The following is a 112877-nucleotide window of genomic DNA, read 5'->3' on the forward strand; positions in this document are numbered from 1 at the left end:
GTGCAGCAGTCAATAAACTTGAACCCTTCTTCCCAGAGATGGGTAAAGACTGGACGGCGGATCAGGTACTGCCGGGTGGCGAGGATATTTCAGGTTTCCACGACGTGGAGCAACGCTTGAAACGCGAATGTCCGTGGATGGACGACTTTACTGCCAATCGTCTTGCTATCACCTATGGTAGCCGGGTTTGGGTGTGGCTGAATGGTGCCAAAACTGCCGCAGATTTGGGTATAGACCTTGGGGAGGGCTTAACCGAGCGTGAAGTCGAATATTTGATGGCATCAGAATACGTGCAGGATGCAGAAGATTTGTTGTGGCGTCGCACCAAACTGGGACTATATCTTTCCAAGACACAGCAACAGCAGGTGGCTGATTACATTAGCCGAAGCTTATCCATGCCATTGGTGGATGAAGCGGCGAGCGCTTGAGTTTAGAGAAAGAATTACGAGAGGGCGGCTAACAAGCCGCCTTTTTGCTAATAGCAATTACTGATATAGGTATTTAGTAAATAGCAGATCAGAAAGCATTTTTTGATTGGTTTCCGCTAGAAGTACCTCGTTCACGCGCTCCAGACACTCTTTGCGGATGGATTCGCGACCGGAAAGAGACTTCACTCTTACTTCGTTTTCCTGACTCAGCACTTCAATGATGGTGTCGCGGATCAACGGCTGGTGATACTCCAACATCTGGAGCAGTGAAGGGTCGTCCACCATCAGGTCAACGCGGACATTGATGAATCCAAGTTTGCGTCCTTCCGTAATAAAGTTGGTAGTAATCTCTGGCTCAAGCGTAAAATAGCTGAACTGCGGGGCATTCTCTTCCTCTTTCGCCAGCGTTGGAAGGGAACACAACAGAGACACAATTAAGGCGAAAACAGCAGTGATATTTTTTTTCATGGTTTTTGCCAAACCCCGGATTTCATCAATCTCTTATGTTAGTTTAGCTGCGCGTTTAGAGGCACAGCTTGTACAATAGCGCAATATACGTAAGCCACTTAAAGTCTGGGTCTCTTAGTGGTTTACGTATATTAATACTAAACACTATTGGCCGATTCGGCGAAAGTTTTGTGGTTTTTTTGCTCTTCGGCTCAGGATAACATGTCAGAATTCAAGGAATTACACTTACAAGCTCTCATGAATGCAAGCTGGGAGGAACCAGACTGGCAAACGCTGGAAACGACCCGCGAAGGGGCGTGGCTATTGGAACGCCACTCGATGACTGAGCGGTTGAAAGCGCACTGTCGTACGCTGACAGTAGAGCTACTGGGCTTACACGAAATAGAACAATCAGCCCTGGCTGAAAATGAACTTAGTTTGTTAGGTGAAGAGCCTTGCATGGTGCGTGAAGTGGTGCTGTCAGGAGATGGGAATGCTTGGTTGTGTGCCCGTACTTTGGTGCCTAAATCAACCCTGACAGAAAAAGAGCAGGACATTGCAGATCTTGGCGCGGTGCCTTTAGGGCAGCGCGTGTTCAACCAGGCAAATGCCCGCCGCGATGCGATTGAAGTTGCTACCGTGGTGGTGGAAGGACGGTCCCTGCTGGCGCGTCGTTCGCGTTTGTGGGTCAACGAAAAGCCGATGCTGGTTTCTGAGCTGTTTTTACCGGATGCACCGGTGTATCAGGAGGAAGGCTGAATGGATGTAGCCAAGGCGAGAGCATATTGGCAATTAACGCGAATGGACAGGCCAATTGGCAGCTTGTTGCTATTGTGGCCAACGCTGTGGGCATTGTTTCTGGCAGCCGATGGAGTGCCTAACCTACATGTTCTGATAGTCTTCGTGCTTGGCGTTATCATGATGCGCGCAGCGGGATGTGTAATTAACGACTTCGCTGACCGCAACTTTGATGGTCATGTGAAACGTACCCAAGCTCGTCCACTACCTTCAGGGTTGGTGACCGCTAAAGAGGCGCTAGCGCTGTTTGGTTTGCTGATTTTAGGGGCATTCCTGCTGGTTCTGACGCTGGATCCACTGACCATTAAGTTGTCAGTGGTCGCCGCACTTTTAGCATCTGTCTATCCTTTCATGAAACGCTATACCCACATGCCGCAGTTGGTACTTGGCATGGCGTTCAGTTGGGCAATCCCAATGGCCTACGCAGCACAGTCTGGCGAATTGCCGCCTGTGGCGTGGATGTTATTTCTGGCCAACGTGCTGTGGACCGTGGCTTATGACACTCTGTATGCCATGGTCGATCGTGACGATGACCTGCTAGTCGGAATCAAGTCCTCTGCGATTCTTTTTGGCCGTTATGACAAGATTGCCATTGGTATCCTGCAACTGGTGACGATCTTGCTGTTGGTGCTGGTGGGTTATCTCAGCGGGCTTTCACAAGTTTATTACTGGTTCCTGCTGGCATCGTCGGCATTGTTTGTTTATCAGCAATGGCTTGCGCGCGGCCGCGAACGAGAGCTTTGTTTCAAGGCATTTTTAAACAACAACTATGTTGGGATGCTAGTATTTATTGGCTTAGCGCTTGCTGTGTTAATCAAATAATACAAAGTATAGCCGAAACAAAAAACTCGCCATTTGGGCGAGTTTTTTGTTTCGGCGAACTGATTATCAGCTTTCTGATGGCTGATTCAGGATAGCCTGGATGGTCAGTTGTACTTCCGGTGAAATCAAGCCAAACACACATTCACGGAGTGCTTCTACGCGGTCTGCACGTGCGTGGTCATCGTCATTTAGATAGCCCTGCTCACGAAGAGAGTTCAGCAGGATCGCGAAGACACCCTTGTCGAAGAACTCCGGGGCGTTGATGCCGTGTAGACGACTTAGGCGCTGTGCCATCATCTGGCTTTGTTGCTCCAGATCGGACTTCGAAGTATCCGGCTCATGGCTGAACAGGGTTAGAGTGATCGCATAGCGCTGCAGGGTCTCAGCGATGGTGCGACCCAGTAACTGAAGTTGGTTGAGCTTGCAGTTGTTTCGGCTGATGGTGTTATCGTCAATGGTAATAAGCGACTGACGCTCAAGTTCTATCAGGGTTGCATCGATGTAGCTTTGTAGCGCAGCATCATCAAAGCTCATGAATAACTCAGCTTTCAGCAATGGGTAAAGCTGGCGAATTGAGTCCATCAGATTTTCACGTGAAACACTGGTCTTGAATACCAGCATCTGCGCGATCAGCGATGGTACTGCGAACAGATGAATGATGTTGTTGCGGTAGAAGGTCATCAGGATGGCCTGTTGACGGTCCAGGGAAATCACTTCACCCAACGAGTCTTTTTCAACCACGAACTTATTCAGACTCAGCGCGTGTTCGACCAGTTCCTGCGCGGAATCTGCTGGTACTGTACTGGTCGATGAATACGGTACCTGGCGAAGCAGTTCGAGATAAATGGTAATTTGTTCTTCTAGCGCTTCACGGCTTAGAGCACTCTGACGGGAAGCCAGAAGCGCCGTAGCAGACAGGGTCAGAGCGTTGGCAGCAGCTGCATCGTTGATTTTAGTCATCATACGCTCAGCGAGGCCGTTAACAGCTGGAAGCAGCCAGTCAGGGCGCTGAGGTTCAATAGGATCGATATCCTTTTGCCAATCCGGTGCTTTTTCATTCAGAAAGTGGTTCACCGAAATAGGTTCGCCGAAGTTCACGTATCCCTTACCATAGTTACGCAGCTTTCGAAGAATACCCAGTATCTGGCCGAAGCTTTCTTTCTCTTTGCGCTTACCTTGTAGCTCTTTAGCGTAAGTACTTACTTCCATCACGTGCTCGTAACCGATGTAGACTGGCACCAGTGTCACTGGGCGCTTGAGACCTCGCAGCATGGCTTGAATGGTCATTGCCAGCATGCCGGTTTTTGCCGGAAGCAAGCGACCGGTTCGCGAACGGCCACCTTCAGAGAAGTATTCTACCGAGTAACCTTTAGCGAAAAGCTCTGCCAGGTATTCTCGGAATACGGTGGAGTAAAGGCGATTGCCTTTAAAGGTACGACGTAGAAAGAACGCTCCACCACGGCGGAAAATCGGGCCTGCTGGGAAGAAGTTCAGATTAACGCCCGCAGCGATGTGCGGGGGTACCAGCCCTTCTTTGTAAAGCACGTAAGAAAGCAGCAGATAGTCCATGTGTGAGCGATGACAAGGCACGTACACAATTTCATGACCATCTTGCGCCAGCTTACGGACACGCTCGGAGTTATTGATATTAAGGCCTTGATACAGCTTGTTCCAAAGCCAGGTCAGTATGCGATCGGCATAGCGGATAAGGCTCGGCGAGAAGTCAGCGGCGATTTCTTCCATCATTTCGATGGCTTCTTTGCGCACTTTCTCTACCGGAACATCACGGCTTGCCGCTTCATCCTGTACCGCTTTATCAATGGCTTTGGAAGCCAACAGGCGTTTGAACAGCAATTGACGATCAGGCAGACCAGGGCCGGATGCCGCCATTTTCTGTCGTGAGAAATGAATTTTCGCCACACGCGCCAGTTTGTTCGCGATGGTAGTATCAGTGCCGTGCTTGTCTGCCATGTAACGCAAGGAAACTGCATTACTAAAGCGAACCATGCTGTCTCGGCCAAGCGTTAAAATGGTGTAGCACTTTTGCAGGCCGTTCATCGCCTGCAGTGCAGGTGCTGCAGGGCGTGATTCATTGCCCGGATCGCGGTTCCACACCACAGACGCTGGCACCATTTGGATGTCGAGTTCAGTGTCACGCTTGTGAAGTTCGAGCCACTCGGTGAACAGTGCGATGGAATCAGCCGGGATAGGATCGCTGTCTTTAAACATGCGCTTGCCCTGAGAAATGAACACATAACGTGGCAGGCTTTTTCCACCTAGCTCAAGCGGCTCAAGGGGATCGGGCAGACCCAGCTGCAGACAACTGCTGCGAAGTGTCAGCAGATCAGTATGAGAGCGAAATGGCAAAACATAAACCATAGGACGGGACAAATCCAGGTCCAGTTGGTTTATGGGGTCAGACGGTATACTGATGGTTTTCACCAGCACCGACAGCGGTAAATTCAATAACTTCTGATAGATTGATTGGCAAGCAGACATCTGAATCGCAGCCTCTTATATTTAGTGCGTGGCAAGTCTAGCAGAAAACATCTCCGAACTTGCAGGGAAATGACACCAATACGAAGGCTTATGTCATGGATGAGCCAAGTTCTGGCGACCTGAGCAGTCTGGGCAGTCAGAAAAATGTGAGCTAAATAGGGCCTTTATTACAGATTGGTGCAAAATCCGCCTTTTCAAGCGGTTAAACACTGGATATACTCACAGTTAACTGTATAAAAAGACAGGTCATGATATGAAGCCGTTAACCGCAAGACAACAGCAAGTCTTTGATTTGATCAAAGCAAAGATCGAGGACACCGGCATGCCACCAACGCGTGCTGAGATCGCGAGAGAACTGGGGTTCCGCTCCGCCAATGCAGCTGAAGAACATCTGAAAGCGCTGGCGCGTAAAGGCGTGCTTGAAATCGTGCCTGGTGCATCGCGTGGCATCCGCTTACTGGTGGAAACTGAATCAGCAAACGACGACGACGGTCTTCCTTTGATTGGTCGCGTCGCTGCCGGTGAGCCTATCCTCGCGCAAGAGCATGTAGAAATGCACTACCAGGTGGACCCAAACCTGTTCAAACCAAATGCTGACTTTCTGCTACGTGTTAGCGGCATGAGTATGAAAGACATCGGTATTATGGACGGTGACCTGCTAGCAGTTCATAAAACACAGGATGTGCGAAACGGTCAGGTGGTCGTTGCCCGTGTTGAAGATGATGTGACGGTGAAGCGCCTTGAGCGCAAAGGTAATCAGGTACTGCTTCATGCTGAGAATGAAGAGTTTTCGCCTATTGTGGTCGACCTTTCCCAACAGCATCTCACCATCGAAGGTATCGCTGTTGGTGTGATTCGCAACACAGACTGGATGTAACCCACCGACTTCGCGTTACAAGAGTTAAAGAAACAGGCAGCTTCGGATGAAAAGTCCGTGGCTGCCTTTCTTTTTACGGATCTTTCGTACTACAAGCCGCTTATCCTCTGCATTTTTGCACACCCGCAATTCTTTGTTCCGGGTGGCCACTTTCCACAAAACTTTCGGTAACCCTTCTTAAAATAAAGATATTTCTGCCTTGAATTTTAGCGGTTTTTTAAGAAAAGCGGCACAAAATCGTTACGGGTGAAACAGTTGTCTTTATCTCGTAAATTCGTGGCTGGCATCATGTTTCAGCGCATTTTGCTGCTCAAATTTTGTTCTTTCCACGTTCCTTGCCTAACTTTATTTGTAAATAGAGTGTTAATCGAACTTTTATTTTTTATCCATTTACATTTTGCACTGCGAAGTGACTTTGAGGAGGGAACCGGTGAAGACTCGCCAGCTTCTATACGCGCTCGCAATTTTCTCTTCGTTTGCCGCTAATGCAGCAAACGAAGCGTCCTCGTTTAACTTGACCCCTGGCGTCACAGAGATCAGTGAAAAGGTGTATGGCCTTCATATGACGATTCTCTGGATCTGTGTGGCTATCGGTGTTGTTGTTTTCGGGGCAATGTTTTGGGCCATTATCCATCACCGTAAATCGAAAGGTGCAGTAGCAGCGAATTTCCACGAAAGCACCAAGGTGGAAATTCTCTGGACGCTGATTCCTTTTCTGATTCTGATAGGTATGGCTGTACCTGCAACCAATGTGCTTCTGGCAATGGAAGACCCGTCTGACTCCGAGCTGACTATTCAGGTGACTGGATCTCAGTGGAAATGGCATTACCGCTATTTTGACCATGACGTGGAATTCTTCTCTTTGCTGGCGACATCGGCTGCTCAAATAGATGGTGAAGCGACTAAGCGCGAAACTTACCTGCTGGAAGTTGATCGACCCTTAGTGGTACCAACTGGTAAGAAAGTGCGTTTTCTGATCACCTCTGAAGATGTTATCCACTCTTGGTGGGTGCCAGATTTTGCGGTGAAGAAAGACGCTAACCCTGGCTTTATCAATGAGGCTTGGACGCGTATCGACAAGCCGGGCATCTACCGCGGTCAATGCGCGGAGCTTTGCGGCAAAGACCATGGCTTTATGCCAATTGTTGTGATTGCCAAGCCTGTCGACGAGTTTGAAGCCTGGGTCACGGAAACTGCAGCCGCGCAAGCCAAGGTGAAGGAAGAAGAGCAGAAACTGCTGGCGATGAACATGGACATGGACGAGCTGATGGAACTGGGTGAGGAGGTTTACAACTCACGCTGTGCTGCTTGTCATCAGGTCAATGGCCTGGGTCTCCCAGGTGTATTCCCTGCACTTGCTCAACAAGGCATCTCGGCTGACCCTAATAAGGTGCTCGACCACCTCAATATCGTCATTCACGGCAAGTCAGGGACTGCCATGCAGGCATTTGGCGCGCAGCTTGGCCTTAAGGAGCTGGCTGCGGTCATCACCTACGAGCGAAATGCTTGGGGCAACAACACGGGTGATGCCATTCAGGCGTCTCAAATCAATGCTGTGCTCAACGGTGACGATCTTTAAGGAGAAATCGCAATGACGGATATGACGCCTGATCAGGTCGGTCACGATGATCACGACCATGATCATAAGCCCCGAGGGTTGATGCGTTGGCTGTTAACGACCAACCATAAAGACATCGGCTCAATGTATCTGATTTTCAGCTTCACCATGTTTTTACTGGGTGGGGCAATGGCATTGGTTATCCGGGCGGAATTGTTTCAGCCTGGCTTGCAACTGGTCGACCCCAACTTTTTTAACCAGATGACCACAGTTCATGGTCTTATCATGGTGTTTGGTGCAGTGATGCCAGCCTTTACCGGATTGGCGAACTGGATGGTGCCGATGATGATTGGCGCGCCGGATATGGCGCTACCCAGAATGAACAACTGGAGCTTCTGGATTTTGCCGTTCGCATTTTTAATGCTCATCATGTCACTGTTTATGGAAGGAGGCGGTCCAAACTTTGGCTGGACCTTCTATGCGCCGCTCTCTACCACTTACTCACCAGACAGCACGGCATTGTTTGTGTTTGCTGTTCACATCATGGGTATCAGTTCCATTATGGGCGCGATAAACGTGATTGTGACCATCATGAACCTACGTGCTCCAGGCATGACCTACATGAAAATGCCGCTGTTCGTCTGGACTTGGTTTATCACTGCGTTTCTATTGATTGCGGTGATGCCAGTGCTTGCTGGTGCGGTCACCATGGTGCTCACTGATAAGTATTTCGGCACATCGTTCTTCGATGCCGCCGGTGGTGGCGACCCGGTCATGTTCCAACACATCTTCTGGTTTTTCGGACATCCAGAGGTGTACATCATGATCCTGCCAAGCTTCGGGATTATCTCTGCTATCGTGCCAGCGTTTGCCCGCAAACCACTGTTTGGTTATGCCTCCATGGTATACGCGACCGCATCGATTGCAGGCCTGAGCTTCGTCGTTTGGGCTCACCACATGTTTACAACCGGGATGCCGGTGTTTGCTGAACTCTTTTTCATGTATTGCACCATGCTGATATCGGTGCCCACAGGGGTGAAAGTGTTTAACTGGGTGGCCACGATGTGGCGAGGTTCTATGACCTTTGAAACGCCCATGTTGTTCGCGCTCGCCTTTATCGTGTTGTTTACGATAGGGGGCTTCTCTGGCTTGATGCTGGCAATAACGCCGGTGGACTTCCAGTATCATGATACCTACTTCGTGGTGGCTCACTTCCACTACGTTCTGGTGTCCGGTGCCATCTTCTCCATCATGGCAGCTGCTTACTATTGGCTGCCAAAATGGACAGGGCACATGTACAACCAGACTCTGGCCAACTGGCACTTCTGGTGTTCACTGATTTCCGTGAACATCCTGTTTTTCCCAATGCACTTCCTGGGACTTGCAGGCATGCCACGTCGTATTCCGGATTATGCCCTGCAGTTTGCTGATATCAACGCGATAGTGAGTGTAGGTGCATTCCTGTTCGGATTTTCCCAGCTCATCTTCCTTGTGCTGTTGGTGAAATGTATTCGTGGCGGTGAGCCTGCACCAGCGAAGCCGTGGGATGGTGCAGAAGGATTGGAGTGGACAGTACCTTCTCCAGCGCCTTATCACACCTTCTCAACGCCACCGAAAATCGATTAAGGGATAGTGTATGGCAGAGCAAGAACAACAGACACAAAACACAGGACGCTCAGCTGCGAAGCTGGCGGGCTTGGCTGTGCTGATGTTTGGCTTTGCCTTCGCATTGGTCCCGCTCTATGACGTTTTTTGCGATATCACTGGGATTAACGGTAAGACCAGTGATGTTGCTGCGACGGAAAGCAATCAGGTGGACTTTTCCCGCACTGTGACTGTTGAGTTTGTTGCTTACATTAATCCCGGTCTTGGCTGGGATTTTGTGCCTGAGGTGAAGAAGCTCACTGTGCATCCTGGGGAAACGCGAACCATTGCTTATCGCGCGACCAACAATACGAGCATTAATTCGATAGGACAGGCAGTGCCTTCGGTCACACCAGGTCTGGCAGCCCAGTACCTAAACAAAATTGAATGTTTCTGCTTCAACCGCCAGCCCCTTGAAGCAGGAAAAGACGCAGAGCTTCCTCTGGTGTTTTATGTCGACCCGGAGCTTCCGGAAGATATCAGCACCTTGACGCTGGCATATACCCTGTTTAGCGCTAAGACTGAGCCTGTGACTCAGTAAATGCAGTGAGGTCATCATGACAACAGATACCAGTACAGATGCCCAGTACGAAAACTACTACGTACCCGCGCAGAGCAAATGGCCGATTGTCGGTGCTATTGCGCTGTTCTTTATCGCGATGGGCGCAGGTTCAACAGTCGCCGGATTATTCGGTGGTAATGGTCCATGGATGCTGCTGATAGGCACCGGCATATTAATGTTTATGCTGTTTGGCTGGTTCCGGGATGTGATTCATGAATCTATGGGCGGGATGTATTCAGCACAAATGGACAGATCCTTCCGTCAGGGCATGAGTTGGTTCATCTTCTCGGAAGTGATGTTCTTTGCCGCTTTCTTTGGTGCATTGTTTTACGCCCGAATCATTGCTGTTCCTTGGCTGGGAGGGGCAAGCAACAATGCCATGACGGCGGCGGTGCTGTGGCCTGACTTCATTCCAGGCTGGCCTTTGGTGAAAACACCAGATGGCACAGAAACCACGGCCATGGGAGCTTGGGGTTTACCGCTAATTAACACCATTATTCTACTCACTTCATCTGTCACGCTGCACTTTGCGCATGTGGCGATGGAAGAGGGTAACCGCCAACGTGTCAAACAGTTTCTTGGTGTTACGGTGCTTCTGGGGTGGATATTCCTCGGGCTTCAGGTAGAGGAATATGTCCACGCATACCAAGAGCTAAACCTACGACTAGATTCGGGGATCTACGGGAATACCTTCTTCCTGCTTACTGGTTTCCATGGCATGCACGTTTTCCTTGGGTCCATCATCCTTTTCATTGTTTGGCTTAGGGTACTGAAAGGTCACATGACCCCTCAGCACCATTTCGCCTTCCAGGCAGGTGCTTGGTATTGGCACTTCGTGGACGTGGTATGGCTGTGTCTGTTCGTGTTCGTCTACATCTTGTAACGAAACGAATTAGTATGGGCGGCTGTTGGGTTCAATCACTCCGGTCGCCAAAGCAACCAGCAAGATGACAAACGCAATCACTGAGAACAACACGCGACGCCCCAGAAAACGTGACATGGGAACGTCGGATTGACCCTTAAGCATAATCGGCAACGCTCGAAACAAGTTAAAGACGATAAAGACCAACAGGCAGATAAGGATCCCTTTGAGCAGCATATTGCCTCCTGAGAGTCAAAAAGGTGACCGGATGTCTTCTTCCAACATACGGCAAATAAGACGGATTGGTTTTCTTGTATTTACTCTGGCGATGACAGCGCTATTGGTCAAGCTGGGGATGTGGCAAATGTCCCGCGGGGCAGAAAAAGAAGCTTTGTTGTCTCAACTTGCAGAGCGCTCCCAACAGGAAGTGACCGCCTTGGCATCTTTGCCACAGGAATTGAAAGGGACACGGGTCAAGCTAGCTGGTCAGTTTGATACATCGAAGAGCATGCTACTCGATAACCAAACCTTTGAAGGCCGGGTGGGATACCGCTGGTTTTTACCTTTCAGAAGTGACAATCAGTGGCTATTGGTAGAGCTGGGTTGGGTGGCCGCTCCGGCAACAAGAGAAACACTACCTGGTCTTCCGACACTGGACGGGAGCTATTCGGTCAGCGGCACTATCGACTTCCCCTCTGAAAGGGTGGTGCTGGCACAAGTGGAAACAGAAGTCGGTTGGCCCCAACGGGTTCAATCGATTGATATCAAAAGTCTGGAACAGGCTTCCGGGCTTTCCCTCAAACCCTGGCTTATCCGCGGAGATGTGATAAGTGACAGCAACGGAGAGAGCTTCAGTACAGGTGCGAAACCCATCTGGGAGCCTGTCGTGATGAAGCCGGAAAAGCACTATGCCTACGCCATGCAGTGGTTTGGATTGGCGCTGGTAGTAGTGATTGGATTTGGGCTTTGGTGGAGGAAAGGACGCATATGAATGGGAAAAAAGCGCTGATACTGGTCACCGTGATTTTTGTTCTGCCGGTTCTGGCTGCCAAATTGGTGTTGGACTTCGGTTGGTACAACAAAGGTGTGACGAACAACGGCGAGCTTATCGCCGAAGAAGTGAGGGCTGACTGGCTGTCACACAATGGGCAATGGCGTTTGGTCTACTCTTACCCCAGTGCCTGTGATGAGAAGTGCGAGAGTGCGTTGTTTCAACTTAATCAAATCCCGGTCGCGGTTGGCCGAGAGCGTGAACGGGTTGCCAGCATTCTGCTGACGCCGGAAAGCTCGGCAGTGGAAGAAGGCACCAATGTCACCCGCCAAAACATCGATGTGACGCAACAACAGACTATGTCGTCGCTGCCCTTTGCTGACAACGCGATTTATCTCGTCGACCCCCTGAATAATCTTATTCTTGCCTATCCGGTGCCAGCTGACAAATCAGCACAGGTGGCACAAAGCAAAGGACTGCTGTCCGATCTTCGAAAACTCATGAAACTCTCTAAAGTCGGGTAAGGGAGGTCGCGATGGAAAAAGATAAACGCTATCTCGGACTGATTTACGGTGCACTGGCCTTGGCTTTGGTCGTGGTTGCCCTCGGTGCATTTACCCGCTTGACAGAAGCTGGCTTAGGGTGCCCGGATTGGCCAGGGTGCTATGGCTTTCTGACCGTACCGCAATCGGCGGAGACAATTGCCCAAGCCACAGAAGCCTTCCCTCATGCCCCTGTTGAAATTCAAAAAGCCTGGAATGAAATGATCCATCGCTATGTGGCGGGAACGCTCGGGTTAGTGATTGCTGCCATTGCTTTTCTGGCTTGGCGTCGCCCTGACCGTAACCGTGTTTTGCCGAGCGTGCTGCTCGCAGTGGTGACCTTTCAGGCGGCTCTGGGTATGTGGACCGTGACCATGAACCTGATGCCGATTGTGGTGATGGGGCATTTGCTCGGTGGTTTCACAACTGTCACCTTGCTGTTCATGTTGGCGCTGCTGGAAAGACGGCGTATTAAAGAGCCAACACAGCTAGAGGTGGGGGCGAAAGACCTTTCTGCAGGTGGGAAACTCAAGGCATTATCAGTCGCAGCGCTTCTGGCGGTGGTGATGCAGATTGCGCTCGGCGGCTGGACATCAGCCAACTATGCAGCTCTCGTTTGCACCCAATTGCCCGTTTGTGAAGTCGATTGGGCAGAGAAATACGACGCCTCGGCGTTTCACCCCATCAGCCCGAAAAACGAGACTTACCAATATGGTGTGCTGAACTTCGATCAGCGCGTCACGATTCATGCTACCCACCGAATCGGTGCCATGGTGGTCACTGCGCTCATTTTACTGCTGGCGTTTGCAGCCAGAAAACCGCTTGGTGCCAGCACATCGCTGCTTCTCCTAGGTGCGCTAGGTATTCAGATAACGCTTGGCGTTACCAATGTGGTTGCCTTGCTACCGCTGTCTGTAGCGGTAGCACACAATGTTTGCGGATTGCTTTTACTTTTAGTGACTGTCAGGACGGTGGTAGGTGTGTTTGCACCTGTTTCATTGACCGCTGCACAGTCGTCTTTGAGAGATACAGGGAGGTTAAGCCATGGCTAAATTCAACACGCCCTCGCTGGCAAACAGCGCCCCGAATACTGAAACCGCTCAATGGCGGGATTATCTGGAGCTGACTAAGCCCAAAGTGGTAGCCATGCTATTGCTGACCGCCATGGTGGGAATGTGTTTGGCGGTGCCGTCTTTGCCTCCTGCCCACGCCGTGATTCTCGGGCTGTTAGGGATTGGTATGCAGTCGGCTGCTGCTGCGGTGTTCAACCATGTGATTGATCAGCGTATTGATCGGCAGATGCAGCGGACCATTCATCGCCCCGTTGCGAAAGGCCGGGTAGGTACGTCACAGGCGTTGGCCTTTGGTGGTTTGCTGATGGTCGCTGGCTTTACGCTCCTTTGGGTATTGAATGCACTGGTGGCATGGCTCACCTTTGCCAGTTTGATTGGCTATGCGGTGGTCTATACCGTTTGGCTGAAGCACGCGACACCGCAGAATATCGTGATTGGTGGTTTGGCCGGCGCGATGCCGCCTCTGCTCGGTTGGGTGGCGGTGACAGGAACGCTTGACCCACATGCGCTACTGCTGGTGATGCTTATTTTTACTTGGACGCCTCCGCATTTCTGGGCGCTTGCCATTCATCGTGAGAAAGATTACGCCAAAGCTGGTGTACCTATGCTGCCGGTGACCCATGGCGTGGAATTCACCAAGACCATGATTTTGCTCTACACCCTGCTTTTGGTGGTGGTGGGTCTGTTGCCTTGGCTAGCGGGAATGAGCGGGCTGATTTACCTCTTCGGTAGTTTGGCGCTCAATCTCGGCTTTGCCTGGTACGCGTGGCAGTTGAAATTCCATGACCGCAAAGGGTTGGCTTGGCAGACGTTTAAATACTCCATTTGGCATGTGTTTGGTTTGTTTGTGGCTTTGCTCGCTGATCATGCGTGGCGTGCGATAGGATAGTTGCGAGCCCAAAGCAAACAGTGAGCAGGGATGATGCTTTCCTATCTTCAATTCTCAACGCCGCGGCTGGATGTCGCGGCGTTATCGTCTTTTTAGTCCAGACATTCTGATACACTTCTGCCACTTACTCTCTATCTGTCGATAACCACAGAGCCAATTTATGCTGTCAGCGCTGAAACAAAAAGCCCTTCACGTGCGTGTTTTCTCGCTCGCGTTCCCCATGGTGCTCTCGAACATTACCGTGCCTTTGCTGGGACTGGTGGATGCGGCCGTGATTGGCCACCTCGATCATGCCTGGTATCTCGGTGGTGTGGCGGTCGGCAGTACCATGATTGCGGTAACTTTCTGGCTACTTGGTTTTCTTCGCATGGCTACCACAGGGCTTACCGCGCAAGCTTATGGTGCGGACGATAAAGCGGGGCTGGCGAATGTGTTTCTCCAAGGCATCTCTCTTGCCTGGCTGCTGGCGCTCGCCATTATCGCCATGCATCCGTTGATTGCGGATTGGGTGTTTTCCTATAGTGACGCGAGCGAGGAAGTGAAGCGCTATGCCGATCAGTATTTCTCTGTGCGTATCTGGAGTGCGCCAGCCACGCTGACCAATCTTGTGATCATGGGTTGGTTATTGGGAGCCCAGAACGCGAAAAAGCCAATGATGTTACTGATTGTTATCAATGTCATCAACATCGTGCTCGATGTGCTGTTTGTCGTGGGTTTTGGCTGGAAAGTGCAGGGCGCTGCAGCAGCCAGTGTGATTGCCGATTACAGCGGCATGGCTCTGGGCTTGTACTTTGTGGCGCAGCGCTGGAAGCAAGAGATGTTGTCTGCCCCATTGGCGCAGTGGAAAAAAGCCTATGCGGGCATGAGACGGCTTTTAAAGCTGAACCGGGACATCTTCCTTCGAAGTCTTTGCCTGCAACTGGCCTTCACCTTTATGACGTTTCAGGGTGCGACACTGGGCGATAACGTGGTGGCAGCCAATGCGGTGCTGATGAATTTCCTAATGTTGGTCTCTTTCGCAATGGACGGCTTTGCCTATGCCATGGAAGCCATGGTAGGGAAGGCAATTGGTGCCCGAAATAGAAACGAGCTGATGGACTCACTGACAGCCACCACCTTCTGGAGTCTGGCGATTTCGCTACTTATCACCGCCGCTTTCCTGCTTTGGGGCGAGCAGATTGTCGGAATCATTTCTGATATCTCAGAAGTTCGTGAACAGGCCTTTGTGTATCTGCCTTGGCTCATTGCTATGCCGCTGGTGGCCATGTGGTGCTTTCTGTTAGATGGCGTGTTTATCGGTGCGACGCGCGGGCGTGAAATGCGAAACACCATGTTTGTCGCGATGGCAGGTTTTTTTGTGATCTGGTGGCTGCTGAGCGGCTGGGGCAACCATGCGCTTTGGGCGGCGATGCTCGGCTTTATGGTGCTGCGTGGACTAACGCTGGGGGTGCTTTTCATTTATCAGTGGCGGAGGGATACCTTCCTGGCCGCCAATGACTGAAAATAACAAAGGCACCTTCTGGCGCCTTTGTTATTTATGTTTTGGAGCCGTAGCTCTTAGTAGTAAGAGTGATCGCCGTGTGCGTGTTCAGTGACGTCACGAACACCGTTAAGCTCGCCGCTGAACTCTTCCAGCAATTGCTTCTCGATGCCGTCTTTCAGGGTAACATCAACCATTGAACAGCCGTTACAACCACCGCCAAATTGAATCACTGCCACTTTGTCTTCAGTGATTTCAATCAGATTGATGTGACCACCGTGACCAGCCAGCTGAGGGTTAACCTGAGTCTGGATAACGTACTCAACGCGCTCCATCAAAGGTGCATTATCAGACACTTTACGCATTTTCGCGTTAGGTGCTTTCAGTGTAAGCTGTGAGCCCATTTTGTCAGTAACAAAATCAATCTCTGCATCTTCCAGAAATGGAAGGCTCAGTTCATCTACGTATGCAGAAAAACCATCGAATTTGAGTTCGGTATCAGTCGCTTCCACTGCATCCTGAGGGCAGTAAGAAACGCCGCACTCTGCGTTTTGCGTGCCAGGGTTGACCACGAATACGCGGATGTTTGTCCCTTCCGGCTGCTGCTCAAGCAGTTTACCGAAATGGCTCTGTGCACTTTCAGAAATAATAATTTGTGACACGGCTTCTTACCTGATTTATCCAGTATTTGTTTACATTGTACGCTTGTTTTTGTTCTCTATCACCCCTCAAGCTTCGAGGTTACTTTTCCCTCACTTTTCATTTAAGAAGCATTAGGTGGTGTGCGGCAAAGGCAATACACATCAATACGTTCAGCACCTTGGCGCCTGAGCAGATGGCATAGCTGGGCGATCGTTGCACCCGTGGTGACCACATCATCAACCAAGGCAATGTGTGGCGGCAGTTTCCCTTCGATAGAAAATGCATGCTTTAAGTTTGAAAGACGGGATTGTCGATCTAATCCCTGCTGTTGGCGAGTGGCACGAATGCGTTTTAAGACATTGGGCTCAGATTGAACCTTAAGTTGCTGTGCGAGTTCTGCGGCTAATACGCTACTGTGATTAAATCCCCGCCAAAGTCTTCGTTTCCAATGCATGGGTACGGGAAGCAGTAGAGGCGCAGGTGATTCAATCTCTGTCGCGAGCAGTTTAGCGAGGGCAGGGGCAAGCCAGTAATGTCCTTGATACTTGAAGCGGTGAAGCAGCTTGTCATAAGGAAAGGCATAGGCACCGACACAGACCAAACTGTCCCACGGCGGCGGTTTTTTCAAACATCTGCCGCAGCTTTCAATCACGTAAGGCGTGGGCAAACCGCAATGCAGGCAGCGTGGCTGACGGGGCAAGCTGGCGTGACAGGCATGACACCAAGGATAATCATGCTGCCCCAACCTGTGGTGGCAAAGCTGACAACGTAGCGGCAAGGCACGTAAGATAGTGCTTAACATCAAGGACATGCTTGTTGATAAACGAATTTAGGTAGTGTAAATGACGACTTCTCTGTACTGGCACACGGAAGGCCAGGGTTCCGATCTGATTCTCATTCATGGTTGGGGGATGAACAGCGCCGTATGGCAAAATATCCTGCCCGCTCTCACCCCGCATTACCGTGTTCATTGTGTTGATCTGCCGGGCTACGGTTTCAGCCAACCGACAGACGCCTTTTCTTTAGAGGAAATGGCACAGTGTTTGCTTGATAATTCACCGCAGGAATCTGTTTGGGCCGGTTGGTCTTTGGGGGGAATGGTTGCAACTCAGGCTGCACTGCTCGCACCGGAACGTGTGAAAGGTTTAGTCACGATTGCCAGCTCACCAAGATTTGCTGCAGAACATGGATGGCGAGGGATAAAACCCGAGGTGTTGCAAGCCTTTACGAAGCAATTAGCCGAAGACTTTCAGACGACGGTTGAGCGTTTCATGGCGCTTCAGGCAATGGGAAGCCCAACAGCAAGGCAGGATATTAAGTGGTTGAAACAGGCGGTCCTCTCTCACCCGTCTCCTCAACCAGAGGCGCTTTGCGCTGGCCTTGGTATCCTTGCTAACGCTGATTTGCGGCCGAAGTTACATGATATTTCAATGCCTTGGCTCAGAATGTACGGTCGGCTGGACGGCCTTGTGCCTGTAAAAGTGGCGCAGGAGTTGGATGTTCTGGCACCGCGTTCACAGCGGCAAATCTTTGCCAAAGCGTCGCATGCACCGTTCATTTCTGATCCCGGCCATTTTTCGCAAGAGCTTTTAAGGTTTTGCGGACAATGTTTGCCGTCCTGTTGATGGAAAGTAGTGAGATTAAGTGAATTGGAGCTAAATTTAATACTAAAGCTGCCGATACTTTAATCAAGTTACTTGCTATGGCATCAGGAGAGACCATAATGAATATAGGTAACGTTGGGTATTCTCAGCACGCTTATGCTAAGCCGATGCAGCCAAATCAGGCAACAAAAGGCAATGAAGCACAGGCAGCACAGGCAGCACAGGCAGCACAGGCAGCAGAGGGTGCCAAGCAGTCTTACGAGCAGGTCGCGAAGGAAGTGTCGGACGGTAAGGCTGTAAACAAAGCAACGGAAGCCGAAGGCACGCCAACTTCGTCTAAAGTTGAGTCTTTCACCTACGGGGCGCTCGGTATGGACCATCCCGAAGAAGTGAAAAGCAACGATGATGCTGCGTATTCCGCCGGTCAGGTGCTTTCTGCACTGGGTACTATTGGTGGGTTGATCGCTGTTTTGGTCTAGTTTCGCTATAGAGATATAGCACGCGCATTCGCGGGGATCACCCCGCCTATGCTCGCAGGCGACGCGCCTTCGGTCGGTGTTGGGAGACAACATTGGCATGAACATTTCGCCCGCAAACGTCAGCATTCCAGCTGTCGTACCGTCAGTCAACCCGCCAACGGAGCAAGTTGCGCGGGAAAATCGCGTGCGCGAAAAAATCGTCCCTCCCCGTCAGCCAAATGCCAGTGCGGAAGAAAAGCCAGTTACTCAGGAGGAGAAGCAACTCCGTAAGCCATCTTGGGATCCATCAGAACACCCTGATTACACCGATGTTATCAAACAAAATCCCCGACAGTTTGAAGGGAGTGGGTTTGCTGCACATGAAACCTTAAGCCAACTTTCCGCCATGCTTTCAAGCGGCTCTTACGTGCCACAGAATGAAAACGGCTACGCCATGCGTATTAAGTTGCCTAAGGAAATTTTGGATAAAATCGACGAGTTGAAAGCTTCCCAGCGGACGGGAGCAGTTGTCGCCATGCGTTATCAGCAGTCTTCGGCCGCCAATCTTCCATCTGAAGTGCTAATCGTCATTTAACGGCAAGTTCAGGCTCAACAAATAAGAAAATAGCGCACTTGAGCGCTATTTTGGGTTTTGGCTTATTAATTTCGCTTTGCTTTTGCAAAGGCATCAGCGAAGGCGCCACCGAAGCTGGATTGCTGACCGCCACGGTTATCACGTCGGTTATTGTCATTTCGGTTATTCCCGGCAAAGCTTCGATTTTGAGTGCGAGCTCGTGATTCGCGGGTAGGTTTGTTGTCAGCACCTGGCTCGTCACTTAGGCGCATCGAAAGACCAATACGCTTACGCTGCAAGTCCACTTCCATCACCTTTACTTTCACCACATCACCAGCTTTGACGACTTCACGAGGATCAGAAATGAACTTGTCTGACAGTGCGGAGATATGCACCAAACCGTCCTGATGAACGCCAACATCTACAAAGGCACCAAAGTTAGTCACGTTGGTGATCACGCCCTCCAGTACCATACCTGGGATCAGGTCTTTCACTTCATCGACGCCATCGGCAAAGGTGGCTGTCTTAAACTCAGGGCGTGGGTCTCGGCCAGGTTTTGCCAGCTCTGCCAAAATGTCAGTCACGGTAGGTATGCCAAAGGTATCATCGGCGTAGTCTGCCGCTTTCTGCGCGAGCAGGAAGTCGTGGTTGCCAATCATGGCATCAACACCTTTACCGGACTTCTCGGCAATACGTTTGACCACCGGATAAGCTTCAGGGTGAACGGCAGAGCCATCCAGTGGGTTTTTACCCGTCATGACACGAAGGAAGCCAGCACACTGCTCAAAGGCTTTCGGGCCAAGACGCGGCACTTTCAGCAGGGTTTTACGATCTTCAAAGCGGCCATTTTCGTTGCGGAAGGCCACAATGTTGGCTGCCATTGTCGTTGAAAGGCCTGCCACGCGAGTCAGTAGCGCTGCAGAGGCGCTGTTTACGTCAACACCCACCGCGTTTACACAGTCTTCCACGACAGCGTCCAGACGCTTGGCAAGCTGGCTTTGGCTAACATCATGCTGGTATTGACCCACACCGATAGATTTCGGATCGATTTTCACCAATTCAGCGAGTGGGTCTTGCAGACGACGGGCGATAGAAACTGCACCACGAAGTGATACATCAAGGCTCGGGAATTCAGTCGCCGCCAGTTCAGACGCAGAATAAACCGATGCACCAGCTTCACTGACCATCACGGTTTGGATTTTCTCGCCTGCATCTTTCAGCATGCCTGCGACAAAGGCGTCGGTCTCACGGGAAGCTGTGCCGTTACCAATCGCAATCAAATCCACACTGTGTTTTTTCACCAGCGCCATCACTACGCGTGCAGATTCTACAATTTTGTTTTGTGGTGGCGTCGGGTAGATGGTGGCGGTATCCAGAAGCTTACCGGTGTTGTCGATCACCGCGACCTTACAGCCGGTACGAAGACCTGGGTCAATACCCAAGGTACAGCGAGGACCCGCAGGTGCAGCCATCAGCAAGTCTTTCAGGTTGTCTGCAAACACTTTGATGGCGTCGTTTTCGGCTATCTCGCGCAGGCTACCCATCAGCTCGGTTTCCATGTGCATTAAGATTTTAATACGCCATGCGAAGCTCACTACCTGTTTGCGCCAACGGTCGGCGAGTGCAGAGTCAATGGTCACACCATAGTGATCACTGATGATGGTTTCACAATATGAGCCAGTGGATTTTTCATCCTGACCTGGATCGGCATTCAGTGACAGTTGCAAAATTCCTTCATTGCGGCCTCGGAACATGGCAAGTGCGCGGTGCGAAGGCACTTTGCTGAGCAGTTCATCATGGGCGAAATAGTCTTTAAACTTCGCGCCTTCTTCCTCTTTACCGGCTACCACACGGGCTTGAATTTCTGCGCTTTGGTTCAGATGACGGCGAATTTTATCCAGAAGTGCTGCATCTTCGGCAAATTGCTCCATCAAAATCGCGCGGGCACCATCGAGCACGGCTTTGTTATCGGCAAAGCCTGCGTCTGCATTGAGGTATTTCGCGGCTTCGGTTTCCGGGTCATTATCCGGTTGTTCCCAAAGTAGGGTCGCCAGTGGCTTGATGCCGGCTTCAATAGCGATTTGACCTTTGGTGCGACGCTTGGGTTTATAAGGCAGGTACAAATCCTCGAGACGGTTTTTGCTGTCTGCGCCCAGAATGTCTTTTTTCAGTGCATCAGTCAGTTTGCCTTGCTCATCGATCGATTTCAGGATCACCTGGCGGCGCTCTTCCAACTCGCGCAGGTAGCCCAAACGGGATTCAAGGTTACGCAACTGGGTGTCGTCGAGGCCGTTGGTCACTTCCTTACGGTAACGGGCAATAAAAGGGACAGTATTGCCGTCATCCAGCAAGTTCACTGCCGCGATAACCTGTGCATCGCGTACATTCAGTTCCGTCGCGATCTGTTGATAGATTGAAGTTGTCATGGTGTTCCTTTTATTCATTGTCACGCCGCTGCGTAACCTTACTGTTCGTCTCGCTGGTAGCGGATGCTGTTGACGTACCAGACTTTCGGCCCTTCCGGCGTGGTCACGATGGCTTCATCATCCACTTCTTTTTTGATCAATGCGCGAGCCATGGGGCTGTCGATAGAAATGTAGTCCTTGCGGCCGTAAATTTCGTCGGGACCGACTATACGGAAGGAGAGGGTGTCACCATTTTCGTTCTCTATATCGACCCAGGCACCAAAAAATACCTTGCCGTCCTGTTGGGGGCTATAATCGACCACACGCAGGATTTCGAGGCGTTTTCTGAGGTAACGGACACGACGGTCTATTTCTCGCAGCAAACGCTTGTTGTAGGTGTAGTCTGCATTCTCAGAGCGGTCGCCAAGGCTGGCGGCCCAAGAGACAATCTTGGTGATTTCCGGGCGGCGCTCTTTCCAGAGATAATCAAGCTCTTGCTTGAGTTTGTTGTAGCCTTCCCGAGTGACCAAATCGGTTTTTTTCATTCTGTTTTCCGAGCGATTGTTTCGTATCACGGCAAGAGTTATAACCGCTTTGGAGCCATGATTAAAGCGACGCAGTGCGGCAACGTTAAGCTGAGGCACGAATTTCGCGCTGAATTTTCTGGGACAGGGTTACAACTGGTAACAGTTTTTCTTCCCATTGCACCCTGCTCTGATGTTTTATAACAGTGTCAGACTTTATTATTGGTGGTATTTCCACCGTCTGGAGAGAAAGGTAAGTCATGCAAGATAATCATAAGATCCTGGTTGTTGACGATGATATGCGTCTACGCTCGTTGCTTGAGCGCTATTTGTCTGAGCAAGGTTTTCAGGTACGCAGCGTGGCGAATGCTGAGCAGATGGACCGTTTGCTTTCGCGTGAGAATTTCCACCTGATGGTGCTGGATTTGATGCTTCCAGGTGAAGATGGTCTGTCTATTTGTCGGCGCCTGCGCCAAGCAAATAATCAATTGCCAGTTCTGATGTTGACGGCAAAAGGCGATGAAATTGACCGCATCGTGGGTTTAGAGGTAGGAGCGGATGATTACTTGCCCAAGCCTTTTAACCCGCGTGAATTGCTGGCCCGTATTCGTGCTGTGCTTCGTCGTCAAACGGTTGAAGCACCAGGCGCGCCATCAAGTGAAGAGAAAGTGGTAGAGTTTGGCCAATTCCGCCTAAACCTCGGTACACGTGAAATGTTCCGTAATGATGAGCCATTAACACTCACATCAGGCGAATTTGCAGTGCTGAAGGCGCTGGTGACTAATGCTCGCGAACCGATGTCCCGTGACAAGCTGATGAACATGGCGCGAGGTCGAGAGTATTCTGCGATGGAGCGTTCTATTGATGTTCAAATCTCTCGACTTCGCCGCATGATTGAAGAAGATCCAAGCAAGCCACGTTATATCCAGACTGTTTGGGGTTTGGGATATGTGTTCGTACCGGACGGAGAAGCCTAATTAATGCGCTTCTCTCCACGCAGTAACTTTGCTCGTACGCTCGTGGTGCTGGCTGGCCTTCTTATTGCCAGCCAGATCTTCTCTTACCTCACTGTCTTCAATTACGCCCTGCTACCGAGCATCAAACAGTTCAACAAAATCCTCGCCCATGAGATTGAAGTCATGTTGGATGACGATTTGTTGTTGTCGAACGGTAAGGTTTATCACATGGATGAGCTGTTGCGCCGTCAGCTGCTTGAGAAGCTCGGTGTCACCATGCACGAAGCAGACGAGCAGACGATGATGGAGGAGTTCGACAATGCTGCTTCTGTGGATTACCTCAGTGTAGATATGTCGGAAAAGCTTGGCGCCCCAACAGAAGCGCGTATCAGCCTGGAGTCTAAGAACTATGTGCTCTGGCTGGAAAGCGAGGCTTTCCCTGGCTATGTGATGCGTATACCACTGTCAGAGCTGCATCAGGATGATTTCCAACCTCTATTCTTCTACTCCATGTTTATCGCTTTACTCGTAATTGGTGGAGGGTGGTTATTTATCAAAGTGCAAAACCGGCCACTGGCGACGTTAGAGAAAGCGGCTCTCGAAGTCGGGCATGGAAAATTTCCTGAGCCCTTGCCTGAGCGTGGTGCGTCTGATATCCGCGCTGTGACCAAAGCATTCAATCAGATGAGCGAAGGCATTCGTAAACTGGAAGAAGACAGGGCGTTGCTGATGGCGGGTGTCAGTCATGATCTCCGTACACCGCTGACCCGAATTCGTCTGGCCACTGAAATGATGTCGCCCAAAGACAGCTATCTCGCTGAGAGCATGATTAAGGACACAGAAGAGTGCAATGAAATCATCAATCAGTTTATGGACTATTTGCGCTCCTTGCAGTTGCAGGACATGACGGAGGTTGATCTCAATATTGTGGCGGAAGATGTGTCTGTAGCTGATGGCGCGACGGGGCATGAGCTTGAAGTGTCTAAAGGTGAACTGGTCGGTAAGCTTGATGCCAATGAAGTGGCTATTCGCAGAGCGGTGACCAATCTTGTGGTTAATGCGGTGCGCTACGGTGGTGGCTGGGTAAAAATCAGTACCGGTACTTCGGCAGACCGCCGTCATCAGTGGATTGCAGTGGAAGACAATGGTCCGGGCATAGCAGCAGATCAGATTGAAACTGTGATGCAGCCATTTACCCGCGGTGACACCGCACGTGGCAGTGAAGGCACCGGGCTTGGACTTGCCATCGTCAAACGTATCGTTGAGCAGCACGACGGTGCGCTGAAACTCAGTCAGCGCTCGCAAGGTGGACTGCAGGCTCAGATAGTGCTGCCGGTGATCAAGCGCCAGTCCAGAAAGCGTCGCCAATGCTAAAACGAAAAAACGTGAATACCTCATCCATGTTCTTTGTTGTTTTTATATGAAGTTAAACCCATAAAACTGTCTCATAATTGAATCATCTGCTAATACTGTAATAAAATGCCGATACAGCAGAGATGAAATATGAAGATAGTCATCGACCCTCAGGATCCGTCCCCTAAATTCAAACAATTGATGACGCAAATACAGCGTCAGATTGTTGCCGGGGCACTGATACCCGGCGAAAAGTTGACTTCGGTCAGAAAGTTAGCCGCAGAGCTGAATATCAACCCGATGACCATTTCCCGTTGCTACCAGAGCATGGAAGAAGATGGCTGGCTGGAGCGCAAACGGGGTGTAGGTATGATTGTCGCGCGGCAAGGACTGCAAGGCAGGATGGAAAACCGCTTTGGGTTTATCGAACCCAGACTGAAAGCCCTGATTGATGACGCCCGTGAAGTGGGTTACAGCAAGTCAGAAGTGATGGCGTTGGTGATGCAGTATTGGGAAGACTGACTAACAACATTGGTTGAATGGAGAAAGGGCGGATATCCGCCCTTTTTTATGCGTTGCTGTACTTGTCGTTGTTACCAAGCCAGCGGGTGATAATGGCCTTGGCGTTGTCCGGATAGTTCTGGTGCAGATACAACGCGAGCTTCTGCACTTCAGGGATGAGTTTTTGATCGCGGACCAAATCGGCAATCTTAAACTCTGCCATCCCAGTTTGTTTGGTGCCCAATAGCTCACCTGGGCCACGAATTTCCAAGTCGCGCTGAGCAATCACAAAACCATCACTGCTTTCACGCAATACACCTAAGCGCTGGGTTGCGGTCTTTGATAGCGGTGCGTGATACAAAAGTACACAGTGGCTGGCGACGGAACCACGCCCGACACGGCCACGAAGCTGGTGAAGTTGCGCCAGACCGAGACGCTCTGGGTTTTCAATAATCATCAGGCTGGCGTTTGGCACATCCACGCCGACTTCGATCACGGTAGTGGCAACCAAAAGATGAAGCTCACCGGACTTAAACGCCTGCATCACTTCCTGCTTTTCTGCCGCTTTCATCCTGCCATGTACCAGACCGATTTTTAGATCAGGCAGGGCACGTGCTAAATCATCTGCAGTTTCTGCGGCAGCTTGCGCTTCCAACACTTCAGACTCATCAATCAGGGTGCACACCCAGTAAGCCTGACGTCCTTCTTCCAAACAGGACGCATGGACGCGATTAATGATGTCGATACGTCGGGTATCCGGCACAGCAACGGTTTGAATTGGTGTACGTCCCGGTGGCAGTTCGTCGATGATGGAGGTATCGAGATCGGCATAGGCGGTCATCGCAAGTGTACGAGGGATAGGTGTAGCAGTCATGATGAGCTGGTGAGGATGAATGCCTTGCTTCATCCCTTTCTCGCGAAGTTTAAGGCGCTGGTGGACGCCAAAGCGATGCTGCTCATCGATGATGACGAGCGCAAGCTTGTCGAACTCGACATGCTTTTGGAAAAGGGCGTGGGTGCCCACCACCATTTTTGCTTCGCCGCTGGCGATTTTGGCAAGCTCCTCTTCTTTGGCTTTGCCATTCAGTTTGCCGGCGAGCCAACCAACGGAGATACCCAGAGGTTCCAGCCAATTGGCAAAGTTAATCGAATGCTGCTCAGCAAGGAGTTCTGTCGGTGCCATCAAAGCAACCTGATAACCTTGCTCTATAGCCTGTAATGCAGCGAGAGCAGCCACCAAGGTTTTGCCGGAGCCAACATCACCTTGTACCAGACGCATCATTGGCTTTTCCAATCCCATGTCGCATTCAATATCTGCCACCACGCGGGACTGCGCGCCCGTTGGTGTAAATGGCAAGGACTCCAATAGCTTTGGCTTTAGCACGGTAGAAGGTGGCAGAGAAAAGGTTGGATCTTGCTGCAATTTGCTGCGAACAGCGAGCATAGATAGGTTTTGTGCCAACAACTCTTCGAGTATCAGGCGCTTTTGGGCAGGATGTTCACCTTTCTCCAACTGAGTCACCGAAATATCCGGTGTCGGACGATGCAGGATTTTCAGGGCATCACGCAGGGTGATTTGCCTGTCGTATAAGCCTTCCGGCAACAGTTCCTGCACAGCAGCACCATCAAGTAGCTCAAGCGCTTGATCGGTCAGGTTTCTCAGCGTCAGCTGGCGAAGGCCTTCTGTCGTCGGGTAAACCGGGGTCAGGGTTTCTTCCAGCGAGGGTTCGGTGGGCTCAGAGAAGACTTTGTATTCAGGGTGTATGATCTCAAGGCCACCCTGACCACGTTTGATTTCACCATAGGCTTTCACACGCTTGCCCTGTTCAAGGCTGTTTTTCATTGCGGCGTTGAAATTGAAAAAACGCAGTGTGAGCGAGCCGTTACCGTCAGTAATTTTCACCGTCAGCATGCGGCGGCGGCCAAAGACAGTGTTGTTGTTGACGACTTCACCTTCAACGGTGGCATGCTGCCCCGGCATCAGGCTCATGATAGGCCAGATACGTGTGCGGTCTTCATAGCGGTAGGGAAGATGAAACAGCAAATCCTGCACCGTGAAAAGCCCCAGCTTTTCCAGCTTCTCTGCCATTTTGCCGCCGACTCCCGTCAGCGAGGTAACGGGAACGGCATCCAACATTGACGCGCGCATGGTGTGTCCATCTCTCCTAAATTAATACAATAGCAGGCTTATTTCGCTGCCTGCATCTTGGCCCACCAGGCTTCATCGGCAACGATTTGGCCTTCTTCATCCAAATCTGGGTAAGGCAGGCCTTTACGTTTTGCGACTTTTGCCAACACAGGATGACCACGTTCAAAGATGATGCGGTCAACTTCCGCTTGTGGGATCAAAGTGCGTGTATGCTGGTACATGCCTGCGTTTTGGCGTTGACGCTGTGCTTCATACAAAATCAGCGCGCTGGCGACCGAGACATTCAGTGACTGTACCATACCTATCATGGGAATAATGATGTCTTGATCAGCCAATTCAAGCGCTTGCTTGCTGATGCCTGTCTTTTCCTGACCCATTACGATGGCAGTCGGTTTGGTGTAATCAATATCACGAAAATCAACGGCGATATCAGACAGGTTGGTCACCAGTATCTGCATGCCTTTGGCTTTCAGGGTTTCAAATGCTTCTGGCGTATTGTCATGGGTGACAACGTCCACCCAGTTTCTTGCACCTGCAGAAGTGCCACCCAATGCGCGCATTTTGCTGTCTTTTGGCCAGACAGCATGAACCTGATGGACACCGACAGCGTCAGCAGTGCGGATAATGGCGGAGATGTTGTTGGGCTTATGGACTTCTTCCATGCACACAGTAAGGTCTGGCTGGCGGGTAGCCAACACTCCATGGATGCGTGCAAAACGTTCTGGTGTCATGGTTTTTTCTCGTTTATAAAAACGCCCGCAAAGGGCGGGCGTTTGTGTTTGGTGCCTGGGTTTTAAATCAGTTTTTCTGACGGCTGACTTTCACCACATTCGGCATGATACGGATGCGGCGCATAATGTTTGCCAGATGGACACGGTTTTGAGTCGTGAGCTTCACGTAAATCGTGTACAGGCGGCCATCACGCTCTTCCGTGGTCAAACCTTGAATGTTAGAGCCTGTTGCTGCAATCGTGTTGGTCAAATCGGCTAGTGCGCCTTGGTGATTAAGCATGTCAACGCGAAGTGCGGTGGCAAAATCCTGATCAATGTCATCACCCCATTCGACAGACATGTATTTGTCTGGTTCCTGGCTGTAACCACGGATGTTGGCACATTCTTCACGGTGGATGACCAGTCCTTTACCTGGGCTGACGTGACCTACGATATGATCGCCCGGAATAGGACGACAACAGTTCGCGTAAGTCAGCAAGATACCTTCAGCGCCACGGATTGGCAGGCATCCGCCTTGCTCTTCCAGGCTGTCGGCATCACCGAGCAGGCGTTTGGCTATCACCACACTCATCAACTCACCGGAACCGATATCGGCCAACAGATCTTCCTTGCTTTCAAGCTTGAGATCGAGCAAGACCTTGTAGATGTTTTCCTGCTCGATGTCCTGAACATTCTTCTCACCAAGGGCGTGGTTCAGAAGACGGCGACCCAGAATCACAGACTCTTCACGGCGCTTGGTTTTCAGTACCTGACGAATCTTGGTACGTGCGCGGGAAGTCACCACATAGTTGAGCCAAGCTGCGTTAGGACGCGCGCCAGGGGCAGTGATGATCTCAATGGTCTGGCCGTTTTTCAGCGGTTGGCTGAGCGGGTAAGACTGACGGTTCACCCTCGCGCCGACGCAAGAGTTACCGACGTCAGTATGTACAGCGTAAGCGAAGTCTACAGCGGTCGCGCCAACAGGCAGCTCAACGATGCGGCCTTTCGGTGTAAACACGAACAGTTCATCCGGAAACAAGTCTGATTTCACGCTCTCGATAAACTCAAACGAGCTACCGGCGCTTTGCTGAAGTTCCAACAGGCTTTGCATCCAACGCTGTGCGCGTACCTGCGCGGTCGTACCACCGCCGCCAGCACGGTCTGCACCGTCTTTGTATGCCCAGTGCGCTGCCACACCCTTATCCGCCATCTGATCCATGTCTTCGGTACGGATTTGTACTTCAACAGGGACACCGTGAGGGCCAATCATAGAGGTATGAAGCGACTGATAGCCGTTTGCTTTCGGTACCGCGATGTAGTCTTTCATGCGGCCTGGACGTGGCTTATACAGATTGTGCATTTGCCCGAGCACGCGATAACAGGTATCCACCGAATCGACGATCACGCGGAAGGCATAGAGATCCATGATGGTGTGGAAACGCTGCTCTTTGTTCTTCATCTTGTTATAGATGGAGTACAGGTTCTTCTCGCGACCTAGCACCTTAGCATTGACACCTGCATCTTGAAGGCGACCCTCAATTTCGGCGTGGATTTTCTGGATCATCTCTTTGCGGTTGCCACGCGCGTGAATCACCACCTCGCGCAATACGCGGTAGCGGGTTGGATAGAGGGCTTCAAAGCCAAGTTCTTCCAGTTCCACTTTGATGTTGTGGATACCCAGCCGGTGCGCCAGTGGAGAGAAAATCTCTAATGTTTCACGGGCAATGCGGCGGCGTTTGTCCGGACGCAATGCACCGAGCGTACGCATGTTGTGCGTACGGTCAGCGAGTTTGATGAGGATAACGCGGATGTCATGGGCCATGGCCATGATCATTTTACGGAAGTTCTCCGCCTGCGCTTCCTGACGGTCACGGAATTTGAGCTTATCGAGCTTGGAGACGCCATCAACCAGATCGGCGACGGTATCGCCAAAACGTTGCTGTAAATCTTCTTTGGTGACGTCGGTGTCTTCAATCACGTCATGCAGCAGGGCAGCCATCAAGGTTTCGTGATCGAGGCGCATCTCCGCAAGAATACGGGCAACAGCGATAGGGTGGATGATGTATGGTTCCCCGCTTGAGCGGGTTTGCCCTTCGTGGGCATCTCGCGCGACCAAATACGCTTGCCGGAGTGCCTCTAAGTGCGACTCCGGCAAGTATTGTGCTGCGACTTCTTTCAGGCTATCGAAGAGATACAATCTGCCTGTTTCCCTGAAGTTAGATTAGCGAAGAGTACCTGTGATGGTGCTTACAGCAGCCATTTCTGCAGCTTCTTGTTCTTGCTGCTCTTGGCGCTCGCGTGCATCCAGGATCTCTTTAGTGATCAGGCCTTCCTCAATTTCGCGCAGAGCGATAACAGTTTGCTTATCGTTCTCTTCCTGAACCAGTGCATCTTTAGCACCAGTTTGCATTTGGCGTGCGCGGCGGGCCGCTACCAATACTAGGTCGAAACGGTTGCCAATTTTTTCAACAGCGTCTTGAACGGTTACGCGTGCCATGAAGAACTCCAGTAAGTAATAAAATCAAAATGACCGAAAATTATACAAAAGCGGACTAGCCTAAACAACAAACATCTTTCAATAGAAGAAGTTTATTAGTCCAGCAGCCTATCAATCATGTCGTGGTGGCGACTGTATTGCTTGTCTTGCTTCATCCGCTCGGCGCGAAGGATGGCTTTGATGTCCATCAGGGCCACATCGAAATCATCGTTCACGATAACGTAATCATACTCGTTATAGTGGGAGATCTCAGAACGGGCTTCTTCCATGCGTTTAGCGATGACCTCATCAGAATCCTGACCGCGCGCATTCAGGCGTCGCTCAAGCTCTTCACGACTTGGCGGCAAAATGAAGATGCTTTTTGCGTTCGGCATTTTCTCGCGAATTTGCTGAGCACCTTGCCAGTCGATGTCGAGGAAAATATCGACGCCTTTTGACAGCATTTCTTCAATCCACAGGCGTGATGTGCCGTAGAAATTACCGAATACTTCGGCGTATTCTAGGAAGGCTTTTTGTTCGATCTGCGCTTTAAAGTCCTCAACTGACAAGAAATGATAGTGAACACCGTTCTCTTCGCCCGGACGAGATGCACGGGTGGTGTGAGAAACAGACACTTTCATGTCGTAACGAGGATTGTCTTTAAGTAACGCGGCAATCAGGCTTGATTTACCGGCACCACTCGGCGCTGAAACAATGTAAAGCGTACCTTGGCTCATGGTCTTTATCACTGTGAGGTTAAAGGTCGCGCAGGTTACCATGGCCCGCGCAAAATTTGAATTCCACTTTTAGGATAACCCATTAATGGCAGCAATCTAAAGCGGGAACAAAAAGCCCGGCACAAAGACCGGGCTCTTCAGCTTTTCGTATTGATTACTCAATGTTCTGGATCTGCTCGCGCATTTGCTCAATCAGCACTTTTAGCTCAACGCCAGAAGCGGTGATATCCGTACTGATGGATTTTGAAGCCAGCGTGTTCGACTCGCGGTTGAATTCCTGCATCATGAAGTCCAGACGACGACCACAAGCGCCACCTTTTTTCAGGATCTTCTTGGTTTCTGATACGTGGGAGTCAAGACGGTCAAGCTCTTCTGCGACATCAGATTTCTGAGCTAGCAAGATGATTTCCTGCTCCACGCGGTTGGCGTCAAGTTCAACTTTTGCTTCTTCCAGCTTGGTCAGCAGTCGCTCACGTTGCCACTGTAGGATTTCCGGCATTTTCACACGTACTTTCACCGCTTCAGCAGCAATGCCTTCTAGACGCTGTTCAATCAGCGCTTTCATGTTGTCGCCTTCGCTGGCGCGGGCAGCGATAAAGTCATCAATGGTTTTGTCGAAACCTTCCAGCAAGGCTTTGTTGATCACATCCATGTCCTGCTCTGGGGTTTCCATCACACCCGGCCACTGCAGTACCTGGAAAGGACCAATATTGCCCTCGCCGGACATTTCTTTGATCCACTTCGCCGCGTGAATCACCTGTTTTGCCAACTCTTCATTGATTTTAAGCTCAGTGTTAGCTGACTGATTGGCTTCAAAGCGCAGGTTACATTCCACTTTGCCGCGGGCAAGACGGGAGCGGAATCGCTCGCGAATGATAGGTTCAAGGCCACGGAACTGCTCTGGCATGCGGATATAGGTTTCGAGGTAACGTTGGTTAACCGAGCGGATTTCCCAAACGGCTGTGCCCCATGTGCCCTTGATTTCCCGGCGGGCGTAGGCAGTCATACTGTGGATCATTGAAGTTCACTCATCGATGAAAGTTGTGATGATTATACGCAGTCGCTTCCTTTTATGTCAGCAGCATGACGGGAAACAGAAGAAAAAAGCTGACAAGACCGCATTGTATTAGCGTGTAAAAGGTGAAGTCGTTATAATCGCCGGTTAACGAAATTCAGCATTTATAAACAGGTGAGTCCTATGCGTCCTAGCGGCAGAGAAGTTGGTCAAATTCGTCCAGTCACAATTACCCGTCATTTTACCGCCCATGCGGAAGGTTCTGTGCTGGTAGCGTTTGGTGATACCAAAGTTATCTGTACCGCAAGTGTTGAAGAAGGCGTGCCGCGTTTTCTGAAAGGGAAAGGACAAGGTTGGGTCACCGCTGAGTACGGCATGCTACCACGTGCGACCCACACCCGTAACCGTCGTGAAGCGGCAAATGGTAAGCAAGGTGGCCGCACCATGGAAATCCAGCGCCTGATCGCCCGAAGCCTACGTGCTGCCGTGAACCTTGAGAAGCTGGGCGATTTCACCATCACGGTTGACTGTGATGTGATTCAGGCTGACGGTGGTACCCGCACAGCATCGATTACCGGCGCGAGTGTAGCGATGGCCGATGCATTGAACAAGCTGGTGAGCGAAGGCAAACTGGCGGGGAACCCAATGAAGGGTCATGTTGCTGCAGTCTCTGTGGGTATCTTTGAAGGGACGCCAATCTGCGATCTGGAATATGTGGAAGATTCAGCAGCAGACACGGATATGAATGTCGTGATGCTGGAAGATGGCCGCATGATTGAAGTGCAAGGCACTGCAGAAGCAGAACCGTTTACTGCCGATGAGCTTAATGCCATGTTGTCTTTGGCAACCCAAGGCATTCAGGACATCGTAGCGATTCAGAAAGCATCGTTAATTGATTGATGAGAAGGCGGCTTCTATTGGAGCCGCTTTTTTTTACCTAATTTTGAGTGAGGCGGATGCGCCTCAGGTAAAACCGGCAAGCTAGCCGACTTTTGTTCGACAGGAGAGAAAATGAAAGCCTATCAGCGTCAGTTCATCGAATTTGCACTGGAAAAAGAAGTCTTGAAGTTCGGTGAATTCACTTTGAAGTCAGGTCGTAAGAGCCCTTACTTCTTTAATGCCGGTCTGTTCAACACAGGCAGGGATTTGGCGCGTCTGGGCCGTTTCTATGCCGAAGCGCTGGTTGACGCAGGTATTGAATACGATCTGCTGTTTGGTCCCGCGTACAAAGGTATTCCCATTGCGACCACTACAGCGGTTGCGCTGGCTGAACACCACGATGTGGATACGCCTTACTGCTTTAACCGTAAAGAAGCCAAAGATCACGGTGAAGGTGGCAACCTTGTCGGCAGTGCGCTGGAAGGCCGTGTGATGCTGGTAGATGATGTGATCACTGCAGGTACGGCAATTCGCGAGTCGATGGAAATCATTCAGGCGAATGGTGCTGATTTGGCAGGTGTGTTGGTGGCGATTGACCGTCAAGAGCGCGGTAAAGGCGAGCTTTCAGCGATTCAGGAAGTCGAGCGAGACTTTGGTTGTCAGGTGGTTTCTATTATCAGCCTTGGCGATTTGGTGACGTATCTGGAAGAGCAGGGCGGTAACCCAGAACAATTGGATGCAGTAAAAGCATATCGCGCGGAATACGGTATCTAACCTGTTCCACAAAAACTTAAAGGCTGCATAATGCAGCCTTTAGGTTTTTAGCGGCTCAATCAGTTCAGTTGAGCACTCAACAGTTGCCAGTATTGGTCAAATTCTTCTGTTGGTGCGTATTTGAAGTTTGAACGCACGAATCGGTTCAGACTACCCTCCACTTGTCCAAGGAGTTGCGCAGCCAACACGGTCTCATCAACCGTGAAGCCTTTACCTTCACGTAGACGGCGTTCACGAAGTACCTGACGCAGTTGGCTCTCGATTTTTTCGAACAGTTGGTTGATGCGACCTTGCAGTCTGTCCTGCTCAAACATCAAGGCATGTCCAGTCATGATCCGTGTCAGTCCTGGGTTGCGCTCACCGAAAACTAACAGTAATTGAAGGATCAAGCGTAGACGTGTCATCGTATCTTTTTCATCGCTTTGGATACGGTTGATGCGGGTGATCAGTGACTCTTCGATAAACTCAATCAAACCTTCAAACATACGCGCTTTGCTTGGGAAGTGGCGGTATAACGCGGCTTCAGAAACGCCTACCTGCGCAGCAAGTTTAGCGGTGGTAATGCGTTGACTGCCCTGAGTGGACTCCAGCATTTGAGCCAGGGCCTGGAGGATTTCCTCTCTGCGATTCTGCTTTTTTTGGCCAGCCATGAATAGATGGTTCCTTTATTGTTCTTGGGGTCACTGACCCGAAATCTAGGCTGAAGAGGCGCTATATTAACGATGGCCTCTCTGTATTAAAAGAATAATGCACCTTGATTGCAGGTGAAGCCTACAGTAATTCCCGAAACCGTGAATACGGCATAAAAAACGCCACACTCATGTGGCTTTTTTCTGACTTTTTACCGCGTTATCGCTGTTATTTTGTACCTGAGTGTCCAAATCCTCCGGCACCACGTTCGGTCGCGTCGAAGTCTTCAACGATATTGAATTCAGCCTGTACAACTGGCACAAAAACCAGTTGCGCAATACGCTCACCTGATTCAATGGTAAAGGTTGTATTGCCTCTGTTCCAGCATGAAACCATGAGTTGGCCTTGATAATCTGAATCGATTAGGCCAACCAAGTTACCCAGCACGATGCCGTGTTTATGGCCTAGACCTGAGCGAGGGAGGATAGTGGCTGCGAGAGAAGGATCGGCAATGTGGATTGCGAGACCGGTTGGCAGAAGCGCAGTTTGGCCTGGCTCCAGTGTCAGCGGAGCATCCAGTGCGGCGCGAAGATCCAAACCTGCGGAGCCTTCTGTGGCGTAAGCTGGCAGTGGAAATTCGTTGCCGACGCGTGGGTCGAGGATTTTCAAATCGATTTTTTTCATAACCTAGTTCCGCTGTGTACTTATTTGATGGTGTAGAGTGCTGTAATTTCGCTGACAAGCTGGTTGCCAATGTCTGATTTGCTTGCCAGTGGCAGTGCTTTGTCGCCTTTTGGCCAATAAAGGTGAAGTGCGTTCTGGTCGCTGTTAAAACCTTGTCCTTCCCGGGAGACATCGTTGGCGCAAATCAAATCCAGATTTTTCTTCTGAAGTTTACCGCGTGCGTACTGCTCCACATCCTGGGTTTCAGCAGCAAAGCCGACGGTAAAAGGACGATTCTCTTTCATGGATGCAACGGAAGCGACGATATCGGGGTTTTTGACCAGCGAGATTGTCATATCATCTTCGCCATCTTTCTTCTTCATTTTTTGGTTGGCCACATTGGCCGGTTTGAAGTCGGCAACGGCGGCGCAAGCAATGAAAATTTTATGCGTAGAAGCGTGAGCATGGACAGCGTCGTACATTTCTTGGGCACTTTCTACGTTTACACGGCGAACGCCATCCGGAGTAGGAAGATTCACGGGACCACTGATTAGGGTGACGTTGGCGCCTCGCTTTGCAGCAGCAGCAGCAATCGCATAACCCATTTTGCCTGAGCTGTGGTTAGTGAGGTAGCGAACCGGGTCGATAGCTTCACGCGTTGGTCCTGCAGTAATAAGAAACGAAGTGCCTGTGAGTTCGTCCTCAGTGAAGTACTCTTCAATAAGAGCGACCAATTGCATAGGTTCCAGCATACGGCCAGGACCAATATCGCCACAGGCTTGTTCGCCGCTGGCTGGCCCCCAGATTGGGTAGCCGCGTCGTTTCAGGGTCGCCATGTTTTCCTGCGTGGCAACAGCATGATACATTTGCTGGTTCATGGCTGGCGCAATCGCAACTGGCGCATCAGTTGCTAAACAAACTGTGGTGAGAAGGTCGTTGCCCATTCCTGCAGAAACACGTGCAATTAAGTCTGCTGTGGCTGGTGCCAACAACACCAAGTCTGCCCATTTCGCAATTTCGATATGACCCATTGAAGCTTCAGCGGCAGGATCGAGAAGACTGTCAGACACTGGGTGGCCCGAAACCGCCTGCATAGTTAGCGGCGTGATAAACTCTTTTGCCGCGTGGGTCATTACGATACGAATTTCTGCGCCACGTTCAATCAGGCGGCGTGTCAGATCCGCACATTTATAAGCCGCAATACCGCCGCCAATACCTATAACAATCCGTTTGCCCGAAAGGGTCTGAGTAGTTTTCTGAACCATAACTAAACTAGCCAATGCTTAATTAGTGGAAAGATAACACAAAAGACCAGCCTAGCGCCTATTCCGCTCCTCTGAATGTGAAAGTGGATGTATCACAAGTCGAAATGTAATTGTGCGTCTAGATACTGAAGGCGTAGAGATGCTTTGGTCGCATGTTGATATTCCTTAAGTTGACGATTTTTCAAAGGCAACTGAGGCTCTTATCTTTTCGTGGAATAGTGAACGTCATGTCTTTAAAAAATATGCCTGAAGAATGTCGACCTCGGGAGAAGTTGCTGGCGAGGGGTTCCGAATCTTTGACCAATGCTGAACTTCTGGCTATTTTCCTGCGCACTGGCGTGAAGGGCATGAATGCGATTGAACTGGCCAGCTACCTTTTGGAGGACTTTGGGTCACTGCGGGGATTGATGCAGGCTGAACTGAAACAGTTTAGCGAACGCAAAGGGTTAGGATCTGCAAAATATGCACAGTTACAGGCAGTTCTTGAACTCAGCAAGCGTCATCTTGGTGAGATACTGGCAAGAGAAGATGCACTTTCTAGCCCGGCGCACACAGCAAGGTATCTCTCTGTTAAATTACGCGATCGCCCGCGTGAAGCCTTTTTGGTGTTGTACCTTGATAATCAAAACCGTCCGATAAAGGACGAAATTTTATTTGAAGGCACGATCAATGCGGCGGGTGTTTACCCAAGAGAAGTGGTAAGGCGGTGCCTGGATTTAGGCGCCAATGCAGTGATTCTGGCCCATAACCACCCGTCAGGGGTTGCTGAACCCAGTGCTGCGGACCGTCACATTACGAACAGAATCGGCGATGCATTAGCTTTAATGGACATTCGATTGCTCGACCATATGGTGATTGGGGACGGGGATGTGGTATCTTTCGCCGAGCGTGGTTGGATTTAAGAGTATTCACTTACTCTGGTCGTCTTTAACACCTTCTCTCTAAATCGGTAGAAAGCTGCTTACATGGCGTTTTTTCTGGGGACGAGTGAGGTTTACCTCAGGTCAACGCCACCTAGGTTGCTAAAAAACGATCAAAAACTGTCAAAAGGATCTGCTCGGGACTTGAGCAATGGAAAGACAGTTAGTATAATGCGCCACCTTTGATAGCCTTGACGTAGAGCCTGACCTTGTTTGCAGGACTGGCGGACAAGGTTGATATCGAGCTGAAACGATTTGGAGAGACATTCATGTCACGAGTATGCCAAGTAACTGGCAAGCGTCCTGTAGTTGGTAACAACCGCTCTCACGCTAATAACGCCACCAAGCGTCGTTTTCTGCCGAACCTGCAAACTCATCGTTTCTGGGTAGAAAGCGAAAACCGCTTCGTTAAACTGCGTCTTACCCCTAAAGGTATGCGCATCATCGACAAGAAAGGTATTGATTCTGTTCTGGCAGATATCCGTGCCCGTGGTGAGAACGTTTAAGAGGACTTAAAGAATGGCTAAAGGCATTCGTGAGAAGATCCGCCTGGTATCATCTGCTGGTACTGGTCACTTCTACACTACTGATAAAAACAAACGTAACATGCCGGGCAAGTTCGAGATCAAGAAATTTGATCCAGTTGTTCGTCAACACGTTATGTACAAAGAAGCAAAAATCAAGTAATTGGTTTTCGCCTCTGATAAAGAACCCGGCTTTGGCTGGGTTTTTTTATATCTGTAAATCAGTGGCTTCGACAGACATCCAAACAGCTTGATGACTTTTGAATGCGAGTATTTTTAGTCTGTTTAGGTGTACACTGAGAATGACGATTGAAGATACTGAGAGTGAGTGATGGCTACACCGTCCCGCAGAACATTCAACAACTTCCTTATCTTGGGGATTTTGGCGTTTATTACACTGATAAACCTGCCAACCTATCTCAGAAGCCAACTGGCAGAAAGTGAGGCCGAACAACCGGTTGAACAAGTCCTTCCTGATGGGATTATTGCTTTGATGCCATCCGATGTGGAAGTCAAAGCGCTGCGCTTTCCAAAATTTACCCTCACCAATGCCATGCCATGGCAAACCGATACAAAGCTCTCTATCTCAGCCACTGAGTTAGCAAACCGATGGATTAACCTGTCTGGCACAGAAATCGACACGGACACCTACAACAAGTTAAAACCAGGTCTTCGTGATCCGGCGACTTTGGTGGTGGATAGAGGTGAAGCTGTTGAGCCTTTGCGTCTGACCTATTATCAATTGCCTCAATTCTGGCTCATTCAAAACTGGGAAAACCGTTGGCTTGCGGTCTCAGTTGATCCAAACTACCTGTTCCCATTCGCCAACCAGAATTAGAAGGATGCCAGAATTACCGGAAGTTGAAGTGAGCCGTATGGGTATTCAGCCCCATGCGACAGATCAGGTCGTCACCAAACTGGAAGTCAGACAGCCCAAACTACGTTGGCCTGTCCCGGACACCTTATTTGATATCGAAGGCCAGACAATTCGTGCAGTGAAACGCCGCGCAAAGTACTTGATACTGGAAACGGATATTGGCTATGCGCTGGTGCATTTAGGAATGTCAGGCAGTTTACGTGTACTGTCGCAGGCGACAGCGCCTGATAAGCACGATCATGTTGATTTACACCTCTCCAATGGAAAAGTGATTCGCTACAACGATCCACGCCGATTTGGCGCCTGGCTTTGGCAGGAAAAGGGCGGTGATCACCCTGCTTTGGAAAAACTCGGTCCCGAGCCACTCACTGACGCGTTTACCGGTGAGTATCTGTTTGAAAAGGCGCAGGGGAAACGTACGGCGATTAAGCAATTTATTATGGATAACGCCGTCGTTGTCGGGGTGGGGAACATCTACGCCAATGAATCCCTGTTCACCTCTAGAATCCACCCACAGCGTCCAGCGGGACAGCTTAATCTTGATGAAGCTAATACACTGGTGGCTGATATCAAAGATGTTCTGGCAACCGCCATCAAACAAGGTGGCACGACGCTGAAAGATTTCACTCAAGCTGATGGCAAGCCTGGCTACTTTGCGCAAGAGTTGTTGGTGTATGGCAGGCAAGGTAAGCCGTGCCCAGAGTGTGGCACTGAGCTTGAGAGCGTGAAGATTGGGCAGCGAAATACGGTGTTTTGTCCCGAGTGCCAAAAATAACTAAGCCCGCTTGAGCGGGCTTTGTCGTTGTTATTTCTTCAGTTGAGATTTCAATGCTTCGAGCACTTTGGGATGAACAAAACCACTGGTGTCGCCGCCATGAAGGGCCACTTCTTTCACTAGTGTGGAAGAGATAAACGAGTTTTCTTCAGAAGGCGTGAGAAACACGCTTTCCAGCTCCGGCATCAGACGGCGGTTCATGTTCGCCAGCTGAAACTCATATTCGAAATCGGACACTGCACGCAATCCGCGTACCAGAATGTTAGCGTTGTATTGCTTGGCAAAGTCCACCAATAGGCCGGAGAAACCCACCACACTGACATTGTCGAGATGCTCGGTTACCGCTTTTGCCAATTGGACACGCTCTTCAAGATCAAACAGGGGCTTTTTGCTTGGGCTAGCAGCGATACCCACGACGACTTCATCAAACATCGAAGCCGCACGCTCAACCAAATCAACGTGGCCATTGGTAATCGGATCAAAAGTACCCGGATAGATCACGCGGGTAATGGCTTTCTTGCTCACAGTCGTATCCTGCAATTTTCTAAACTGGCGACATGCTATCAAAAACTCGTGGAATTTGATTCCCTACTACAACCCAAGATGATGAAAATACCAACAGATCCGACACTTTTTCTTTCCATCCAACGCTTAGCGACAAGCCGTTCATCAGGTATGATCGAGGGATTCTTGGCGTTAGGTAGCGATAATGAAAAAAATCCTTGTCATCAGAAACGATAAAATTGGCGACTTTATGCTGGCATGGCCGGCATTTGCCATGTTGAAGCAATCTATGCCAGACGCAGAAATTACCGCTTTGGTGCCGTCCTACACCAAAGCGTTAGCTGAGCTTTGTCCTTCGATTGACAAGGTAGTGGTAGATTGTGGCAAGAAAGCGGGTAAGCTGAATAAGAAAGAGCTTTTCAGCCAAATTAAAGCCGAGCAGTTTGATGCTTCAATTTGCCTGTTTTCAGACAGCTACAACGCAACGCTGGTTTGGAAAGCGGGAATACCTTTCCGATTGGCACCAGCGACAAAAATATCGCAGTTTCTTTACAATCACCGCGTGACGCAGCGTCGTTCACAATCGGCTAAGCCTGAGTTTGAATACAACCTCGATCTCGTGCGTGCTTTCCTCGCGAAGCTGGGCGTGGAGGCGAAAGAAGTTAGTGCGCCTTACCTGTCTTTTTCGCACGAAACACTGTTAACGCAAAAGCAAAAACTTTCAGCGATATTAGGACTCAGCGCCGATAAACCTTGGCTTTATGTACATGCGGGAAGTGGTGGTTCAGCGAATAACCTGTCATTGAAACAGTACACAGATTTAGTCGTTGGTGTTGCCTCAGATAAAGAAGTTGAAGTGGTGCTTACCGCAGGGCCAGGGGAAGAAGAGAAAGCTGCGGAATTGCAATCACTGCTAGCGGAAAAGTCGGTTCACGCTGGTGTTTATGACAAGAACGACGGCTTACAGGATTTCACCCAATCCATCGCATGCGCAAATGCATTTATTGCAGGTTCCACAGGGCCTTTGCACATAGCAGCCACGGTTGATGTGCCAACCATCGGCTTTTTCCCTGCTAAACGCAGCGCCACACCACTTCGCTGGAAGCCAATTAACAGTGAAGGGCGCCATATTGCGTTTGCTCCGCCAGCAGCGAAAGACAAGGAAGAGGCGGCAGACATGTCTAAGATTGCAATCGAAGCCATTCTGCCAGAAGTGAAGAATTTCTTGGGACGCGTTATTTAGCGGCGCGACTGTCGTTAGCCCGAATCCATAAATCAGCGTATTTCACAAAAGTGGAGTGCGCTGAAAGCACAGCAATTAAAAAACCCTGCTTGCCATCCAAGAAACCACGTTTCAGCACATACATCTTAAGAAAACACCCCAATGCATGAAGAATTCCTTGGCTGATACTGCTTTTCTTTCCCCGAGCCTGGCGTCCGTCTGCCCATGACTTGGCATAGAATGCAGACTTCACCAGATACTGGTGCAGATCCCGATAAGAGTAATGCAGCATATCGCCATTAAGTGTTTGCTTGGTGGAGCCTTCCGGCTCAATGATTTTCTCGTGCACCAGTGCGTCGTTGTAGCCAGTTAGCTCGCGAGGATACAGGCGCACAATTTTGTCGTACCAACCCGAGTGTTTGAGGAACCGACCAAAGACCCACGTCGTACGGCGAAGAATAAATAGCGTGTTTTGCGGTGGGTCGGCAAGTACGTCAAGAATACTGTTTTTAAGCTCTTCAGTGATCACTTCGTCAGCATCAATCGCCAGTAACCAATCTTTGGTGGCATGGCTCTGTGCGAGCTGCTTTTGCTTACCAAATCCAGGCCACTCAGCGTTCACGAACACCTTAGCGCCCACGGCTTCTGCAATAGCTACGGTGTTATCTGTGCTGCCAGAATCGACAACAATGATTTCGTCCACCCAATCAAGAGAAGCGAGGCATTCAGGCAATATCTGCTCTTCGTTTTTGGTGATGATAATCGCGCTGATGGTGGCGCGCTGAGCCTGGCTCATAGCAGTTCCTCTTTCTCGGTGACTTCATCGAATCGAGCTATCACCGACTCAATCGTAATGCGTTGCATGGCGTCCTCGTCTTTCACTCTGGTGCGCCAGGAAACTTCGTCGACAGTTTTACCCGCCTCCGCTTCAATAGCTTCGGCATAAGCACTGACCACATAGTGTCGCCAGTTATAGGGGCCGGTTCGGGCTGGATTGTGATGGGCATAGAGCCCAATCACGGGTGTACCGACGGCATTGGAAAGGTGAGCCGGGCCACTGTCGGGTGCCAGTACCAAAGAAGCATGTTTTTCCAGTGCCAGTAGTTGGAGCAGGGTAGTTTTGCCAATGAGGTTTTTCACGGGCTGCGATAGTTGGCGCTCAATTGCCTTACCCAACTCAACTTCAACTTTTCCAGGGCCACCTACGAGGATAACGTCAAAACCCTTGCGTAATGCGTGCTCGATGACACCCGCATAGCCTTCTGCGGTCCAGTTTTTGAACGCCTTACTGGCCGCAGGTGCCACTACCAGAGTGGGTTTACCGCTCAATTGATCTTTCGCCCAAGTGAGCTCCTCATCAGCAATGGGTAATGACCATGTTGGCGTTTGGGGCTGGATCCCCAGCGCCTCAGTGAACGCCATAAAACCATCTAGTACATGCAGTGATTGGGGTGATGGCACTTTGGTATTGGTAAAGAGGGATTGAAGGTCGCTAGCCCTTACTTTATCGAAACCTAGTCGGTATTTAGCTTTGATACCGATGGAAATTAAGCTGGCACGAATGGCGCTTTGCATGTGCAGAAGTGCATCAAACCTTTGCCCTTTCAGGGATTGCCAAACCGCTTTCATACCCTTGAATCCCTGCTTCTTATCAAAGGCAATAACAGTGACATCTGGCAAAAGAGGCGTTAGCAAAGCGGCCTCTGCTTTACCCGCTATCCAGGTGATTTTGGTATCGGGCCATTGAGATTGAATGGCCTGAACGGCAGCCATTGCGTTGCATACATCACCAATCGCTGAAAGACGAAGGACACAAAGGGACTGAGGTGCGGTGGAAAAAAGGGCCATGATGCTGCTTATGTGGTTATCTTGCCTGAAATTATGCAGTTGCCGATCTGCAATGTAAAATGCCTTCGATGAGAATAGGCTGATTAATGGGAGCGCCTGTGGAATTGCTGGCTGATAACAATATCCGTGTTTGGTTCGACGAGGCTTTGCTGCAAGAAGATGCATTGAAAAGTTTCGACATTGCTTTTTGGCAAGATAAAGGCGCGGTGATCGGTTCAGCCACAGGCCGCGGTACCACTTGGTTTGTGAAAACGAAAACCGTTCCGGCTGCGCTGCGTCACTATCGCCGCGGTGGGCTATTTGGCAAGCTAGTCAACGACAGTTATTTCTTTACTGGATGGGAAAGTACCCGCTCTGCTGCAGAGTTTAACTTGCTCCATTACTTGCGCGAACGGGGCATTCCCGTGCCACGTCCTTTGGCGGCAAGAGCGATAAAAGACGGGCTTACCTACCAAGCCGATATTCTGGTTGAAAAGATTGAGGGTGCGAAAGACTTGGTTGATGTGCTGAGTGCCTCTCCGCTCACTGAAGATAAGTATCGCGACATAGGAAAGCTAGTTCGAAAGCTCCATGATGCAGACGTTTGCCACACTGATCTGAACATTCACAATATCCTGCGCGACGACAAAGGCGCTTTTTGGTTGATTGACTTTGATAAATGCGGTCGTCGCTCAGGAGAGGGCTGGAAAGCCGCAAACTTAAGCCGTTTGCAGCGATCGTTTCGTAAAGAGGTGGGTAAACGCCAAATCCAATGGCAGGAGTCAGACTGGCAGTTTTTGCTTCAAGGCTACGGCCATTAACTTTCAATCCACTGGCTAACAGTGTCGAGCGTTTTCGAGACAGCGCCTTTGTTCTTCTCCATCACTGATAATGCAGCTTTGCCGGCTTTTTCACGCTGTTCATTGTTATTTAGCAGCGAGACAATCTGAGCTGCTATCTCTACTGGGCTTTCTTTGACCGTGCATGCACCGACATCGATAAGTTGCTCAGCAATCACTCGAAAGTTGAAGTAGCTGGGGCCAGTTACCAGCGGCTTGGATAGCGAAGCCGGTTCCAAAAGGTTATGCCCGCCAACTTTATCGCCAATAAGGCTCCCCGCCATAAAGGTCACATCGCTTGCCGCAAAGAGGTTCATCATTTCGCCCATCGTATCGCCAAGGTAAACCTGAATATCTGGGCTGACTACCTGTCCGAAGCTACGTCTTGCCAGTGAAAACCCATGAAATTCGATGAGGGTTGCGACATCACTAAAACGCTCAGGATGCCTTGGAACCAATATCATCAGAGTATCAGGCTGGCTCTCAAGCACTAACTTGTGCGCGTGTAGCAATATTTCATCCTCGCCGGGATGTGTACTCGCGGCAATCCAAACGGGTCTTTGGGCAAGCTGTGATTTCAGCTCAGTGACCGCGGGTGAGTTGATGTCAAAGTCTGGCAAATCGAATTTGACCGAACCGGAAACAGAAACGTTATCTTTGCTAGCACCAAGCTCGACAAAACGTCGGGCATCATCGTCGAATTGGCAGAGAATATGATTAATACTGTCAGAAAGTATTCTAAATAGCGCTTTGATTCGTTGGTAACCGCGTTTTGATTTTTCAGAAAGGCGCGCGTTCATCACAACAACGGGAATACCCGCTTTTTTCACTATGGTCAGAGTGTTAGGCCACAGCTCGGTTTCCATGATCAGCATGATTTTTGGGTCAACACACTTGATAAAGCCCTTAACCGCAATGCTAAAATCGATGGGCATGTACCTATGCTCTATACCTTCAATCTTCGAGGCAATTTCTGCACCTGTCGCAGTGGTAGTAGTCACCAGAATGGCTTCATTGGGATAGCGTTTTTGTAGTGCTTGAATGACGGGTTTAGCGGCAATCACTTCACCGACAGAGACAGCATGGATCCAAATGGGCTTCTCCCCGTTTAAAGGGGGCGTGCGTCCAAAATGCTCAACCCAACGTTTGCCAACTTTGGGTTTTCCATCTTTGGCGCGGTATAGGCCAAAGAGCAGAAACGGAGCGGCGATAAGCAATAAAAAAGTATAGAGAAAGCGCACGGCTGAGCCTTTTTTGAAAATTGAAAGGCTAGTGTACAAAGGGCTCTCTTAAGAGAGAACCCCTTCTCGAAAACTATCGTTGTCTTGTTAAACCTTCCTGGGTGAGAAGCACTTCGACCTGTTCGGCATAATCGACTTTGTGGGTGTACTTTTCGCTGTCGCATGCGGCAACAAGATTCACAACAATGAAAATAGCAGCCAGCCCAATTAAACCTCTGGAAAAGCGATCAGGCATGTCGACACACCACTTTTCAGCGGCGACTAGAATCGGAATTAACGCTATAGGGAAGGTGAGTATCAGGTGCCAATACGAGAAAGTGATCGGTGATAGCATCGCATTGATGATGATAGCCAGCACAGTGGCTGCAGCATAAAGCAATAACCATTGCTGTAGCCCATCAATTTGGACGTTTCTTTTCAGGTAGGGTTTGATGGACTTCCATGCCCGCCAGTTGGCTTTAGCTGCGATCAAGACAGTCATTGCGCCAACGGCATACAAAATAATCTGCCAAAGATACTGAAAAACTAATTGAAGCCAGCTGACCGTTGTTAGCCAGTCAAACGAGGTATCGGTAATGATGCGGTTTGAAAATAGGGTGGAAGCATATCGAAGCCAATAAAGCACCGCTTTGAGAACAGGATAGACATGCACCAATCCTTAGCCAATGTAACGATCACTTTCACGGCTGAGTTCATCACTGGCAGTATATGCCTGAAAGTAGGGGATAAGGGAGGCCAGAATGACTAAGCCCGCTGTAATAACGCCCCACCAATTCGGGTGTGACATCCTCCGATAAAGTAAACAGCAGGATATAACAGCAAGAACAGGCCAAGAGTAGTGGAGCTGCATTGCTCCGCCAATTGCCAGTACATGCAGGAAGCTGAAGGTAAAACTGGGTTTATCGCGAAGCTTGAACGCGGACCAAAAATGCAGCGCTGTAAAAAAACAAAGGTATGCCGGATTATAAAGCTGACTGTCGTACAAGAGCCAGGGGTTTAGCCAATAGGCCACCATAAAGAGAAGGCGTACCTGTTGACTGAAAACGGCTTTGATCACTGCGTCAAACATCAGGTAGGACAATATCCTGAGACCAATAAGCACAAGCATTGGAGACCAGGGGCTATCCCAGAACAGAAGTGGGCCGCCAACTATCCATGCAGACAGTGAACCAGGGACATTACCAACAGCGCTAGCGGCATTGCCAAAGGCTAGCCATGTGTCCTGATAAGCCCCCAGATAGCCTTTGTGTAGCATTTGCCACTGATCACCTGTCATGATTTGGTGTTGGGCGTAGAGCAACGCGAATGCAAAACCAATAGCAAGACCAGCGAGCCTGGCAGCAATATTGTATTTAATGAGATATGAGCTATTCATTGTTTTTGTTCTTCAATGCTGTTTTCGCGGTACGTCCACGCACGGTGGATTGCATAAGTAATGAGCGGGATCAGAAACACAACAATCAGGACGTTAAGATAGTTATTCGTGCCAGAAAATAATTCACTGATGAGTTGTGAGATTAAGAGCGCAGAAAACTGAACAATGAAAAAACGCGTTATATTTTGAAATGATAAGTTTTTTTTGAAGACATACAGGGATTGCATCACATACGACAAACTAAAAGCACAGGCAAACCCAAAGAAGTTGGCCACAAAAACTCCAGAAGAGGAAAAGTGGATCAGGGCAAATGCGACACAAATGTGTGTCAGTGTCGCAATCCCACCTGTTAGCGCAAAACGTACGATATGGTAAGACAATAGTTTTTCAATCATCTGATTTCATTGTCTTTTTGAGAGTCTTCATCGATGATGTAGATAGGGCGGCGTTTAGATTCCATATATAGGCGCCCGATGTATTCTCCCATCACGCCTAAACCAATCAATTGTATCCCTCCCAGGAACAGCACCGCAGTTAACAGAGAGGCATAACCTGGTAAATCAACACCAAACATCATAGTTTTGAACACAATGATGCAACCGTAGGTGAAAGCTATTGAAGAAAAAAGCACCCCAAGATACAGCCAAACTCTGAGTGGTGCAGTACTAAAACTGGTTATCCCCTCGAGAGCAAAATTCCATAGGCGCCAGCCGTTAAAGCTACTTTCTCCTGCTGCTCTAGGCTGACGGATATATTCGATAACAGAAGTGCGGAAGCCTACCCAAGAGAATATCCCTTTCATAAATCTTTGGTTTTCTGGGAGTTGCTGAATGGCATTAACAACTTTTCGGGATATGAGGCGGAAATCTCCCACATTGTCGGGTATTTCGACATCCGCAATTTTGCTGTGAAACTTATAGAACAAGTTTGCCGTTATTTTTTTGCCCAGGAATCGCTATTCCTATCTATTCTTTTGGCAACAACCACATCAAAGCCTTTCTCCCACTCACAGATAAAGTCGAGAATAAGCTCAGGTGGGTCTTGTAAGTCAGCATCTATAGGAATAACGGCGTCGCCTTTAGCGAATTCTAGCCCCGCGGTGAGTGCTGCTTCCTTTCCGAAGTTTCGGGATAGGTTTATGACTCTGATTGATGGGTGTTCATGGGCGAGTTCATGTAAGACATTGAGTGTATTATCTGTACTTCCATCGTTAACAAACAAAAGCTCAAAGTCATATGAAGTTTCACTGATGATAGAGAAAATCTGGTCAGTAAAGGCTTGCAAAACTTCTTGCTCATTGTGGCATGGGCAAATGATGGAGACTAAGGGATGGTTATGCGTGTCTGGCTTATTAGTATTTTCACTAACCATATTGGCACCATCCCTGATTGTTAAATTGCTTTCCCTTTGAAATATTGTACTTCTTTTGGAGGAAACAGCTTATTGAGGAGTCGATTAACTTTGCCTTTAATACTTTTCTCTTTATAAACAGTTGGCAAGTTTTCTAAATCAACTTCTTGAAGTCTTAACAAATCTTCTGTCATTCCTGAGTTGGAGAGCTTGGAATACATGAAAAACTCGATAATTTTTGCGTTCCATGCTTCCTTGTTACCCCAATAGTGACCAATTTGCATTTCTGCAGCTGTTAGCTTGGTTGAATGTGCAAGTGCAACCGAGAAAGCGAACTGTTCGACCAAACGTCTAGTGCAATCGGTTTGGCAAATTTCATCACAAATAGAAATAGCATGTTCAATAATATCTTGAGCATGATTTCCACTCAGGGCGATAACACCAGCGTTCCACATCTCGGAACTTTCATCTATCTTGACTCCTGCAAAGGTACGTCCAGCGATCGACCGCCACATTTTGTTGAACGTATTGCTCGTGCTGCCAGCAAGCTTCCCCTCTTTTTCGTGCATAAAAGAGAGGTTGTCATCTAGCCCTTGCTTGATGACATCTAGACCCTTTACATAAAACGTATCTGAATCGACATAGAGTAAATCCTTGCCAGAATTCTTCTTCGCTGCGGCTTCAATGGCTTTCATTTTTATGCGCCAAAAGAAGTCATGTTCTCCGCGCCAGTCATTCATGATGTCATCGTTGATTTCAATGATGTCGACTCTTTCATCAAAGTATGCGTAATACTGAGGGCGATCGGTAACCACACATACACGTGAAATCAAATCACTTTTCAGGAAAGTTAAAATGGCAAAAGAAGCCTGATAGTGATTTTCTAACCGGTCGCCAAAGGTTAAAAGCGTAAGAATCATGTCTGGTTCCTTAATGCAGTGGTTGAAGTTGCTTCTGGCAACAAACCAGTTGATGCCATGATATCCAGTATTTGCGTTGTGGTAGGTACAGAAGCATCTGCATTCATCGCAATGTAATGGATTGGTTCGTATCGTGGTGTATAACGGAAAGGAACTGTCGCATAGAAAATTCCCACAGTTGGGGTGTGGGTCGATATGGCAACATTCCTGACGCCGGTATCTGGGGCCACTACCATGGTTGCACCAGCGCAATATGCCAGTAACTCATCAAGTGGCAAGCAGGGTTGAACTTTGAAGTTTTTGTACTTTGACAGGTCCGAAAGATACTCACCCTTTTCATTGTCTTTTACACCCTCAAGGAAAACATGCTCAATATTCGGGTGCTTCTTTATCGCGGCTTCTAACAGTGTTTTCATTTGGTCATTCTGCAACACTTTTCTTGGTTGAGACGCGCCGTTGAAGTAGACGATATACGGGGTCTTTTTATTCACCAACTCTTGATGGTCAGGATAGGCAAAGTCCAAGCGAAGCGCTGGGGTATGACCAAGTAGGCGCAGCATATCCAGCATAGTTTCAACCTCTGGGCTGAAATCAGAGCGCCATACTGCAGCATTGTAGAGTTTTCCATGAAGCCAGCTTTTATATGGAAAGCCTACCTTGAGCTTGGCTTTGTTTAGGATGTTGACCCAATAGGAGCGGTTCGTGCAAGCAAGGTCAAAGATGATGTCTTGATCGCCAACTTCTTTAAAGTTAGCCATCTTGTCGGAGAATGAAACCTGCCCCTTTTTGTCTCGCCCATGCAGCACTACGGTACGATCTGCTAAATCAGATGGCATTCCATATTGGTATGTAGAAAGGGCCACTAGAGTGATTTCGGCATTGGGAAAGAATTTGCGAGCTTCCACCAGAAATGGTCGAGTAATCACCTGATCGCCCAGTGCAGCGTGCCGAATTACCGCCACTTTCTTTATCGTGTTTGGATCAAACTCGTTGTTCAGGTAGTACTTCGCTGATTTGGAGGCGTAAGCCCCTTTTTCAAAGCAGGCATGTTTAGATGAAATTTTAGGTTCGCTGAATTTCATGATGTTTCCGTTTGCGCGCTCGATGTTAGGGACAGGTAAGCATCCCAAACCATGTTAGGGGAAAGTTCTGTCAGGCATTTCAAGTGGTTGAATTGGCACTCACGCTTGAAGCAAGGTCGGCATTCAATATCAGTGTTAACCATGACCACATTATCTGAGAGTGGAGGTGTGTACTTGGGAGAACTAGAACCATAGATGGCAACAATGTTTACACCTACAGCAGCGGCAACATGCATCAGACCAGAGTCGTTAGAAAATACGGTGTGGCATGCTGCGAGCAAATCAACTGCATCTACAAGAGCGGTTTCCCCTGCCAAGTTGAAGCAATGTTTTTGAGTCTCTTGTGGAAGTTGACCAATGATAGTTTGAGCAACTTCTCTATCTTTTGGGCCGCCAAACAAGCATATCTGATTGCCTTCCTCGATGAGTTTTTTGGCTACATCCGCATAATGAGAATCAGGCCAGCGTTTCGCTGGTCCAAACTCAGCACCCGGGCAAAGGCCGGCAATTTTTTCATTTGGATTAATACCAAACTTGGCTAAACAAGCAGCCTGGTTTGATTCTTTCACTGTCAGCAAGGGGTATGGAACGCTTTTCAGCTTAACGTCATTTAGCAAGGAGGCTTTTGAGTGGGCGAGTGCCACGTAGCGCTCGACCATATACTGAAAAACCTTGCGATCAGGGCGTAAATCATTAAGTAGGCCATAGCGCATTTCGCCTTTCCAGCCTGTGCGCAGGGGAACTTTGGCAAAAAGTGGTATTAGTGCAGATTTTGCGGAATTAGGTAAAACAAAAGCGTGATCGTATGTTTCAGAACGCAGTGATTTACCCAGTTTCCAACGGGTCATCAAACTAAATTCACCGTGCCCCACTGGCATCTCTATCGCTCGATTTATCTCAGGCATGCGCTCAAGAATGGGTTTACACCAAGCCGGGGCAAGTACGTCTATTTTTGCATTTGGGTGCTGCTCGATCAGTCTTTTATATAGACTTTGAGACATCACCATATCGCCGACCCAGGAAGGGCCAATAACTAATATTTTCATGGCTAGTAAGTCAGTTTCTCGTCCCAAATGATATCGCTTTTGACAGTTCGTGCTGGATTGCCTGTCGCAATGCTGTTTTCCGGGACTGATTTGGTTACTACTGAATTGATGCCAACAACACTTCCACTCCCAATGTTGCTGCCCTTTAGGACAACAGCGCCGTCAGCCAACCAAACCCGATCGCCGATTTGAATATCTTTGGCGTAGTTGATACGACGGTTTTCTGAAAGGATATCGTGCCCATCACTGGTCATGACTTTGACATTCCTGGAGAACATACAACCTTTGCCAATGCGAAGGCTTGTGTTGTTTTCACGTGCTGATAGGTAACAGCCTTCGCCTATCACGCAATTTTCACCGATAACCAGTGTGCAGTTTCTACCGTCAAGTTCGATTTGTACGCCTTTCAAATTAGCACCATCTTTGATGACTAATTTATTACCGGAACCTTTAATCGATATCTGACATTGACGAATACGGGTGCTCGGGCCTAATTCAATTTCATTCCCAGCCTTTATTTTGACTTTGTTGCGAATGCGGAAAAGGATGTTTGGCACCTTGCCTCCGGAATGGTGGATGAGTTGATCAGTAATTCTGGCTGCCGTCTGGTCTAGACCTCAGCAAATTCATAATCCACATATACTGGCCAGAGTCGTTTTCCAAAAACTGTTCAATGCGTTCGTTCATCATGCGCGCATCCGTTTCTTCGCTACCTGATGGGAACGGAGCCAGTGGCGGTTGCACAATCACCTCAAAGTTTCCGGTTTCTCGGTTATAAACAGGCATCAGTGGAACGATTTTCGCGCGGCTCAATGTCGCAAGCTTGCCTAAACCAGACAGTGTTGCTTTCTGTGCGGCGAAGAAAGGCACAAACACGCTGTAATCCGGGCCATGATCTTCATCCGGCAGATAGTAGCCAAGGTAGCCCTCTCGCACGGATTTAATAAAGGGCTTAATGCCATCTGCACGCTCGTGAGTGCGACCACCATATTTCAGGCGCTGCACGTTCATCAACCAGTCTGCCACTTTGTTCTTTTGTTTCTTCACCATGGCTGCGACGGGTAGGCCGCGCGAAGCCAATTGAACCGCGGGGTAATCAATCGCCCAGCTATGAGGTACTAACAGAATGACTTTCTCGCCGTTCTCAACAAGCTCTGTCACGATTTCCTCATTGCGGAACAAAGTACGCTTTTCCAAGTAACGCTTGCTGCGCATCATAATGGTGGCGAAGCCCAAGAGAACGCATCCCGCATTAATATAGCTTTGCTCTAGAATGGTGAAACGCTCTTCGTCGGTTTTCTCTGGGAAACATTGTTGAAGGTTGATCACCGCACGCCTTTTGGCGCGGTTGTTCATTCTTACCATACGTTTGGCGAGAAACTCAGCGAATTTGTCGCGAAGTCTGAATGGCACAAAGGCCATGATGGCAGCAAAGAAAATACCCAGCCAGGTACCCCAATAGCGTGGGTGCAGAAACGCCCATTCAAAGGTTGGTAGGTAAGAGCTATTTTTCAGATCTTGGCTCATAGAGTCGGAACTACAGAAATCGAACTTAGGAAGAAAAAACGGGTGACGTCGTTATTCCACCCGTTTTCAGCTAATTACTTATTCAAAATCGCCATGTACTCGGCAACACCTTCCGCAACGGTTTTAAACGCGTCTGGATAACCGGCTGCGCGAACTTTGGTGAGATCTGCCTGAGTGTAAGACTGGTAGCGGCCTTTCAGGTGATCTGGGAATGGAATCTCTTCTACTTCGCCTTGACCATGGTGCTTGATGACGGCTTCAGCGACCGCACGGAAAGGTTCTGCACGGCCAGTACCACAGTTGAAGATGCCTGATTGACTGTTTTGCCAGAACCAGATGTTCATCTTGCACACGTCACCCACATAAACGAAATCACGCTTAAAGGTATCACTGCCTTCGAACAGTTTCGGGTTTTGACCGTCTTTGATTTGGTTGTTCAGGTGGAATGCCACAGATGCCATGCTGCCTTTGTGGTTCTCACGTGGGCCGTATACATTGAAGTAACGAAAACCAGTAATTTGAGACAGTGTTTCTCCGTGTGCCTCTGCGTCAGCCCAAATGCGACGAACATAGTTATCGAACAGTTGCTTCGAATAACCGTAAACGTTCAGTGCACCCTCGTATTGTGGCTCTTCGATGAAGTCGTGGTCGCGGCCGCCGTAAGTTGCAGCCGATGATGCGTACAGGAATGGAATTTCGCGCTCAAGACAGTAATGCAGCAACTCTTTTGAATACTCATAGTTGTTGAGCATCATGTACTTGCCGTCCCACTCAGTAGTTGCAGAGCACGCACCTTCGTGGAATACCGCTTCGATCGGACCGAAATCGTCACCCGCCATGATTTGTGCGATGAAGTCTTCTTTGTCCATGTAATCAGCGATATCCAGGTCAACCAGATTCACGAATTTCGTGCCGTCTTTCAGATTATCAACTACCAGAATGTCGTTGTAACCTTGTTCGTTCAGCGCTTTAACCAGATTGCTGCCGATCATGCCGGCGCCGCCAGTCACTATAATCATATCTTTACCTAAATTCTGTTGACCTGAATTATGAGAAGACCCCACCAGTTATTCAGTGAGGCTATGGTAATATTTCCCTTTCTGGGCTTGAGGATAGCAGTTTAACCATGAAAACCCGTGATCGCATTATTCATTCAGCGCTGGCGCTCTTCAACGAGCAGGGTGAGCCAAACGTCACCACTAACCATATTGCTGCCGATCTGGGGATCAGCCCGGGAAACCTGTATTACCACTTCCGTAATAAGGAAGAGATTATACACAGTATTTTCGATCAATACGCGCTCGATCTTTCGACAGGTTTCCAGCCGGAAGTCCCAGCAGAATCTGACGAACAACGGCTGCTTGCATACCTTGATGCCACCTTCCAACTGATGTGGCGATATCGTTTCTTCTACGCCAATCTGCCCGATATCCTAAGTCGCGATGCCGAGCTTCAGAACAAATACCTGGAAGCGCAGCAGGCATTGAAAGCCAATCTCTTTGCAATGTTAAGCCGCTTTCGTGAAACGGGGTGGCTGGATATGGACGATGAAGCGCTGCAATCGCTCTGTAGCACGCTGAAACTTGTCGCGTCGAGTTGGATATTCTATCAAAGTGCGCAGTCACCGCAGGCGAAAGTGACGCCAGTGGTGATTTATCAGGGCGTGCTGCAAATCCTCAACATGGTGTCACCGATGACGACCGAGAAAGGTAGAGCAGTAGTATCAGGTTTGATAGGGCACTACCGCGAACAGATGGAAAGCACCAAGGCGGCTTCCGACTCAGCGTGATCGAGCACAATAAGATGTACTAATTCAATAGACGCGACCTTCCCCAGAACTCTATCATCTACACTCTTTCTAATATGTCATACTGTAAGCTGGGTGTTATTTAGACACTTTAGCTTTCAGTGGTGCAATAATCATATTGATATCAACCTGTTCCTGTTTCCATCGACGGAGTAAGCGATGACTGCCGCTTTTTACCAGCAAATCCGCCAGCAGCTTGAAGAAGTAAAAGCTGAAGGCCTGTACAAAGATGAACGTGTGATCACGTCAGCCCAAAAGGCGAACATCTCAGTAACGTCCGGTGACGAAGTACTGAACTTCTGTGCCAACAACTACTTGGGGCTGGCTAACCACCCTGCGCTGATTGAAGCGGCAAAAGCAGGGATGGATGAGCATGGCTTCGGCATGGCGTCTGTGCGCTTTATCTGCGGCACCCAAGACTCGCACAAGGTATTGGAAGAAAAGCTTTCTGCCTTCCTCGGCATGGAAGACACCATCCTTTACTCTTCTTGCTTCGATGCCAACGCTGGCCTGTTTGAAACCATTCTGGGTGCAGAAGATGCGATCATTTCCGATGCGTTGAACCACGCTTCTATCATCGACGGTGTGCGTTTGTGTAAAGCGATGCGCTTCCGCTATGCCAACAACGACATGGAAGAGCTGGAGCAGCAACTGATTGCGGCGAAAGAAAAAGGTGCTCGCAACACACTGATCGTGACAGACGGTGTGTTCTCGATGGACGGTGTTGTCGCAAACCTGCCTGCTATCTGCGATCTGGCAGAAAAATACGGCGCATTGGTGATGGTGGATGACTCTCATGCCGTGGGCTTTATGGGCGCAAACGGTCGTGGTACCCACGAATACCATGACGTGATTGATCGTATCGACATCATCACCGGCACTTTGGGTAAAGCGATGGGCGGCGCGTCAGGCGGCTACACGTCAGGCAAGAAAGAAGTGATTGACTGGCTGCGTCAGCGCTCACGTCCTTACCTGTTCTCGAACTCACTGGCACCAGCGATTGTTTCAGCTTCTATCCGTGTGATTGACCTGCTGGCAGAAAGCGGTGATCTGCGTGACAAGCTGTGGGACAACGCCAACCATTTCCGTGCCCGTATGAGCGAAGCGGGCTTTACGCTGGCAGGTGCTGACCATGCCATCATTCCCGTGATGCTGGGTGATGCAAAAGTGGCGGGCGAATTTGCAGAGCGCATGATGACAGAAGGTATCTACGTAGTCGGTTTCTCTTTCCCTGTAGTACCGAAAGGTCAGGCGCGTATTCGCACCCAAATGTCAGCGGCACACAGCCGTGAGCAACTGGACAAGGCAATCGACGCCTTTATCAAAGTCGGCAAAGACATGGGTCTGATTGGATAAGCAACGATGACGAACAAAATGAAAGCACTGGCAAAACTGAAAGCAGAACCAGGGATCTGGATGACAGAGACCGAGCTGCCAGAGCTGGGCCATAACGATCTGCTGATCAAAATCAGCAAAACCGCGATTTGTGGTACCGACGTGCATATCTACAACTGGGATGAATGGTCACAAAAGACCATTCCTGTACCTATGGTTGTGGGGCACGAGTACGTAGGCGAAGTGGTTGGCATCGGCCAGGAAGTGCGTGGTTTCGCTATTGGCGACCGCGTTTCTGGTGAAGGTCACATTACCTGTGGCCACTGTCGTAACTGCCGTGCTGGTCGCACGCATCTTTGCCGCAACACCATTGGTGTGGGCGTAAACCGTGAAGGTGCGTTTGCCGAGTATCTGGTGATCCCAGCATTCAACGCATTCAAAATCCCTGAAGACATTTCAGACGATTTAGCTTCTATCTTCGACCCATTCGGTAACGCGGTTCACACAGCGCTGTCTTTTGACCTTGTCGGTGAAGATGTCCTGATCACCGGTGCTGGCCCAATCGGTATCATGGCGGCGGCGGTTGCGAAACACGTGGGCGCCCGTCATGTGGTGATCACCGACGTGAACGAATACCGTTTGGAGCTTGCCCGCAAGATGGGTGTGACCCGCGCGGTGAATGTGGCAGAAGAAAAACTGGAAGACGTGATGTCAGAACTGGGCATGCGCGAAGGCTTCGATGTGGGCCTTGAGATGTCCGGTAATCCGTCTGCGTTCAACTGCATGCTTCAAACCATGAACCACGGTGGTCGCATTGCGCTGCTGGGTATTCCTCCGTCAGACATGGGTATCGACTGGAATCAGGTGATTTTCAAAGGCCTAGTGATTAAGGGCATCTATGGCCGTGAAATGTTTGAAACCTGGTACAAGATGGCAAGCCTGATTCAGTCTGGTCTTGATTTAAGCCCGATCATCACGCACCACTACAGTGTGAATGATTTCCAGAAAGGCTTTGACGTGATGTGCTCTGGGCAGTCGGGTAAAGTTATCCTCGATTGGACAAAGTAATCATCGTCTATCGCTTGAATTTTAAAACCCGCTCCGGCGGGTTTTTTATTGCCTGAGTGCCAGTGAGATTGGCACCAGTTCTACTTCTTTTTGAAGCTCAGGAAGTTGTGCTTGTAAGGTTTCCAGCGTTACAGGGAAGGGGTGGGCAATCACCACAGCAACACCGCGGCGTTTGGCTTGTTGTACGGCAAGTTTGAGCTGGTTTTCGATGAAAGCTTCATTAGGGAAATGGTCAAGAAACACATGACGGCGATTGGTGGCGAGACCATGTTCGCGGGCTATCCGCTGGGCAACGGTTTTTGGCGTGGTGCGGCTATCGATAAAGCCAATCTTACGCTCTTCAAGAAGCTCCATGATCCAATGCATGGGCGCCTTGTGTTGGGTCAGCAGGCTACCCATATGGTTATTAACAGCTACAACTTGCGGAACGCGATAAAGCGCTTCTTTGACCGAGCCCTGCATTTCCTTTTTACTCATGGCAAGCGTCAGTGAGTTAGGCTCTTGCGGCGTGCCATCGGGGCTTTGCATTGGAAGGTGAAGCAAGACCTCGCGTTGTTGACTCAGGGCAGTCAGTGCAACCGCAGTATCGAATTCGGTGAAGGGGATGATGGAGACACTGATTTGCGGCGGCAGGGCGGCAATCTCCCTTGGTATCATTTCGTAGCCAAGGTCATCGATAATAAAGGCGATTTTAGGTTTGGCTGCGACGGGCGCAGCCAGAAAGAGAAGGAGTAAGGTGGTAACAGCAACAATCCTTTGCATCTGAAACCTACAGGGCCTTTACCGTGTCAGCCAGGGGCTGGGGTTGGTGGCATTACCTTTGCGCCGGATTTCGAAATAGAGCGCCGAGGCATCCTGACCGCCACTGTTTCCGACAAGGGCAATCGGGTCACCGGCTTTGACGGTATCACCGACATTGCGCAGCAAAGCCTGATTGTAGCCGTAGAAGCTCATGTCCCCTTTGCCGTGGTCGACCACCACCATCAAGCCATAACCGCGTAGCCAGTTTGAAAGCACCACAGTACCATCATGTGCGGCTCTGACTTCGCTGCCTTCTTTTGCGGCGATAACCATGCCATTCCAGCGCAGTTGTCCGGTTTGCTCAGTGCCATATCGGTGCAGGATTTTCCCTTTTACTGGCCACTGCATCTTGCCTTTGTACTTACCGAGACCATCCATTTTGACTTTAGCTTGCTCTGCGGCAATGCGGGCTTGTTCAGCAGCGCGTTCAAGTTCTACTTTCAGACGCTTCTCGTTGTTACGAAGCTCAGCGAGGTAGCCCTTGTCACTGTTGATTTCGCGGCGGATAGCGCCTGCTGTTTTCTTCTGAGCCTGCTGCTCTTTCTCCAGCTTAGCTTTATCAGCGGCAAGCGATGCAATCAGTGTCTTCTGCTTTTCAGTTTGCTGTTGCAGGGCGCGGCGTTTTAGCTGTAACTCGGTATCGGTAGCTGCGAGTTCGTTGATAGCATCCGTACGAGCTTTGGAGAGTTTCTCTGCATATACCGTCATGCGATCCATGTCTGCGGCGTCTTCACCACTTAATAGCGAATTCAGTTGGCTGTGTTGACCTTGTCGATACTGGCTGTTTAATAGCTCTTTCAAAAGCTCCATCTGGCCCAGCTTGAGCTGTTCAAGACGTTGGCTTTCGCGGTTTAGCGTAGCGATATCTTTTTCGATAACGCTTAAATCAACATTGGCATCGCGCATCTGTGTTGCTATAGCGGCGATGGATTGCTCTTGTGACTTGAGATCGGATTGCAGCGTGTTGAGTTTTTTCGATTTGGAATTGAGCTGCTGTTCCTGACGGGAGATTTCACTTTTCATGCCAGAGAGCTGCTCGTCACTGGCGTGAGAGAGTGTGCCGATAAGCAGGCACAACAAAACGCCAGCGCTTATGGCACTGGCGCGCAACAATTTTAAATGGCGCAACGTTCTTCCCTTCATGGCACGCAGTATATCAATCCGATCTGGAGTTGGCATTACTCTGCCTGTCTCAGCATCGCAAGTTCGAGAATAAAATCGGTGAAGTTTACTTCCTCTATTTTAAGAGAAAATCAGGAAGTGAGTTGTCAGAACTGCATAAAAAAACGCGCTCCGAAGAGCGCGCTTTTCATCACTGAAAATGGTGGCTAATTATTTAACAACGAACAGTGGTTTACCGGTCATGTCAGCTGGCGCTTCAACACCGGTCAGTGCCAGCATAGTTGGAGCCAAGTCAGATAGTTTACCGCCGTCGACCAGGTCGATGTCTTTGCTGCCCGCATAAATCAGTGGTACTGGCAGGTTAGTGTGCGCAGTGTGAATACCACCGGTTGTTGGGTCAACCATCATTTCCGCGTTACCGTGGTCAGCAGTGATCAGCAATTGACCATCAACTTCTTTGATCGCTTCAACAACACGGCCAATGCAGTGGTCGATAGCTTCAACGGCTTTCACTGCCGCATCGTAAACGCCAGTGTGGCCAACCATGTCACAGTTCGGGTAGTTACAGATGATTTGGTCGAACTTGCCGCTCTTGATCGCGTCAACCAGCTTGTCAGTCAGCTCTTCAGAGCTCATTTCTGGCTGCAGGTCGTATGTTGCGACTTTCGGAGAGGCAACCAAAGCACGCTCTTCGCCTTCGAATACGGATTCAACACCACCGTTGAAGAAGAAAGTGACGTGTGCGTATTTTTCGGTTTCAGAAATACGCAGCTGAGTTTTACCTTGCTTAGACAGCCACTCACCCAGGGTGTTAACCAGGTTTTCTGAAGGATAAGCACATGCGGTGTCGATGTCTGCCGCGTATTCTGTCAGCATCACGAATTCTGCCAGATCAGCAACTTTGTTACGGGCGAAGCCGTCAAAACCAGGCATGAATGCGCGGGTGATTTGACGCGCGCGGTCAGCACGGAAGTTCATGAAGATCACTGAATCACCGTCGTTGAAAGACGCAACAGACTGGCCTTCAGTGCGGATTTCAGACGCTTGAACGAATTCATCGTTTTCGTCACGCGCGTAAGCCGCTTCCAGCGCTTCTACTGCAGAGCCGTAAGTGAACGCGCCTTTTGCTTCAACCATCAGGTCATAAGCTTTTTCTACGCGATCCCAGTTGTTGTCACGATCCATGGCGTAGTAACGACCTACGATAGATGCGATACGGCCTTTACCCAGTTTCGCGAACAGGGCATCGAAACGCTCCAGTGATGCTTTAGCGCTACGAGGTGGGGTATCGCGACCGTCTAGGAAGCAGTGTAGGTATACTTCTTCAGCACCACGCTGAACCGCCATTTCAACAGCTGCTGCAATGTGGTCTTCGTGGCTGTGAACGCCGCCCGGAGACATCAGACCCATAATGTGAACCGCTTTGCCTGCTTTCGCTGCTTTGTCGATAGCACCGGTCAGTACTGGGTTATCGAAAAACTCACCATCTTGGATTGCTTTGGTGATTTTAGTCAGGTCCTGGTAAACGATGCGGCCCGCACCAATGTTGGTGTGACCCACTTCTGAGTTACCCATTTGACCGTCTGGTAAACCAACATCCATACCTGATGCTGAGATCAGGGTACTGGTACCCGCCATCAAGCCATCAAGAACAGGTGTATTCGCATTAGCAACTGCATTGTCGCTGTTGTCTTCGCGGTAACCCCATCCGTCCAGAATAACGAGTGCCAAAGGCTTCTTAGCAGACATACGGTGTCCTCTTTATGTCGATTTCAATATTCGTGAATTAGCGTAACTTTACTACATTTTATTGGTTAAGCAGTAGGCAAACTTTTTCGCTAAATCTTCAACAAAAACTGTAGTGGGAGATGTCGGGCCTTGTTTTTACTGGTTTTAGGTGGTGTCTTACCTTTTTGAGCGGATCTCGATTGTGAAGATCGCCGAACAAAATTTTGTAGTAAGTAAACAAATCAGTCGTTTACTTGTCGTTATTAAACAGCTCAACCGGCCTAAATATGTTCTGTATTGGCATTCTCCCTATTTGATAAACATTGAGGCGAATGTGATCGATTTCAAGCTTTTTGATTCTGTTGTCAGTGAGCAGGGGCATGGAAATCCAAGCCTATGCTGTATTTGCAGAGTTTGAAGGTTATACTCGGGGTCGATTTTTTGTGCCGACACTTAGTAGAAGCGAGCCATGCAGCAGTTTATTGAATTTGTACAAGCTAACTTGATCTTGTCCCTGGTGTGGGTGGGTCTGGTTGTTGCGCTGATCTTTTCAGTCATCAAACAGAAAACCGCACTTTATAAAATTATCACACCAAGCGATGCGACCATTCTGGTAAACCGTGAAAAGGGTGTGTTTGTCGATGTTCGTAGTCGCGATGAGTACCGCGCGGGTCACATTGCGGGCGCACTTCACGTTTTAGCGAAAGATATCAAAGCGAACAACGCCGCTGAGATTGAAAAACACAAGTCTGACCCAATTATTTTGGTGTGTAAGACTGGCCAAACGGCGACTGAAAGTGCCAATGCACTGGCAAAAGCAGGTTTCGAGAACGTGAACGTTCTGAAAGATGGCCTGATTTCGTGGAATGAGGCGAATCTGCCACTGATCCGCAGCAAGAAGAAAAAGTAACCACGCAACAGGTTCACTATTCTGAAGGCAGCTCAGTGAGCTGCTTGGATCGTTTTAAAATGCGTGAGAGCATTTGTTTAAATAACAAGGATTTATCACTATGGCTGAAGCAGCAACCAACCCACAAGCGCAACAGAACTTCGCGATTCAACGCATCTTCCTGAAAGATGTTTCTTTCGAAGCGCCTAACTCTCCAGAAGTGTTTCAGCAAGAGTGGAACCCAGATGTAAACCTGGACTTGGATACCCAAAGTCGTGAGCTGGGTGAAGGTGTTTATGAAGTGATTCTGCGCCTGACTGTAACCGTGAAGAATGGCGATGAGAACGCATTCCTGTGTGAAGTTCAGCAAGGTGGCATCTTCTCTGTAGACGGTATGGAAGCCCCTCAACTGGCGCACTGCCTGGGTGCATTCTGCCCGAACATTCTGTTCCCATATGCGCGTGAAACTATCTCTAGTTTGGTAGTGAAAGGTACCTTCCCACAACTGAACCTGGCGCCGGTTAACTTCGACGCACTATTCATGAACTACCTGCAAAGCCAACAAGCGCAAGAAAAAGACGGCGCTGACGCGTAATAGTAATTTTAAGGTCGACACATGACAGATATCGCCAAGGCCAATGTGGCTATGACCGTACTGGGCGCAGGCTCGTACGGCTCGTCTCTTGCAATCTCACTGGCCCGAAACGGTGCTAACGTGGTGTTGTGGGGACATGAGCCCAAGCATATGGCGCAGCTTGAAATTGATCGCTCAAACGAAGCGTTTCTGCCGGGTGTCGCATTTCCCGACTCACTGATTTTGAGCGCTGATCTTGAAGAAGCGATTCAGGCCAGTCGGGATATCCTAGTGGTTGTGCCAAGCCATGTGTTTGGCTTGGTGCTGGCACAGGTGAAACCTTTCCTGCGTGATGATCAGCGTATCTGCTGGGCGACCAAAGGCCTTGAGCCAGAAACCGGTCGCCTTTTGCAGGATGTCGCGCGCGAGCAATTGGGCGAAAATATACCGCTGGCCGTATTGTCTGGACCAACGTTTGCCAAAGAACTGGCGGCAGGTTTGCCGACGGCTATCTCTGTTGCCTCTCCAAACGCAGAGTTTTTGGCTGAGCTGCAGGAGAAAGTGCATTGCGCGCGTTCATTCCGGGTTTACGCCAACAGCGATTTTATCGGTATGCAGCTTGGTGGCGCGGTGAAAAACGTGATTGCGATTGGCGCGGGAATGTCTGACGGCATTGGCTTTGGTGCCAACGCCCGCACAGCACTGATCACCCGTGGTTTGGCTGAGCTGACACGCCTTGGTGTGGCGCTGGGCGCAGAGCGCGAGACCTTTATGGGCATGGCGGGCTTGGGTGATCTGGTATTGACCTGTACCGACAACCAATCCCGTAACCGCCGTTTTGGCCTGGCGCTGGGTCAAGGTAAAGGGGTTGATGAAGCGCAGGACGAAATTGGTCAGGTGGTCGAAGGCTACCGTAATACCAAAGAAGTTCTCGCACTGGCAAAACGCACTGGCGTTGAGATGCCTATCGTCGAACAGATTTTCCAGGTACTGTACGAAGGAAAAGATGCTCGACAGGCCGCACAGGATTTGTTGGCGCGACAGCGCACCTCCGAATGATTTATCTGCTTAGTCGGGTCTAAGAAACGCGGGGCTAAGGTCTCGCGTTTTTATTTTTGCGACAAACAGCATGGAGAAGGTCAATCTAACCGCAGACTGATTGGTAGTGTTGGGTTGTTTGACGTTCTATGTCACACTTAGGTCAATGTTTCGCCGGAACACCTTACGGAGAAAGAGGTGGACGCAGGGGCACAGGGCAATGTTACGACAGCAGATATGGGTAAAATGATGCAAATGATGTGCGGTGAAGGTCGCGATAAAAAGTGCCAGCAAGAGAAAGTCTGGAAGGCCATTAAGCGTGAGGCAAAAGAGCACTCGGAGCGCGAACCCATGCTCGCGAGCTTCTTCCACGCCACCATCATTAAGCACGATTCACTCGGTGGTTCGCTGAGCTATATTCTGGCCAATAAGCTCGCTACGCCTAGCATGCCTGCTATGGCGGTCCGTGAAGTCATCGAAGAGGCGTATGCTGGTGATAAACGTATTGTGGAATCGGCAGCCTGCGATATTTGTGCGACTGTGGAACGTGACCCTGCCGTTGAGCTCTACTCCACGCCATTGCTTTACCTGAAAGGCTTCCATGCACTGCAGGGTTTCCGTGTTGCTAACTGGCTTTGGCATCAAGGTCGTCGCGAGTTGGCGGTCTATCTGCAAAACCAGATTTCCGTCGCTTGTCAGGTGGATGTTCACCCGGCGGCGCGGATTGGCCGCGGTATCATGTTTGACCATGCGACGGGTATCGTCGTCGGTGAGACGGCTGTGATTGAAGACGATGTTTCCATCCTTCAGGACGTGACCCTTGGCGGTACCGGTAAAGAGTCTGGTGACCGTCACCCGAAAATCCGTACAGGCGTTATGATTGGTGCCGGAGCTAAAATCCTTGGCAATATCGAAGTAGGTGAGGGGGCGAAGGTCGCTGCTTGCTCGGTTGTCCTCATCTCTGTTCCGCCGCACACTACGGCTGCAGGCGTGCCAGCCAAGATTGTTGGTGCGCCCAGTAGTGATAAGCCTTCTTTTGATATGGATCAGAAGTTCAAGTGCGGGCAGAGTTTTAGCGAAGGTGACGGTATTTAAGCGCTGAAACCTTTTAAATATGCGATAGCAGATACAAAAAAACGGAGCCATTTGGCTCCGTTTTTTTTCGACAACCGCTGGATTAGAACAGCTTGGTTGCTACGTCGTACAGGTCCTGACGGAATGGACGGCGCATGTTGTCGATAGCATCGATGATATCGTGGTGAACCAGCTCTTCACGTTGAATACCCACGCAACGGCCACCTTCGCCTTGCATCAGCAGGTCAACCGCGTAAGCACCCATGCGGGACGCCAGAATACGGTCGAAAGCACGTGGCTGACCGCCGCGTTGGATGTGGCCCAGGATGGTCGCACGAGTTTCACGGCCGGTTTCTGACTCAATGTAAGCTGCCAGCTCGTTAGTATCCGTCATCAGCTCAGTAATCGCGATAATAGCGTGCTTCTTACCTTTGTAGATACCTTCTTTGATCTTGGAAACCAATTGCTCTTTATCCAGACCAATTTCAGGAGTGATCAGGTACTCACAGCCGCCTGCAATCGACGCAGCCAGAGTCAGGTCGCCACAGTGGCGGCCCATCACTTCAACAATAGAAATACGCTGGTGAGAAGAAGACGTGTCACGCAGACGGTCAATCGCTTCAACAACGGTATTCAGTGCAGTCAGGTAGCCAATGGTGTAGTCAGTGCCTGGAATATCGTTGTCGATAGTGCCCGGCAAACCGATACATGGGAAGCCCATCTCAGTCAGCTTCTTCGCACCCATGTAAGAACCGTCACCACCGATAACAACCAGTGCGTCGATACCATGCATCTTCATGTTCTGGATTGCCTGCTCACGCACCTTCTCGTCTTTGAACTCAGGGAAGCGTGCAGAACCCAGGAAAGTACCGCCTTTGTTGATAATGTCTGAAACGCTGGTGCGGTTCAGTTTCTCGATGCGATTCTGATGCAGACCCTGATAGCCGTCGTAAATACCGTAAACTTCCAGACCTTCGCTCAATGCGGCGCGAACAACGCCACGAATCGCTGCATTCATACCCGGGGCGTCACCGCCACTGGTCAAAACACCAATTTTACTAACCATGGTTACCCTCTGACTTTGGGAATTGAAATTTCAAATCCATTTACCGCATGTCGAAACTGCCATCCCACCCCAGCTTTCCGGTGAAAGTCTTAGCAGGTAACGCGGGTTTGCCCCAACACACGAGACGTGCCAGTTTAGCTTGCTGACCTCGCCTTTGAAACTGTAACTTTCCTACTTATGAAAGACTATTACAATTTTGCTAACGTTTTTCGTTGATAAATATCAGTAACCGTTGCAAATATTCGTGCGCTCGCGTGTATTAAATTTGTTCACGCGGTGATTTTCCTACGATTGAGACCGGATCCTGATGGATCAAGATATCTGCTCCCGGGTAGGCAACCTCCAAGCGGTCTTCCACCGCATCGGCAATCCGGTGCGCATCAACCAGTTTGAGGTTGTCATCCAACTCAAGGTGAAGCTGGATAAAGCGTGTCGCGCCTGCCTGACGCGTACGCAAATCATGCACGCCTTCCACACCCGGCACTGTCGATGCCAGGGTATAAATCTTCTTCTGATCTTCCACAGGAAGTTGGTGGTCAAGCAGGGACTGCACCGCTTGGTTCGCCATTTTGAAGGCGCTGATCAGAATGAAAATGCCGATACCGATAGCGAAAATCGCATCTGCCATTGGGAAACCATACCAAGCTAATCCCAGAGCCATGATAATGGCAATGTTCATCAGAAGATCTGATTGATAATGGAGGGAGTCGGCAGCAATTGCCTGACTGCCGGTCTTGCGAACGACCCACTTCTGAAACAACACCAAACCACCCGTAATCAAGGTGGCGATACCACTTATGAGTACGCCGGCTTCTGGGTGATGCAACTCGGTGGGCTTAAACAGACGCTCAATGCCATTGAGCAGTAGGAAACAGGCTGAGCCAACAATAAATGCTGATTGGGCGAGGGCGGCGAGAGACTCGGCTTTGCCATGTCCGAACCTGTGTTCCTCATCGGCGGGTTGTAGCGCATAACGCACCACCACCAAGTTGGTGATCGAGGCAAGAAGGTCAATCAAGGAGTCGACTAAGGATGCCAGCAAGCTGACCGAACCTGTGTACCACCAAGTGAAAAGCTTCATTAGAAGGAGGAAAGTGGCGGTAATGGTCGCTGCCCAGGCAGCAGTCTGAACGAGTCGGGCGTATCTTTCGGTCATGAGCATTATCAGCGTGATTTAAGTATGTGCAGTATAACGCTTTTTTAAAACGAATTAACGCATTGCTCAATTGCTCGATAGCACGGCCCTTAAACGCTGAATGCCGGCAAGCGCCGGCATTCAGGGGAACCTATTGGTGTTAAAGGGCAATTAGCCGCGTTTCTCCATGCGTTTTTGCATGCGCTCAGCCATTTTCTCCATGTTTTCTTTTACCTGAACTTTTTGCTCAGGGGTCAGAATGGTCATCATTTCGTGCTGGCCTTTCATCATGGCTACACGGCGCTCAACTTGTTGGTCGACCATCTTCTCTGCCAGTGCACGCACCGCTAGTTCGTCGAAGTTGTCTGCCAGCATCAGCGCTTGCATTTGTTGGCGGTCAGCCATCATCTGAGTGCGGAATTCGCCTTTGCTCGTCTTCATATCTTCGCGTTTTTGTTCACGCAGTGTTTTGAGTTCCGCTTTTTGCTCGTCGGTCAGGTCCACGCCACGCAGCAGGTGTTTACCCATCATGCCTTTACCGCCGTGCATACCTTCACCATCGTGATGTTTGCCGCCAAATGCAACGGCAGACATTGAGCCGATCATCAGAGGCAGGGCGATAACAGTTGCAGCAATACGTTTTGAAAATTTCATGGTGTTCTCTCCGGTTTTTGTTGTGTCGCTTGATGGGAGTAACTTTATCCACTGGGATGTAAACCGGTGTTCTGCCTACGTAAAGCAATGTAAAGGCGGGTAAACCTAAGACTGACACATGGAATCAGCTCGATGAATGGCAGATACTAGCCTTAACAAATCAGTATTAGGCACACACCATGGCAAACATTCTTCTTATTGATGACGACATTGAATTGACCAGCCTGCTTCATGACTTACTGGAGCTGGAAGGCTATCAGGTGGATATCGCCAATAACGGTCAGGAAGGTCTGGATAAGATCAGTGAAAGCACCGATTTGGTGCTGTTGGATGTAATGATGCCGGTATTGAATGGCATGGAAACCTTGCGCCGCCTCCGTGATATCTGGGAAACTCCGGTATTAATGCTGACCGCTAAAGGTGAAGAGATTGACCGTGTGATGGGGTTGGAACTTGGCGCGGACGATTACCTACCCAAGCCATTCTCTGATCGCGAGCTGATTGCCCGCATACGCGCTATCCTTCGTCGCACTGCGAAAAATGGTGATGGGAAGCGCGCAGATGATCCTCAGGACAAGTTGGAATATCAGGATATCTTGATTTATCCGGGCAAGATGGAAGTGTACTGCCAGTCTCAGTTAATTGAGATGACAGGGACAGAAACTGCCTTGCTGGCTTATTTGATTAAGCAGCCGGGCATTGTAGTGGCCAAAGCTGACATCAGTCTGAATGTGCTTGGAAAGCGTCTTGCCCCGTTTGATCGGGCCATCGACATGCATATTTCTAACATCCGTAAAAAATTGCCTGAGCGTGAAGACGGTAAACCCCGCATTAAAACCCTGCGTGGCCGTGGCTATTTGCTAGTGGAGGCGTAATGAAGCTGCCTACGATCAAAAGTCTGTATGGCCGTATCTTTGCCATTTTCTGGCTGACGCTTTTGTTGGTATTGATTGCGGTTTTGGCGGCACAAAACAGCGACCCACGCCAGCAACATACCTTACCGACAGCTGTGAAAGCTGAGTTTGCGCAACTCTCAGAAAAAGTATCGGCTGAGGTGTCACGTATGCATGGGACACTAAAACAAAAGCTGGTCAGGCTACAAAAGAAACAACCAGACCGCAAGCCTGTGAAGTTTTACTTCACCACACTTGACGGCGAATTATTGGAAAGAGGACATCATGGCAGCGGCCGGATGCTGAAGAATTTCACATCGCTGGCTGACGACCCAGAAGATCCGATGCAACGCCTGTATGGCCGCTGGATGCTGGCAGGTCCTTTTTTGATTAATGATGGTAGCGAACAGGCGTTGATGTATGTCGGTAAGCTCTGGCGTGAGAAGCCGCCATTTTATGTGCAAATCCTCGACAGGCCATTTCAGCTGCTTCTGGTAACCATGGTGGTGAGTACACCTTTGTTGCTTTGGTTGGCATGGGCGGTGACACGTCCAGCTCGTCGCCTACAGGCAGCGGCAGAGCGTGTAGGGGAAGGGCGCTTTGAAACCGACCCTTCTTTGGAAAAAGGGCCGCGTGAGTTCGTGCAGGCAGGTGCAAGCTTTAATCAGATGGTGACAGCACTGAATCAGATGATCAGCGGTCAACAGCGATTGCTGTCAGACATATCCCATGAGCTCCGCTCTCCTCTGACCCGACTGCGAATGGCGAATGCACTGGCAATTCGAAAGCAGGGCGAAAGCCCGGATTTAACGCGTATTGATACCGAAGCCGAACGTATGGAGCAGATGATCGCTGACTTACTTTCTCTGTCCCGTATGCAGCTCAACAGCCATGCCGAACGGGAAGAGTTTACCCTTACAGAGCTTTGGGAAACCCTGCTACAGGATGCCGAGTTTGAGGCGGGGGAGAGCGGAAAAATACTGGTGTACAACACGATTCCTAAGGCGAAAATAGAAGGTAATGGAAACCTCTTGTGTAGCGCGCTGGAAAATGTGGTGCGTAACGCCATCAAATACGCGGAAACAAAAGTGGAAGTGTCTTTCTCGCAGAATGGCAGAGATTTGACGGTCAGCGTCAGTGACGATGGCGAAGGCGTACCGGAAGATATGTTGGGTGATATTTTTCGCCCGTTTTACCGCGTATCGACCGCACGTGACAGACAAAGTGGCGGTAGCGGTTTGGGGCTTGCGATCACTGACAGTGCCATGCGTCAGCACAATGGCAGTACAAAAGCGAGCCTCAACAGTCTTGGCGGCCTGACTATTTACATGACACTGAAAGCGTTGAATTAAAAGAATTGTCATTAAATTTTACGGCAAACCTCTCAAAATTTAAACATTTTGCTAATCTTATTAATAAGTTTGATGTGGAGAGGTGTGCTCTCTCCGCAACCAATGCAGTACAAGGCTTAGCGGAGAGGCTACTTATGTCAGCAAAGAAAATGACGATCAGACAGCGTCTAACTATGTTCGTTGCTCTAGTGTGCGGAATACAGTTTATTGTAGGGGCGTTTGTTTTTTATAAATTGGCTTACATTGAAAGTCATATTCAGGGCGTTGCTTACCGCGATATCCCGATCCTTGAATCGCTCAGTAAAGCGACAGAGCATCAGGTAGAACAGCGGGTCCACTACAATAAAGCGTTTAGATTTGCTCTGGAGATTGGAAAAGACCCCAACGCTCAGGAAAACTATAATAAAGAGAAAGCCTATTTCTATAAATGGGGCGACAAAGTCACAGAGGATTTTACAAAGGTCGGATCGCTCCTCAGTGTAGCCTTAACCAAGGGCACTGCAGAAGAACAGGTAGCCTTTACTGAGGCTAATGAAAAGTTTGATAATATCAAAGCATTACATACTAAGTGGATGGTCCACGTCGAAGATGTGTTTAGGGAACTTGACGGCCTTCATTACCACGAAGCTGAAGTCTTGGATGTGATGGTTGGCGAAGAAGCAGAGACAACCACAAAATTGGTAGATAGCCTGCTCGATGATGTTGGAAAATTCACTGAGACTGCTGTAATCGATATTGAAAAGAGGGCTGTCACTTTGGAATACACCATTATCGGGGCTGTGATTACCGCGCTGATCGTGGCCATTACTATTGCGAGGATAATCCTCGCCGGGATTATCCGAGGCCTTAATAAGGTATCCGCAGCGTTGTTAGTGCAGGCAGAGGGTGACTTCAGTAAGGCAACTGTGGTTGATGAGTCGGGTATCATCGGCGAGTTGCAGCAGAATCTGGAAGGTACGCGCCAGAGCACCAATGGCATGATTGCTAAAGTCGCACAGGAAGTGTCTGATGCAGTCAGCCTTTTGAACGATGCAGCGCAGGCAGTTAAGAAAAATTCGGATGCACAGAGCGGCGAAATTATGCAAGTCGCTACGGCGGTGAACGAAATGTCCGCCACCGCGCAAGAAATTGCTAACAACGCGACCCAAACACAAGATGCTACAGAGGAAGCCTCAGGTAAATCGTCTGAGTGTATGCGCATCAATAATGAAGCCGTCAGCCAGACTCAGCAACTGATTGAAAGCCTGACTCAAAGCAGCGCAGCACTGACCGAGCTGGAAAAAAACAGTGCGAACATCACCTCTGTACTGGATGTGATCAAAGGGATCGCTGAGCAAACCAACCTGCTGGCGCTGAACGCTGCCATCGAAGCAGCACGTGCCGGTGAGCAAGGCCGTGGCTTCGCCGTGGTCGCCGATGAAGTGCGAAGCCTGGCACAGCGCACCCATGACTCGACCTCTGAGATTGAAACCATGATCGTGCAGCTCACCAGTGTGACCAAAGATGCGGTTGATACTATGCAGAAAAGCTGTGAAATGGGTGATAAGACCATCGAGCTTTCTCACCAATCAGCTGATTTCCTTAATCAGTCGAGCGAGGCGACGTCTCGCGTTACCGATATGAACCTACAAGTTGCCAGTGCTGCGGAACAGCAAAATGGCGCCGTAGAAGATATCAATGTGAATGTGAGCAAGATCAGCGAAATGGCCGATAAAAGCTCCCATCAGGTGGCCAGCTTGGTCAATGCCACCGATAAACTCAACGCGATTGCGAAAAACCTTCGTGTCTCGGTGGGGATGGCTGCTTCGTAAAGCTCTAGTTACTCGGAACATAATGCAGGCTCAGGCCTGCTTTTCTTTTTATAGCCCACCCTCAAAGCCAAGCTGTCGCCATGCTTCATAACAAATCACGGATACCGAGTTTGCCAGATTAAGGCTCCGGCTTTCTGGCACCATAGGAACGCGGATAAGGTGCTCGGGGGAGAAAGCATTACGGACATTATCTGGCAGGCCGCTGGTTTCTGAGCCGAACAGAAACACGTCGCCCGCTTGATATTTGACATCAGAGTGGGGGCGGCTGCCTTTAGTGGTGCAGGCAAAGATACGCCGCTCTCCCATGGCTGCCAGAAACGCCGCATAGTCCGGGTAGCGAGTCACATTGGTCAGGTCGTGGTAATCAAGACCAGCACGACGCAGTTTCTTTTCTTCGAAATCAAAACCCAGTGGTTCAATCAAATGAAGTTTGCAGCCGGTATTGGCCGCGAGACGAATGATATTACCCGTGTTCGGGGCTATCTGGGGTTCATGAAGCGCAATGTGAAACATGGAAGCAGGCTCGCCAACAAAATGAAAAAATGCAGTATAACGGGGAAAAAGCAGAAACAAAAAAGGAGAAGCCTTGGCTTCTCCTTTCGGTTCAGAACAGGTCTGAATTACGCTTTTGCTGCCGCCGCTGCTTTCGCGATAGCTGCAAAGCTTTCAGCGTTCAGTGCTGCGCCACCAACCAGAGCACCGTCGATGTCCGGTTGTGCGAAGTACGCTTCTGCGTTCTCAGGCTTAACAGAACCGCCGTATTGAATCACAACGTTCTTCGCCACGTCTTCGCTCTTCGCTGCGATGTGCGCGCGGATTTCAGCGTGGATGCGCTGTGCATCTTCTGCAGTCGCTGCTTTGCCGGTGCCGATTGCCCAGATTGGCTCATACGCGATAACAGTACCGTTTAGTGCTTCAACGCCTTGGGTGTTGATGACTGCGTCAAGTTGACGAGCACATACAGCAACGGTTTCGCCCGCTTCGTTTTGTGCTTCAGATTCACCGATACACAGAACCGGAACCAGACCGTGCTCTTTCAGGAATGCAAATTTCTTCGCCACGTACTCGTCAGATTCTGCGTGGTAATCACGACGCTCTGAGTGGCCGATGATGATATGAGTTGCACCGAAGTCTTTCAGCATTTCCGGAGAAATGTCGCCAGTGAACGCGCCGCTAGCATTAACGTCGACGTTCTGAGAGCCCAGCAGGACCTTGCTTTCTGCTTTGCTCAGCAGTTGCTCTGCCAGATCCAGGTACATCACTGGTGGTGCAATTGCTACGTCTACACCTTCAACGCCAGCAAGTTGTGCGTCCAGACCTTTGATCAGATCCGCTACCATGGCTTTACTGCCGTTTAGTTTCCAGTTACCCATTACCAATGGACGGCGCATAGGGAATTCCTCCGTAATCCAATTATCGAAATTCAGTTTCGGCAACGATAACAGCACCGCTGTCAGCGTTTCCTGTCCAAAATCATAAATGCCATCGTTTGTACTCGTTTTGCGCGCAAATGTGAACCTTTGAGTAACAAAATTTCGTTATAAATTTTCGGATTAGCGCATGTGCGTGAAAGACGGCGTGGTGTGATCTGAGGAGAATATTCTTCTCTCTAGTAACAATCGCCCTAAATGCTGCGGTAAAGTGGCTCATTATCGTAACAAGGAGTGAGTTATGCCTCATATTGTCATGGAATATAGCGACCCGGTTTCAGAGCGGGTCAGCATTGGACAACTCTTGGAAGATTTACATCAGATAGCGATTGGCAGCGGTATCTTTGATGTCAGTGACGTCAAATCCCGTGCTTATGCCTGCCATGATTGGTTGATTGCGGATAAGGATGATCAGGAAAACTTTATCCATGTCACCTTATGGCTATTAGATGGGCGTGATGAAGAGCAAAAGCGCAACCTCAGCCATGCATTTTTAGATGTGATGCAGCAGCATGCGCCGGAAGTGGCCAGCTTAAGTGCGGATATTCGGGATATGGACAGACGTTGGTACGCGAAAGTGGAACGCTGAGAGTGAAGGCAAAAAAGGCGGCGGTGGCGAACCACCGCTCAAAAACTGAGTTAGCCTTCAATCGCAACGGTTGCTTCGTTACGTTTCGGGTGCAATGTAGTGACGGTTGCGCTTCGCTCAGTTAAAGCTTGTGGGTTATTGATGGCTGTTGAGAAGCGATCAAACTGACGCATCAACTCTTTCATCAACAACGCATTAACATGGTTTGGGTTTTTGCCCGACGCGATTACGCGGTTGATATGACTCATCTGGGCGCGCAGTTTTGGCTGCATGCTTTCACTGGCGCTTTCAATGATTTCTTCGCTCATCTCGATCCTCAATACTTCCAGCGCTTGGGGATCGTTTTCTGCTAACGCTTTTAATTCGTCAAATGAAGGCAACGTTTTCATGGCATTACTCCTCTGGCTGCGCATGACTTACCTTTGACTATACGGTTAAAAAATGAGCGATCAATCACACTAATGTCTCATTAATGAGACGATGACTGTCGGTAGATAGGGTGTGTTTTGAGTCTGATACAGGTAATTAATTGATTGCGACCCAAAACACGGCATACGGTATTTTTAAGTCTCAATAATAAGAATTTATGTAAAAGAGGGTGATTTTTTCTTTGCGAGGGAAAAGTGGGCGATTTTCCCTCTGAGTAAGTCTGAATGCGTCCAGTGGTCCGGTTTACCAATATTGCTCGGTGGTGATGTTTCCGGGTTTGCGGCGCAGGTTTTTCTCCAATCCTTTTTCAATTAGGATGGCACGCACGTCTTTTACCATCTGTGGGTTGCCGCAGAGCATCACTTGGCTTTTCTGCTGTGTCATATGGAGGCCGACCATGCGTTCCAGTAACCCGTCTTCTAGCGCATGTGTAATGCGTCCGGATAATGCTCCAGCCTTTGGCTCGCGGCTGACAAAAGGCTGCACAATGATTTGATCGCTACGCTTTTGCTGCAATTCGTTGATTTCGGCCTGATAGCTAAGGTCAGCAGAGAAACGCACGGCATGTACCAGTACCACTTTGCGAAAACGCTGCCATACCTCGTCTTGTTGCAAGATAGACAGGAATGGCCCTATAGCGGTACCTGTGGAAAGCATCCATAAATCATCGCCTTCAGGGATTTCTTCCAGCGTGAAAAAGCCACTGGCTTCCTGAGTAATCAGCACGGAGTCGCCGGTTTCCAGTGCGTGCAAACGGGGAGAGAGCAAGCCATCGGCTACTCGCGTGGCGTAAATCTCAAGGTATTTGCTGTTGGGGGGATTAACGAAGGAATAGGCGCGTTGAATGATTTTACCGTCGATTTCCAAACCAAGTTTAGTAAATTGTCCGGCAGTGAAGGCGTCGACGTTAGCATCGAGGACAAGGCTGAAAAGATCTTTACTCCAGCGACGATTTTCAATAACTTCGGCTTTGATCCAAGTAGCCATGCAACCCCCTCATTTAAATTTAGTTTTCTATGCGCATTACTCTCGTGCTTGAACTTTGTATGTACAACGACGCTGTCCTTCAATGATGTGTTCTTCTCGGGAGACCTGATACTCGTCGCCCAGTACCGTCCGGAAGATATTCTTTTCTGATTTACAAAGTGCCGGGCAACGCTTGGCAGCCTGACAGATAGGACAGTGATTCTCGATTAACAGGAAACCATCATCGATTTCCTGGAGCTCGGCCATGTAACCTTCGCTCTCTCTAAGATACGCCAAGGTTTCAAGTTTAGCCTTTAAATTATGGCAATCTTTGAGCGCGTCGCGGTAATGCTGCAACGTTTTTTCTTCACGTTGCTGAATGACTTTTTTTAGTCCGGCTTCGCCAAATAAGGATTCCACTGAGTCGATCACTGAAATAGCAAGATCACCGTGACTGTCTGCAAAACGGCGATGGCCTTCTGCCGTCAGTGACCAGTGGCGCGTCGGACGGCCGACTTTGACACGAATGTCACTAAAATCCAACAGGCCTTCATCTTCCATTGCTTGAAGGTGTTGGCGAATTCCCATGGTGGTTAATCCCATTTCGTCTGCCAGCACTCGCGCACTCACTGCGCCTTCACGTTTTATCTTGTGCAGGATTTTATCGACTGTTTTCATCGCATCTTCGTCACTGATTTGGATACATCATTATGCGTGGATGAAGGTAAATAAAGCAATGTCTTTACTTATTTAATGCTAATTCGGTGTCATAAGCGCTGAAACTTTGATATGACTGAGGGCTTGTTCTGACTCAATGTCGTCAAATTGAGAAGCACTGTCACATCCTTAAAAATCGTCCTCTAAAGTCAACTGATCACATAAGGTCATGGCGCGAAGGTGTACATCCCTGTCTAGACTCTCCCGAAGATTCCGAGAAGCAGTTTATCTGTTCTCAGCTTTTGGCGGTCGCAGGAGGTCGCATGACGGAGAAAAAAGCCTTCCCTATTAAAAACCTTGTCATCCTAGCTGGGATTGCCGCGATACTGGTGATTGCCGCCTATTTCTATATTCGTCATCAGGAGCAATATCCCAGCACTGATGACGCCTACATACACGGCAACATACTTTACATCGCACCGCAGATCAGCGGGCAGTTGACGGAAGTGAATGTGGTCGATTTTGACCATGTCGATCAGGGGCAGGTCATTGCCCGCATAAATCCTGCACCTTACCAGGCAAGAGTTGAGCAGGCGAAGGCAGCATACGAAAGCGCAGTTGCTGCCAACAAAGCGACCAGTGATGCGATTGTCGGTGCGAGTGCGCAGATACAGTCTGCCTCCGCGCAACTGAATGATGTTGAAGAGAAGTACCGACGCAACATGGCACTGGTAGAGCGAGGTGTGCTGCCAAAGCAATCCGGTGACGATTTGAAAGCGGAACTGGCAGCGGCGAAAAACAACCTTGATGCCGCGAGGGCGAGAATGTCCCAGCTTATCAGTGAGCAGGGGGCATCTGGCACTGAAGCTCCGGCGGTACGGCAGGCAGCTGCGGCACTTTCAGAAGCCTCGCTTAACCTTTCTTACACCACCATTATTGCGCCCACTTCAGGTACTCTGGGTGATGTCAAAGTGCGCCCCGGTAGCGTCGTTGCACCTGGGCAGTCCTTAATGCCGATGATAGAAGACAATTCCTTCTGGGTTGAGGCTAACTACAAAGAAGATGCTTTGGGTTATATCCAACAGGAAATGACGGCGTCGATTGTATTGGATATGTATTCCGATGTGACATTTAAGGGCGTGGTACAGGCTATTTCACCAGCCAGTGGCACCTCTTTCTCTCTGTTGCCACCAGAAAATGCCACCGGGAACTGGGTGAAAGTGCCACAGCGTTTTCCCGTGCGGCTGACCATAACGCGCGATGCTGATGAGCCAGCGTTGCGGGTGGGCGCCAGTGCGACAGTAACCATTGATACCCTTGTGAAGACGAAAGCCAATGACAGCCAGCAGTGATACCGCTACCCAGCCGATGGAGGCGGGCAGTACCAGGTTGATGGTCACGCTGGCGGTGATGCTTTCCGCCATTATGGTGCTGCTGGACATGACTATCGCCAATGTGTCGCTGCCGCACATGATGGGCGCGCTGGGCGTAACCTCTGAGCAGGTCACCTGGGTGCTGACCTCTTACTCAATGGCAGAAGCCATCTGTATTCCGCTGGCGAGCTACCTCAGCCTGAAATTTGGTGTGCGTAAGCTACTGCTGGTATCGGTAGCGGGCTTTATCGTTACATCTGCTTTGTGTGGACAGGCGGACACCCTGACTGAAATGATCATCTTCCGCATTATGCAGGGCGCGTTTGGGGCGGCGGTGATCCCTCTTTCGCAATCTATCATGGTGCAGATTTACCCCAAGGAAGAGCGCGGCAAAGCGATGGCGCTGTTTTCCGTCGGGATTTTACTTGGCCCTATTCTTGGTCCCACCGTTGGCGGACTGATTACGGAGAACATGGATTGGCGATGGATTTTCTACGTTAATCTGCCTATCGGGGCGTTGTGTTTGTCACTGCTCTATTTCTTTGTACACCTCGATGGGCGCGGTAAAACCACTGTCGATTGGCCGTTAGTATTTGGTATGGCCATTGGCATTGGGCTTTTGCAGATGGTGCTAGAGCGTGGTAACGAGGATGGCTGGTTCAGTTCAAACACTATCTTGTTTTCGATGGTGATTGCGGTGTTGGCTTGGGCGTTTTTCCTAGTGCGCTCGTTCCACACTAAAGGCGAAATCGCGCCAATGTGGCTACTCAAAGACAGAAACCTATTGCTGTCATGCATTGTGATGACCGGCTTTTCGATGGGCATGTTCGGTATCACCCAACTGCAGCCGATGATGCTTGAGCAGTTGTTGAATTACCCGGTTGATACAACAGGCTTTGTGATGGCACCGCGGGGGCTGGCATCAGCAATTGTGCTGCTGTCTATCTCACGGATTATTGACCGTCTGGACCCGCGGATGCTGATTGTCATTGGACTGGTGTTGAATGGTATTGGTAGCTTTATGATGATGCGCTATTCGCTCGATATCGATATCTATTGGGTGTTGCTGCCGAGTATTATTCAGGGTGCCGGGATGGGTTTGGTGTTTGCGCCACTGAGCCAATTGGCATACGCGACGCTGGCGCCGAATCAGGCTGTGGGCGGGGCGGTGGTATTTAATCTTTGCCGCACATTGGGAGGCTCTTTTGGTATCTCGATCGTGAATACCTACTTCAGCCGGATCCAGCAAAAAGAGTGGAACGCACTGGGAGGCGGGATCACGCCCGAAAATCCCGTGGTTCAGCAATTTGCGGCAGCGCAGGGACAGTCGGTCACGGATCCTGGTTTTATCGCGACGGTGACCAACATGCTTCACCAGCAATCAACGTTACTCGCTTTCGTTTACACTTTCGGCTTTATTATGGTGTCGTACTTTGTTCTGGTGCCTTTGCTGGCGCTGTTCAAGCGTGGTGAAAAAAGAGAAGGCGATATGCCCAGTGGTCACTGAGCTTTCTGGCCGATAATAAAAAGCACGCCGAAGCGCGCTTTTTATCTCATTCATACGGCGATTATAGGATATTTGCTTTTACCGCGTCGTCTTTACGATCCAGATAGTGGATAGACTTGATACGACGGATGGTGCGGCACTTACCGCGGATCAGTAGGGTCTCTGTGGTCGCGATGTTGCCTTTGCGGGTGATGCCTTCCAGTAGGTCACCTTTGGTGATGCCAGTGGCTGAGAAAATCACGTTGTCGCTGCTCGCCATGTCTTCCATCTTCAGGCAGACATTGGTTTCGATGCCCATCTCTTTGCAGCGCTCGATTTCCAGTTCACCCATGCGTCGGTTTTCATCGTTGTCTTCTTTTACTTCGTGACGAGGAAGAAGGCGGCCGTTCATGTCACCGCCCAGTGCGCGGATAACCGCGGCTGACACCACACCTTCCGGTGCGCCGCCAATGCCGTACATGACATCCACTTCACTGTCTGGCATACAGGTAAGAATAGACGCCGCAACGTCGCCATCAGGAATGGCGAAAACTTTAATGCCCATTTGTTGCATTTCGCGGATGGTGTCGTCGTGGCGCGGTTTCGCCAGCGTGGTCACGACCAGCTCATCCAGTGATTTACCCAGTACCTTGGCAATGTTGATCAGATTGTCGCGAAGCGGCAGTTCAATGTTGATGACGCCTTTGGCTTCAGGGCCAACCACCAGTTTTTCCATGTACATGTCCGGGGCTTTCAGGAAGGTGCCTTTCTCGCCTGCTGCCAATACCGCTAATGCGTTGGACTGGCCCATGGCCGTCATACGGGTGCCTTCTATTGGATCAACGGCGATATCTACGGCATCGCCGCCCAGCCCTACTTTCTCACCAATGTAAAGCATTGGCGCCTCATCGATTTCGCCTTCACCGATAACGATTTCACCTTTAATCTCGGTCTTGTTCAGCAGAACGCGCATGACCTCGACAGCGGCGCCGTCAGCTGCGTTTTTATCACCGCGGCCCAGCCACTTATAACCTGCCAGTGCTGCGCCTTCTGTGACGCGTGAAAAAGCCATCGCTAAATCGCGTTTCATTCTAACTCCAGAGAATTTTATACAGGGAAGTAGGGCGTTGCCGATGCCAAAAACGACAACGAAAAACTCGGCGCGGATTCTATCATAAGGAAAAAGTAAACGTTTGCGTTTTTGAGAGTAAAAAGCGCCTTCCCAGCGGAAAGGCGCGAAAACAAAAGGTTATGGCTGTTCCCAGCCTTTGGAGCATTCTACGGCACGTTGCCAGCCGCGGTGGCGGCGTTCGCGCTTACCGTCATCCGCGCAAGGTGTGAAGACGCGGTCAATCTGGGCTTTGTCTTGAAGTTCATCAATCGAACCCCAGAAGCCGACTGCCAGGCCGGCAAGATACGCCGATCCCAGAGCGGTGACTTCCGTGACTTTCGGGCGCTGCACTTCAGTGTTCAACACGTCAGACTGAAACTGCATCAGGAAGTTATTTGCTACCGCGCCACCATCGACTTTCAGAAAATCGAGTTTGATGCCGGAGTCTGCTTCCATTGCGGTCAGTACATCGAGAGACTGGTAGGCAACACTTTCCAGAGTCGCGCGGATGATGTGGTTGGAATTCACACCCCGTGTAAGGCCAACGATGGCACCGCGCGCGTATGGGTCCCAATGTGGTGCACCCAAACCGGTAAAGGCAGGTACCACATAAACTCCGTTGCTGGTGTCGACCTTGGTGGCGAAGTATTCAGAATCGCTGGCATCGGTAATGAGCTTCATTTCATCACGTAGCCATTGGATGGAAGCGCCGCCCATAAACACGGCACCCTCAAGCGCATAAGCCACTTCGCCTTTCGACCCACAGGCTAATGTCGTCAGCAAACCATTGTGAGAGGTGACTTTCTCTTTGCCCGTGTTCATTAGAAGGAAACAGCCTGTGCCATAGGTATTCTTAGCCTGACCGGCTTCTACACACATCTGGCCGAACAGCGCGGCTTGTTGATCACCGGCGATCCCTGCGATCGGTACGCGAGTGCCGCCTTTACCACCAAGGTTAGCCTGACCGTAGACCTCAGAGGAGGATTTGACTTCCGGCATCATGGAAAGTGGTATGTCGAGCGCCTTTAGAAGGGCCTCATCCCATTCGAGTGAGTTGATATTAAACAGCATGGTGCGGCTGGCATTTGTGTAGTCAGTGACGTGGACACGCCCCTGAGTCATCTTCCAAATCAGCCAGGTATCGACAGTGCCAAACATCAGGTCGCCGTTTTTCGCGAGCTCGTGCGCGCCATCAACATGGTCGAGAATCCACTTAATTTTGGTGCCGGAGAAATACGGGTCGACAACCAAGCCAGTGTTGTCACGAATGTACTCTTCATAACCGTCGGATTTAAGCTGCTCACAAATCGGTGCGGTGCGGCGGCATTGCCAGACAATGGCATTATAAATCGGCTTTCCGGTGTGGCGATTCCAGACAATGGTGGTTTCACGCTGGTTGGTAATACCAATGGCGGCGATTTCATCGGAGCGTATTCCCACTTTGCCCATGGCTTCGACCAGTGTTGAGGTCTGGGTGGCGAAGATTTCCAACGGGTCATGCTCAACCCAGCCGGACTCAGGGTAGATTTGGGTGAATTCGCGTTGGGCGACCGTCACGATATTGGCATCGTGGTCAAGGATAACGGCTCTGGAGCTGGTGGTTCCCTGATCGAGGGCGACAATATATTTCGGTTCGGTGCTCATGAAATCTCCTCGCTGTTTTCTTAAAGCATAGTGTTTATCGTCCGGGACCATTAGCGGAACCGGGCATCATTACTTTATCTGCGAAACAGTTTTCGGAAAGTGGCTGACGAATAAAATGTGCGTTCGCTCATTATTTGTCCGTTTAGTGAGCGTTTTCGCGCATTGAATACTTAGAAATGAGAAAGAAGAGTGTGAGATTCCCAAAAAAGAAAAAAGGCTGACACAAAGTGTCAGCCCGGCCGAGTTCGGCAAGTCTTGGAGTAATCCAAGAGAGATACGATCGCCATTACACTACCACGACAGGAGTGAATAAAAATTGCGTGTTGTCGCATTTTTAGTCATTTATGTGAGTGAGTAAGCATAATCATGGGGAATCAAAGGGTTAGAAAGTTGCGCAAATGGTGATTTTTTGTCCGCTTGTGACCGAAATAGGAAATCCGAAGGTGCGGCTGATGTCATGCGCAGTTAGAATAGCTTTTTGGGACGCACAAGGCGTTGAAGCCAGAGATGGCAAGTCTTGGCGAGAGAATTGATAAGTTGGAACACATAGGTGGCCTTGATGTCATTGGAAATTTTAGAGCAGCTTGAAGCCAAGGTTCAGATGGCAGTAGACACAATTTCTCTGCTGCAGATGGAAATCGAAGAACTGAAAGAGAAGAACGAATCACTGAGCAGTGAATCAAACACAATCCGTGAAAGTCGTGAAGCGCTGGAGCAGGAAAATGCTCGCCTGAAGGCTGATCAAGAAGCATGGCAACAACGTATTCGCAGCCTGTTGGGTAAAATCGAAGAAGTCGAATAAGCCAAAACAAAAACAGAGCCTGAAGGCTCTGTTTTTCTATCTGCGAGAAGTGTAGGCTCACTCGATATCAATCGCTTCCTGGGACAGGATAACGCCAGTGCTATCGGCATAGAGGTGGTCTTCCGGCAGGAAAGTCACACCGCCAAAGTTTACCGGCACATCAACTTCTCCAATGCTTTGGCTGTCTGCTCCCACTGGAATTGATGCCAGTGCCTGAATACCAATATCAAGCTCGTCAATGGTGTCGACGTCGCGCACACAACCGTAAATCACAATGCCTTCCCAGTTGTTTTCCGCTGCCATCGCAGCAATGTCTGCATCAATCAATGCACGGCGCAGAGAGCCGCCACCGTCGACCAGCATCACACGGCCTTCGCCGTCTTGCTCCGCCACTTCTCGAATCAGTCCATTGTCTTCAAAGCACTTGATGGTTGTTACCTGACCACCAAAGGAGCTGCGGCCACCGTATGAGCTCATCATCGGCTCAAGAACATCAACCTGATCCAGGTACATGTCACACAGTTCGGAGGTATTGTATTCCATAGTCAGACTTCTCTTAGGCAATTGGGGCTGAATCGTTGTGGCGCCAAGGTTGGGCTTCGCGTCACCCTCAGCAAAAAGTATACGACAAGCTAAGGCTTTGCAATGACTCACGGCACAATTCATCAGGCCGCCAGTCATCATGTTAAATACTGTATCAACTAATTAAGATGCCAGCCGCAAACAAGGCATTGGTCAGCAACGCCACTTTGACAATGTCACCCATCATCGGACGCAGGGCTTCGCCATCTGGTGATTGCCGCACTGCCAGGCTATGTTTAGCGGCCATTGGCAGCGCCAATAGGAACAGCCAGCCTGACCAACCCACAGGTTGAAGCAGCGAAAAGAGGGCAAAGCATATAAATGCAGTGGCGAGCAGCACTTGATGATAAGCTCGGCCCCATTTGGGCCCCATTCGGACTACCAAGGTGTGTTTGCCGCAGGCGCGGTCATTATCTATATCGCGCAGGTTGTTGATGTTCAGTACGCCCACCGATAACAAACCACAGGCTGTGGCTGGAAGTAGCACGATAGAATTCAGTGTGCCAGCTTGCAGGTAATAGGTACCTGCCACGCCGAGCCAGCCAAAGAAAATAAGCACTGAAAAGTCGCCAAGACCCCTGTAGCCATAAGGTTTGTTCCCCACGGTGTAGCAAATGGCCGCGACAATAGCGAGCGCGCCGAGGCCGATAAAACTGAGGATATCTGCGGTTTTGTCGAATGCCGTTAGTACCAGCGCTGCACCCACTAAGGTGGTGATTAAAATATTGAAAAAAATGGCTTGTTTCATTAAGGCTGGCGTGACAAGACCTTGCTGGATGGCACGTTTTGGGCCAAGGCGGGCATCGTTGTCTGTGCCTTTGATGGCATCACCGTAATCGTTGGCAAGGTTCGACAGGATCTGCAGAAGCAGCGCGGTCACAAGCGCTAATACCGTGAGGGTGATGGAAAACTGTGAGGTCTGCACCGCTACAGCACTGCCACACAGAATACAGGCTATCGCCAGTGGCAAGGTTTTCGGACGGGCGGCGTCGAGCCAGATTTTGAAAGTAGATGCGGACATATAGCCTTGGCATTGAATGATTTAAAGCAGATCACATTATTGGCGTTTTTGTAACGGGGGGCAATGCTAATCCTGAATGCGGTGTTTCCAGATACGAGAAAGGGCAGCGATATGCTGCCCTTTGAGTGGTTTAGCCTGGGCTATTAAAGGATGAAGCGGCTCAGATCTTCGTCGTCAACCAGCTCTTCAAGATGGCTGCGGACGTATTCTGAGTTGATTTCGAAAGATTCACCGCCACGCTCGCTTGCGTCGAAGGAGATTTCATCCACCAGACGCTCCATCACAGTGTGAAGGCGACGGGCACCGATGTTCTCGGTTTTCTCGTTCACACGCCACGCTGCATTGGCGATCTCTTCGATGCCATCTTCAGTGAAGGTCAGGTTCACTTCTTCTGTACCCATCAGCGCAGAGTATTGCGCCGTCAGGGACGCATTAGGCTCAGTCAGAATGCGTTTGAAGTCAGACGCAGTCAGTGCTTCCAGCTCAACGCGGATTGGCAGACGGCCCTGAAGCTCTGGGATCAGATCAGATGGAGACGCTACCTGGAATGCGCCGGATGCGATGAACAGGATGTGGTCTGTTTTCACCATGCCGTGCTTGGTTGAGACAGTGCTGCCTTCAACCAGTGGCAGCAGGTCACGCTGAACACCTTCACGGGAAACGTCTGGGCCTGAGCTTTCGCCGCGCTTACAAATTTTGTCGATTTCGTCGATGAACACGATGCCGTTGTTTTCCACTGACGCGATGGCCTGATCTTTCAGCTCTTCCTGATTAACCAGCTTCGCCGCTTCCTCTTCGGTTGCCGCTTTTAGCGCATCTTTCAGTTTCATCTTACGCTTTTTCGCAGTCGTGCCACCGCCCAGATTCTGGAACATGCTTTGCAGCTGGTTGGTCATTTCTTCCATACCCGGAGGCGCCATGATTTCCATGCTCATCTGCGGAGCCGCCAGATCGATTTCGATTTCTTTGTCGTCCAACTGGCCTTCACGGATTTTCTTACGGAAGCTTTGACGGGTCGCTGAATCTGCTTTTGGCTCTTCATTCTGGCCCCAAGCATCACGTGGCGGTGGAAGCAGTACATCGAGAATGCGCTCTTCTGCCAGCTCTTCAGCACGATATTTTACTTTTTCCATCGCTTGCTGGTGGGTCATTTTGATCGCTACATCCGTCAGATCACGGATGATGGTTTCCACTTCTTTACCCACGTAGCCTACTTCGGTGAACTTAGTGGCTTCGACTTTGATGAACGGCGCATTGGCCAGCTTCGCCAGACGACGGGCAATTTCGGTTTTACCGACACCGGTAGGGCCAATCATCAGAATGTTTTTTGGGGTCACTTCTACACGCAGATCTTCATTGAGCTGCATACGACGCCAGCGGTTACGCAGAGCGATAGCAACGGCGCGCTTGGCTTTGTCCTGACCGATAATGTGTCGGTCAAGCTCGGAAACGATTTCACGAGGGGTCATTTCAGACATGCTTTGGATCCTGTCTTAATAATCGAGTTCTTCAACGGTGTGGTGCTGGTTGGTGAACACACAAATGTCACCCGCGATGGTCAGTGATTTTTCTGCGATTTCACATGCGTCCAGCTCGGTATTTTCCAGCAGTGCGGTTGCTGCTGCTTGAGCAAAGTTACCACCCGAACCGATCGCAATCAGATCGTGCTCTGGCTGAACCACATCACCGTTACCTGTGATAATCAGCGACGCCGTTTCGTCCGCTACCGCCAGCAGGGCTTCAAGGCGACGCAACGCGCGGTCAGTCCGCCAGTCTTTGGCCAGTTCCACCGCCGCTTTGGTTAGATGACCCTGATGCATCTCCAGTTTGCGCTCGAAGCGTTCAAAAAGGGTGAATGCATCAGCAGTACCACCGGCAAAACCTGCCAGTACCTTGTTGTTATATAAACGGCGAACTTTGCGGGCATTGCCTTTCATAACCGTATTACCCAGTGACACCTGGCCATCACCGGCGATCACTACTTTGCCGTTGCGGCGAACAGAAACGATAGTTGTCACGGAAGAACCTCTACTTTTCTCTCTGGTTATTACCAGTATGGGTTGTTACAGCAAAGGTGGGGACGGAGATAAATAAATTCAAGGGCAAAGCCGTCGAGAATACGGGTTTGCCCTTCAAGTGTTTAGAATCAGTTCAAGTGGCTGGAAATCAGTTCCAATACCAGATAGCACAAGGCTCAATACCTGCTCGTCGCAGCAGGTTGCGGTCCCGTTCAGCTTCCCGCTTCATCGGATAAGGTCCGAGCACGACACGGTACCAAAGGCCTTTCTCGCCCTGGCTGGTTTTGATGTGGCTTTCTAAACCCTGAAAGGCAATCAGCGCTTTACGTTCGTCAGCCTGACTGGCACTACGATAGGCGCCACACTGCATCAGATAGGGACGGATGGAAAGTTCAGGCTCGTTGGCTTCAACTTTCACTTCTTTGTTTTCGAGCTCTTCAATGTAGCTCCACTTTTCCTCAGGTTTAGGCGGGATCACCTTTTCTTCTCTCTTCTGAGGTTTTGCAGCGGGTTTCACCGTTTTATTTTCAACCACGGTTTTTTCAGGTGGTTCGCTGGTGGAAAGGTAGTAGAGACCATAGCCAAAGCCCACCACCAAGATCAGAGCGAGAAAGGCCCATTTAAAGGGAAACGCCGGTTTAGGAGGCTGTTTTTTGGAGTTTCGGGTTGGTTTACGTGATGTTTTACCACGCTTGACATAATCTCTGGTTGCCACTGATTTTCGTGTCTTTTCTGCTCAATTAAGACTATATGGTACTGGCTCGCGAACCTGCGCGCCAGTACCAGTCTGACTCGACTAGCGTGATGGTGGTGCCACACTCTCGCGGATAACGAGTTGGGCATCAAGAAGGCGTGAACCTGCTTGCACATCATTGCCTTTGAGGATTTTCAGCAGCATCAACATCGCCTGACGGCCGATATCGTAGCGAGGCTGGGAAACCGTGGTCAGGGCGGGGTCACAGTACTCCGCAAACTGGATGTCATCAAAACCGACAATCGAAATGTCATGTGGGACTCGGAAGCCCAGTCGCTTCGCCTGTTGCATGGCACCAATCGCCATCACATCTGAATGACAGAAAACCGCAGTCGGTGGCGTTGGCAGCGAAAGCAGGGTGGTCATCGCTCGTGCGCCGGCAGCAAAGGTGAAATCCCCGGTCACTGTGTAGGCTGGATTAATGGTTATGCCACCTCGTCGCAGTGCTTGTTGGTAACCCTGAACGCGGAACTGAGTCAGTGCTGCATCAGGATCGCCGGTGATCTGAGCGATCTGCTTGTGGCCTACTTGAGTGAGGTAGTTCACCGCTTCAAATGCTGCCGTCAGATTATCGATGTGGACGGTGGGAAGTTCCAGTTCCGGTGCATATTCACAGGCCATGACTAAAGGTGGCAGGTTTTTCTGCTCCGGTTTGCTGACGTCAAAAGGAAGATCAGTACCTAAAAGTAGCATGCCGTCAGCTTGCTTGGTGAAGACCAGATTGACGAACGAACTTTCGCGGCTTTCCTGTTGGCCGCTGTCACCCAGCAGCACGAGATAACCGTGCTCCATTGCCGCCTCTTCGATGCCGCGAATGATCTCTGTGAAGTAGGGATCACAGATATCAGGCACGATAGCCACGATGGTTTTTGATTCATTGCGACGTAAGTTTCTTGCCAGCGAGTTGGGGCTGTAGCCCGCTTCCATTACTGCTTGCTCAACTTTTTTTCGGGTAGACGCAGAGACTTTTTCCGGGTTCATCAGCGCGCGAGAAACCGTCGCCGTAGAGACGCCGGCCAGATGGGCAACATCCTTCATTGTCGCCATAGTGTAATTCCTCTTTATCGTTATGATTGGCGATGCTTCCCAGATGACCGGGACCTTCAGCAACGGGACAATTTTTGTCCACACGTCCTATCTTAATCCGATGGAGATGTATTAAACATGGTCATGTTAACAGTAATTGCAAGAATACCGTGATCTCGGTCGGTTTAAGTGAATGAAATTGCGTTCAGCTCATATCTTGCGGCTCGATATCGAGTGACCAGCGGACTTTTTTAGAAAGCGGTAACTGTCGAATAGCCAGCAGTGCCATGGTTAATCTTTGCTGTAAAATCTTACGGTTAGGCGCCTGGAAAACCAACTGCCAGCGAAAACGTCCTGCCCGGCGGTGCAATGGCGCTGGCGCGGGGCCCATGACTGCACATTCATCTTCTGGGATTGGTGATGCATCAAGTACGGTTCTCGCCTGATGCAGAAACTGCTCCACTTCCCCACTGTGGTGAGATTCGGCGCGGAGCAGGGCGAAGTAGCTGTAAGGTGGCAGATGTGCCATTTTGCGCTCATTCAGCGCTTCAGCGGCAAAGCTGTCGTAGCCTCTGTGAATGAGCGACTGCAAGAGTGCATGTTCGGGGTGGTGGGTTTGAAGCAGCACATAGCCTGGTTTGCTGGCACGTCCGGCGCGGCCAGCCACCTGAACAAACAGCTGTGCCAAACGTTCCGGTGCACGGAAATCGTTGCTGAACAGCGCGCTATCTACATCTACTAAGGCTACTAAAGTGACATCGGGGAAGTGATGGCCCTTCGCAAGCATCTGGGTACCAATCAGTATTTGGTATTCTTTGTTGTGAATAGCAGTGAGGTAGGCTTCAAGCGAGCCTTTACGACGTGTGTTGTCACGGTCGATTCGGATGGTTTTGAATTCTGGAAACAGGGTTTCCAACTGGGTTTCCAGCTGCTCGGTGCCTACGCCGACACTGATCAGTTGTGTGGAGCCACAGCTTCCACATTGGTGCGGAATAGGGCGTTGCGATCCGCAATGGTGGCAGCGCAGTTCATTGCTGTTCTGATGCAGGGTGTAATAGGCGTCACAGCGTTTACATTCGGCCAACCAGCCACATTCATGGCACATCAGCGCCGGGGCATAGCCGCGGCGGTTTAAAAACAACATCACCTGATTACCTTGGGAGAGGTGCTTTCGCATCTCGGCAATCAAAGGAGCGGATAGCCCAGCTTCTAGATACAAACCTCGGATATCCAACACGCCGTTTTGGGTTTTCAGCGCATTTCCAGCACGGACAGATAAGATCAGGTGATGGTACTTGCCAGTTTTGGCGTTGTGCAGGCTTTCAAGGCAAGGGGTGGCAGAACCGAGCACTACAGGCACATTCTCTTCATGGCCACGCATCACGGCCAGATCGCGGGCATGATAACGGAAAGAGTCCTGTTGTTTGTAAGAGGCGTCGTGCTCTTCGTCGACAACGATAATGCCGAGCGACTTACACGGCGAAAAAAGAGCGGATCGGGTACCAATAATAATGGCGGCTTCATTATCACGGGCAGCCAGCCAGGCGTTGAGGCGCTCGGTGTCATTAAGCCCGGAATGCATCACCACAACGGGTACATTGAAGCGGCGTTTAAAGCGATTGATGGTTTGCGGCGTTAGGCCAATTTCAGGAACCAATATCAGCGCCTGCTGACCTCGCTTTAACACGGGCTCTAAGAGGTTCAGGTAGACTTCTGTTTTCCCCGAACCTGTGACGCCCTCTATTAAATAGCAAGCAAATTCCGGATTGGCATTGATAGTAGCAACCGCCATGGCCTGCTCGCTGTTAAGCCTTGGTTTGTCTTCCACTACCTCATAACGTTGTTGCCAGGGCTTGGCGCGCTGCTCTTTCACCGCTTCAATCCAGCCTTTTTCTTCCACCGCTTTGAGAATGGTGGCGCTTAAGTCTTCTTCGAGCAGATCGCTGTGTGTCATCGCACCCTGGCGTAATAAGGTTAGAACGCGTGCCTGTTTTGGCGCACGGGTGAGGGCTGACAATGGTTGGTCTTTCCCGGCTTCTGTCAGTTGCCAGCACTTCTCGCGGTCTTTGACCGCAGGCTTGCCTTTTCGCAGCGCGCTCGGCATGACAGTCGCCAGTGCATCACCCAATGGATACTGGTAATAGCGACTTGCCCAGTTCAATACCTTATATAAAGAGGGTGTCCATAGTGGGGTGCTATCCAAAACCACATTGATGGGTTTGATTTGCTCGAGCGGAAATTCTGAGGTGTTGGTCAATACGACGACAATGCCCACTTTATATTGCTTTCCAAACGGGACACGCACGCGACCCCCCACAACCGGCATTTCATTGGTAATGCGATAGTCGAAGGTTTTATGAAGCGGAACGGGTAGCGCCACCTGAGCAATCGTCGGGGTCATTGTGCGATAAGGTCTTAGAATTCAAATAAGGTTGGCGACAGTGTACCCATGCTGCTGGCGGGCGAAAAGTACAGGGTGAAGATTCTTTGGCACTGTCCATTGAGAGTACATGGAAATGAATTGAACAAAAAAGTTGCGATCGCAGGTCACCTTGATTAGAATCCGCGCCTTACAAACAGTTTGTTAACGACGTGTGGTGCCCGATAGGCTCGGGAGAGCGACACGGCCTTAGATTAGAGGTAATCCCTATGAAAGCTGGTATCCATCCAGAATACGCTGCAGTCACTGCAAAATGTTCATGTGGCAACACTTTTGAATTCAAAACCACTCTGGGTAAAGACATCAACCTGGACGTATGTGACAAGTGTCACCCATTCTACACTGGTACTCAGCGTGTAGTTGACACCGGTGGCCGTGTTGACCGCTTCAAGAAACGTTTTGGCGTTCTTAGCAGCAAGTAATTGCGAATTAAATAAAAAAGGGTGCGTAAGCACCCTTTTTTTGTTGCCTGATACAGCTTGTAAGACCTTTTACATCCTTCAGTATAGGTAGACTATTACAGTTTATCCAAGCGAGTTTTGCCAACTTGGTTCAATCCTTACTGGCTCTGGCTTTCGCGCTGCGTTAACATTTTAAATTCCTTTATCTTCCACCCAATGATCTGAAAGTGTCATAAGAAATAACGACACTTGTCTTTTATTTGAGTCCGCTAAACTCAATAGAGGGATAATTCATTGCCTGTGTGGAGATACAGGCAATGAGCGGGGATATGCAACCTGGATGAACATTGGAATGCGCATATTCCTTCACTTGCTGATTGTAATGCCCAGCTTGCGGGAAAGCAGTCAGCAAGATAATGGGGCAGGCAGAGGGCCCTTTATTATATTTAGCCAATAACAATTACAGTCAGGAACAATACATGTCTGAAGACAAACGCCAACAGGCGCTGGATTATCATGAGTTTCCAGTGCCGGGCAAAATCTCCGTAGAACTCTCCAAACCCGCGGATACGGTAGAAGATCTGGCGCTGGCATACAGCCCGGGTGTTGCCGAACCCGTCCGAGAAATCGCACAAGATGCCGACAATGTTTATAAATACACTGCAAAAGGCAACATGGTTGCAGTGATCTCAAACGGCACCGCGATCCTAGGTCTGGGCAACCTTGGCCCGTTGGCATCCAAGCCGGTGATGGAAGGTAAAGCACTACTATTCAAACGCTTCGCTGGACTCGACTCCATCGACATCGAAGTGAAACACCGCACTATCGAAGAGTTCGTCGATACGGTCGCGAACATCTCCGACACTTTCGGTGGTATCAACCTTGAAGACATCAAAGCGCCAGACTGCTTTGAGATTGAAAAGCAGCTCATCGAGCGCTGTCATGTACCGGTATTTCACGATGACCAACACGGTACCGCGATTGTGACTGCAGCAGGTATGTTGAACGCGCTTGAGCTTCAGGGCAAAGACATCAAAGAGTCAGTCATCATCTGTCTGGGTGCAGGCGCCGCCGCGGTTGCGTGTATGGAACTGCTCATCAAATGTGGTGCACAGCGTGAGAAAATCTACATGCTGGATCGCAAAGGCGTGATTCATACCCGTCGTGATGACATCAATGAGTACAAGCAACTATTCGCCAACAACACCGACAAGCGTACGCTGGAAGACGTGATTGAAGGCGCGGACATTTTCCTCGGCGTATCCGGACCGGATCTGCTGCCACCGGAAGCGCTGAAACTGATGGCGGATAAGCCAATCGTGTTTGCGTGTTCAAACCCGGATCCGGAAATCAAACCGGAGCTGGCACACGAAGTGCGAGATGACCTCATCATGGGTACTGGCCGTTCAGACTACCCTAACCAGGTAAACAATGTCCTTTGTTTCCCATTCATTTTCCGTGGAGCACTGGATGTTCGCGCCAGCCGTATCAACGACGAAATGAAACTGGCAGCGGTAGAGGCAATTCGTGCGCTGGCGAAAGAGCCGGTACCCAAGGGTGTATTAAAAGCGGCACGTGTTGATAAGCTGCAATTCGGTAAGGAATACATCATTCCAAAACCGATGGATCCACGTTTGCTGCCACGCGTAGCTAAAGCTGTTGCACAAGCTGCAGTGGACTCAGGTGTTGCGCGTATTGACATGCCAGAAAATTACATGGCAGATAAAGAAGCTTAATCGCCGCTTTATCTGAATGAAAAAACCAGCCGATCGGCTGGTTTTTTGTTTGAATATTTTCACAATACTAACGAAATCAATACTCTTCTTCGTTAAACTCTATACCAAGCTCTTTCATAATTCGCTTGACTTCGGCTGGCACGCTATCGCTTTTGTCCTTGCGAATATCGTCGTCTGTTGGCAGTGGTTGACCGGTGTAGGCATGAAGAAATGCTTCGCACAGCAATTCACTGTTGGTGGCATGGCGTAGATTGTTAACCTGGCGACGGGTACGCTCGTCGGTCAGGATTTTAAGCACTTTCAGCGGGATAGAAACGGTGATTTTCTTGACCTGCTCTTTCTTTTTACCGTGCTCGGCGTAAGGGTTAATATATTCGCCATTCCAGTCTGCCATTGTTCACCTTCTGTAGCAGTTTAGGGTCTAAAATTGCTGCCAACGCGGGAAACAAGGTACCCAAGTTGGATGAAACCCAAATTCTAGCGATATTAACTGCTACATGTAAAGACATATGGACGTCTAGAAGTGTTGACGTCTCTATCTTGAAAAGGTTAAGGTTGACCAAATACCAATCAGGTCAACGACAGACCTAAGATTGAGCTGAATACGATCATTTTTTCACAGGGAAGCACGCCATGAGCGACAAGAAGTCCGCAACCATCGCAGTCCGCACCGGTATCACTACAGATTCACAGCACCACGCCGTTGTGCCTCCACTGTATCTTTCTACTAATTACGAATTCCCTGAGTTTGGTGAAGTGCCCACTTATGATTACGCCCGTGGTGGTAATCCAACCCGTTCTTTACTGGAAAAAGCGCTCGCCGATCTGGAAAACGGTGCTGGCGCGGTAGTGACCAACTGTGGCATGGCAGCAATTAACCTTCTGCTTTCACTGGTTACTCCTGAAGACCTGATAATCGCGCCGCACGATTGCTATGGGGGAACTTACCGCTTGTTCGATTCCCGAGCAAAAAGGGGCGCGTTCAGGGTGGAATTTGTTGACCAGACTGACGCGGTTGCGCTGGAAGAGGCATTGGCGAAGAACCCCAAACTGGTGTGGTTGGAAACGCCGTCCAACCCACTGCTGCGCGTGGTTGATATCGCAGCGATCTGTGAAAAAGCCAAAGCAGTTGGTGCATGGGTAGGGGTCGATAACACCTTCCTGTCTCCCGCTTTGCAGCAGCCACTAAACCTGGGTGCGGATTTCGTGGTGCACTCGACCACCAAATTTATCAATGGTCACTCTGACACCGTAGGTGGCGTAGTGGTGGCAAAAGAAGCCGAGCTTTATGAAGAGCTGAAATGGTGGGGTAACTGCATTGGGGCCACCGGGAACGCGTTCGATAGCTACATGACATTGCGCGGTCTTCGTACTCTGAACGCAAGAATGCGTCAACATGAAGAAAACAGTGCACAAGTGTTGGAATACCTCAAGCAGGAGCCGCTGGTTAGTACTATCTACCATCCGGCGTTGCCAGCCCATCCGGGCCACGAGATTGCGAAGAAACAACAATCAGGTTTTGGCGGAATGTTGAGCTTTGAGCTTAAAGGCGGTGAAAGTGAGCTGAAACTTTTCCTTTCCTCCCTTAAGCTGTTCACTTTGGCCGAATCATTGGGTGGTGTGGAAAGTCTAGTGACGCATCCCGGCTCAATGACACACCGTGCCATGTCGGACGAAGCGCAGGCGGAAGCAGGTTTGGCGGCCACCTTGCTTCGCCTGTCTATTGGCTTGGAAGACAAAGCTGATCTGGTCGCTGACCTCAAACAAGCATTTGATAAAGTAAGAGAGAGCCAGTAATGAGTGCGGTTGAAGTCGTATCCCCTCAGCAGTCGCAGTCCCGTCAGTTACATAAGTTTGGCGGTAGCAGTCTTGCTGATCCTGATTGTTTCCGTCGCGTTACGCGTATTCTGGCGCAATACAGTGGTGAGACAGACATTATCGTGGTGTCAGCCGCCGGGAAAACTACCAACCGTCTGATTGAATGGCTGGATTTGCTCAGCAAAGATGGTCGGCTGGCCCATGAAACGCTGCAAACTTTACGTAAATACCAGCAGGATCTGATTGAAAACCTGATTGAAGGTGAGCAAAAGCAATTGCTGGTGGATGCACTGTATGAAGACTTCAGTGTGTTGGCGCAGACTGCAGAAAACCCGCTGACTGATGCACAACGCGCTTGGGCTCAGGGCTTTGGCGAAGTCTGGTCAGCGAGGCTATTGTCAGCACTTTTAACCCAGCTTGAGCTGCCGGCCGTGAAGCTCGATTCCCGCTCATTCCTGCGGGCAGAACGCGGCGCACAGCCAGAAGTGGATCGCGCGAGCTCTTGGCCACTTTTGAAAGAACAACTGATTCAACATACCAAACGCCGGATTGTGATCACCGGCTTTATGGCGCGTAACACCGAAGGTGATACTGTGCTGCTTGGGCGCAATGGCTCGGACTATTCCGCAACCATTGTCGGTGCGCTGGCGGATGTCAGCCGCGTGACCATTTGGAGTGATGTAGCTGGTGTGTACAGCGCAGACCCGCGTATCGTCGGTGATGCCTGTCTGCTGCCGCTGCTGCGTTTGGATGAAGCCGCCGAACTGGCTCGTCTTGCTGCGCCCGTGCTGCATACCCGTACGCTACAGCCAGTGGCGCAAAGCTGTATTGACCTGAATCTGCGTTGCAGCTATGACCCAGAGTCAGGTTCAACCCGTATTGAACGTGTGTTGGCATCTGGTCGCGGTGCGAAAATCATTACTTCGTTGAGTGATGTCTGCCTACTTGAGCTGGACGTGCCCCGTTCGCACGACTTTGAAACTGCCCACCGTGAAATTGAACGCCTGCTGACCCGAAACCAAATCCAGCCATTGGCATCGTCATTCAGTGCTGACCAGCATCGTATCCAGCTCACCTATACAGGCGAAGTGGTCAACAGTGTATTAGAACAACTGCAAAACGCTTGTATTCCTGCAGACATCCGCCTACGTGAAGGCTACAGCATGGTAGCTGCGGTAGGAGCAGGAGTGACTGCTAATCCTGTGCATTGCCATGGTTTTTACCAACAACTGCGTAGCCAGCCAATTGAGTTTATCTGCGAGTCGGGTTGTGGCCTCAGCATTGCCGCTATTTTGCGTAAAGTGAACACTTCGGCATTGGTGTCAGACATTCACCGTGCGTTGTTCCAGGCTCAACGTCGCATTGGTCTGGTACTGTTAGGCAAAGGGAATATCGGTAGCCGTTGGCTGAATTTGTTTGCCGAACAAAAAGTGGCGCTGGAAAAACGCCATGGCATGAGCTTTGAACTGATTTCGGTCCAGGACAGTGATAACCAGTGGGTCGATTTCGACGGCATTGACGCTAACACCGTGATGACCCGATTTGATGAAGTTGCCAAACCCTATGAAGGGAGTGACTGGCTGACAGCACTGCTCAACCATCCTTACGATGACATCGTGGTGTTGGATGTGACCGCGAGTGCACCGTTGTCTCTGCAATACACGGATCTGGCCGAACACGGCTATCATCTTATATCTGCTAACAAAGTGGCAGGCTCCGCGAGTGGTGAGTTGTATCATCAGGTTCAGGACGCATTTGCGAAAACTGGCCGCTTTTGGTTGTATAACGCGACGGTAGGTGCTGGCCTGCCAGTAAACCACACTGTGCGAGACCTTCGTGAAAGCGGCGACCAAATTATAGCGCTATCGGGTATTTTCTCGGGAACGCTGTCCTGGCTCTTCCAACAGTTCAATGGTGAAATTAAGTTCAGCGAGTTGTTGGAGCAGGCTTGGCAGCAAGGTCTGACTGAGCCGGATCCTAGGGAAGATCTGAGTGGTGCGGATGTGATGCGCAAGCTCGTGATCTTGGCACGTGAATCTGGCCTCGATATTGAGCCAGAGCAGGTTGAGGTGCAGTCTCTGGTACCTGAATCACTTTCTGCGCTGTCGTTGGATGCATTTTTAGATAACAGCTCTCAGCTTGATGAGGCGCTCGAAGATTGGCTTGAGCAAGCTAAAAAAGAGCAGGGCGTCCTTCGTTATGTGGCAAGACTTTCCCGTGATGGCAAAGCGCGTGTCGGTATCGAAGTACTGCCTGAAGAGCATCCACTCGCCAACCTGCTTCCTTGTGACAACATCTTTGCTATTGAGAGCCAATGGTACCGTGAAAACCCATTGGTTATCCGTGGTCCAGGTGCGGGTCGTGATGTGACCGCAGGAGCATTGCTCTCTGACTTGAATCGCATCGCATCTTTGTTGAAATAGTCGGAAAGTGAAGGGAAAAAGCGGAGCTGGGTCTCCGCTTTTTTGTACCCTATGTATTCGGGCAAAGTGTACACGCCAATTTTTGACTGCTGTGCTTGAGAGACTTACATGATCAACATGAATAAAATTCAAGTTAAGTAAGTTGACTTTAAATTGTTCGCAATTCAATATCTAGACATATAGACGTCTAAATGGATGTCAGCTTTAAAGGATTTCTTCGGTAGAATGTTGCCGAGGTAGGGAGACGTTATGGGATACTCACACGCCAGCCATTTGGATGCACTTAATCAAAACCTTTCTGATTTGAACGGCGATATTAACGTTTCGTTTGAATTCTTCCCACCAAGCTCTGAAGCCATGGAACAAACCCTTTGGGCTTCGGTGCAACGCCTGAAAACCCTTAAACCTAAATTTGTCTCGGTCACTTACGGTGCAAATTCTGGTGAGCGGGACCGCACCCACGGTATTGTTAAAAGTATCAAGCAGGAAACGGGTATTGAAGCTGCGCCCCATCTTACGTGCATCGATGCGAGCCGTGATGAGTTGCGTGAAATCGCGCGCGACTACTGGAACAGTGGTATTCGCCATATTGTTGCTCTGCGTGGCGACCTTCCAGAGAAAAGCCAGAAGCCTGATATGTATGCGGCGGATCTGGTTGAGCTTTTGAAAGGCGAAGCGGATTTTGATATCTCTGTTGCTGCTTATCCGGAAGTGCACCCTGAAGCGAAAAGCGCCCAAGCAGATCTGATCAACCTTAAGCGCAAAGTGGATGCAGGTGCAAACCGAGCGATCACCCAGTTTTTCTTTGATGTGGAAAGCTACCTGCGCTTTCGCGACCGCTGTGCTGCAGCTGGCATTGATGTTGAAATCATCCCGGGTATCCTGCCCGTGTCTAACTTCAAGCAGGCGTCGAAGTTTGCCAACATGACAAATGTGCGGATTCCAGCATGGATGCACAAGCAATATGAAGGTCTGGAAGATGATGCGGTGACCCGTCAGATGGTAGGTGCGAGCAACGCTATCGACATGGTACGTGTGTTAAGCCGTGAGGGTGTGAAGGACTTCCACTTCTATACGTTGAACCGTGCAGAGCTGACTTATGCACTTTGCCATACGCTGGGTGTTCGCCCTACCGTATAAACTAAGGTTCAATGAGTCAGAAACAAAAAACCGTCGCAATGCGACGGTTTTTGCTTTCCGGAAAGTCCCTAATGAGCTGCGACTTTCTTGCCCATCGACATGTTTTCCATGGCGTTGAGTTCAAACAGGACTTCCTCTGCCCAGGTCAACCATGCTTCCTTGCGAAGAATGTTGCGGCGCAGTGTCAGTCGCTCCAAACGGCCTTCACGAGTCAGCAGAGCGGTGTCAGCATAATTACTGCGCTCCATGTCTCGGTACTGACTTAGCTGCAAGCGGCTTTCGTCCATGAGTGCGTGCATGTGCTCGATCATTGGGGTGGGGTCGAATATGCTGCACGTTAGAAGTTTTGCAGAAACCTCGTCACGGTCAGTGGGATGTTTGGCCGGCATTAAGAACCACTCATAGAGGCTCTGTCTGCCGATGTCCGTGATAGAGTAGACTTTTCTGTCCGGTTTACCATCCTGCGGTTCTAAACGGCAACTCACTGCACCCATATCGGCAAGTTTATTGAGTTCACGATAGACTTGTTGGTGGCTGGCTTTCCAGAAATGCCCGATAGCATTAGAAAACTCTTTGGTTATATCGTAACCAGTTGCATCACGATGGCTAAGCACCGTGAGTATTACGTGCGGTAGTGACATCTCTTCTATCCAAAATCTTAAAAGGCGATCCTTAGCCCTGGGATGCCGCTCTTTGGCGAATTTATTTTTTCCACAACACTGGACAGGATCGACACGTTTTTAGTTGACGAACACACTTTGCCTCTTGCCAACAATGCACCGAAAATACGCGGTGCGAAAAGCTCAGTGTGAAGACACTTAAACGGTTATTTATACTTCGGTGTTTGCCTATACCTTTGTCACGATAACGTCACGAACAGGCAAGAAAACATATTAATAACATTATTAATGCAACAACAATCGAAAAAGACTCTCGAAAAAAAAAAAAGGCTGCAACATGGCAGCCTTTCTTAATTTTGATTCAATTTCTCATTTATCCGGTATTTCGCATGCCAGCAGCAATACCTGCGATAGTGACCATCAACGCTTCATCCAGTTCAGTATTTTCTTCTTCTGTAGCACGTGTACGGCACAGAAGCTCAGCCTGAAGCATATTCAGCGGTTCAACATAGATGTTGCGCAGCCGGATAGATTCGGCGCCCCAAGGGTTTTGCTCCATCAAGTGGTCGCTGTTCTCAACCATTAGTACAGCTTTGATGTCTTGTGCCAAACGGTCGCGAAGCTCGTCACCCAGTCTCCAAAGGGATTCATCCACCAGTTTCTCGTCATAATATTGAGAAATAGATGGGCTGGTCTTGGTGAATACCATCTCCAGCATACCCAGACGGGTTGAGAAGAATGGCCACTCGCGACACATTTCTTCAAGGAATTTCAGGTGACCGTTATCGATAGAGAACTGAATCGCCTGACCGGCACCCAACCATGCTGGCAGCAGCAAACGGTTCTGGCTCCATGCGAAAATCCATGGGATTGCGCGAAGGCTTTCCACGCCGCCATTCGGGTTACGTTTAGATGGGCGGGAACCCAATGGCAGTTTACCCAGTTCCAACTCTGGTGTTGTCGCTCGGAAATAAGGAACGAAGTCTTCGTGACCACGAACGACGCCACGGTAAGCTTCACAGGAAACTTCGCTTAAGGTTTCCATCAGGTCGCGCCACTCCTGCTTAGGTGCTGGTGGTGGCAACAGATTCGCTTCCAGAATTGCACTGGCGTACAGATTGAGGCTCTGAATGGCAACATCCGGCAGACCCAGCTTGAAGCGAATCATCTCGCCCTGCTCGGTCACTCGAAGGCCGCCTTTCAGGCTGCGTGGTGGCTGGGACAGCAGTGCTGCGTGCGCAGGTGCACCACCGCGACCAATCGAACCACCACGGCCGTGGAACAGCACCAGATCGACACCGGCGTCTTCACACAGCTCTACCAGTTGTTCCATCGCTTTATACTGGGCCCAACCTGCTGCCATCACACCCGCGTCTTTGGCGGAGTCTGAGTAGCCAATCATGACCATCTGGAAGTTTTGGATAAAGCCGCGGTACCAATCGATACTCAGCAGCTGGCTGATCACTGACTTGGCATTGTTGAGGTCTTCTAGGGTTTCAAACAGCGGACAAACGTCCATACGGAACGGGCAGCCAGCCTCTTTTAGAAGAAGGTGAACCGCCAGCACGTCAGACGCTGTGCGCGCCATCGAAATCACATAGGCGCCCAGTGCTTCTCGAGGCTGCTGCGCAACGATACGGCAGGTATCCAGCACTTCCTGCACTTCATCAGAAGGCTCCCAATCACGTGGCAGCAAAGGACGCTTAGAGCTCAGCTCACGGATCAGGAAAGCTTGCTTGTCCTGCTCGCTCCACTGGCTGTAGTCTCCCATGCCTAATGTGCGGGTCACTTCAGACAGCACATTCGCGTGTCGGGTGCTTTCTTGGCGGATATCCAGCTTAATGAGGTTAACACCGAAGGTGCGGATACGACGCAGTGTATCAAGCAGCAGACCATCAGCGATAATGCCCATGCCACATTCATGTAGCGACTGGTAGCACGCGTGCAGCGGTGTCCAAAGTTGATCAACGTTGGTCAGAATGTCTTTTTCATCACTGCGACGGCCATGGATTTGTGCATCCAAGTAATCCAGGGTATTGGTCAACGTCTGACGTAGCGATTTTAGAATTGCACGGTAAGGTTCGTGCTCGTCACCTGCCATTGCTCTGACGACATCATTACAACGGGTCATGGACAGCTCACTGATGAGCTCCTGAATGTCACCAAGGTAAAGGTCGGCCGCTTTCCAACGGGATAGTAGCAATACTTCGCGGGTGACTTCAGATGTCACGAATGGGTTACCGTCGCGGTCTCCGCCCATCCAGCTTGAGATTTGGATTGGAGAGGCCTCAACCGCCAGTCCTCGGCCAAGATGACGCTGCATCTTCTGGTCGAATTGGCGCAGGAACTCTGGTACAGCTTCCCACAGGCTGTTTTCAATAACGGCATAGCCCCACTTTGCTTCATCGAGCGGGGTAGGACGTTGTTGGCGGATAACGTCAGAGTGCCAGGACTGGGCAATAAGCTGCTCCAGGCGAAGTTCTGCTTTCTCTCGCTCGCTTGAAGAGATGTCTCCCAATTCGAGGTTAGACAGACACTTGTTGATTTGAACCAGCTTATGAATGGTTGTACGACGCGCAATTTCAGTTGGGTGGGCTGTCAGTACCAGCTCGATCTTGAGGTCATCAACGGCCTTGTCGCGTTCGCTGTCTGAGACATCTGCACTATGAAGGCGCATAAAGAGATCATCGAGTGAGTCTGGATTACAAACTTGCTCTTCACAATGACGCGAAACAGAATGGTATTGCTCTGCGATATTGGTGAGATTGAGGAATTGACTGAATGCACGTGCTACTGGTAGCAACTGATCGTTTGGCAGGTTTTGCAGTACATCGATCAGTTTGCCGTGATCATCTTTATTACCCGCGGAGGCAGATTTAGAGAGTTGACGGATCTCTTCTACCTTGGCCAGCAACTCTTCACCATGGGCATCTTTAATGGTGTTACCCAGCAGGTGGCCGAGCTTACTGACGTTGCTCTTTAGAGCGTCGTACTTTTCATTCATAAGGCATCCGTTTCGTAACTTTGTTACATCCTAGTTGCAATCGTATGGCTCAATCTAGCCAATGTGTGGCATAAAGGTCAATCACCCATCGTGTTATTTCATCGCATTTCTTTGTCTATCCCTTGAGCAATAAGGCATTAAGGTAGTTGTAACAAAATTACATTCAAACTGAAGGGTAGGGGCGAAAAGCGCAGCCTGTCGCAGGTGAATGATTTTATTTTAAACAGACTGTTGACATTAGTCATTTATCACGCTAAAAAGCACATATAAATTCATTTAAAATGAATAAACAATTATAATTCGCCAAAAAAGCTCATGGAAGCAGCGAAAAGGTACGATACGAATATGGATAAGTTCTCAATTTCCCTTCTCCAGCGACGACGCCGACGTTAAGTAACGTTGGGCGTATCTGCCCCTCCTGCAGCTGAGCGAGCTGAATGTTCCATCATTCAACCCAAAGAAATAAATGGATTCTTCATGTTAAAGACAGTGATCGTCGGTGCAAGTGGATACACAGGTGCCGAGCTGACCAAAATGGTATTTCTTCACCCTGAACTTGAGTTATCAGGCCTGTATGTCTCTGAAAACAGTGTGGATGCGAACAAATCTATCGGTGATTTGCATGGCGCGCTAAAAGGCCTGGTCGATCTACCACTTCAACCGCTTAAAGATGTCAGTGCTGTCGCGAAAGCAGCAGACGTGGTGTTGCTGGCAACAGCTCATGAAGTCAGTCACAACATTGCACCAACCTTCCTGTCTGAAGGCTGTAAAGTGTTTGATTTATCGGGTGCTTTCCGCGTTCAATCTAACAGTTTCTACACCGACTACTACGGTTTCGAGCATCAATATGGCGAGTGGCTGGAAAAAGCGGTTTATGGTTTAGCGGAATGGAACGAAGCAGACATTGAAAAAGCAGATCTTGTCGCGGTTCCAGGTTGTTACCCAACTGCGTCACAGTTGGCATTGAAACCACTGCTGGATGCTGGGCTTATCGACACCCAACAGTGGCCAGTGATCAACGCGGTGAGCGGCGTATCAGGTGCAGGTCGCAAGGCCTCAATGACCAATAGTCTCTGTGAAGTAAGCCTTCACGCTTACGGTGTATTCACCCACCGCCACCAACCGGAAATTTCTACCCACTTGGGTTGTGATGTGATTTTTACACCGCACCTTGGCAACTTTAAGCGCGGAATTCTAGCGACTATCACTGCCAAACTGGCAGAAGGCGTCAGTGAAACACAGGTAACAGAAGCGCTGGAAAAAGCATACGAAAACAAAACTTTGGTTCGTCCATTAGGCTCGGGTCAAAGTGCGAAGCTGCAATCTGTTCAAAACACCGGATTTTGCGATATTGGCTGGTCAGTGAAAGGCCAACACGTGATCCTGACATCAGCAATCGATAACTTGCTGAAAGGTGCCGCCAGTCAGGCGATGCAGTGCATAAACATTCGCTTTGGATTCTCGCCGCTCACGGCGATTGTGTAGGAGAGTGGCAATGAGTTTACGTCCTTTGGTAGTCAAACTGGGTGGTGCAGCGCTGTCTTGCACAGAGACTCTGGATAAATTATTTGCATCAATCAGCCAGTATCAGGCGTCTGCGCATCGCCAATTGGTGATTGTTCATGGTGGGGGCTACCTCGTCGATGACTTGATGAAAGCGCTGAACCTGAAAGTGGAAAAAAAGCAGGGTTTGCGAGTCACTCCAAAAGATCAGATTAATGTGGTCGCGGGCGCACTGGCGGGTACAGCCAACAAACTGCTGCAGGGCGAGGCAATCAAATGTGGCATTAACGCAGTCGGTCTGAGTCTGGCTGACGGCGGCTTATGTAAAGTGACCCAACTTGACCTTGATCTTGGCAATGTCGGCAAGGCAACACCGGGTGATTCTTCCGTCGTACAAGCGATTTTGTTAGCAGGCGCAGTGCCAATCATCAGCTCTATCGGTATTGATGTTGAAGGTGAATTGATGAATGTGAATGCTGATCAGGCGGCGGTGGCAGTCGCGGCTGCGTTGGATGCTGAACTGGTTCTACTGTCAGACGTGAGTGGCGTACTCAATGGCAAGGGCAAGCTCATGCCAACGCTTGATGAGAAATTAGCTGATGAATTAATTGAAAGCGGCGTGATCACCGACGGCATGATCGTCAAAGTGAAAGCGGCGTTTGAAGCGGCGAACGCGTTGGGGCGTCCTATTCAGGTCGCGAGCTGGCGTTACCCCGAGAAGCTTGCTGAGATGTTCGGCGGCAGCAACATCGGTACCCGTTTCACGGTTTAAACAATACAGAATTTATTAGTCGTTACCGCCTGTACTGACCGTCAGAGCGGTGAACATGGAGAAGTTAAAATGAGCGATATCAAAAAGGTAGTACTAGCATACTCTGGCGGTCTTGATACGTCTGCGATCATTCCTTGGCTGAAAGAGAACTATGACTGTGAAGTCGTGGCATTCGTTGCCGATGTGGGCCAGGGCGAAGAAGAGCTGGTTGGCATTGAAGAGAAAGCGATCGCTTCAGGTGCGTCAGCGTGTTACATCGCTGACCTGAAAGAAGAAATGGTTGCTGACTACATCTACCCAAGCCTGAAAACCGGTGCTGTTTACGAAGGTAAATACCTGCTGGGGACGTCAATGGCACGTCCAATCATCGCAAAAGCACAAGTGGAATGTGCTCTTGAAGTCGGCGCGGACGCACTGTGCCATGGCTGTACCGGTAAAGGTAATGACCAGGTGCGTTTCGAAAGCGCGTTTGCTGCGCTGGCACCGCAACTGAAAGTGATTGCACCTTGGCGTGAGTGGGACCTGCGTTCTCGTGAAGCCCTGCTGGATTACTTGGCAGAGCGCAACATCCCTTGTACTGCAAGCCTCGAGAAAATCTATAGCCGTGATGCAAATGCATGGCACATCTCTACCGAAGGCGGTGTATTGGAAGATACCTGGAACCAGCCAAACGAGCTTTGCTGGGTATGGACTGTGGATCCAGAGCAGGCACCTGATCAGTCTGAAACTGTATCTCTTCTGATTGAGAAAGGCGAAGTGGTTGCGGTTGATGGTGAGCGCATGAGCCCATACCAAGTGCTGACGACGCTGAACGAGAAAGGCGCGCGTCACGGTGTAGGCCGTATTGATATCGTAGAAAACCGTCTGGTCGGCATGAAATCCCGTGGCTGTTACGAAACCCCGGGAGGCACCATCATGATGGAAGCCCTGCGTGGTGTTGAACAACTGGTTCTGGACAAAGATTGCTTCGAATACCGTGAAGAGATTGGCCTGAAAGCGTCTCACCTCATCTATGATGGCCGTTGGTTCACGCCGCTATGTAAGTCACTTCTGGCGGCAGCAGAATCACTGGCTGAGCCAGTAAGTGGTGAAGTAGTAGTGAAACTGTACAAAGGACAGGCTACAGTAGTGCAGAAGCGCTCGCTCAACAGCTTGTACTCCGAAGAATTCGCGACTTTTGGTGAAGATGACGTCTACGATCACAGCCATGCTGGTGGCTTTATCCGTCTCTACTCGCTGTCGAGCCGTATTCGTGCGCTGAACGAGAAAAAACAAAAATAAACAGCAGCTGGAAGCAATAGAGTTTTAAGGAGAAGTAAGTATGGCGTTATGGGGCGGAAGGTTTAGTCAGGCAGCAGACACGCGGTTCAAGCAGTTTAATGATTCGTTGCGTTTTGACTATCGCCTCGCGGAGCAGGACATCGTAGGTTCAATTGCCTGGTCAAAAGCACTGCGCTCAGTGGGCGTATTGTCTGAGATTGAGCAGCAACGCCTCGAGCTCGCACTGAATGAAATCAAGCTGGCTGTGATGGAAGATCCAGAGCAGATCCTGCGCTCTGACGCTGAAGACATTCACAGCTGGGTCGAGCAGCAACTGATTGCCAAAGTGGGCGATTTGGGTAAAAAGCTGCACACCGGTCGTTCACGTAACGATCAGGTCGCCACTGATCTTAAGCTTTGGTGTCGTCAGCAAGGCCAACAGCTTCTCCTTGCACTCGATAAACTGCAAAACCAGATGGTGAAAGTCGCGGCAGAAAACCAGAACACGGTGCTGCCGGGTTATACCCACCTTCAACGTGCACAGCCAGTGACTTTTGCACACTGGTGTCTGGCTTACGTTGAAATGTTCGAGCGTGATTACTCGCGCCTGAGCGATGCATTGAACCGCTTGGATACCTGCCCGTTGGGCTCTGGTGCGCTGGCAGGTACAGCGTATCCGATTGACCGTGAAGCACTGGCTCACAGCCTGGGTTTTCGCCGTGCAACCCGCAACAGTCTGGACTCTGTTTCTGACCGTGACCACGTCATGGAACTGATGTCTGTAGCGTCGGTGTCTATGCTGCACCTGTCGCGTATGGCCGAAGATCTGATTTTCTATAACTCTGGCGAGTCCAACTTTGTTGAACTTGCAGATGCTGTGACATCAGGTTCATCCCTGATGCCACAGAAGAAGAACCCGGATGCGCTTGAGCTTATCCGTGGTAAGACGGGCCGCGTTTATGGCGCCATGTCTGCGATGATGATGACAGTGAAAGCACTGCCGCTCGCCTACAACAAAGACATGCAGGAAGACAAAGAAGGGCTGTTCGACGCGCTCGACACCTGGTTTGACTGTATTGAAATGGCAGCGCTTTGTTTTGATGGCATCAAAATCAACAAAGACCGCACGCTGGAAGCGGCGATGCAAGGTTATTCCAACGCGACTGAGCTTGCGGATTACCTGGTTGCCAAAGGCATTCCTTTCCGTGAAGCGCACCATATCGTAGGTGTGGCTGTAGTCGCCGCCATTGAAAAAGGCTGTGCTCTGGAAGAGCTTTCTCTTGATGACATGAAGCAGTTCTCGCCAGTGATTGACGAGGATGTTTATCCCATCCTCACCATTGAATCCTGTCTTGAGAAGCGTTGTGCGCTGGGTGGCGTGGCGCCGAATCAGGTGGAATATGCCATTAGTCAGGCAGAGAAGCGTTTGGAAAAACGTTACTCGCCAAGCGTGAAAGTACGTGGCGCGCGTCTTACTGACCTTGATGCGATTGAAGGCATGGTGGTTTACTGGGCGGGGCTAGGTGAAAACCTGCCGCGTGAACGTAATGAACTGGTTCGTGATATTGGTTCGTTTGCGGTTGCTGAGCATCAGGGTGAAGTGACAGGTTGTGCATCGCTTTATGTTTATGACTCGGGTCTTGCGGAAGTGCGCTCTTTGGGGGTGGAAGCTGGCTGGCAGAATCAAGGGCAGGGCAGCGCGATTGTTCAACATCTGCTGAAAAAAGCGAGTGGCATGGCCATCAAGAAAGTGTTTGTGCTGACCCGTGTACCAGAGTTCTTTATGCGTCAGGGCTTTATTCCAACTTCTAAATCTTTGCTGCCTGAAAAGGTGATGAAAGATTGCGACCGCTGTCCACGCCTTCATGCGTGTGATGAAGTGGCGCTAGAGTTTACCTTTGATCAGGACAGATTGATTGCTAAAGCCAACGTGGCGTAAACAGGTATAGCATTGATAAAAACCGGCTCAGGCCGGTTTTTTTGTTTGGGTAAGTCACTCTTTTGGCTTGGGTACATTCATCCGAAACGGCATAAGAATGAGGTGAAGGGTGAGTAAAATAGCGCTGGCACCTGCACCAAAGAGCAGGGTGATGGACTCTATCGATTTCGGTGTGTCACTGAACCCGATAAACCATATCGGCCAAAGCACCAGATTCATCACAGCAAGTTGAGTCATGCAACGTTTGCAGCGGCCGAGTTTGGCGCGAATAGTGAGAGAGGCGTCTTTGCAGAATCGGCAACTCATGGATATCAAGCCCAAAAACATCAATTCGTTGCAGCCTACAAAGAAAAAAGCCCTCCGTAAAGGAGGGCAAACCACAAACTCTTGGGGGAGTTACGTGAACGTGCAAGTTATGCAAGCAAGGGGATTAACACTGTTATTGGTATTTGGGTTTAACAGCCTGGACCACAATCCAGGCAGTGTTTGATCATCTCAGGACCTAAGTGCAGCTTGGCGTTCAGGTCACGCAGTGCGGTACGCACGCCTTCTTCAATCACTGGGTGATAGAAAGGCATATCCAGCATTTGTGAAATGGTCATTTGGTTTTGGTGTGCCCAAGCCAGCAGGTGCGCCAGATGCTCTGCATTCGGGCCCATCATCTCTGCGCCAAGGAAGCGACCAGTACCCTGCTCGCCATAAACGTGCAGCACACCTTTGTTTCGCAACATGACGCGTGAGCGGCCTTGACCTTCAAACGACACTATACCGGTTTCAAAACAGCCACAGGTGCCAAGACGTGCGGTGATTTCTTTGTAGGTTTCACCCACCATGGCAATTTGTGGGTCAGAAAACACGGCTGCAATCTTGCTTCGGCGCAGACCGGCTCGGATATCTGGGAATCGACCTGCGTTGTCACCAGCGATTCGACCCTGATCGGCTGCTTCGTGAAGCAATGGGATCTGGTTGCTCGCATCTCCGGAGATGAAAATCGACGCGACGCTGGTTTGCATGGTGTACGGGTCAGCCGTTGGTACACCGCGTGCATCGAGTTTCATTCCTGTGTTTTCTATGTCCAGCTTGTCGACGTTAGGACGACGGCCGGTTGCTGCCAGCACATAGTCGACTTCCATGCGTTGTTCCTGACCTTGTTTGTCGAGGTAACGGATATGGACTTTCTCGCCTTCGTGCACCATTTCTTCGACTTTAGCGTCAGCGTCCAGGTAGAACTCTTCGTTGAAGGCTTTATCTGCGTAAGCCATCACGGTTGGGTCAGTTAACGGACCTACTTGACCGCCAACACCGAAGACTTTCACTTTTACGCCAAGGCGGTGCAGTGACTGACCCAGTTCAAGACCGATAACGCCAGGACCAAACACAGCGACAGATTCTGGCAAATCATCCCAGTCGAACACATCATCGTTCACAATCAGACGGTCACCCAAATCACTCCAAGGCGCTGGCCAAGTTGGACGTGAACCTGTTGCAATGACAATGCGTTTCGCTTCAATACGGGTGTGGTCGTCCACAGCTAAAGTATTGTCATCGACAAACTTGGCATAACCGGCAATTTTGTCTTCCGCTGGGATTTCATCAACGCCTTCGAGCACAAAGCCAACAAAGCGGTCACGTTCGCGTTTGACACGATCCATCACCTCTCGGCCATTGATTTTGATTTCACCTTGAGGGTATATGCCAAAGCCTGGTGCTTTTTCGATGTGGTGAACGGCTTCAGCAGCGGCAATCAGAAGCTTTGATGGCATACAGCCAACGCGCGCACAGGTCGTGCCATAAGGACCGCCTTCGATGATCACAACATTGTCGGTGTGTGCTTTGGCTGCGCGGTAAGCACCCAGACCTGCGGTTCCTCCACCAATGACAGCGACATCTACATTCAAGGTTTTCATTGTTATTCTCCAGCTAAATCCGGTGACAAGCGTCAATAATGTTTGGAATTAAGTAGGGCAGCCTAAGCTGCCCTTTTCGGTGTTATGCGAAGTACGCTTCCAGCTCGTCGCTGCTACCGATGTGCTTACCGCCAATGAATACTTGTGGCACTGTAGCGCGACCGCTTATTGCTCGCAGGCTCACAGTGGTTGCATCCTGACCCAGCACAATCTCTTCAAACTGTAGCTTGTTGTCGATCAGCAGTTGCTTCGCTTTCGCACAGAAAGGACAACCTGGTTTGCTGAATACCGTAATTGATTCTTGCAGTTTATGGTTTGGTGCAATGTAGCCAAGCATGGTGTCTGCGTCAGAAACTTTGAACGGGTCGCCCGGCTCGTTTGGCTCGATGAACATCTTTTCTACCACGCCGTCTTTCACCAGCATGCTGTAGCGCCATGAACGCTCTCCAAAGCCCAAATCGTCTTTCGCTACTGCCATGCCCATGCCGCGAGTAAACTCTGCGTTACCGTCAGGGATGAAGGTGATGTTCTCTGCGTCTTGGTCCGCTTTCCACGCGTTCATTACAAACGTATCGTTCACTGACACACAAAGAATGTCGTCAACACCGTGCTCCTGGAACACCGAATGCAGCTCGTTATAACGAGGCAGGTGTGTTGAAGAGCAGGTTGGAGTAAAAGCACCTGGCAGGCTGAACACAACCACCGTTTTACCGGCAAATAGCTCGTCGCTGGTCACATTAACCCACGCATCACCCTTGCGAGTTGGGAATGTAACGCTTGGTACTTTCTGACCTTCTTTGTTAATAAATTCCATGGTAATACCCCTTAAATAATTTTGTTTTCAGTTCTTTAATCCGGTGTTCCCGGTTGATGTGTATATATTAGAGGGAAAGAGGTGGATAGTTCTAATTGATTAGGTTTATCATTTCAATAAGTGAAATCTATCAAAGAGGTTCGGTGTGAATATTCGCGATCTCGAATACCTAGTGGCTCTATCAGAACATCAGCACTTCAGAAAGGCAGCGGAAGCCTGTTTTGTCAGCCAGCCCACTTTGAGCGGTCAGATCCGTAAGTTAGAAGATGAGCTTGGCGTGGTGCTGCTGGAGCGCACCAGCCGGAAAGTGCTGTTTACCGATGCAGGCATGCAGCTTGTCCGGCAGGCACAAAAGATCTTGATGGAAGTAAAAGTGCTGGAAGAAATGGCAAGCCAGCAGGGTGAAGAAATGTCAGGTCCACTGCATGTGGGCTTTATCCCTACCGTGGGGCCATACTTGTTGCCACATATTGTGCCAGCGGTAAAAGACGCTTTTCCTGAGCTGGAACTGTTCCTCCACGAGGCGCAAACTCATCAGCTCGTGCAGCAACTGGAAGAGGGCAAGCTGGATTGCATTATTCTCGCCTCGGTAAAAGAGACGGAGCACTTTAAAGAGATCCCACTCTATCTGGAGCCGATGCTGCTGGCGCTGCCGGAAGGTCATAAGTGGTCCAAGGCGGAAACTGTGCCGATGGACGACCTTCGTGGTGAAACACTGTTGATGTTGGCTGATGGGCATTGTCTTCGCGATCAGGCAATGGGTTTTTGTTTCGCGGCAGGGGCGAAAGAAGATTCACGTTTCCGTGCGACCAGCCTAGAGACTCTTCGCAATATGGTGGCGGCAGAGACAGGGATTACCTTGCTGCCGAAGCTTTCGGTACCGAAGAGTATGCACCGCGATGGAGTGGTGTATGTAAAAGCCGTAGACCCAGAACCACAGCGTTTGATCACGCTGGATTACCGCCCAGGTTCACCACTGCGTGCACGTTATGAGAAGCTGGCGTCTGTGATTTCGGAAGTAATGAAAGGGACATGTAACGCGATTGGTTAATCGAACCACAGATAAAACAAAGGCGCCAGATGGCGCCTTTGTCGTTTCTTATCTTTTTAGAAAAGTTCTTCGCCTTCCGACTCGTAGATATTCCCGCTGCTGGCTGCAGAAGAAACGTAGTCGGTTGGCTCGCTGCCTCTCTCGAAGTACTCGAACATTGAACTCGCATCATTCTTGCGGGTCAGCAGGCCGGTATCACGGTCAATACGGACTTTCACGATGTCTGATGGCACCATCTTGCGCTGTTCTGGGACATCGACCAATGCATCAACCATGAAATCTATCCAAGCGGGTTGCGCGGTTTTCGCCCCTGCTTCCGCACCGGAAATTTGGGCATTATCCAAGTTGGCATTACGCGAGGTTTTACCCAATTCGCGTGAGTGGTCATCGAAGCCAACCCATACTGTTGCGACCAGACCCGGTGCAAAGCCACTGTACCACGCATCTTTGGAATCGTTAGTGGTACCCGTCTTACCGCCGATATCGCGTCGGTTAAGAGGCTTCTGCGCGCGCCAACCAGTGCCATTCCATCCTGTGCCCTGACGCCAGTCCCCGCCACCCCAGATGTTGGCTTCCATCATTTCACGGGTCAGGAAGGCATTTTGCTCACTGATGACCTGTGGAGCGAACTCCGGCTCGTTTTCCATCGCTGCGGTTTCGTCCAGCAGGTTTTCTTCTTCCATCAAATTGTCGGAATTGAGCTTGGACGCTTTGTCGTCGCAATTTTCGCGGCAAATAGTCTGAGGGTGAGCGGTATATACCAGCTTGCCAAACGGGTCTTCAACTTTGCTGATGAAGTAAGGCTTAAGATAGTAACCACCGTTGGCAAAGACACTAAAGCCCTGTGCAACTTGCATCGGTGTCAAGCTGCCGGCACCCAGAGCCAAGGTTTCAGAACGCGGAAGTTCCTCGTGCTTGAAGCCAAAACGGGTCAGGAAGTCGATAGTCTCATCCAAACCCACTTTACGCAGCACACGGACAGCCATAACGTTTTTAGACGTTGCCAGACCAATGCGAGCTCGGGTCGGACCAATGTAGGTTGGTGGCGAGTTCTTTGGACGCCATGCGGTGCCTTGGCTTGAGTCCCACTTATTGATTGGGGCGTCATTAATCAAGGTTGCCAGTGTTACGCCCTGGTCGAGCGCAGCCGAATAGATAAATGGCTTAATAGCAGAGCCTACCTGACGAACAGACTGGGTGGCGCGGTTAAACTTGCTATGAACGAAGTTGAAACCGCCAACCAGCGCTTTGATTGCGCCGTTTTCAGGTGACATGGCCACCATAGCGGTGTTGGCGTCTGGTACCTGGCTCAGTTGCCATGCGTCATCGACCTTGCGTACCCAGATTTGTTCGCCGGCTGCCAGAATATCTGCTGTCTGTTTCGGCGCAGTGCCTTGGCGGGTATCTGTTCTATAACGGCGTGCCCATTTCATACCATCCCAAGGCAGGGTGGCGGTTTCGCCGTTCTGTAGTTCAACTTCAGCTGTTTTACCGTCAACTTTGATGACAACGGCTGGGTTGAGCTCACCATAGGTGGGTTGCTGTTTGAGGTGCTTGGCAATCTTCTCAGCATCCCATGGTTCAGCACCATCTTTCCATAGCGTTGCCACTGCACCACGATAGCCATGACGCTCGTCATAGGACAGGAGGTTATTGATAGCTGCTTTCTCAGCCGCGTTTTGCAAGCGAGAATCCAAGGTGGTGTAAACCTTCATGCCTGACTCATAAACGTCTTCACCGTACTGCTCAACAGCCCAGGCGCGTGCCATTTCTGCCATGTAAGGTGCTTTCAGTTCGATTTCAGCGCCGTGATAGCGGGAAACAATAGGTTCGTTTCTCGCCTGCTCGTATTCAGATCGGGTGATATAGCTTTCATCCAGCATTCGCTTAAGCACCACATTACGGCGGTGGGTCGCACGTTCTACCGAATAAATCGGGTTCATTGTAGATGGCGCTTTTGGCATACCTGCAAGGGTGGCAAGTTCACTAAGAGTAAGATCTTTAAGGTCTTTACCGAAATAAACACGTGCGGCCGCACCAAAGCCGTAGGAGCGGTAGCCCAGGAAAATCTTGTTAACGTAAAGCTCCATGATTTCCTGTTTTGTCAGCAATTGCTCGATGTGGATCGCGATAAATATCTCTTTGATTTTACGCATAATCTTCTTTTCGTTAGAAAGGAAGAAATTACGCGCGAGTTGTTGGGTAATGGTACTCGCACCCTGTTTGGCACTACCTGACATGGCGACCACGATAGCTGCACGGGTGATACCGATAGGGTCGATGCCCGGATGGTCGTAGAAGCGGCTGTCTTCAGTTGCGATCAGTGCGTCAATCAGATCTTTGGGGATGTCGTTGTAAGTGACTGGAATACGACGCTTTTCACCAAATTGGGAAATCAGTTTTCCGTCTGCGCTGTATACCTGCATCGGGGTTTGCAGTTCAACATCTTTGAGTGTGGCAACATCTGGTAATTCCGGTTTTAGGTAAACGTAAAAACCAAAAATTGTACCCACTCCAAGTAATATGCAAATTATTGCAAATATAAGCAGTCGCTTAATGAACTTCACTTGATATTTCCCGTAAGTTTTCAGTCGAGTCGTTCAAACAATTAGTGACCGTAGTATAAAGAGAACTGAACAAAAAATAACGAACCTGCGGAGAGAACTTTCAAAAAAGTTACTTGATGCTGACTTTTAAGAAGGTGGCATTTCAAATGTTTGCTGGGAAAACCGCTATGGGGATCGATATTGGCACGCATTCTATTCGTGCTGCCATGATCCAAAAACGTGGCAAAGCTTTAAGGCTGCAGGCTCTCGTTGTTGCACCGCGACAATCCTCTTCTTCCTTAGATGACTCTCTTAAATCGGTAAAAACGCAGCTCCGAAAAGCGTGCGGTATGCCTTGGAACTGGCCTCAGGAACAGATCATGGGGGTTCCGCAAAGCAGTGTAGCAATGAAGAGATTCCCGACCGCACTCGATATCCCTGAACAAGAACAATACGTGCAGGTAGGGCTGCAACTGAGTGAGAGTTTGGGATTGCCGATGGACGAGCTGCTCTATGATTTTTGCCCGTTGCCCGAAAATGACGGTGTTGAAGTTTATGCCTGTCGCAAGCCCATGTTGAGAGAGACGCTGTCAGGATTGAAGGTCGCAGGCTTTTCACTATCGGTCATTGAACTCCAAACCCATGCTCTGATGCGTCTTTACAAGCAGCATATGACGTCCCGACCTGATGCTGGTGCCTCTTTGATGGCGGATGTTGGGACGGAACGTTTACAAATCTGCTTGGGAGATGCAAAAGACGGACGCTTCTACCGCGAACTACCAGTGCCATTCGAGCAAAGTGATTTAACTACGGAAGACCTCAGGGCATATCACACTCAGCAACTTGCCGAGACGATTCAGCGCCAGTATCAACTGGCTTCCACTCAACTTCAGGGTACGCAGGTATCTACCGTTTGGTTATCGGGGGATGGGGCGAAAAATATCGATATTTTCAAACTGGAAAGTACGCTTGGTTGGCGGGTCAGGGCGCTGAACCCACTTCAGGGGTTGAGCTATTCGCCAAAGCTTGTCGATAGCCTAAATGAGTCGGCTGGTGCTTGGTCGATATCTATTGGACTGGCGCTGCGTGGAGTGATGGATGAATACTAGTATTAACCTGCTTCCCTGGCGTGAAATGAAGCGTCAGGCAACGCGCAGACGCTTTCTAAACAAATCTGTATTGGTCTTAATACTGGTTTCCTTGTGTGTAATTGGTGGTCGTTGGTTGGTTCACAACCAGCTCACCATGCAAGAGGCAAGAAACGCGCGCCTCCAGCAGGAAATAAATCAGTTGAATGTGACTCTCAGAGAGTTTGCCAAGCGCGAAGTGGAACGCGATGAGCTTCACCGTCGTCTGACCTTGGTCAACTCTCTGCAAAAACAGCGCAACAATGCCACCTTGCTCTTCAATCTACTACCTCAAATTACACCAGACGGCGTGGTTTTGGACAAA

Annotated in this window: 110 protein-coding genes and 1 pseudogene (2 of these 111 only partly in view); 54 read left to right on the forward strand and 57 right to left on the reverse strand. The window is 50.0% G+C overall.

The features are described from left to right. Window positions 1-428 carry the end of a glycerol-3-phosphate dehydrogenase gene (glpD, locus tag VP504_RS11930; protein WP_325891353.1) on the forward strand. The gene continues 1114 nt to the left of window position 1, outside the view, so 428 of the gene's 1542 nt are visible here — the last part of the coding sequence; its start codon lies beyond the left edge, outside the window; it ends in the stop codon at window positions 426-428. A gap of 57 nt (window positions 429-485) precedes the next feature. On the opposite strand, the gene VP504_RS11935 is transcribed toward glpD, so the two are convergent. Next, window positions 486-896: a flagellar basal body-associated protein FliL gene (locus VP504_RS11935; RefSeq protein WP_325891355.1), complete on the reverse strand. Its 411-nt coding sequence runs from the start codon at window positions 894-896 to the stop codon at window positions 486-488. A 201-nt stretch (window positions 897-1097) separates the two neighbouring features. Here VP504_RS11935 and VP504_RS11940 point away from each other — a divergent pair, with 201 nt between their 5' ends. Both VP504_RS11940 and ubiA read left to right on the forward strand, forming a co-directional pair. Beyond that, window positions 1098-1634, forward strand: a complete 537-nt coding sequence (locus VP504_RS11940; RefSeq protein ID WP_325891356.1) for a chorismate lyase — start codon at window positions 1098-1100, stop codon at window positions 1632-1634. Continuing rightward, window positions 1635-2495 (forward strand): 4-hydroxybenzoate octaprenyltransferase, encoded by an 861-nt coding sequence (ubiA, locus tag VP504_RS11945; RefSeq protein WP_325891357.1) that lies wholly within the window; start codon window positions 1635-1637, stop codon window positions 2493-2495. A 66-nt stretch (window positions 2496-2561) separates the two neighbouring features. Here the strand turns inward: ubiA and plsB are convergent, their stop codons facing one another. Further along, the gene (gene plsB / locus VP504_RS11950) at window positions 2562-4994 is read right to left on the reverse strand and encodes a glycerol-3-phosphate 1-O-acyltransferase PlsB (RefSeq protein ID WP_325891358.1); all 2433 of its coding nucleotides are present in this window, start codon (window positions 4992-4994) and stop codon (window positions 2562-2564) included. A 253-nt stretch (window positions 4995-5247) separates the two neighbouring features. Here plsB and lexA point away from each other — a divergent pair, with 253 nt between their 5' ends. From lexA to VP504_RS11975, 5 genes are all read left to right on the forward strand, one after another. Continuing rightward, a complete protein-coding gene (gene lexA / locus VP504_RS11955; protein WP_325891359.1) occupies window positions 5248-5871 on the forward strand; it encodes a transcriptional repressor LexA in 624 nt (207 codons plus the stop codon). A 430-nt stretch (window positions 5872-6301) separates the two neighbouring features. Next, window positions 6302-7450, forward strand: coding sequence for a cytochrome c oxidase subunit II (coxB, locus tag VP504_RS11960; RefSeq protein ID WP_325891360.1), 1149 nt, complete (start codon window positions 6302-6304; stop codon window positions 7448-7450). A gap of 12 nt (window positions 7451-7462) precedes the next feature. Further along, window positions 7463-9055 carry a cytochrome c oxidase subunit I gene (gene ctaD / locus VP504_RS11965; RefSeq protein ID WP_062709795.1) on the forward strand — a complete coding sequence of 531 codons (1593 nt, stop codon included), beginning with the start codon at window positions 7463-7465 and terminating at the stop codon, window positions 9053-9055. Window positions 9056-9065: 10 nt separating this feature from the next. Further along, window positions 9066-9614, forward strand: a complete 549-nt coding sequence (locus tag VP504_RS11970) for a cytochrome c oxidase assembly protein (protein ID WP_062709793.1) — start codon at window positions 9066-9068, stop codon at window positions 9612-9614. A 16-nt stretch (window positions 9615-9630) separates the two neighbouring features. After that, window positions 9631-10518 carry a cytochrome c oxidase subunit 3 gene (locus VP504_RS11975; protein WP_325891361.1) on the forward strand — a complete coding sequence of 296 codons (888 nt, stop codon included), beginning with the start codon at window positions 9631-9633 and terminating at the stop codon, window positions 10516-10518. A 9-nt stretch (window positions 10519-10527) separates the two neighbouring features. On the opposite strand, the gene VP504_RS11980 is transcribed toward VP504_RS11975, so the two are convergent. After that, window positions 10528-10734 carry a DUF2909 domain-containing protein gene (locus VP504_RS11980; protein WP_325891362.1) on the reverse strand — a complete coding sequence of 69 codons (207 nt, stop codon included), beginning with the start codon at window positions 10732-10734 and terminating at the stop codon, window positions 10528-10530. Window positions 10735-10765: 31 nt separating this feature from the next. Between VP504_RS11980 and VP504_RS11985 the strand changes: the two genes are divergently transcribed. The 5 genes from VP504_RS11985 to dinF all read left to right on the forward strand — a co-directional run bounded on the left by VP504_RS11985 (window position 10766) and on the right by dinF (window position 15493). After that, window positions 10766-11488 carry an SURF1 family protein gene (locus VP504_RS11985; protein ID WP_325891363.1) on the forward strand — a complete coding sequence of 241 codons (723 nt, stop codon included), beginning with the start codon at window positions 10766-10768 and terminating at the stop codon, window positions 11486-11488. Continuing rightward, window positions 11485-12012, forward strand: a complete 528-nt coding sequence (locus VP504_RS11990) for a hypothetical protein (protein WP_325891365.1) — start codon at window positions 11485-11487, stop codon at window positions 12010-12012. The genes VP504_RS11985 and VP504_RS11990 overlap by 4 nt, the downstream gene beginning before the upstream one ends. 11 nt (window positions 12013-12023) lie before the next feature. Continuing rightward, a complete protein-coding gene (locus VP504_RS11995) occupies window positions 12024-13082 on the forward strand; it encodes a COX15/CtaA family protein (RefSeq protein ID WP_325891366.1) in 1059 nt (352 codons plus the stop codon). Beyond that, complete coding sequence (cyoE, locus tag VP504_RS12000; protein WP_325891367.1) at window positions 13075-13992, forward strand: heme o synthase; 918 nt, start codon at window positions 13075-13077, stop codon at window positions 13990-13992. The genes VP504_RS11995 and cyoE overlap by 8 nt, the downstream gene beginning before the upstream one ends. A 160-nt stretch (window positions 13993-14152) precedes the next feature. Beyond that, window positions 14153-15493 (forward strand): MATE family efflux transporter DinF, encoded by a 1341-nt coding sequence (dinF, locus tag VP504_RS12005; RefSeq protein WP_325891368.1) that lies wholly within the window; start codon window positions 14153-14155, stop codon window positions 15491-15493. A gap of 56 nt (window positions 15494-15549) precedes the next feature. Here dinF and nfuA read toward each other — a convergent pair whose 3' ends face one another. Next, window positions 15550-16134: a Fe-S biogenesis protein NfuA gene (nfuA, locus tag VP504_RS12010; protein ID WP_325891369.1), complete on the reverse strand. Its 585-nt coding sequence runs from the start codon at window positions 16132-16134 to the stop codon at window positions 15550-15552. A gap of 101 nt (window positions 16135-16235) precedes the next feature. Further along, entirely contained in the window at window positions 16236-16916 is a 681-nt protein-coding gene (locus tag VP504_RS12015; protein ID WP_325891370.1) for a ComF family protein, read from the reverse strand. Between the two features lie 40 nt (window positions 16917-16956). Between VP504_RS12015 and bioH the strand changes: the two genes are divergently transcribed. The 3 genes from bioH (at window position 16957) to VP504_RS12030 (ending at window position 18771) form a co-directional block, all read left to right on the forward strand. Next, entirely contained in the window at window positions 16957-17739 is a 783-nt protein-coding gene (gene bioH / locus VP504_RS12020; protein WP_325891371.1) for a pimeloyl-ACP methyl ester esterase BioH, read from the forward strand. Window positions 17740-17837: 98 nt separating this feature from the next. Continuing rightward, window positions 17838-18197 carry a hypothetical protein gene (locus tag VP504_RS12025; RefSeq protein WP_325891372.1) on the forward strand — a complete coding sequence of 120 codons (360 nt, stop codon included), beginning with the start codon at window positions 17838-17840 and terminating at the stop codon, window positions 18195-18197. A gap of 97 nt (window positions 18198-18294) precedes the next feature. Continuing rightward, a complete protein-coding gene (locus VP504_RS12030; protein ID WP_325891373.1) occupies window positions 18295-18771 on the forward strand; it encodes an ATP-dependent Lon protease in 477 nt (158 codons plus the stop codon). 65 nt (window positions 18772-18836) lie between these two features. On the opposite strand, the gene VP504_RS12035 is transcribed toward VP504_RS12030, so the two are convergent. Both VP504_RS12035 and greB read right to left on the reverse strand, forming a co-directional pair. Then, window positions 18837-21176, reverse strand: coding sequence for a Tex family protein (locus VP504_RS12035; protein ID WP_325891374.1), 2340 nt, complete (start codon window positions 21174-21176; stop codon window positions 18837-18839). 38 nt (window positions 21177-21214) lie between these two features. Continuing rightward, window positions 21215-21700, reverse strand: a complete 486-nt coding sequence (gene greB, locus VP504_RS12040; protein WP_325891375.1) for a transcription elongation factor GreB — start codon at window positions 21698-21700, stop codon at window positions 21215-21217. Between the two features lie 239 nt (window positions 21701-21939). On the opposite strand from greB, the gene ompR reads away from it, so the two are divergent. The 3 genes from ompR to VP504_RS12055 all read left to right on the forward strand — a co-directional run bounded on the left by ompR (window position 21940) and on the right by VP504_RS12055 (window position 24510). After that, entirely contained in the window at window positions 21940-22656 is a 717-nt protein-coding gene (ompR, locus tag VP504_RS12045) for an osmolarity response regulator transcription factor OmpR (RefSeq protein ID WP_325891376.1), read from the forward strand. A gap of 3 nt (window positions 22657-22659) precedes the next feature. Next, window positions 22660-24009, forward strand: coding sequence for a two-component system sensor histidine kinase EnvZ (gene envZ, locus VP504_RS12050; RefSeq protein ID WP_325891378.1), 1350 nt, complete (start codon window positions 22660-22662; stop codon window positions 24007-24009). A gap of 129 nt (window positions 24010-24138) precedes the next feature. Then, complete coding sequence (locus VP504_RS12055) at window positions 24139-24510, forward strand: GntR family transcriptional regulator (protein ID WP_325891379.1); 372 nt, start codon at window positions 24139-24141, stop codon at window positions 24508-24510. Window positions 24511-24556: 46 nt separating this feature from the next. On the opposite strand, the gene recG is transcribed toward VP504_RS12055, so the two are convergent. From recG to VP504_RS12085, 6 genes are all read right to left on the reverse strand, one after another. Continuing rightward, window positions 24557-26638 carry an ATP-dependent DNA helicase RecG gene (recG, locus tag VP504_RS12060; protein WP_325891380.1) on the reverse strand — a complete coding sequence of 694 codons (2082 nt, stop codon included), beginning with the start codon at window positions 26636-26638 and terminating at the stop codon, window positions 24557-24559. Window positions 26639-26676: 38 nt separating this feature from the next. Beyond that, window positions 26677-27369, reverse strand: coding sequence for a tRNA (guanosine(18)-2'-O)-methyltransferase TrmH (gene trmH, locus VP504_RS12065; RefSeq protein ID WP_325891381.1), 693 nt, complete (start codon window positions 27367-27369; stop codon window positions 26677-26679). Between the two features lie 67 nt (window positions 27370-27436). Continuing rightward, window positions 27437-29545: a bifunctional GTP diphosphokinase/guanosine-3',5'-bis pyrophosphate 3'-pyrophosphohydrolase gene (gene spoT, locus VP504_RS12070; RefSeq protein WP_325891382.1), complete on the reverse strand. Its 2109-nt coding sequence runs from the start codon at window positions 29543-29545 to the stop codon at window positions 27437-27439. 24 nt (window positions 29546-29569) lie between these two features. Further along, window positions 29570-29845 carry a DNA-directed RNA polymerase subunit omega gene (gene rpoZ / locus VP504_RS12075; RefSeq protein ID WP_325891384.1) on the reverse strand — a complete coding sequence of 92 codons (276 nt, stop codon included), beginning with the start codon at window positions 29843-29845 and terminating at the stop codon, window positions 29570-29572. Window positions 29846-29940: 95 nt separating this feature from the next. Continuing rightward, complete coding sequence (gene gmk, locus VP504_RS12080; RefSeq protein WP_325891386.1) at window positions 29941-30561, reverse strand: guanylate kinase; 621 nt, start codon at window positions 30559-30561, stop codon at window positions 29941-29943. A 154-nt stretch (window positions 30562-30715) separates the two neighbouring features. Next, on the reverse strand, window positions 30716-31579 hold the full coding sequence (locus VP504_RS12085) for a YicC/YloC family endoribonuclease (protein ID WP_325891388.1): 864 nt from the start codon (window positions 31577-31579) through the stop codon (window positions 30716-30718). A 180-nt stretch (window positions 31580-31759) separates the two neighbouring features. Between VP504_RS12085 and rph the strand changes: the two genes are divergently transcribed. Then, the gene (gene rph, locus VP504_RS12090) at window positions 31760-32476 is read left to right on the forward strand and encodes a ribonuclease PH (protein WP_325891390.1); all 717 of its coding nucleotides are present in this window, start codon (window positions 31760-31762) and stop codon (window positions 32474-32476) included. A gap of 111 nt (window positions 32477-32587) precedes the next feature. After that, window positions 32588-33229, forward strand: a complete 642-nt coding sequence (gene pyrE / locus VP504_RS12095) for an orotate phosphoribosyltransferase (protein WP_002535351.1) — start codon at window positions 32588-32590, stop codon at window positions 33227-33229. A gap of 59 nt (window positions 33230-33288) precedes the next feature. Here the strand turns inward: pyrE and slmA are convergent, their stop codons facing one another. The 3 genes from slmA to coaBC form a co-directional block, all read right to left on the reverse strand. Continuing rightward, on the reverse strand, window positions 33289-33879 hold the full coding sequence (slmA, locus tag VP504_RS12100; RefSeq protein WP_325891392.1) for a nucleoid occlusion factor SlmA: 591 nt from the start codon (window positions 33877-33879) through the stop codon (window positions 33289-33291). Between the two features lie 208 nt (window positions 33880-34087). Further along, complete coding sequence (dut, locus tag VP504_RS12105; protein WP_325891394.1) at window positions 34088-34543, reverse strand: dUTP diphosphatase; 456 nt, start codon at window positions 34541-34543, stop codon at window positions 34088-34090. A 20-nt stretch (window positions 34544-34563) separates the two neighbouring features. Continuing rightward, window positions 34564-35787, reverse strand: coding sequence for a bifunctional phosphopantothenoylcysteine decarboxylase/phosphopantothenate--cysteine ligase CoaBC (gene coaBC / locus VP504_RS12110; protein WP_325891395.1), 1224 nt, complete (start codon window positions 35785-35787; stop codon window positions 34564-34566). A gap of 227 nt (window positions 35788-36014) precedes the next feature. Between coaBC and radC the strand changes: the two genes are divergently transcribed. The 5 genes from radC (at window position 36015) to mutM (ending at window position 38883) form a co-directional block, all read left to right on the forward strand. Beyond that, entirely contained in the window at window positions 36015-36689 is a 675-nt protein-coding gene (radC, locus tag VP504_RS12115) for a RadC family protein (RefSeq protein WP_325891397.1), read from the forward strand. Window positions 36690-36976: 287 nt separating this feature from the next. Then, window positions 36977-37213 (forward strand): 50S ribosomal protein L28, encoded by a 237-nt coding sequence (gene rpmB / locus VP504_RS12120; protein WP_046307935.1) that lies wholly within the window; start codon window positions 36977-36979, stop codon window positions 37211-37213. A 13-nt stretch (window positions 37214-37226) separates the two neighbouring features. After that, window positions 37227-37394 carry a 50S ribosomal protein L33 gene (rpmG, locus tag VP504_RS12125; protein ID WP_002535344.1) on the forward strand — a complete coding sequence of 56 codons (168 nt, stop codon included), beginning with the start codon at window positions 37227-37229 and terminating at the stop codon, window positions 37392-37394. Window positions 37395-37562: 168 nt separating this feature from the next. After that, a complete protein-coding gene (locus VP504_RS12130; protein WP_325891398.1) occupies window positions 37563-38069 on the forward strand; it encodes a hypothetical protein in 507 nt (168 codons plus the stop codon). A 4-nt stretch (window positions 38070-38073) separates the two neighbouring features. Further along, window positions 38074-38883 (forward strand): bifunctional DNA-formamidopyrimidine glycosylase/DNA-(apurinic or apyrimidinic site) lyase, encoded by an 810-nt coding sequence (gene mutM / locus VP504_RS12135; RefSeq protein ID WP_325891399.1) that lies wholly within the window; start codon window positions 38074-38076, stop codon window positions 38881-38883. Between the two features lie 30 nt (window positions 38884-38913). On the opposite strand, the gene coaD is transcribed toward mutM, so the two are convergent. Continuing rightward, entirely contained in the window at window positions 38914-39408 is a 495-nt protein-coding gene (gene coaD / locus VP504_RS12140; protein ID WP_281545099.1) for a pantetheine-phosphate adenylyltransferase, read from the reverse strand. 184 nt (window positions 39409-39592) lie between these two features. Here coaD and VP504_RS12145 point away from each other — a divergent pair, with 184 nt between their 5' ends. Continuing rightward, window positions 39593-40630, forward strand: coding sequence for a glycosyltransferase family 9 protein (locus VP504_RS12145; RefSeq protein WP_325891401.1), 1038 nt, complete (start codon window positions 39593-39595; stop codon window positions 40628-40630). Here VP504_RS12145 and VP504_RS12150 read toward each other — a convergent pair. Both VP504_RS12150 and VP504_RS12155 read right to left on the reverse strand, forming a co-directional pair. Then, on the reverse strand, window positions 40623-41405 hold the full coding sequence (locus VP504_RS12150) for a glycosyltransferase family 2 protein (protein ID WP_325891403.1): 783 nt from the start codon (window positions 41403-41405) through the stop codon (window positions 40623-40625). The genes VP504_RS12145 and VP504_RS12150 overlap by 8 nt on opposite strands. Beyond that, on the reverse strand, window positions 41402-42457 hold the full coding sequence (locus VP504_RS12155) for a glycosyltransferase family 9 protein (RefSeq protein WP_325891405.1): 1056 nt from the start codon (window positions 42455-42457) through the stop codon (window positions 41402-41404). Before VP504_RS12155 ends, VP504_RS12150 begins: the two co-directional genes overlap by 4 nt. A 98-nt stretch (window positions 42458-42555) precedes the next feature. Here VP504_RS12155 and VP504_RS12160 point away from each other — a divergent pair, with 98 nt between their 5' ends. Continuing rightward, window positions 42556-43257, forward strand: coding sequence for a 3-deoxy-D-manno-octulosonic acid kinase (locus tag VP504_RS12160; RefSeq protein ID WP_325891407.1), 702 nt, complete (start codon window positions 42556-42558; stop codon window positions 43255-43257). On the opposite strand, the gene waaA is transcribed toward VP504_RS12160, so the two are convergent. The 11 genes and pseudogenes from waaA to rfaD form a co-directional block, all read right to left on the reverse strand. Continuing rightward, window positions 43254-44516, reverse strand: coding sequence for a lipid IV(A) 3-deoxy-D-manno-octulosonic acid transferase (waaA, locus tag VP504_RS12165; RefSeq protein WP_325891409.1), 1263 nt, complete (start codon window positions 44514-44516; stop codon window positions 43254-43256). The two genes, VP504_RS12160 and waaA, sit on opposite strands and share 4 nt — an antisense overlap. A gap of 73 nt (window positions 44517-44589) precedes the next feature. Then, the gene (locus VP504_RS12170; RefSeq protein ID WP_325891410.1) at window positions 44590-45168 is read right to left on the reverse strand and encodes a hypothetical protein; all 579 of its coding nucleotides are present in this window, start codon (window positions 45166-45168) and stop codon (window positions 44590-44592) included. A gap of 6 nt (window positions 45169-45174) precedes the next feature. Continuing rightward, entirely contained in the window at window positions 45175-45891 is a 717-nt protein-coding gene (locus tag VP504_RS12175) for a hypothetical protein (protein ID WP_325891411.1), read from the reverse strand. Next, the gene (locus VP504_RS12180; RefSeq protein WP_325891412.1) at window positions 45888-46286 is read right to left on the reverse strand and encodes a GtrA family protein; all 399 of its coding nucleotides are present in this window, start codon (window positions 46284-46286) and stop codon (window positions 45888-45890) included. Before VP504_RS12180 ends, VP504_RS12175 begins: the two co-directional genes overlap by 4 nt. Then, window positions 46283-47262: pseudogene (locus VP504_RS12185) on the reverse strand (glycosyltransferase family 2 protein). The gene VP504_RS12180 and the pseudogene VP504_RS12185 overlap by 4 nt, the downstream one beginning before the upstream one ends. Window positions 47263-47282: 20 nt before the next feature. Continuing rightward, window positions 47283-48161, reverse strand: a complete 879-nt coding sequence (locus tag VP504_RS12190; protein WP_325891413.1) for a hypothetical protein — start codon at window positions 48159-48161, stop codon at window positions 47283-47285. After that, complete coding sequence (locus VP504_RS12195; RefSeq protein WP_325891415.1) at window positions 48158-49243, reverse strand: glycosyltransferase family 9 protein; 1086 nt, start codon at window positions 49241-49243, stop codon at window positions 48158-48160. Before VP504_RS12195 ends, VP504_RS12190 begins: the two co-directional genes overlap by 4 nt. After that, entirely contained in the window at window positions 49240-50289 is a 1050-nt protein-coding gene (gene waaF, locus VP504_RS12200) for a lipopolysaccharide heptosyltransferase II (protein ID WP_325891416.1), read from the reverse strand. Before waaF ends, VP504_RS12195 begins: the two co-directional genes overlap by 4 nt. 2 nt (window positions 50290-50291) lie before the next feature. Then, complete coding sequence (locus VP504_RS12205; RefSeq protein ID WP_325891417.1) at window positions 50292-50846, reverse strand: acyltransferase; 555 nt, start codon at window positions 50844-50846, stop codon at window positions 50292-50294. 28 nt (window positions 50847-50874) lie between these two features. Next, on the reverse strand, window positions 50875-51816 hold the full coding sequence (lpxM, locus tag VP504_RS12210; protein WP_325891418.1) for a lauroyl-Kdo(2)-lipid IV(A) myristoyltransferase: 942 nt from the start codon (window positions 51814-51816) through the stop codon (window positions 50875-50877). A 74-nt stretch (window positions 51817-51890) separates the two neighbouring features. Further along, window positions 51891-52835: an ADP-glyceromanno-heptose 6-epimerase gene (gene rfaD / locus VP504_RS12215; RefSeq protein WP_325891419.1), complete on the reverse strand. Its 945-nt coding sequence runs from the start codon at window positions 52833-52835 to the stop codon at window positions 51891-51893. 107 nt (window positions 52836-52942) lie between these two features. Between rfaD and VP504_RS12220 the strand changes: the two genes are divergently transcribed. From VP504_RS12220 to tdh, 3 genes are all read left to right on the forward strand, one after another. Further along, window positions 52943-53605 carry a TetR/AcrR family transcriptional regulator gene (locus VP504_RS12220; RefSeq protein WP_251877079.1) on the forward strand — a complete coding sequence of 221 codons (663 nt, stop codon included), beginning with the start codon at window positions 52943-52945 and terminating at the stop codon, window positions 53603-53605. Between the two features lie 177 nt (window positions 53606-53782). Next, on the forward strand, window positions 53783-54979 hold the full coding sequence (locus VP504_RS12225) for a glycine C-acetyltransferase (RefSeq protein ID WP_325891420.1): 1197 nt from the start codon (window positions 53783-53785) through the stop codon (window positions 54977-54979). Window positions 54980-54985: 6 nt separating this feature from the next. Further along, window positions 54986-56026, forward strand: coding sequence for an L-threonine 3-dehydrogenase (gene tdh / locus VP504_RS12230; protein WP_325891421.1), 1041 nt, complete (start codon window positions 54986-54988; stop codon window positions 56024-56026). Between the two features lie 45 nt (window positions 56027-56071). Here the strand turns inward: tdh and VP504_RS12235 are convergent, their stop codons facing one another. The 3 genes from VP504_RS12235 to gpmM form a co-directional block, all read right to left on the reverse strand. Beyond that, window positions 56072-56788: a divergent polysaccharide deacetylase family protein gene (locus VP504_RS12235; RefSeq protein ID WP_325891422.1), complete on the reverse strand. Its 717-nt coding sequence runs from the start codon at window positions 56786-56788 to the stop codon at window positions 56072-56074. A gap of 18 nt (window positions 56789-56806) precedes the next feature. Further along, complete coding sequence (locus tag VP504_RS12240; RefSeq protein ID WP_325894040.1) at window positions 56807-57970, reverse strand: peptidoglycan DD-metalloendopeptidase family protein; 1164 nt, start codon at window positions 57968-57970, stop codon at window positions 56807-56809. Window positions 57971-58159: 189 nt separating this feature from the next. Then, on the reverse strand, window positions 58160-59698 hold the full coding sequence (gene gpmM, locus VP504_RS12245) for a 2,3-bisphosphoglycerate-independent phosphoglycerate mutase (protein WP_325891423.1): 1539 nt from the start codon (window positions 59696-59698) through the stop codon (window positions 58160-58162). 448 nt (window positions 59699-60146) lie between these two features. Here gpmM and VP504_RS12250 point away from each other — a divergent pair, with 448 nt between their 5' ends. The 4 genes from VP504_RS12250 (at window position 60147) to cysE (ending at window position 63273) form a co-directional block, all read left to right on the forward strand. Next, the gene (locus VP504_RS12250) at window positions 60147-60587 is read left to right on the forward strand and encodes a rhodanese-like domain-containing protein (protein ID WP_325891424.1); all 441 of its coding nucleotides are present in this window, start codon (window positions 60147-60149) and stop codon (window positions 60585-60587) included. A gap of 100 nt (window positions 60588-60687) precedes the next feature. Next, on the forward strand, window positions 60688-61161 hold the full coding sequence (secB, locus tag VP504_RS12255; protein ID WP_325891425.1) for a protein-export chaperone SecB: 474 nt from the start codon (window positions 60688-60690) through the stop codon (window positions 61159-61161). 21 nt (window positions 61162-61182) lie between these two features. Beyond that, window positions 61183-62199 carry an NAD(P)H-dependent glycerol-3-phosphate dehydrogenase gene (gpsA, locus tag VP504_RS12260; RefSeq protein WP_325891426.1) on the forward strand — a complete coding sequence of 339 codons (1017 nt, stop codon included), beginning with the start codon at window positions 61183-61185 and terminating at the stop codon, window positions 62197-62199. A 228-nt stretch (window positions 62200-62427) separates the two neighbouring features. Then, window positions 62428-63273, forward strand: a complete 846-nt coding sequence (cysE, locus tag VP504_RS12265; protein ID WP_325894041.1) for a serine O-acetyltransferase — start codon at window positions 62428-62430, stop codon at window positions 63271-63273. A gap of 82 nt (window positions 63274-63355) precedes the next feature. Here the strand turns inward: cysE and pfkA are convergent, their stop codons facing one another. The 3 genes from pfkA to VP504_RS12280 form a co-directional block, all read right to left on the reverse strand. Further along, entirely contained in the window at window positions 63356-64318 is a 963-nt protein-coding gene (gene pfkA, locus VP504_RS12270; protein ID WP_165016030.1) for a 6-phosphofructokinase, read from the reverse strand. A gap of 259 nt (window positions 64319-64577) precedes the next feature. Then, window positions 64578-65474 (reverse strand): CDF family cation-efflux transporter FieF, encoded by an 897-nt coding sequence (fieF, locus tag VP504_RS12275; RefSeq protein ID WP_325891427.1) that lies wholly within the window; start codon window positions 65472-65474, stop codon window positions 64578-64580. Between the two features lie 150 nt (window positions 65475-65624). Then, window positions 65625-66107 (reverse strand): CpxP family protein, encoded by a 483-nt coding sequence (locus VP504_RS12280; RefSeq protein WP_325891428.1) that lies wholly within the window; start codon window positions 66105-66107, stop codon window positions 65625-65627. A 179-nt stretch (window positions 66108-66286) separates the two neighbouring features. Between VP504_RS12280 and VP504_RS12285 the strand changes: the two genes are divergently transcribed. The 3 genes from VP504_RS12285 to VP504_RS12295 all read left to right on the forward strand — a co-directional run bounded on the left by VP504_RS12285 (window position 66287) and on the right by VP504_RS12295 (window position 70163). Next, complete coding sequence (locus tag VP504_RS12285; RefSeq protein WP_325891430.1) at window positions 66287-66982, forward strand: response regulator; 696 nt, start codon at window positions 66287-66289, stop codon at window positions 66980-66982. Then, window positions 66982-68352 (forward strand): envelope stress sensor histidine kinase CpxA, encoded by a 1371-nt coding sequence (gene cpxA, locus VP504_RS12290; RefSeq protein WP_325891431.1) that lies wholly within the window; start codon window positions 66982-66984, stop codon window positions 68350-68352. The genes VP504_RS12285 and cpxA overlap by 1 nt, the downstream gene beginning before the upstream one ends. A gap of 134 nt (window positions 68353-68486) precedes the next feature. Further along, a complete protein-coding gene (locus VP504_RS12295; protein WP_325891432.1) occupies window positions 68487-70163 on the forward strand; it encodes a methyl-accepting chemotaxis protein in 1677 nt (558 codons plus the stop codon). A 48-nt stretch (window positions 70164-70211) separates the two neighbouring features. On the opposite strand, the gene VP504_RS12300 is transcribed toward VP504_RS12295, so the two are convergent. Further along, window positions 70212-70676, reverse strand: coding sequence for a tRNA (cytidine(34)-2'-O)-methyltransferase (locus tag VP504_RS12300; RefSeq protein ID WP_062707171.1), 465 nt, complete (start codon window positions 70674-70676; stop codon window positions 70212-70214). A 107-nt stretch (window positions 70677-70783) separates the two neighbouring features. Further along, the gene (gene tpiA / locus VP504_RS12305) at window positions 70784-71554 is read right to left on the reverse strand and encodes a triose-phosphate isomerase (protein ID WP_325891434.1); all 771 of its coding nucleotides are present in this window, start codon (window positions 71552-71554) and stop codon (window positions 70784-70786) included. A gap of 280 nt (window positions 71555-71834) precedes the next feature. Between tpiA and VP504_RS12310 the strand changes: the two genes are divergently transcribed. Beyond that, on the forward strand, window positions 71835-72182 hold the full coding sequence (locus VP504_RS12310) for a 5-carboxymethyl-2-hydroxymuconate Delta-isomerase (protein ID WP_325891435.1): 348 nt from the start codon (window positions 71835-71837) through the stop codon (window positions 72180-72182). Between the two features lie 50 nt (window positions 72183-72232). Here VP504_RS12310 and VP504_RS12315 read toward each other — a convergent pair whose 3' ends face one another. From VP504_RS12315 to VP504_RS12325, 3 genes are all read right to left on the reverse strand, one after another. Beyond that, window positions 72233-72571, reverse strand: coding sequence for a DUF3135 domain-containing protein (locus tag VP504_RS12315; protein WP_325891436.1), 339 nt, complete (start codon window positions 72569-72571; stop codon window positions 72233-72235). Between the two features lie 283 nt (window positions 72572-72854). Next, window positions 72855-73598 carry a ferredoxin--NADP reductase gene (locus tag VP504_RS12320; protein ID WP_325891437.1) on the reverse strand — a complete coding sequence of 248 codons (744 nt, stop codon included), beginning with the start codon at window positions 73596-73598 and terminating at the stop codon, window positions 72855-72857. Window positions 73599-73634: 36 nt separating this feature from the next. Beyond that, the gene (locus tag VP504_RS12325) at window positions 73635-74255 is read right to left on the reverse strand and encodes a helix-turn-helix transcriptional regulator (protein WP_062707003.1); all 621 of its coding nucleotides are present in this window, start codon (window positions 74253-74255) and stop codon (window positions 73635-73637) included. Between the two features lie 302 nt (window positions 74256-74557). On the opposite strand from VP504_RS12325, the gene VP504_RS12330 reads away from it, so the two are divergent. Both VP504_RS12330 and VP504_RS12335 read left to right on the forward strand, forming a co-directional pair. Continuing rightward, window positions 74558-75586, forward strand: a complete 1029-nt coding sequence (locus tag VP504_RS12330; protein ID WP_062707005.1) for an HlyD family secretion protein — start codon at window positions 74558-74560, stop codon at window positions 75584-75586. Then, the gene (locus VP504_RS12335) at window positions 75570-77114 is read left to right on the forward strand and encodes a DHA2 family efflux MFS transporter permease subunit (protein ID WP_325891439.1); all 1545 of its coding nucleotides are present in this window, start codon (window positions 75570-75572) and stop codon (window positions 77112-77114) included. Before VP504_RS12330 ends, VP504_RS12335 begins: the two co-directional genes overlap by 17 nt. Before the next feature lie 61 nt (window positions 77115-77175). Here the strand turns inward: VP504_RS12335 and glpX are convergent, their stop codons facing one another. Together glpX and glpK are read right to left on the reverse strand one after the other, a co-directional pair. Beyond that, window positions 77176-78183, reverse strand: a complete 1008-nt coding sequence (gene glpX, locus VP504_RS12340; RefSeq protein WP_062707015.1) for a class II fructose-bisphosphatase — start codon at window positions 78181-78183, stop codon at window positions 77176-77178. Between the two features lie 159 nt (window positions 78184-78342). Then, window positions 78343-79848, reverse strand: coding sequence for a glycerol kinase GlpK (gene glpK, locus VP504_RS12345; RefSeq protein ID WP_325891440.1), 1506 nt, complete (start codon window positions 79846-79848; stop codon window positions 78343-78345). A gap of 559 nt (window positions 79849-80407) precedes the next feature. Between glpK and zapB the strand changes: the two genes are divergently transcribed. Continuing rightward, window positions 80408-80650: a cell division protein ZapB gene (gene zapB, locus VP504_RS12350; RefSeq protein ID WP_062707020.1), complete on the forward strand. Its 243-nt coding sequence runs from the start codon at window positions 80408-80410 to the stop codon at window positions 80648-80650. Between the two features lie 57 nt (window positions 80651-80707). Here zapB and rraA read toward each other — a convergent pair whose 3' ends face one another. From rraA to priA, 7 genes are all read right to left on the reverse strand, one after another. Next, window positions 80708-81193: a ribonuclease E activity regulator RraA gene (rraA, locus tag VP504_RS12355; RefSeq protein ID WP_325891442.1), complete on the reverse strand. Its 486-nt coding sequence runs from the start codon at window positions 81191-81193 to the stop codon at window positions 80708-80710. A 154-nt stretch (window positions 81194-81347) separates the two neighbouring features. Then, complete coding sequence (locus VP504_RS12360; protein ID WP_325891443.1) at window positions 81348-82253, reverse strand: 1,4-dihydroxy-2-naphthoate polyprenyltransferase; 906 nt, start codon at window positions 82251-82253, stop codon at window positions 81348-81350. 143 nt (window positions 82254-82396) lie between these two features. Continuing rightward, the gene (gene hslU / locus VP504_RS12365) at window positions 82397-83731 is read right to left on the reverse strand and encodes an HslU--HslV peptidase ATPase subunit (RefSeq protein ID WP_062707024.1); all 1335 of its coding nucleotides are present in this window, start codon (window positions 83729-83731) and stop codon (window positions 82397-82399) included. Window positions 83732-83746: 15 nt separating this feature from the next. Continuing rightward, entirely contained in the window at window positions 83747-84271 is a 525-nt protein-coding gene (gene hslV / locus VP504_RS12370) for an ATP-dependent protease subunit HslV (protein ID WP_325891444.1), read from the reverse strand. A gap of 148 nt (window positions 84272-84419) precedes the next feature. Then, window positions 84420-84986, reverse strand: a complete 567-nt coding sequence (locus VP504_RS12375) for an SPOR domain-containing protein (protein ID WP_325891445.1) — start codon at window positions 84984-84986, stop codon at window positions 84420-84422. An 81-nt stretch (window positions 84987-85067) separates the two neighbouring features. Beyond that, window positions 85068-86072, reverse strand: a complete 1005-nt coding sequence (cytR, locus tag VP504_RS12380; RefSeq protein ID WP_325891446.1) for a DNA-binding transcriptional regulator CytR — start codon at window positions 86070-86072, stop codon at window positions 85068-85070. Window positions 86073-86256: 184 nt separating this feature from the next. After that, window positions 86257-88452 (reverse strand): primosomal protein N', encoded by a 2196-nt coding sequence (gene priA, locus VP504_RS12385; RefSeq protein ID WP_325891447.1) that lies wholly within the window; start codon window positions 88450-88452, stop codon window positions 86257-86259. Window positions 88453-88700: 248 nt separating this feature from the next. On the opposite strand from priA, the gene rpmE reads away from it, so the two are divergent. Continuing rightward, on the forward strand, window positions 88701-88913 hold the full coding sequence (rpmE, locus tag VP504_RS12390; protein ID WP_002535255.1) for a 50S ribosomal protein L31: 213 nt from the start codon (window positions 88701-88703) through the stop codon (window positions 88911-88913). A 458-nt stretch (window positions 88914-89371) separates the two neighbouring features. Then, window positions 89372-90628: a malic enzyme-like NAD(P)-binding protein gene (locus VP504_RS12395; protein ID WP_325891448.1), complete on the forward strand. Its 1257-nt coding sequence runs from the start codon at window positions 89372-89374 to the stop codon at window positions 90626-90628. A gap of 76 nt (window positions 90629-90704) precedes the next feature. On the opposite strand, the gene metJ is transcribed toward VP504_RS12395, so the two are convergent. Continuing rightward, the gene (gene metJ, locus VP504_RS12400; protein WP_002535253.1) at window positions 90705-91022 is read right to left on the reverse strand and encodes a met regulon transcriptional regulator MetJ; all 318 of its coding nucleotides are present in this window, start codon (window positions 91020-91022) and stop codon (window positions 90705-90707) included. 239 nt (window positions 91023-91261) lie between these two features. Here metJ and VP504_RS12405 point away from each other — a divergent pair, with 239 nt between their 5' ends. From VP504_RS12405 to metF, 3 genes are all read left to right on the forward strand, one after another. After that, the gene (locus VP504_RS12405) at window positions 91262-92425 is read left to right on the forward strand and encodes an O-succinylhomoserine (thiol)-lyase (RefSeq protein WP_325891450.1); all 1164 of its coding nucleotides are present in this window, start codon (window positions 91262-91264) and stop codon (window positions 92423-92425) included. After that, window positions 92425-94869: a bifunctional aspartate kinase/homoserine dehydrogenase II gene (locus VP504_RS12410; protein ID WP_325891452.1), complete on the forward strand. Its 2445-nt coding sequence runs from the start codon at window positions 92425-92427 to the stop codon at window positions 94867-94869. Before VP504_RS12405 ends, VP504_RS12410 begins: the two co-directional genes overlap by 1 nt. A 249-nt stretch (window positions 94870-95118) precedes the next feature. Continuing rightward, window positions 95119-96009, forward strand: coding sequence for a methylenetetrahydrofolate reductase (gene metF, locus VP504_RS12415; protein WP_062707039.1), 891 nt, complete (start codon window positions 95119-95121; stop codon window positions 96007-96009). A gap of 68 nt (window positions 96010-96077) precedes the next feature. On the opposite strand, the gene VP504_RS12420 is transcribed toward metF, so the two are convergent. Beyond that, the gene (locus tag VP504_RS12420) at window positions 96078-96650 is read right to left on the reverse strand and encodes a PadR family transcriptional regulator (protein WP_325891453.1); all 573 of its coding nucleotides are present in this window, start codon (window positions 96648-96650) and stop codon (window positions 96078-96080) included. A gap of 352 nt (window positions 96651-97002) precedes the next feature. After that, the gene (gene ppc, locus VP504_RS12425; protein WP_325891454.1) at window positions 97003-99633 is read right to left on the reverse strand and encodes a phosphoenolpyruvate carboxylase; all 2631 of its coding nucleotides are present in this window, start codon (window positions 99631-99633) and stop codon (window positions 97003-97005) included. Between the two features lie 477 nt (window positions 99634-100110). Between ppc and argC the strand changes: the two genes are divergently transcribed. The 4 genes from argC to argH all read left to right on the forward strand — a co-directional run bounded on the left by argC (window position 100111) and on the right by argH (window position 105107). After that, window positions 100111-101118, forward strand: coding sequence for an N-acetyl-gamma-glutamyl-phosphate reductase (gene argC / locus VP504_RS12430; RefSeq protein ID WP_325891456.1), 1008 nt, complete (start codon window positions 100111-100113; stop codon window positions 101116-101118). Window positions 101119-101128: 10 nt separating this feature from the next. Then, a complete protein-coding gene (gene argB, locus VP504_RS12435; protein WP_325891457.1) occupies window positions 101129-101908 on the forward strand; it encodes an acetylglutamate kinase in 780 nt (259 codons plus the stop codon). A gap of 69 nt (window positions 101909-101977) precedes the next feature. Next, window positions 101978-103189 (forward strand): argininosuccinate synthase, encoded by a 1212-nt coding sequence (locus tag VP504_RS12440; RefSeq protein WP_325891458.1) that lies wholly within the window; start codon window positions 101978-101980, stop codon window positions 103187-103189. A 40-nt stretch (window positions 103190-103229) separates the two neighbouring features. Then, window positions 103230-105107: an argininosuccinate lyase gene (argH, locus tag VP504_RS12445; RefSeq protein ID WP_046307673.1), complete on the forward strand. Its 1878-nt coding sequence runs from the start codon at window positions 103230-103232 to the stop codon at window positions 105105-105107. A gap of 54 nt (window positions 105108-105161) precedes the next feature. Here the strand turns inward: argH and VP504_RS12450 are convergent, their stop codons facing one another. The 3 genes from VP504_RS12450 to VP504_RS12460 form a co-directional block, all read right to left on the reverse strand. Then, complete coding sequence (locus VP504_RS12450; RefSeq protein ID WP_325891460.1) at window positions 105162-105413, reverse strand: DUF3624 domain-containing protein; 252 nt, start codon at window positions 105411-105413, stop codon at window positions 105162-105164. A gap of 149 nt (window positions 105414-105562) precedes the next feature. Continuing rightward, on the reverse strand, window positions 105563-107014 hold the full coding sequence (locus VP504_RS12455) for a dihydrolipoyl dehydrogenase (RefSeq protein ID WP_325891461.1): 1452 nt from the start codon (window positions 107012-107014) through the stop codon (window positions 105563-105565). Between the two features lie 82 nt (window positions 107015-107096). After that, complete coding sequence (locus VP504_RS12460; protein ID WP_325891462.1) at window positions 107097-107828, reverse strand: glutathione peroxidase; 732 nt, start codon at window positions 107826-107828, stop codon at window positions 107097-107099. Window positions 107829-107973: 145 nt separating this feature from the next. Between VP504_RS12460 and oxyR the strand changes: the two genes are divergently transcribed. Beyond that, on the forward strand, window positions 107974-108879 hold the full coding sequence (oxyR, locus tag VP504_RS12465; protein WP_062707065.1) for a DNA-binding transcriptional regulator OxyR: 906 nt from the start codon (window positions 107974-107976) through the stop codon (window positions 108877-108879). Between the two features lie 56 nt (window positions 108880-108935). On the opposite strand, the gene VP504_RS12470 is transcribed toward oxyR, so the two are convergent. Continuing rightward, complete coding sequence (locus VP504_RS12470) at window positions 108936-111446, reverse strand: penicillin-binding protein 1A (protein WP_325891463.1); 2511 nt, start codon at window positions 111444-111446, stop codon at window positions 108936-108938. 146 nt (window positions 111447-111592) lie between these two features. On the opposite strand from VP504_RS12470, the gene pilM reads away from it, so the two are divergent. Together pilM and VP504_RS12480 are read left to right on the forward strand one after the other, a co-directional pair. After that, the gene (gene pilM / locus VP504_RS12475) at window positions 111593-112534 is read left to right on the forward strand and encodes a type IV pilus biogenesis protein PilM (protein ID WP_325891464.1); all 942 of its coding nucleotides are present in this window, start codon (window positions 111593-111595) and stop codon (window positions 112532-112534) included. Then, window positions 112524-112877, forward strand: the 5' portion of a protein-coding gene (locus VP504_RS12480) for a PilN domain-containing protein (protein ID WP_325891465.1). Its footprint extends 234 nt past the window's final position; 354 of the gene's 588 nt are visible here — the first part of the coding sequence; its start codon is at window positions 112524-112526; its stop codon lies beyond the right edge, outside the window. The genes pilM and VP504_RS12480 overlap by 11 nt, the downstream gene beginning before the upstream one ends.

The organism is Grimontia sp. NTOU-MAR1, from assembly GCF_035758505.1.
GTDB lineage: Bacteria > Pseudomonadota > Gammaproteobacteria > Enterobacterales > Vibrionaceae > Enterovibrio > Enterovibrio marinus.

What these genes read in the sequence shown, in the direction of transcription:
- VP504_RS11935 (WP_325891355.1), bottom strand. Translation starts at nt 896, where the DNA reads ATGAAAAAAAATATCACTGCTGTTTTCGCCTTAATTGTGTCTCTGTTG.
- VP504_RS11940 (WP_325891356.1), top strand. Translation starts at nt 1,098, where the DNA reads ATGTCAGAATTCAAGGAATTACACTTACAAGCTCTCATGAATGCAAGC.
- ubiA (WP_325891357.1), top strand. Translation starts at nt 1,635, where the DNA reads ATGGATGTAGCCAAGGCGAGAGCATATTGGCAATTAACGCGAATGGAC.
- plsB (WP_325891358.1), bottom strand. Translation starts at nt 4,994, where the DNA reads ATGTCTGCTTGCCAATCAATCTATCAGAAGTTATTGAATTTACCGCTG.
- lexA (WP_325891359.1), top strand. Translation starts at nt 5,248, where the DNA reads ATGAAGCCGTTAACCGCAAGACAACAGCAAGTCTTTGATTTGATCAAA.
- ctaD (WP_062709795.1), top strand. Translation starts at nt 7,463, where the DNA reads ATGACGGATATGACGCCTGATCAGGTCGGTCACGATGATCACGACCAT.
- VP504_RS11970 (WP_062709793.1), top strand. Translation starts at nt 9,066, where the DNA reads ATGGCAGAGCAAGAACAACAGACACAAAACACAGGACGCTCAGCTGCG.
- VP504_RS11975 (WP_325891361.1), top strand. Translation starts at nt 9,631, where the DNA reads ATGACAACAGATACCAGTACAGATGCCCAGTACGAAAACTACTACGTA.
- VP504_RS11980 (WP_325891362.1), bottom strand. Translation starts at nt 10,734, where the DNA reads ATGCTGCTCAAAGGGATCCTTATCTGCCTGTTGGTCTTTATCGTCTTT.
- VP504_RS11985 (WP_325891363.1), top strand. Translation starts at nt 10,766, where the DNA reads ATGTCTTCTTCCAACATACGGCAAATAAGACGGATTGGTTTTCTTGTA.
- VP504_RS11990 (WP_325891365.1), top strand. Translation starts at nt 11,485, where the DNA reads ATGAATGGGAAAAAAGCGCTGATACTGGTCACCGTGATTTTTGTTCTG.
- VP504_RS11995 (WP_325891366.1), top strand. Translation starts at nt 12,024, where the DNA reads ATGGAAAAAGATAAACGCTATCTCGGACTGATTTACGGTGCACTGGCC.
- cyoE (WP_325891367.1), top strand. Translation starts at nt 13,075, where the DNA reads ATGGCTAAATTCAACACGCCCTCGCTGGCAAACAGCGCCCCGAATACT.
- dinF (WP_325891368.1), top strand. Translation starts at nt 14,153, where the DNA reads ATGCTGTCAGCGCTGAAACAAAAAGCCCTTCACGTGCGTGTTTTCTCG.
- VP504_RS12015 (WP_325891370.1), bottom strand. Translation starts at nt 16,916, where the DNA reads ATGTTAAGCACTATCTTACGTGCCTTGCCGCTACGTTGTCAGCTTTGC.
- bioH (WP_325891371.1), top strand. Translation starts at nt 16,957, where the DNA reads ATGACGACTTCTCTGTACTGGCACACGGAAGGCCAGGGTTCCGATCTG.
- VP504_RS12025 (WP_325891372.1), top strand. Translation starts at nt 17,838, where the DNA reads ATGAATATAGGTAACGTTGGGTATTCTCAGCACGCTTATGCTAAGCCG.
- VP504_RS12030 (WP_325891373.1), top strand. Translation starts at nt 18,295, where the DNA reads ATGAACATTTCGCCCGCAAACGTCAGCATTCCAGCTGTCGTACCGTCA.
- VP504_RS12035 (WP_325891374.1), bottom strand. Translation starts at nt 21,176, where the DNA reads ATGACAACTTCAATCTATCAACAGATCGCGACGGAACTGAATGTACGC.
- greB (WP_325891375.1), bottom strand. Translation starts at nt 21,700, where the DNA reads ATGAAAAAAACCGATTTGGTCACTCGGGAAGGCTACAACAAACTCAAG.
- ompR (WP_325891376.1), top strand. Translation starts at nt 21,940, where the DNA reads ATGCAAGATAATCATAAGATCCTGGTTGTTGACGATGATATGCGTCTA.
- envZ (WP_325891378.1), top strand. Translation starts at nt 22,660, where the DNA reads ATGCGCTTCTCTCCACGCAGTAACTTTGCTCGTACGCTCGTGGTGCTG.
- VP504_RS12055 (WP_325891379.1), top strand. Translation starts at nt 24,139, where the DNA reads ATGAAGATAGTCATCGACCCTCAGGATCCGTCCCCTAAATTCAAACAA.
- recG (WP_325891380.1), bottom strand. Translation starts at nt 26,638, where the DNA reads ATGCGCGCGTCAATGTTGGATGCCGTTCCCGTTACCTCGCTGACGGGA.
- trmH (WP_325891381.1), bottom strand. Translation starts at nt 27,369, where the DNA reads ATGACACCAGAACGTTTTGCACGCATCCATGGAGTGTTGGCTACCCGC.
- rpoZ (WP_325891384.1), bottom strand. Translation starts at nt 29,845, where the DNA reads ATGGCACGCGTAACCGTTCAAGACGCTGTTGAAAAAATTGGCAACCGT.
- gmk (WP_325891386.1), bottom strand. Translation starts at nt 30,561, where the DNA reads ATGAGCCAAGGTACGCTTTACATTGTTTCAGCGCCGAGTGGTGCCGGT.
- VP504_RS12085 (WP_325891388.1), bottom strand. Translation starts at nt 31,579, where the DNA reads ATGATCCACAGTATGACTGCCTACGCCCGCCGGGAAATCAAGGGCACA.
- rph (WP_325891390.1), top strand. Translation starts at nt 31,760, where the DNA reads ATGCGTCCTAGCGGCAGAGAAGTTGGTCAAATTCGTCCAGTCACAATT.
- pyrE (WP_002535351.1), top strand. Translation starts at nt 32,588, where the DNA reads ATGAAAGCCTATCAGCGTCAGTTCATCGAATTTGCACTGGAAAAAGAA.
- slmA (WP_325891392.1), bottom strand. Translation starts at nt 33,879, where the DNA reads ATGGCTGGCCAAAAAAAGCAGAATCGCAGAGAGGAAATCCTCCAGGCC.
- dut (WP_325891394.1), bottom strand. Translation starts at nt 34,543, where the DNA reads ATGAAAAAAATCGATTTGAAAATCCTCGACCCACGCGTCGGCAACGAA.
- coaBC (WP_325891395.1), bottom strand. Translation starts at nt 35,787, where the DNA reads ATGGTTCAGAAAACTACTCAGACCCTTTCGGGCAAACGGATTGTTATA.
- radC (WP_325891397.1), top strand. Translation starts at nt 36,015, where the DNA reads ATGTCTTTAAAAAATATGCCTGAAGAATGTCGACCTCGGGAGAAGTTG.
- rpmB (WP_046307935.1), top strand. Translation starts at nt 36,977, where the DNA reads ATGTCACGAGTATGCCAAGTAACTGGCAAGCGTCCTGTAGTTGGTAAC.
- rpmG (WP_002535344.1), top strand. Translation starts at nt 37,227, where the DNA reads ATGGCTAAAGGCATTCGTGAGAAGATCCGCCTGGTATCATCTGCTGGT.
- VP504_RS12130 (WP_325891398.1), top strand. Translation starts at nt 37,563, where the DNA reads ATGGCTACACCGTCCCGCAGAACATTCAACAACTTCCTTATCTTGGGG.
- mutM (WP_325891399.1), top strand. Translation starts at nt 38,074, where the DNA reads ATGCCAGAATTACCGGAAGTTGAAGTGAGCCGTATGGGTATTCAGCCC.
- VP504_RS12145 (WP_325891401.1), top strand. Translation starts at nt 39,593, where the DNA reads ATGAAAAAAATCCTTGTCATCAGAAACGATAAAATTGGCGACTTTATG.
- VP504_RS12150 (WP_325891403.1), bottom strand. Translation starts at nt 41,405, where the DNA reads ATGAGCCAGGCTCAGCGCGCCACCATCAGCGCGATTATCATCACCAAA.
- VP504_RS12155 (WP_325891405.1), bottom strand. Translation starts at nt 42,457, where the DNA reads ATGGCCCTTTTTTCCACCGCACCTCAGTCCCTTTGTGTCCTTCGTCTT.
- VP504_RS12175 (WP_325891411.1), bottom strand. Translation starts at nt 45,891, where the DNA reads ATGAATAGCTCATATCTCATTAAATACAATATTGCTGCCAGGCTCGCT.
- VP504_RS12180 (WP_325891412.1), bottom strand. Translation starts at nt 46,286, where the DNA reads ATGATTGAAAAACTATTGTCTTACCATATCGTACGTTTTGCGCTAACA.
- VP504_RS12190 (WP_325891413.1), bottom strand. Translation starts at nt 48,161, where the DNA reads ATGATTCTTACGCTTTTAACCTTTGGCGACCGGTTAGAAAATCACTAT.
- VP504_RS12195 (WP_325891415.1), bottom strand. Translation starts at nt 49,243, where the DNA reads ATGAAATTCAGCGAACCTAAAATTTCATCTAAACATGCCTGCTTTGAA.
- waaF (WP_325891416.1), bottom strand. Translation starts at nt 50,289, where the DNA reads ATGAAAATATTAGTTATTGGCCCTTCCTGGGTCGGCGATATGGTGATG.
- lpxM (WP_325891418.1), bottom strand. Translation starts at nt 51,816, where the DNA reads ATGAGCCAAGATCTGAAAAATAGCTCTTACCTACCAACCTTTGAATGG.
- rfaD (WP_325891419.1), bottom strand. Translation starts at nt 52,835, where the DNA reads ATGATTATAGTGACTGGCGGCGCCGGCATGATCGGCAGCAATCTGGTT.
- VP504_RS12220 (WP_251877079.1), top strand. Translation starts at nt 52,943, where the DNA reads ATGAAAACCCGTGATCGCATTATTCATTCAGCGCTGGCGCTCTTCAAC.
- VP504_RS12225 (WP_325891420.1), top strand. Translation starts at nt 53,783, where the DNA reads ATGACTGCCGCTTTTTACCAGCAAATCCGCCAGCAGCTTGAAGAAGTA.
- tdh (WP_325891421.1), top strand. Translation starts at nt 54,986, where the DNA reads ATGACGAACAAAATGAAAGCACTGGCAAAACTGAAAGCAGAACCAGGG.
- VP504_RS12235 (WP_325891422.1), bottom strand. Translation starts at nt 56,788, where the DNA reads ATGCAAAGGATTGTTGCTGTTACCACCTTACTCCTTCTCTTTCTGGCT.
- VP504_RS12240 (WP_325894040.1), bottom strand. Translation starts at nt 57,970, where the DNA reads ATGAAGGGAAGAACGTTGCGCCATTTAAAATTGTTGCGCGCCAGTGCC.
- gpmM (WP_325891423.1), bottom strand. Translation starts at nt 59,698, where the DNA reads ATGTCTGCTAAGAAGCCTTTGGCACTCGTTATTCTGGACGGATGGGGT.
- VP504_RS12250 (WP_325891424.1), top strand. Translation starts at nt 60,147, where the DNA reads ATGCAGCAGTTTATTGAATTTGTACAAGCTAACTTGATCTTGTCCCTG.
- secB (WP_325891425.1), top strand. Translation starts at nt 60,688, where the DNA reads ATGGCTGAAGCAGCAACCAACCCACAAGCGCAACAGAACTTCGCGATT.
- gpsA (WP_325891426.1), top strand. Translation starts at nt 61,183, where the DNA reads ATGACAGATATCGCCAAGGCCAATGTGGCTATGACCGTACTGGGCGCA.
- cysE (WP_325894041.1), top strand. Translation starts at nt 62,428, where the DNA reads ATGCAAATGATGTGCGGTGAAGGTCGCGATAAAAAGTGCCAGCAAGAG.
- pfkA (WP_165016030.1), bottom strand. Translation starts at nt 64,318, where the DNA reads ATGGTTAGTAAAATTGGTGTTTTGACCAGTGGCGGTGACGCCCCGGGT.
- fieF (WP_325891427.1), bottom strand. Translation starts at nt 65,474, where the DNA reads ATGACCGAAAGATACGCCCGACTCGTTCAGACTGCTGCCTGGGCAGCG.
- VP504_RS12280 (WP_325891428.1), bottom strand. Translation starts at nt 66,107, where the DNA reads ATGAAATTTTCAAAACGTATTGCTGCAACTGTTATCGCCCTGCCTCTG.
- VP504_RS12285 (WP_325891430.1), top strand. Translation starts at nt 66,287, where the DNA reads ATGGCAAACATTCTTCTTATTGATGACGACATTGAATTGACCAGCCTG.
- cpxA (WP_325891431.1), top strand. Translation starts at nt 66,982, where the DNA reads ATGAAGCTGCCTACGATCAAAAGTCTGTATGGCCGTATCTTTGCCATT.
- VP504_RS12295 (WP_325891432.1), top strand. Translation starts at nt 68,487, where the DNA reads ATGTCAGCAAAGAAAATGACGATCAGACAGCGTCTAACTATGTTCGTT.
- VP504_RS12300 (WP_062707171.1), bottom strand. Translation starts at nt 70,676, where the DNA reads ATGTTTCACATTGCGCTTCATGAACCCCAGATAGCCCCGAACACGGGT.
- tpiA (WP_325891434.1), bottom strand. Translation starts at nt 71,554, where the DNA reads ATGCGCCGTCCATTGGTAATGGGTAACTGGAAACTAAACGGCAGTAAA.
- VP504_RS12310 (WP_325891435.1), top strand. Translation starts at nt 71,835, where the DNA reads ATGCCTCATATTGTCATGGAATATAGCGACCCGGTTTCAGAGCGGGTC.
- VP504_RS12315 (WP_325891436.1), bottom strand. Translation starts at nt 72,571, where the DNA reads ATGAAAACGTTGCCTTCATTTGACGAATTAAAAGCGTTAGCAGAAAAC.
- VP504_RS12320 (WP_325891437.1), bottom strand. Translation starts at nt 73,598, where the DNA reads ATGGCTACTTGGATCAAAGCCGAAGTTATTGAAAATCGTCGCTGGAGT.
- VP504_RS12325 (WP_062707003.1), bottom strand. Translation starts at nt 74,255, where the DNA reads ATGAAAACAGTCGATAAAATCCTGCACAAGATAAAACGTGAAGGCGCA.
- VP504_RS12330 (WP_062707005.1), top strand. Translation starts at nt 74,558, where the DNA reads ATGACGGAGAAAAAAGCCTTCCCTATTAAAAACCTTGTCATCCTAGCT.
- VP504_RS12335 (WP_325891439.1), top strand. Translation starts at nt 75,570, where the DNA reads ATGACAGCCAGCAGTGATACCGCTACCCAGCCGATGGAGGCGGGCAGT.
- glpX (WP_062707015.1), bottom strand. Translation starts at nt 78,183, where the DNA reads ATGAAACGCGATTTAGCGATGGCTTTTTCACGCGTCACAGAAGGCGCA.
- glpK (WP_325891440.1), bottom strand. Translation starts at nt 79,848, where the DNA reads ATGAGCACCGAACCGAAATATATTGTCGCCCTCGATCAGGGAACCACC.
- zapB (WP_062707020.1), top strand. Translation starts at nt 80,408, where the DNA reads ATGTCATTGGAAATTTTAGAGCAGCTTGAAGCCAAGGTTCAGATGGCA.
- rraA (WP_325891442.1), bottom strand. Translation starts at nt 81,193, where the DNA reads ATGGAATACAATACCTCCGAACTGTGTGACATGTACCTGGATCAGGTT.
- VP504_RS12360 (WP_325891443.1), bottom strand. Translation starts at nt 82,253, where the DNA reads ATGTCCGCATCTACTTTCAAAATCTGGCTCGACGCCGCCCGTCCGAAA.
- hslU (WP_062707024.1), bottom strand. Translation starts at nt 83,731, where the DNA reads ATGTCTGAAATGACCCCTCGTGAAATCGTTTCCGAGCTTGACCGACAC.
- cytR (WP_325891446.1), bottom strand. Translation starts at nt 86,072, where the DNA reads ATGGCGACAATGAAGGATGTTGCCCATCTGGCCGGCGTCTCTACGGCG.
- priA (WP_325891447.1), bottom strand. Translation starts at nt 88,452, where the DNA reads ATGACCCCGACGATTGCTCAGGTGGCGCTACCCGTTCCGCTTCATAAA.
- rpmE (WP_002535255.1), top strand. Translation starts at nt 88,701, where the DNA reads ATGAAAGCTGGTATCCATCCAGAATACGCTGCAGTCACTGCAAAATGT.
- VP504_RS12395 (WP_325891448.1), top strand. Translation starts at nt 89,372, where the DNA reads ATGTCTGAAGACAAACGCCAACAGGCGCTGGATTATCATGAGTTTCCA.
- metJ (WP_002535253.1), bottom strand. Translation starts at nt 91,022, where the DNA reads ATGGCAGACTGGAATGGCGAATATATTAACCCTTACGCCGAGCACGGT.
- VP504_RS12405 (WP_325891450.1), top strand. Translation starts at nt 91,262, where the DNA reads ATGAGCGACAAGAAGTCCGCAACCATCGCAGTCCGCACCGGTATCACT.
- VP504_RS12410 (WP_325891452.1), top strand. Translation starts at nt 92,425, where the DNA reads ATGAGTGCGGTTGAAGTCGTATCCCCTCAGCAGTCGCAGTCCCGTCAG.
- metF (WP_062707039.1), top strand. Translation starts at nt 95,119, where the DNA reads ATGGGATACTCACACGCCAGCCATTTGGATGCACTTAATCAAAACCTT.
- VP504_RS12420 (WP_325891453.1), bottom strand. Translation starts at nt 96,650, where the DNA reads ATGTCACTACCGCACGTAATACTCACGGTGCTTAGCCATCGTGATGCA.
- ppc (WP_325891454.1), bottom strand. Translation starts at nt 99,633, where the DNA reads ATGAATGAAAAGTACGACGCTCTAAAGAGCAACGTCAGTAAGCTCGGC.
- argC (WP_325891456.1), top strand. Translation starts at nt 100,111, where the DNA reads ATGTTAAAGACAGTGATCGTCGGTGCAAGTGGATACACAGGTGCCGAG.
- argB (WP_325891457.1), top strand. Translation starts at nt 101,129, where the DNA reads ATGAGTTTACGTCCTTTGGTAGTCAAACTGGGTGGTGCAGCGCTGTCT.
- VP504_RS12440 (WP_325891458.1), top strand. Translation starts at nt 101,978, where the DNA reads ATGAGCGATATCAAAAAGGTAGTACTAGCATACTCTGGCGGTCTTGAT.
- argH (WP_046307673.1), top strand. Translation starts at nt 103,230, where the DNA reads ATGGCGTTATGGGGCGGAAGGTTTAGTCAGGCAGCAGACACGCGGTTC.
- VP504_RS12450 (WP_325891460.1), bottom strand. Translation starts at nt 105,413, where the DNA reads ATGAGTTGCCGATTCTGCAAAGACGCCTCTCTCACTATTCGCGCCAAA.
- VP504_RS12455 (WP_325891461.1), bottom strand. Translation starts at nt 107,014, where the DNA reads ATGAAAACCTTGAATGTAGATGTCGCTGTCATTGGTGGAGGAACCGCA.
- VP504_RS12460 (WP_325891462.1), bottom strand. Translation starts at nt 107,828, where the DNA reads ATGGAATTTATTAACAAAGAAGGTCAGAAAGTACCAAGCGTTACATTC.
- pilM (WP_325891464.1), top strand. Translation starts at nt 111,593, where the DNA reads ATGTTTGCTGGGAAAACCGCTATGGGGATCGATATTGGCACGCATTCT.